This window comes from Collinsella sp. AF15-51 (assembly GCF_003462845.1).
GTDB lineage: Bacteria > Actinomycetota > Coriobacteriia > Coriobacteriales > Coriobacteriaceae > Collinsella.
In genome coordinates this window covers 1-115,343 of the sequence record NZ_QRYG01000002.1, presented here as the reverse complement: position 1 = coordinate 115,343, position 115,343 = coordinate 1, and the positions used below count along the sequence as shown (strand labels likewise).

The 115,343-nt window shown below is 60.4% G+C and carries 84 protein-coding genes, 1 tRNA gene, 1 other RNA gene and 1 pseudogene (1 of these 87 running past the window's edge); 62 read left to right on the top strand and 25 right to left on the bottom strand.

Features of this window, described 5'->3' with window-relative positions:
* The 3 genes from DWW51_RS01630 to larD all read left to right on the top strand — a co-directional run.
* On the top strand, positions 1–1,708 hold the 3' portion of the coding sequence (locus DWW51_RS01630) for a phosphoenolpyruvate carboxylase (RefSeq protein WP_369832555.1). 1,106 nt of this gene lie to the left of the window's left edge; only the last 1,708 of its 2,814 coding nucleotides appear in the window; its start codon lies off the left edge, out of view; the stop codon is at positions 1,706–1,708.
* Positions 1,709–2,173: 465 nt separating this feature from the next.
* Positions 2,174–3,451, top strand: coding sequence for a nickel-dependent lactate racemase (gene larA, locus DWW51_RS01625; RefSeq protein WP_231501540.1), 1,278 nt, complete (start codon positions 2,174–2,176; stop codon positions 3,449–3,451).
* Between the two features lie 49 nt (positions 3,452–3,500).
* Complete coding sequence (larD, locus tag DWW51_RS01620) at positions 3,501–4,232, top strand: D/L-lactic acid transporter LarD (RefSeq protein WP_117773181.1); 732 nt, start codon at positions 3,501–3,503, stop codon at positions 4,230–4,232.
* Positions 4,233–4,534: 302 nt separating this feature from the next.
* Here larD and DWW51_RS01615 read toward each other — a convergent pair whose 3' ends face one another.
* From DWW51_RS01615 to serB, 4 genes are all read right to left on the bottom strand, one after another.
* Positions 4,535–5,074: a TetR/AcrR family transcriptional regulator gene (locus DWW51_RS01615; RefSeq protein WP_117773179.1), complete on the bottom strand. Its 540-nt coding sequence runs from the start codon at positions 5,072–5,074 to the stop codon at positions 4,535–4,537.
* A gap of 2 nt (positions 5,075–5,076) precedes the next feature.
* Positions 5,077–5,994 carry a LarC family nickel insertion protein gene (locus DWW51_RS01610; RefSeq protein ID WP_117773177.1) on the bottom strand — a complete coding sequence of 306 codons (918 nt, stop codon included), beginning with the start codon at positions 5,992–5,994 and terminating at the stop codon, positions 5,077–5,079.
* Between the two features lie 10 nt (positions 5,995–6,004).
* Complete coding sequence (gene larB, locus DWW51_RS01605; protein WP_117773175.1) at positions 6,005–6,787, bottom strand: nickel pincer cofactor biosynthesis protein LarB; 783 nt, start codon at positions 6,785–6,787, stop codon at positions 6,005–6,007.
* Positions 6,788–6,901: 114 nt separating this feature from the next.
* Positions 6,902–7,537: a phosphoserine phosphatase SerB gene (gene serB, locus DWW51_RS01600; RefSeq protein ID WP_117773173.1), complete on the bottom strand. Its 636-nt coding sequence runs from the start codon at positions 7,535–7,537 to the stop codon at positions 6,902–6,904.
* Between the two features lie 256 nt (positions 7,538–7,793).
* Between serB and aspS the strand changes: the two genes are divergently transcribed.
* The 6 genes from aspS (at position 7,794) to DWW51_RS01570 (ending at position 13,570) form a co-directional block, all read left to right on the top strand.
* On the top strand, positions 7,794–9,581 hold the full coding sequence (aspS, locus tag DWW51_RS01595) for an aspartate--tRNA ligase (RefSeq protein ID WP_117773171.1): 1,788 nt from the start codon (positions 7,794–7,796) through the stop codon (positions 9,579–9,581).
* Positions 9,582–9,724: 143 nt separating this feature from the next.
* Positions 9,725–9,973 (top strand): HPr family phosphocarrier protein, encoded by a 249-nt coding sequence (locus DWW51_RS01590; RefSeq protein ID WP_035136856.1) that lies wholly within the window; start codon positions 9,725–9,727, stop codon positions 9,971–9,973.
* A gap of 236 nt (positions 9,974–10,209) precedes the next feature.
* Positions 10,210–10,452, top strand: a complete 243-nt coding sequence (locus DWW51_RS01585) for a FeoA family protein (protein ID WP_040358815.1) — start codon at positions 10,210–10,212, stop codon at positions 10,450–10,452.
* 40 nt (positions 10,453–10,492) lie between these two features.
* The gene (locus DWW51_RS01580) at positions 10,493–10,714 is read left to right on the top strand and encodes a FeoA family protein (RefSeq protein WP_006234774.1); all 222 of its coding nucleotides are present in this window, start codon (positions 10,493–10,495) and stop codon (positions 10,712–10,714) included.
* A gap of 123 nt (positions 10,715–10,837) precedes the next feature.
* Positions 10,838–13,165 carry a ferrous iron transporter B gene (locus DWW51_RS01575; protein ID WP_117773169.1) on the top strand — a complete coding sequence of 776 codons (2,328 nt, stop codon included), beginning with the start codon at positions 10,838–10,840 and terminating at the stop codon, positions 13,163–13,165.
* A 204-nt stretch (positions 13,166–13,369) separates the two neighbouring features.
* On the top strand, positions 13,370–13,570 hold the full coding sequence (locus DWW51_RS01570; RefSeq protein ID WP_035136858.1) for a hypothetical protein: 201 nt from the start codon (positions 13,370–13,372) through the stop codon (positions 13,568–13,570).
* 185 nt (positions 13,571–13,755) lie between these two features.
* On the opposite strand, the gene DWW51_RS01565 is transcribed toward DWW51_RS01570, so the two are convergent.
* Both DWW51_RS01565 and DWW51_RS01560 read right to left on the bottom strand, forming a co-directional pair.
* Positions 13,756–14,460: a response regulator gene (locus tag DWW51_RS01565; protein ID WP_117647985.1), complete on the bottom strand. Its 705-nt coding sequence runs from the start codon at positions 14,458–14,460 to the stop codon at positions 13,756–13,758.
* Positions 14,453–17,188 carry a sensor histidine kinase KdpD gene (locus DWW51_RS01560; protein WP_117647986.1) on the bottom strand — a complete coding sequence of 912 codons (2,736 nt, stop codon included), beginning with the start codon at positions 17,186–17,188 and terminating at the stop codon, positions 14,453–14,455. The genes DWW51_RS01565 and DWW51_RS01560 overlap by 8 nt, the downstream gene beginning before the upstream one ends.
* 333 nt (positions 17,189–17,521) lie before the next feature.
* On the opposite strand from DWW51_RS01560, the gene kdpA reads away from it, so the two are divergent.
* From kdpA to DWW51_RS01530, 6 genes are all read left to right on the top strand, one after another.
* Positions 17,522–19,345 carry a potassium-transporting ATPase subunit KdpA gene (kdpA, locus tag DWW51_RS01555; RefSeq protein WP_117773167.1) on the top strand — a complete coding sequence of 608 codons (1,824 nt, stop codon included), beginning with the start codon at positions 17,522–17,524 and terminating at the stop codon, positions 19,343–19,345.
* A 16-nt stretch (positions 19,346–19,361) separates the two neighbouring features.
* Positions 19,362–21,416, top strand: coding sequence for a potassium-transporting ATPase subunit KdpB (gene kdpB, locus DWW51_RS01550; RefSeq protein ID WP_117647989.1), 2,055 nt, complete (start codon positions 19,362–19,364; stop codon positions 21,414–21,416).
* A 12-nt stretch (positions 21,417–21,428) separates the two neighbouring features.
* Positions 21,429–22,019 carry a potassium-transporting ATPase subunit KdpC gene (gene kdpC, locus DWW51_RS01545; RefSeq protein ID WP_117647991.1) on the top strand — a complete coding sequence of 197 codons (591 nt, stop codon included), beginning with the start codon at positions 21,429–21,431 and terminating at the stop codon, positions 22,017–22,019.
* Between the two features lie 245 nt (positions 22,020–22,264).
* Complete coding sequence (locus tag DWW51_RS01540) at positions 22,265–24,214, top strand: NAD(P)/FAD-dependent oxidoreductase (RefSeq protein WP_117647993.1); 1,950 nt, start codon at positions 22,265–22,267, stop codon at positions 24,212–24,214.
* Between the two features lie 663 nt (positions 24,215–24,877).
* Positions 24,878–26,131 (top strand): ATP-binding protein, encoded by a 1,254-nt coding sequence (locus DWW51_RS01535; protein ID WP_158549089.1) that lies wholly within the window; start codon positions 24,878–24,880, stop codon positions 26,129–26,131.
* A 541-nt stretch (positions 26,132–26,672) separates the two neighbouring features.
* Positions 26,673–27,365: a GntR family transcriptional regulator gene (locus DWW51_RS01530; RefSeq protein ID WP_117773165.1), complete on the top strand. Its 693-nt coding sequence runs from the start codon at positions 26,673–26,675 to the stop codon at positions 27,363–27,365.
* 440 nt (positions 27,366–27,805) lie between these two features.
* Here the strand turns inward: DWW51_RS01530 and eda are convergent, their stop codons facing one another.
* Positions 27,806–28,492: a bifunctional 4-hydroxy-2-oxoglutarate aldolase/2-dehydro-3-deoxy-phosphogluconate aldolase gene (gene eda, locus DWW51_RS01525; protein ID WP_231501539.1), complete on the bottom strand. Its 687-nt coding sequence runs from the start codon at positions 28,490–28,492 to the stop codon at positions 27,806–27,808.
* A gap of 209 nt (positions 28,493–28,701) precedes the next feature.
* Positions 28,702–29,736, bottom strand: a complete 1,035-nt coding sequence (locus tag DWW51_RS01520) for a sugar kinase (RefSeq protein ID WP_117773163.1) — start codon at positions 29,734–29,736, stop codon at positions 28,702–28,704.
* 235 nt (positions 29,737–29,971) lie between these two features.
* Between DWW51_RS01520 and DWW51_RS01515 the strand changes: the two genes are divergently transcribed.
* The 5 genes from DWW51_RS01515 to ligA all read left to right on the top strand — a co-directional run bounded on the left by DWW51_RS01515 (position 29,972) and on the right by ligA (position 37,324).
* Positions 29,972–30,994: a LacI family DNA-binding transcriptional regulator gene (locus DWW51_RS01515; RefSeq protein ID WP_197032132.1), complete on the top strand. Its 1,023-nt coding sequence runs from the start codon at positions 29,972–29,974 to the stop codon at positions 30,992–30,994.
* A gap of 133 nt (positions 30,995–31,127) precedes the next feature.
* Positions 31,128–32,465 (top strand): glutamine synthetase family protein, encoded by a 1,338-nt coding sequence (locus DWW51_RS01510; RefSeq protein WP_117648002.1) that lies wholly within the window; start codon positions 31,128–31,130, stop codon positions 32,463–32,465.
* A gap of 50 nt (positions 32,466–32,515) precedes the next feature.
* Positions 32,516–33,178: a response regulator transcription factor gene (locus DWW51_RS01505; RefSeq protein ID WP_006234733.1), complete on the top strand. Its 663-nt coding sequence runs from the start codon at positions 32,516–32,518 to the stop codon at positions 33,176–33,178.
* A gap of 208 nt (positions 33,179–33,386) precedes the next feature.
* Complete coding sequence (locus tag DWW51_RS01500; protein ID WP_117773159.1) at positions 33,387–34,847, top strand: S1C family serine protease; 1,461 nt, start codon at positions 33,387–33,389, stop codon at positions 34,845–34,847.
* Between the two features lie 248 nt (positions 34,848–35,095).
* Positions 35,096–37,324: an NAD-dependent DNA ligase LigA gene (ligA, locus tag DWW51_RS01495; RefSeq protein WP_117773157.1), complete on the top strand. Its 2,229-nt coding sequence runs from the start codon at positions 35,096–35,098 to the stop codon at positions 37,322–37,324.
* A gap of 427 nt (positions 37,325–37,751) precedes the next feature.
* On the opposite strand, the gene DWW51_RS10165 is transcribed toward ligA, so the two are convergent.
* The 3 genes from DWW51_RS10165 to DWW51_RS01485 all read right to left on the bottom strand — a co-directional run bounded on the left by DWW51_RS10165 (position 37,752) and on the right by DWW51_RS01485 (position 41,273).
* The gene (locus DWW51_RS10165; protein ID WP_147326448.1) at positions 37,752–38,924 is read right to left on the bottom strand and encodes a hypothetical protein; all 1,173 of its coding nucleotides are present in this window, start codon (positions 38,922–38,924) and stop codon (positions 37,752–37,754) included.
* A gap of 108 nt (positions 38,925–39,032) precedes the next feature.
* Entirely contained in the window at positions 39,033–39,863 is an 831-nt protein-coding gene (locus DWW51_RS01490; protein WP_117655263.1) for a MerR family transcriptional regulator, read from the bottom strand.
* Between the two features lie 63 nt (positions 39,864–39,926).
* Positions 39,927–41,273, bottom strand: a complete 1,347-nt coding sequence (locus DWW51_RS01485; RefSeq protein ID WP_117773155.1) for an MATE family efflux transporter — start codon at positions 41,271–41,273, stop codon at positions 39,927–39,929.
* Between the two features lie 261 nt (positions 41,274–41,534).
* Here DWW51_RS01485 and DWW51_RS01480 point away from each other — a divergent pair, with 261 nt between their 5' ends.
* From DWW51_RS01480 to gatB, 18 genes are all read left to right on the top strand, one after another.
* The gene (locus DWW51_RS01480) at positions 41,535–43,364 is read left to right on the top strand and encodes an ABC transporter ATP-binding protein (protein ID WP_369832554.1); all 1,830 of its coding nucleotides are present in this window, start codon (positions 41,535–41,537) and stop codon (positions 43,362–43,364) included.
* The gene (locus tag DWW51_RS01475; RefSeq protein WP_117773153.1) at positions 43,357–45,255 is read left to right on the top strand and encodes an ABC transporter ATP-binding protein; all 1,899 of its coding nucleotides are present in this window, start codon (positions 43,357–43,359) and stop codon (positions 45,253–45,255) included. Before DWW51_RS01480 ends, DWW51_RS01475 begins: the two co-directional genes overlap by 8 nt.
* A 215-nt stretch (positions 45,256–45,470) precedes the next feature.
* Entirely contained in the window at positions 45,471–46,508 is a 1,038-nt protein-coding gene (locus DWW51_RS01470; protein WP_117773151.1) for a hypothetical protein, read from the top strand.
* A gap of 233 nt (positions 46,509–46,741) precedes the next feature.
* On the top strand, positions 46,742–47,797 hold the full coding sequence (moaA, locus tag DWW51_RS01465; RefSeq protein WP_231501538.1) for a GTP 3',8-cyclase MoaA: 1,056 nt from the start codon (positions 46,742–46,744) through the stop codon (positions 47,795–47,797).
* Between the two features lie 4 nt (positions 47,798–47,801).
* Positions 47,802–49,106 carry a molybdopterin-guanine dinucleotide biosynthesis protein B gene (gene mobB, locus DWW51_RS10450; RefSeq protein WP_117773149.1) on the top strand — a complete coding sequence of 435 codons (1,305 nt, stop codon included), beginning with the start codon at positions 47,802–47,804 and terminating at the stop codon, positions 49,104–49,106.
* Positions 49,107–49,277: 171 nt separating this feature from the next.
* On the top strand, positions 49,278–49,862 hold the full coding sequence (locus DWW51_RS01455) for a histidine phosphatase family protein (protein WP_117773148.1): 585 nt from the start codon (positions 49,278–49,280) through the stop codon (positions 49,860–49,862).
* Between the two features lie 249 nt (positions 49,863–50,111).
* Positions 50,112–50,957 carry a PRD domain-containing protein gene (locus DWW51_RS01450; RefSeq protein ID WP_117773146.1) on the top strand — a complete coding sequence of 282 codons (846 nt, stop codon included), beginning with the start codon at positions 50,112–50,114 and terminating at the stop codon, positions 50,955–50,957.
* A 118-nt stretch (positions 50,958–51,075) separates the two neighbouring features.
* The gene (locus tag DWW51_RS01445) at positions 51,076–52,515 is read left to right on the top strand and encodes a PTS transporter subunit EIIC (protein ID WP_117773144.1); all 1,440 of its coding nucleotides are present in this window, start codon (positions 51,076–51,078) and stop codon (positions 52,513–52,515) included.
* Between the two features lie 358 nt (positions 52,516–52,873).
* A complete protein-coding gene (locus DWW51_RS01440) occupies positions 52,874–54,322 on the top strand; it encodes a family 1 glycosylhydrolase (protein ID WP_117773142.1) in 1,449 nt (482 codons plus the stop codon).
* Between the two features lie 237 nt (positions 54,323–54,559).
* Positions 54,560–55,840, top strand: coding sequence for an MFS transporter (locus DWW51_RS01435; protein ID WP_197032130.1), 1,281 nt, complete (start codon positions 54,560–54,562; stop codon positions 55,838–55,840).
* Positions 55,841–56,064: 224 nt separating this feature from the next.
* Positions 56,065–56,886 (top strand): Cof-type HAD-IIB family hydrolase, encoded by an 822-nt coding sequence (locus tag DWW51_RS01430; protein WP_117773138.1) that lies wholly within the window; start codon positions 56,065–56,067, stop codon positions 56,884–56,886.
* A gap of 504 nt (positions 56,887–57,390) precedes the next feature.
* Entirely contained in the window at positions 57,391–60,828 is a 3,438-nt protein-coding gene (locus DWW51_RS01425; RefSeq protein ID WP_117773136.1) for a Spy0128 family protein, read from the top strand.
* On the top strand, positions 60,821–62,491 hold the full coding sequence (locus DWW51_RS01420; RefSeq protein WP_197032129.1) for a SpaA isopeptide-forming pilin-related protein: 1,671 nt from the start codon (positions 60,821–60,823) through the stop codon (positions 62,489–62,491). Before DWW51_RS01425 ends, DWW51_RS01420 begins: the two co-directional genes overlap by 8 nt.
* 114 nt (positions 62,492–62,605) lie before the next feature.
* On the top strand, positions 62,606–64,381 hold the full coding sequence (locus DWW51_RS01415; RefSeq protein ID WP_197032128.1) for a SpaA isopeptide-forming pilin-related protein: 1,776 nt from the start codon (positions 62,606–62,608) through the stop codon (positions 64,379–64,381).
* A 1,049-nt stretch (positions 64,382–65,430) separates the two neighbouring features.
* Positions 65,431–66,348 (top strand): class C sortase, encoded by a 918-nt coding sequence (locus DWW51_RS01410; RefSeq protein ID WP_197032127.1) that lies wholly within the window; start codon positions 65,431–65,433, stop codon positions 66,346–66,348.
* A gap of 345 nt (positions 66,349–66,693) precedes the next feature.
* Complete coding sequence (gene gatC / locus DWW51_RS01405) at positions 66,694–67,005, top strand: Asp-tRNA(Asn)/Glu-tRNA(Gln) amidotransferase subunit GatC (protein ID WP_055287082.1); 312 nt, start codon at positions 66,694–66,696, stop codon at positions 67,003–67,005.
* Positions 67,005–68,519, top strand: a complete 1,515-nt coding sequence (gatA, locus tag DWW51_RS01400) for an Asp-tRNA(Asn)/Glu-tRNA(Gln) amidotransferase subunit GatA (protein WP_117773128.1) — start codon at positions 67,005–67,007, stop codon at positions 68,517–68,519. The genes gatC and gatA overlap by 1 nt, the downstream gene beginning before the upstream one ends.
* Positions 68,519–70,195, top strand: a complete 1,677-nt coding sequence (gatB, locus tag DWW51_RS01395) for an Asp-tRNA(Asn)/Glu-tRNA(Gln) amidotransferase subunit GatB (RefSeq protein WP_117773126.1) — start codon at positions 68,519–68,521, stop codon at positions 70,193–70,195. Before gatA ends, gatB begins: the two co-directional genes overlap by 1 nt.
* A 353-nt stretch (positions 70,196–70,548) precedes the next feature.
* Here gatB and DWW51_RS01390 read toward each other — a convergent pair whose 3' ends face one another.
* Positions 70,549–71,553 carry a helix-turn-helix transcriptional regulator gene (locus tag DWW51_RS01390; protein ID WP_117773124.1) on the bottom strand — a complete coding sequence of 335 codons (1,005 nt, stop codon included), beginning with the start codon at positions 71,551–71,553 and terminating at the stop codon, positions 70,549–70,551.
* Positions 71,554–71,667: 114 nt separating this feature from the next.
* Between DWW51_RS01390 and DWW51_RS01385 the strand changes: the two genes are divergently transcribed.
* The 6 genes from DWW51_RS01385 to DWW51_RS01365 all read left to right on the top strand — a co-directional run bounded on the left by DWW51_RS01385 (position 71,668) and on the right by DWW51_RS01365 (position 78,788).
* Positions 71,668–73,491, top strand: coding sequence for an ABC transporter ATP-binding protein (locus DWW51_RS01385; RefSeq protein WP_197032126.1), 1,824 nt, complete (start codon positions 71,668–71,670; stop codon positions 73,489–73,491).
* Positions 73,492–75,249, top strand: coding sequence for an ABC transporter ATP-binding protein (locus DWW51_RS01380; protein WP_117773122.1), 1,758 nt, complete (start codon positions 73,492–73,494; stop codon positions 75,247–75,249).
* A 195-nt stretch (positions 75,250–75,444) separates the two neighbouring features.
* Positions 75,445–75,690, top strand: a complete 246-nt coding sequence (locus tag DWW51_RS01375) for a DUF6110 family protein (RefSeq protein WP_055250999.1) — start codon at positions 75,445–75,447, stop codon at positions 75,688–75,690.
* Between the two features lie 78 nt (positions 75,691–75,768).
* Positions 75,769–77,784 (top strand): heavy metal translocating P-type ATPase, encoded by a 2,016-nt coding sequence (locus DWW51_RS01370; RefSeq protein ID WP_231501537.1) that lies wholly within the window; start codon positions 75,769–75,771, stop codon positions 77,782–77,784.
* Positions 77,785–77,922: 138 nt separating this feature from the next.
* A complete protein-coding gene (locus tag DWW51_RS10260) occupies positions 77,923–78,276 on the top strand; it encodes a hypothetical protein (RefSeq protein WP_197032125.1) in 354 nt (117 codons plus the stop codon).
* Positions 78,273–78,788 (top strand): PIN domain-containing protein, encoded by a 516-nt coding sequence (locus DWW51_RS01365; RefSeq protein ID WP_197032124.1) that lies wholly within the window; start codon positions 78,273–78,275, stop codon positions 78,786–78,788. The genes DWW51_RS10260 and DWW51_RS01365 overlap by 4 nt, the downstream gene beginning before the upstream one ends.
* 58 nt (positions 78,789–78,846) lie before the next feature.
* On the opposite strand, the gene DWW51_RS01360 is transcribed toward DWW51_RS01365, so the two are convergent.
* A complete protein-coding gene (locus DWW51_RS01360) occupies positions 78,847–79,281 on the bottom strand; it encodes a hypothetical protein (RefSeq protein ID WP_117773116.1) in 435 nt (144 codons plus the stop codon).
* Positions 79,282–79,520: 239 nt separating this feature from the next.
* Here DWW51_RS01360 and ssrA point away from each other — a divergent pair.
* From ssrA to DWW51_RS01315, 9 genes and pseudogenes are all read left to right on the top strand, one after another.
* Positions 79,521–79,884: a transfer-messenger RNA gene (ssrA, locus tag DWW51_RS01355) on the top strand.
* Between the two features lie 618 nt (positions 79,885–80,502).
* A complete protein-coding gene (locus DWW51_RS01350) occupies positions 80,503–81,381 on the top strand; it encodes a patatin family protein (protein ID WP_055251009.1) in 879 nt (292 codons plus the stop codon).
* Between the two features lie 194 nt (positions 81,382–81,575).
* On the top strand, positions 81,576–82,019 hold the full coding sequence (gene rplM / locus DWW51_RS01345; RefSeq protein ID WP_022094635.1) for a 50S ribosomal protein L13: 444 nt from the start codon (positions 81,576–81,578) through the stop codon (positions 82,017–82,019).
* A gap of 2 nt (positions 82,020–82,021) precedes the next feature.
* Positions 82,022–82,417, top strand: a complete 396-nt coding sequence (gene rpsI, locus DWW51_RS01340) for a 30S ribosomal protein S9 (RefSeq protein ID WP_022094634.1) — start codon at positions 82,022–82,024, stop codon at positions 82,415–82,417.
* A 123-nt stretch (positions 82,418–82,540) separates the two neighbouring features.
* Positions 82,541–83,878 carry a phosphoglucosamine mutase gene (gene glmM, locus DWW51_RS01335; protein ID WP_117640103.1) on the top strand — a complete coding sequence of 446 codons (1,338 nt, stop codon included), beginning with the start codon at positions 82,541–82,543 and terminating at the stop codon, positions 83,876–83,878.
* Between the two features lie 100 nt (positions 83,879–83,978).
* Entirely contained in the window at positions 83,979–84,446 is a 468-nt protein-coding gene (locus DWW51_RS01330) for a PTS glucose transporter subunit IIA (protein ID WP_316242586.1), read from the top strand.
* A 272-nt stretch (positions 84,447–84,718) separates the two neighbouring features.
* Positions 84,719–85,447 (top strand): glucosamine-6-phosphate deaminase, encoded by a 729-nt coding sequence (nagB, locus tag DWW51_RS01325; RefSeq protein ID WP_055251013.1) that lies wholly within the window; start codon positions 84,719–84,721, stop codon positions 85,445–85,447.
* 212 nt (positions 85,448–85,659) lie between these two features.
* Positions 85,660–86,109, top strand: a pseudogene (gene tnpA, locus DWW51_RS01320) (IS200/IS605 family transposase); the annotation flags it as partial.
* A 535-nt stretch (positions 86,110–86,644) separates the two neighbouring features.
* Complete coding sequence (locus tag DWW51_RS01315; RefSeq protein ID WP_117773114.1) at positions 86,645–89,644, top strand: BTAD domain-containing putative transcriptional regulator; 3,000 nt, start codon at positions 86,645–86,647, stop codon at positions 89,642–89,644.
* Positions 89,645–89,713: 69 nt separating this feature from the next.
* On the opposite strand, the gene DWW51_RS01310 is transcribed toward DWW51_RS01315, so the two are convergent.
* From DWW51_RS01310 to DWW51_RS01285, 6 genes are all read right to left on the bottom strand, one after another.
* Positions 89,714–90,013 (bottom strand): YhbY family RNA-binding protein, encoded by a 300-nt coding sequence (locus tag DWW51_RS01310; RefSeq protein WP_006234690.1) that lies wholly within the window; start codon positions 90,011–90,013, stop codon positions 89,714–89,716.
* Positions 90,014–90,171: 158 nt separating this feature from the next.
* Complete coding sequence (locus DWW51_RS01305; protein WP_117640107.1) at positions 90,172–90,897, bottom strand: methyltransferase domain-containing protein; 726 nt, start codon at positions 90,895–90,897, stop codon at positions 90,172–90,174.
* A 484-nt stretch (positions 90,898–91,381) separates the two neighbouring features.
* Positions 91,382–92,746: a PFL family protein gene (locus DWW51_RS01300; RefSeq protein ID WP_035136908.1), complete on the bottom strand. Its 1,365-nt coding sequence runs from the start codon at positions 92,744–92,746 to the stop codon at positions 91,382–91,384.
* 108 nt (positions 92,747–92,854) lie between these two features.
* Positions 92,855–95,413: a homocysteine S-methyltransferase family protein gene (locus DWW51_RS01295; RefSeq protein WP_197032123.1), complete on the bottom strand. Its 2,559-nt coding sequence runs from the start codon at positions 95,411–95,413 to the stop codon at positions 92,855–92,857.
* 10 nt (positions 95,414–95,423) lie between these two features.
* Positions 95,424–96,212 (bottom strand): hypothetical protein, encoded by a 789-nt coding sequence (locus DWW51_RS01290; RefSeq protein ID WP_117773112.1) that lies wholly within the window; start codon positions 96,210–96,212, stop codon positions 95,424–95,426.
* Positions 96,212–97,084 carry a methylenetetrahydrofolate reductase gene (locus tag DWW51_RS01285; protein ID WP_117773110.1) on the bottom strand — a complete coding sequence of 291 codons (873 nt, stop codon included), beginning with the start codon at positions 97,082–97,084 and terminating at the stop codon, positions 96,212–96,214. The genes DWW51_RS01290 and DWW51_RS01285 overlap by 1 nt, the downstream gene beginning before the upstream one ends.
* A gap of 426 nt (positions 97,085–97,510) precedes the next feature.
* Here DWW51_RS01285 and DWW51_RS01280 point away from each other — a divergent pair, with 426 nt between their 5' ends.
* Positions 97,511–99,598: a glutamine synthetase III gene (locus DWW51_RS01280; RefSeq protein WP_117628890.1), complete on the top strand. Its 2,088-nt coding sequence runs from the start codon at positions 97,511–97,513 to the stop codon at positions 99,596–99,598.
* A gap of 208 nt (positions 99,599–99,806) precedes the next feature.
* Here DWW51_RS01280 and DWW51_RS01275 read toward each other — a convergent pair.
* From DWW51_RS01275 to DWW51_RS01260, 4 genes are all read right to left on the bottom strand, one after another.
* Positions 99,807–99,883 (bottom strand) — tRNA-Glu (locus tag DWW51_RS01275).
* Positions 99,884–100,174: 291 nt separating this feature from the next.
* On the bottom strand, positions 100,175–102,352 hold the full coding sequence (locus DWW51_RS10330; protein WP_231501536.1) for a MurT ligase domain-containing protein: 2,178 nt from the start codon (positions 102,350–102,352) through the stop codon (positions 100,175–100,177).
* Between the two features lie 45 nt (positions 102,353–102,397).
* The gene (locus DWW51_RS01265; RefSeq protein ID WP_117773108.1) at positions 102,398–103,441 is read right to left on the bottom strand and encodes a hypothetical protein; all 1,044 of its coding nucleotides are present in this window, start codon (positions 103,439–103,441) and stop codon (positions 102,398–102,400) included.
* Positions 103,441–104,517: a hypothetical protein gene (locus DWW51_RS01260; protein ID WP_117773106.1), complete on the bottom strand. Its 1,077-nt coding sequence runs from the start codon at positions 104,515–104,517 to the stop codon at positions 103,441–103,443. The genes DWW51_RS01265 and DWW51_RS01260 overlap by 1 nt, the downstream gene beginning before the upstream one ends.
* A gap of 500 nt (positions 104,518–105,017) precedes the next feature.
* Here DWW51_RS01260 and DWW51_RS01255 point away from each other — a divergent pair, with 500 nt between their 5' ends.
* From DWW51_RS01255 to DWW51_RS01230, 6 genes are all read left to right on the top strand, one after another.
* The gene (locus tag DWW51_RS01255) at positions 105,018–106,241 is read left to right on the top strand and encodes an iron-containing alcohol dehydrogenase (RefSeq protein WP_117583326.1); all 1,224 of its coding nucleotides are present in this window, start codon (positions 105,018–105,020) and stop codon (positions 106,239–106,241) included.
* Positions 106,242–106,324: 83 nt separating this feature from the next.
* The gene (locus DWW51_RS01250; protein ID WP_117773104.1) at positions 106,325–107,425 is read left to right on the top strand and encodes a glycerol dehydrogenase; all 1,101 of its coding nucleotides are present in this window, start codon (positions 106,325–106,327) and stop codon (positions 107,423–107,425) included.
* 147 nt (positions 107,426–107,572) lie between these two features.
* Positions 107,573–108,640, top strand: coding sequence for a glycerol dehydrogenase (locus tag DWW51_RS01245; protein WP_117773102.1), 1,068 nt, complete (start codon positions 107,573–107,575; stop codon positions 108,638–108,640).
* 151 nt (positions 108,641–108,791) lie between these two features.
* Complete coding sequence (locus tag DWW51_RS01240) at positions 108,792–110,045, top strand: 4Fe-4S binding protein (protein ID WP_117773100.1); 1,254 nt, start codon at positions 108,792–108,794, stop codon at positions 110,043–110,045.
* Between the two features lie 114 nt (positions 110,046–110,159).
* Positions 110,160–111,236, top strand: a complete 1,077-nt coding sequence (gene ychF, locus DWW51_RS01235) for a redox-regulated ATPase YchF (protein ID WP_117655222.1) — start codon at positions 110,160–110,162, stop codon at positions 111,234–111,236.
* A gap of 11 nt (positions 111,237–111,247) precedes the next feature.
* Entirely contained in the window at positions 111,248–111,631 is a 384-nt protein-coding gene (locus tag DWW51_RS01230) for a DUF1648 domain-containing protein (protein WP_117773098.1), read from the top strand.
* Positions 111,632–111,640: 9 nt separating this feature from the next.
* Here DWW51_RS01230 and DWW51_RS01225 read toward each other — a convergent pair whose 3' ends face one another.
* Positions 111,641–112,030 (bottom strand): hypothetical protein, encoded by a 390-nt coding sequence (locus DWW51_RS01225; RefSeq protein WP_117773096.1) that lies wholly within the window; start codon positions 112,028–112,030, stop codon positions 111,641–111,643.
* Between the two features lie 76 nt (positions 112,031–112,106).
* On the opposite strand from DWW51_RS01225, the gene DWW51_RS10470 reads away from it, so the two are divergent.
* A complete protein-coding gene (locus DWW51_RS10470) occupies positions 112,107–112,325 on the top strand; it encodes a helix-turn-helix domain-containing protein (protein ID WP_035136926.1) in 219 nt (72 codons plus the stop codon).
* A gap of 22 nt (positions 112,326–112,347) precedes the next feature.
* Here DWW51_RS10470 and DWW51_RS01215 read toward each other — a convergent pair whose 3' ends face one another.
* On the bottom strand, positions 112,348–113,361 hold the full coding sequence (locus tag DWW51_RS01215; protein WP_055309953.1) for an asparaginase: 1,014 nt from the start codon (positions 113,359–113,361) through the stop codon (positions 112,348–112,350).
* Between the two features lie 267 nt (positions 113,362–113,628).
* Here DWW51_RS01215 and guaA point away from each other — a divergent pair, with 267 nt between their 5' ends.
* Entirely contained in the window at positions 113,629–115,227 is a 1,599-nt protein-coding gene (guaA, locus tag DWW51_RS01210) for a glutamine-hydrolyzing GMP synthase (RefSeq protein WP_117773094.1), read from the top strand.
* Positions 115,228–115,343 lie beyond the last annotated feature (116 nt).

Genomic DNA, 115,343 nt, shown 5'->3' with positions numbered 1-115,343 from the left:
CATGAACCTGTGGAACCATCAGGTCGAGATGAGCGCTCAGTACACGGCTCGCGCCGAGCTGATTTCCGAGCACGAGCCGCATCGCGCCGTCATGCTCGTCATGGCCGACCGTCTGAACGCCACCGTGCGCCGTATCACCGATACCATGTACCACAGCGCCGATGAGTTCCTGGAGGACCTGCGTGTCGTCCAGCGCTCGCTGGCCGCTTGCGGTGCCGTCCGTGCTGCCTACGGCCCGGTCCAGACCATCATCTGGCAGGTCGAGTCCTTCGGCTTCCATATGGTCGAGATGGAGTTCCGTCAGCACTCCGTGGTGCACGCCCGCGCCCTCAAGGATATCCACGAGAACGGTATCCATGGCGACCTGCAGCCTATGACGCGTGAGGTCATCGACACCTTCCGCGCTATCGGTTCCATCCAAAAGCGCTACGGCAAGAAGATGGCGCACCGCTACATCATCTCGTTTACCAAGAGCGCCCAGCATGTGGCCGACGTCTTTGAGCTGGCCCACCTGTCCTTTGCACACGAGGAGGATGTCCCCGAGCTCGACGTGATCCCGCTGTTCGAGCAGCTCGAGGACCTCGAGGGCTGCGTCGACGTGCTCGACCAGATGCTTACGCTGCCCGTGGTGCAAAAGCGCCTTGCCCAGACCAACCGCCGCATGGAGGTCATGCTGGGCTATTCCGACTCCTCCAAGGATGCCGGTCCTACCACGGCCATGCTCGCGCTGCACTCCGCGCAGGAGCGCATTGCCAAGTGGGCCGAGAAGAACGATATCGACCTGGTGCTCATGCACGGTCGCGGCGGTGCCGTGGGCCGTGGTGGCGGCCCGGCCAACAAGGCCGTGCTGGCGCAGCCCAAGGGTTCGGTCAACTGCTTCTTTAAGCTCACCGAGCAGGGCGAGGTCATCTTTGCCCGTTACGGCAACCGCACGCTGGCTCAGCGCCATGTTGAGTCCGTTGCCGCCGCAACGCTTTTGCAGTCGGCCCCGAGCGTCGAGAAGACCAACACCGAGACCACGCAGAAGTTCTGGGATATGGCCGAGAAGCTCAACGCCGTAAGCCACGAGCGCTATCTGGACCTGCTGAACACCGAGGACTTTACACCGTGGTTCTCGACCGTGACGCCGCTGACCGAGGTCGGTCTGCTGCCAATCGGCTCGCGTCCCGCCAAGCGCGGTTTGGGTGCCAAGTCGCTCGACGACCTGCGTACCATTCCGTGGATCTTCAGCTGGAGCCAGGCGCGCATCAATCTGGCCGCCTGGTACGGCCTGGGTACCGCCTGCGAGCAGTTTGGCGATCTGGACCAGCTTAAGGCTGCCTACCAGGAGTGGCCGTTCTTCCGCACCTTTATCGACAACATCGAGATGTCGATCGCCAAGACCGACCAGCGCATCGCCAAGATGTATCTGCACCTGGGCGATCGCCAGGATCTGTCCGAGAAGGTCTTTACCGAGATGCAGCTCACCCGTAAGTGGGTCCTTGCCATCGTCGGTGATGAATGGCCGCTGCAGCGTCGTCGCGTGCTCGGCTGCGCCGTCCGCGTGCGTAACCCCTATGTTGACGCCCTATCCATCGCCCAGGTTCGCGCCCTTCGCGAGGTGCGTATGAACCAGGACGAGATGGCCGAGGAGAAGAAGGCCGAGTACATGAGCCTGATTCTTTCGACTGTGACCGGCGTCTCGGCAGGATTGCAGAACACGGGGTAATCGATAGCCCTGTAGTCGTCCGGGCCCGCCATCAGCTTACTTTTAGGCACGTCCTCGGACATGCAAGAAGCCCTCGCTGCGCACTTCGTGCGGCGAGGGCTTCTTGCGTCCTGCGGAGTGTGCCTAAAAGTAAGCTGATGGCGGGCCCTACGATGTCCGGTCTTCGGTGGATTACTGGCTGGGGGAATAATGGCGCGCTTTGCGCGTTTTGGATGGGGTTTGTCCCGGCGGCGCGTTTGGCGCTTCGCGCCTCGCGTCTTATCGATCGGGATTGAGATGCATGTGGCGCTTCTTGACTTACGACTGTAGCGGCCGCGGTCCCGTTTGGGATCGCGGTTGTTTTGTTGTGGGTCAAATATGAACGTTGTGTTAATGAGTCGGTGGACGGTGGTGTTTTTCGGTGAGCGGCGTATCCTTCCAACGGTTTATCTAGTGTGTCAGTTGAAAGGAAGAGGGCGCTCGTCATTGTTTGAATGTGAACTGCCGTTTGACCACAAGACGTTGCATCTGGAGCTCGAGGATAAGAACTTCGCGGGTGTGATGGAAGGTCATCAAAACGAGTTTAAGACTACAAAATCTCAGGAAGAGCTGGTAGAGGAGTCACTTGCCAACCCCTATGGCTCGCCTTCGCTCGAGGAGCTTTGTGCTGGCAAGAAGGATATCGTCATCATTAGCTCCGACCATACGCGTCCCGTTCCCTCGCGTGTGACGATGCCTATTCTGCTGCATCACATCCACGCTGCCGCTCCTGAGGCACGTGTGCGCATCCTGGTCGCGACCGGCATGCATCGCCCCTCGACGCACGAGGAACTCGTTAACAAGTACGGCGAGGAGATCGTCGCTAACGAGGAGATCGTCATGCATGTCGCGACCGACGACAGCATGATGAAAAAGATCGGTACCCTGCCTTCTGGTGGCGAGTGCATCATCAACAAGGTTGCCGCCGATTGCGATCTGCTGCTTGCCGAGGGCTTTATTGAGCCGCACTTCTTTGCCGGTTTCTCTGGTAGCCGCAAGTCCGTCCTGCCCGGCATTGCCAGCTACAAGACCATCATGTACAACCACAACGGTCAGTTTGTGAATGATTCCCACTCGCGTGCCGGCAACCTTTGCCACAACCACGTGAGCGAGGACATGTTTGCCGCCGCCGAGATGGCCCACCTCGCCTTTGTGCTTAACGTGGTGCTTAACGGCAAGCACGAGGTCATCGGCTCCTTTGCCGGCGACATCCACAAGGCGCACGAGGCCGGCTGCGAGTTCGTGAAGAGCCTTGCCGGCGTTGAGCCCGTCGAGTGCGATATTGCCATCACCACCAACGGTGGCTACCCCCTCGATCAGAACATCTATCAGGCCGTGAAGGGCATGTGCGCTGCCGAGGCCACGCTTCCCGAGGGCGGCGTGATCATCGACGTCGCCGGTTGTGCCGACGGTCACGGTGGCGAGGGCTTCTATCACAATATCGCCGACAACGATCCGGCGGAGTTTGAGCGCGCCTGCATCGACCGTCCTAAGGACGAGACCCTGCCCGACCAGTGGACGAGCCAGATCTTTGCCCGCATCCTGGCGCATCACCCTGTGATCATGGTCACCGACCTGTGCGATCACCAGATGCTCAAGGATATGCACATGACACCGGTCAACACTATCGAGGAGGCGCTCAAGCTCGCCTTTGAGATGAAGGGTGCCGATGCCAAGGTTGCCGTCATTCCCGATGGCCTGGGCGTTGTCGTTGCGCAGCACTAGCGCGTGGCTTAAACGAATCGTTTATAACCGACAAGAAAGATAAGGTTTTATGCTTACCAAACTCCTCTGCGAATTCGGCGCGACGGCCCTCATGATCATCTTTGGCGTGGGCGTGCACTGCGATACCGTGCTCAAGGGCACTAAGTATCAGGGCTCCGGCCATATGTTTGCCATCACCACCTGGTCTTTTGGCATCTCGGTCTGCCTGTTTGTCTTTGGCGGCGCCGTGTGCATGAACCCCGCCATGGTGCTTGCCCAGTGCATCGTCGGCTTGGTGCCGTGGGGCAGCTGCATCCCCTTCATGATTGCCGATATGCTCGGCGGCTTTGTGGGTGCCGTAATCGCCTGGTTTATGTATGCCGATGAGTTCAAGGCTTCCGAGGGCGTCGTCGACCCCATTGCCCAGCGCAACATTTTCTCGACCAACCCCACCACCGAGGGTACGAACTATGCCCGTAACTTCTTCTGCGAGGCTATCTGCACTTTTGTGTTCATCAGCGCCATCCTTGCTGCCGCTAGCCGCGCCGGCGAGAACGTTCTGATGCTCGCAATCTGCGTCGGTCTGATCGTTTGGGCCGTTGGCATGGGCATGGGCGGCATCACCGGCTTCGCCATGAACCAGGCGCGTGACCTTGGTCCTCGCATGGCCTATCAGGTGCTGCCGATTAAGAACAAGGCTGACAACAATTGGAAGTACGGCCTGCTTGTTCCTGGCATCGCGCCGTTTGTCGGTGCCGCTCTGGCCGCGCTGTTTGTGCATGGTTTCTTGGGCATGTTCTAGTCCGAGGCTACATATTTGTCCGCTGGCCGCATGGGGTAACTTCCCAGCGCGTCCTCGGACATGAAAGAACCCCCGCTGCGCACTTTGTGCGGCGGGGGTTCTTTCGTCCTGCGGAATGCGCTGGGAAGTTACCCCATGCGGACGGCTGCGGGGTCTTTGCTGCGCTCGAGCAAGCAACCCAACATTTAAATCTGAATTTGGATGGGAGGGGCTTGTTGCTGATAGGGGCGCTGGGCTGTTGTTGACACTTTGGGATGCGTGGCGCCTTGGGGTGGGGCGGTGCTTTGGGATGAGCTTCTTACTTAGTTGAAGAGGGGCTTAATGGCTGATAGGTAGTCTTTTGCCACATCGGCCTTATCTGCTTGGAAGTTGTGCCAGGCCCACCATTGGACCATTCCTACGAAGCTTGAGGCTATGTGGTGGAGGAGGAAGCTGCGGTCCATGGTGCCGGCGGTCCCTTGGGGGCCGTTGGGGACGGTTTCGGCTGCTCGTGACATGATGGTCTTGCGTAAGCAGTCGGCGAAGACGCGTGAGCCGGCGTCGGCTACGAGGGCTCGGACGCCCTGGCGGCGCTCCCAGAGGTTGTTGAGGATATGCTCGACTTGTACGAGCGGATCATCGAGCGGTGTGCCATCGTCGTCGAGGGCGTGGGTGCAGATGTCGCTCACGAGTTCGGACAGTAGGTCATCTTTGCTCTTGAAGAGGCCGTAGAACGTGGCCCGACCCACATGGGCGCGAGCGATGATGTCGCCGACGGTGATCTTGCCGTAGTCCTCTTCGCGCAGCAGCTCGGAGAACGCCGCGACGATGGCGGCGCGGCTTTTTGCCTTGCGGGCATCCATGGCTATGCGTCCGCGTGAACGAGCAGGCAGCGGAGCGTGCCGGAGCAGCCCTCGTAAGGGCGCTTGCCGGCGCCGTAGCCGACGGCCTCGATGTGGTAACGGACCGGCAGGTGCTCGGACGTGCGCAGTGCGGCGACGACGGCAGCGCCCGTGGGCGTCACGAGCTCACCAGCGACCGGTGCAGGCGTGAGGGCGATATTGCCCGCCTGACACAGGTTGACGACAGCGGGGACGGGAATGGGCATAAGGCCGTGGGCGCAACGGATGGTTCCGTGGCCCTCGGAGAGCGACTCGACCACGATATCCTCAATACCCAGATCGTCGAGGCAGATGGCAACGGAGCAGACGTCGACGACGGAGTCGACGGCGCCCACCTCATGAAACAGGACGGTGTCGGGCGTTTTGCCGTGAGCCTTTGCCTCGGCATCAGCGAGTACGGAAAAAATGGCGAGGGCGCGACGCTTGGCGCCATCGCTTAGCTGCGAGCCATCGATGATGGCGGTGACGTCCGCCAAAGAACGGTGGTGATGGCCGTGGGCGTGATGGTGACCCTCGTGGCCATGACCGTGGGCCTCATGGTCATGCTCGTGGCAGTGCTCGTGCTCGTGCTCGCCATGATCATGATGGTGGTGCTCATGCTCGTGTGTGTGCTCGGCAGCCGCTTTGTTGCCGTAGAGCCAGGCCATATCGTGATCGTGGTTCTCGAGTTCCTCTGCAAGCTGGACGTCAAAGTCGCAGGCGTCGATGCCATGCTTGCTTACGCGTGTGACGGCGATCGTAAAGCCGTCGACCGGCAGCGTGGCGAGCTGCTCGCGCAGGTGCTCCTCGCTGGCGCCTAGGTCGAGCAGGGCCGCGACGGTCATATCGCCGCTGATGCCCGAGGTGCCGTCGATGATAAGCGTGTGCTGATGATTGGACATGGAATGCTCCTTAACGGGCGCAGGGCGTGCCGGCGCCCAGATGATTGATAAGACTTGCCTGGTAGGCGGCACCAAAGCCGTTGTCGATGTTGACGACCGAAACGCCGCTGGCGCAGGAGTTGAGCATGGCGAGCAGCGCGGCTACGCCACCAAAGCTCGCGCCGTAACCCACGCTGGTGGGAACGGCTATGACCGGACAGCTTACCAGGCCGCCGACAACGCTCGCCAGTGCGCCCTCCATGCCGGCGATGGCGATGACCACCTGCGCCTGAGCAAGCTCCTCGGCATGCGCGAGTAGGCGGTGCAGGCCGGCGACACCTACGTCGTAGAGGCGGTCGACCTCGTTGCCATAGAACTCGGCCGTCAACGCGGCTTCTTCGGCGACGGGCAGGTCGCTCGTGCCGGCGCAGGCGACGACGATGCGTCCGTTGCCGGTGGGGGAGGGCTTGCCGCCCACGAGGGCGAGCTGGGCGTCCGGGACATATCCCAGGTCGATGCCGTTGCCGAGAAGCTCAGCGGTGCGCGCGGCTTTTTCGGCATCCAAGCGCGTGACCAGGATGCGCTCCTGGCCGGCATCGCGCAGTGCTTCGATAATGGCGGCAATCTGATCGGCGGTTTTACCGGCCCCGTAGACAACCTCGCCGGCTCCCTGGCGCACCCCGCGCGAAAGATCGAGCTGCGCAAAGCCCAAATCGGCGGTCGGAGCCGTCTGGATGCGCGTGAGGGCGTCGGCAGGGGTGACTGCTCCGCCGGCAACATCGCTCAGCAATTGCTCAAGATCTCGCTTATCCATATATGTTCCCTTCGACGGCGCAAAGTCTAGCACTCAAAGGGTATGTTTCCGAACACTAAGACAAAATTGTTCGGAAACTATAGGACAGACTGATTCACTTGTTAGATGGATTGACTAGTCGCGCAGGATGATGTCCATGGCGAGCATCAGGTTGCGTTCGTCGATGGCAAACGGGGCCGCCTCGCGCGTCTTGGGCTTGGCGCAAAACGCGATGCCCGTGCCCGCGGCCTGAATCATGGGGATGTCGTTGGCGCCGTCGCCGATCGCGACCGTGTGGGCCATATCGACGCCGCACTCAACTGCCCAATCTAGCAGCTGGATGAGCTTGGACTCCTTGGTCACGATGTCGGCCGCCAGCTTGCCGGTGAGCTTGCCGTCCACGACTTCCAGGCGGTTGGCCAGGCAAAAATCGATGCCCGCGGCGGCCACGATCTTGTCGGCGACCTCGTGAAAGCCGCCGCTTACCACGCCGACCTTCCAGCCCTTGCTGTGCGCTGAGCGCACAAGCTCCAACGCGCCGGGGGTAAACGTCACACGCTCAAAGGTGCGCTCGAACACGCTCTCGTCCAGGCCGGCGAGCAGCCCCACGCGCTCCTCGAGTGCCTGCTTAAAGTCAAGCTCGCCGCGCATGGCGCGCTCAGTGATCTGTGCCACCTGCTCGCCTACGCCGGCCTCCTCGCCCAACAGGTCGATGACCTCCTGGTTGATGAGCGTGGAGTCGATATCCATAACGATGAGGTGTGCGGTCATGACGGGCCTTTCCGAGTGCAGTTGTATTGGGGCACATTGTCGCACGTGACGAGCGCGGGCGGGTGCCGCGGCGCGTCAATTGTTTCGTCTCCGTCAAGTCTTTGGGCAGGAGCTACTTTTCCGCGGCACATCGACACAGGTGCGATAAGATAGAACGCCATGTCTGGCTGCGCGGTTTACGCAGGCCGGGCAAATCTGTACGACGCCGCCCGGAACGACACGGGGCGGCACAGATCCATAAAGGAGGATCACTGGTATGAGCCAGACCCGTCCCATCGACGAGCATTCCATGCACACCCGTACCTGCGGCGAGCTTCGCAGCGAGAACGTGGGCGAAGAGGTCACCCTCACCGGTTGGGTGAGCCGTCGCCGCGACCACGGCGGCCTTATCTTCTGCGACCTTCGCGACCGCGAGGGTATCACGCAGCTCACCTTCGACCCCGAGCACTCCGACGGCGACGCCTTTAAGATCGCCGAGACCATGCGTCCCGAGTGGCCCATCAAGATCCACGGCGTCGTGCGCGCCCGTGGCGAGGAGACCACCAACACCAAGCTCGCGACCGGCGAGATCGAGGTCCTGACCGACCACGCCGAGGTGCTCAACACGTCCGTCACCCCGCCGTTCCAGATCGAGGACGGCATCGAGACCAGCGAGGACACCCGCCTGCGTTATCGCTATCTGGACCTCCGTCGTCCCGAGATGATGGCCAACCTCAAGCTGCGCTCCGACTTTACCTTTGCCATTCGCGAGGCGCTGCACAACCGTGAGTTCATGGAGGTCGAGACGCCCTCCCTGTTCAAGTCCACGCCCGAGGGCGCCCGCGACTTCATCGTCCCCAGCCGCATCCAGCCGGGCAACTTCTACGCTCTGCCGCAGTCCCCGCAGCTCCTGAAGCAGCTGCTTATGGTCGGTGGCGTCGAGCGCTACTACCAGGTCGCCAAGTGCTTCCGCGACGAGGACTTGCGTGCCGACCGTCAGCCCGAGTTCACCCAGGTCGATATCGAGATGTCCTTCGTGGACCAGAACGACGTCATGAGCGCGCTCGAAGAGGTCCTGGCCGACGCCTTCGGCCGCATGGGTGTCGAGATGCCCACGCCGCTGCGCCGCATGGACTATTGGGAGGCCATGGACACCTATGGCTCCGACAAGCCCGATACTCGCTACGGCATGCACCTGGTTGACCTGACCGACATCTTTGCCAACTCCAAGTTCAAGGTCTTTGCGACTGCTGCAAACGAGGAGGGCTCTGTCGTCAAGGCCATCAACGCCAAGGGTGCCGGTGTCTGGGCTCGCGCCAAGATCGACAAGCTCGCCGGCGTGGCCTCCACGTTTGGCGCCAAGGGCCTTGCCTGGATCGCCTTCCGCGAGGACGGCTCCATCAACAGCCCCATCGTCAAGTTCTTCTCGGACGAGGAGATGGCTGCCCTGCGCGAGCGCATGGACGTCGAGCCCGGCGACCTTGTGATGTTCGCCGCCGGCCCGCGCCTGCTCTCCGACGAGATCCTGGGCGGCATGCGTTCCCACATGGCCAATGCGCTCGAGGTCAAGCGCGAGGGCCACGACTTCCTGTGGGTCATCAACTTCCCGCTGTTCCACTGGGACGAGGATCGCAAGGCCTATGCTGCCGAGCACCAGCCCTTTACCCTGCCGACCGAGACCGACATCGCCAAGATCGAGGCCGACCCGCTGGCAGCCGGTTCCTGCACCTACGACTTTGTCATGGACGGCTTTGAGGCCGGCGGCGGCGGTATGCGTATCCACAACGCCGAAATGCAGATGTCCATGCTCAAGCTCCTGGGCTTTACCGAGGAGCGCGCCGAGTCGCAGTTCGGCTTCCTCATGGAGGCTCTCAAGTTTGGTGCGCCCCCGATGGGCGGCTTCGCCCTGGGCCTGGACCGCGTGTGCATGCTGCTCACCGGCTCCGACTCCATCCGCGACGTCATGGCGTTCCCCAAGACGGCCAGCGGCTCCGACCTCATGTCGGGCGCCCCGAGTGCCGTTTCCGGCGCCCAGCTCAAGGACGTCAGCCTGCGCTTGATGTAGGCAAGCGGCTACCTATTGCCTGTAACGAGGGAAGGACGTGTGCCTTCCCTCGTTTTTTGTGGGACGGGGGTGCGCCGGTAACGTACAATAACTACCACGTGGCTGGGTTTGCCGGCCGAATGTGCGATGCCGCGGGAGGGGACATGGTCGAGTTTACAAAGACGATTAAAGATCCGTTGGGATTGCATGCCCGCCCGGTTGCGCTGCTCTATGACATTATTGCCAAGCATCGTAGCGACGTATCGGTCAGCATCGGCGATCGCCATACCGACGGCCGCGATGTGATGGGGCTCATGGCTCTCTACGGCGAATGTGGCGAAGACATCGTGTTCCGCGTTTCGGGCGTGGATGAGGCCTCCTGCGTCACATCGATCAGAAACCTCTCGCTCTAACCTCAACAATGTGACAAGGGGACAGGCCCCTTTGTTGCATAAATTGGTATGACAAGGCACCGCAAAGAGATGGTCTTTGCGGTGCCTCTTTTGTTTCGTATAGGAAACTTTTTCGAAAACTGAATGGGGACCCTTCCAAAAAAGTTAACCACGTGCTAGTTTACTAAAGCGAACATAGACGTGGCTAACTTTTGCCATGTCGATGTTGAGGACGAACCGATGTTAGGAGCTCACTCATGTCTTGCGGACCGCAGATGCCGGCTATGCCGCTTTCGATGGTAAAGGCGGGCGAAACCGTGCGCGTGTCTCGTGTAAAGGGCAATGAGGACATGAAGCACCACCTCAAGGACCTCGGCTTTGTCGAGGGCAGCGAGATCCACGTGGTGAGCTCGAGTGGCGCCAATATCATCGTCACGGTGCTGGGTGCACGCTTTGGTATCGATTCCAAGGTTGCCATGCACATCATGACCGTCGGTTAGTTCGCAGCATTTCGCAAAAAGCTGAAAGGGGGACAAGTACATGAAGACGTTGGGTGACGTCAAGGTGGGCGAGAGCTCTACCATCGTCAAGCTTCACGGTGAGGGTGCACTGCGCCGTCACCTTATGGACCTGGGGCTCATCAAGGGCACGTCGTTTAAGGTCGTAAAGGTCGCACCGCTCGGAGATCCGGTCGAGATCAACGTGCGCGGCTACGAGCTTTCCATCCGCAAGGAGGAGGCTGCCGTCGTCGAGGTCCAGTAAGGGCCAGCGGCGAGTATTTCTGCAGATAAAGTTAGGTTTTTCTAACTTAATGCAGCAACTTTGAAGCACATTATCCAGCTCGCGCGGAGAAAGCAGCGCGGGCACACAAGGAAGAAGGATTGAATGGCGGATTCTCAGATCCATGTCGCGCTGGCGGGTAACCCCAACTGCGGCAAGACCACGCTTTTCAACCTGATCACCGGCGCCAACGGCTACGTTGGCAACTGGCCCGGCGTCACGGTTGAGAAAAAGGAAGCCAAGCTCCTAAGCGACAAGAACGTTACCATCACGGACCTCCCTGGCATCTACTCGCTTTCCCCCTATAGCCCCGAGGAGCAGTGCTCGCGCGATTACCTCATGAGCGGCGAGCCCGATGTCGTCGTCCAGGTGGTCGACGCCACCAACTTGGAGCGCAACCTGTACCTGGCGCTTCAGGTTATCGAGACCGGCCTGCCCGTGGTCGTCGCCCTCAACATGGCCGACTTGGTCGAGAAGAACGGCGACAAGATCGACACGGACAAGCTCTCCAAGAAGCTCGGCTGCCCGGTCATGATGATCTCGGCCCTTAAGAACAAGGGCATCAACGAGCTGTTCGAGCAGGTCAAGAAGTCCGCTGCTTCCAAGGGCCAGGTGCCGGAGCACAAGTTCGATTCCTCCATCGAGGACGTTCTGGACCACATCGAGAACAACCTGCCGGCGAGCGTTCCCGCCAACAAGCGTCGCTACTACGCTGTCAAGCTGTTTGAGCGCGATGCGGACGCCTGCAAGCTCATCAACCTCACCAAGGAGAAGGCCGCTCGCGTCGAGCAGCTGGTCGCCCAGTGCGAGCAGGATTGCGACGACGACGCCGAGTCCATCATCACCGGCGAGCGCTATGGCGTGATTGCCCACATTATCGACGAGTGCATGACCAAGGCTCCGGCCAAGATGAGCACCTCCGAGAAGATCGACCGCGTGGTTACCAACCGTATCCTGGGCCTGCCGATCTTTGTGGTCATCATGTTCTGCGTGTACTACATCGCCGTTTCCACCCTGGGCGGCACGGTGACCGACTTCACCAACGACCAGCTCTTCGGCACCGACGGCTGGTACGTGCTCGGTCAGGGTCGCGACGCCTATGACGCAGCTGTTGAGGCTGCGGGCGACAACGCCGACTCGGTCGATCCAGCACAGTACGGCCCCTATGTCCCGGGTATCACCACCGCGGTGCATGACGCTCTCGTGGCGGGCGGTACCGAGGACGGTGGCCTCGTCGATTCGCTGGTCTGCGACGGCATCGTGGCTGGCATCGGCGCCATCATGGGCTTCGTCCCGCAGATGTTCCTGCTCTTTGTGATGCTGTCCTTCCTGGAGGACTGCGGCTACATGGCCCGCGTCGCCTTCATCATGGACCGCGTGTTCCGCCGCTTTGGCCTGTCCGGTAAGTCCTTTATCCCCATGCTCGTGTCCTCGGGCTGCGGCGTCCCCGGCGTCATGGCCACCAAGACCATCGAGAACGAGAAGGACCGCCGCATGACGGTCATGACCACCACGTTTATTCCCTGCGGTGCCAAGCTGCCGATCATCGCCCTGCTCATGGGTTCCATCATCGGCGATTCTTCCACCACCGCCGCATGGATCAGCCCGCTGTTCTACTTCTTGGGCGTCTTTGCCGTCATCGCCTCGGGCCTCATGCTCAAGAAGACCAAGCTCTTCGCCGGTCGCCCGACGCCGTTCGTTATGGAGCTTCCCGCCTATCACTTCCCGGCAATCCGCTCTTGGGCGCTGCATGTATGGGAGCGCTGCTGGGCCTTTATCAAGAAGGCCGGCACGGTCATCTTTGCGTCCACCGTCGTCGTTTGGTTCCTCTCCAACTTTGGTAGCTACAACGGCGCCTTTGGCTACCTGCCTTCCATGGAGGGCATCCCCGAGGAGTTCATGGATTACTCCGTGCTTGCCATGTTCGGCAACCTGGTCGCTTGGATCTTCGCCCCGCTCGGCTTTAGCACCTGGCAGGCCACCGCACTGACCGTCTCGGGTCTCGTTGCCAAGGAGAACGTTGTCGCCACCGCCGGCTCGCTGCTGTCCGTTGCCGACGCCGGCGAGACCGACCCGAGCCTGTGGACCGCGTTTGCGGCTATGTTCCCGACCATGGGCGCTTGCGTCGCCTTTGGTGCCTTCAACCTGCTGTGCGCTCCGTGCTTTGCCGCTATCGGCACCATCCGTAACCAGATGAACTCCGGTAAGTGGACCGCGATTGCCATCGGCTACGAGTGTGCCTTTGCTTGGGTCATCGGCCTGTTCATCAACCAGTTCTATAACCTGCTTGTTCTTGGGCAGTTTGGTATCTGGACGGTTGTGGCCATCGTGCTGCTGGCTGCGATGCTCTTCCAGATCTTCCGTCCCATGCCCAAGCATGCTTGGACCGACGAGGACGAGACCAACACCTCTTCCGCCGCAGTTTCCGCTTAAGTCCAAATAAGGATTAGCCCCTTTCCACGAGCCCGGGTGTCCCAGTGACACTCGGGCTTTTTGGTGCAATGGGGGACAGATTGCTTTGCTCCAGAAGTAAGATGTGGCGTTTCCGCAGATAAAACCGACCAAAACAAACCTGTCCCTTTTTGGCAGGTGGAAGATGGGGTAAAGTAAGTGGTGGTTAACTAGAGGAGGCTTACTATGGCACCTATCGATATTGTTGTGTTGGCTGTTATCGGCATTGCGTTTGTCGCCGTGTGTGTGCGTATCTACCGAAAGGGCACCTGCGCCGACTGCGCCCAGGGTGGCGTTTGCACGGGGCATTGCTCCAACAAAAAGACGTGCGCCGCACTTAAGGGCGTGGACAAAATCGCCGAAGACTTGGGCCGCGGGATCAAATAAGGCCCGGACATCAAAGCGCCCCGCGAGCATTCGTTCGCGGGGCGCTTTGCGCATTTGGACGCGAGCGCGGCGAGTTGAAGAGTAATTTTGGGCATCGTTAAATCAGTTGCGGTGAAATGCGGACTGTTTTGGCTGTCAAAGGCCTTATCTACTCCGTATTCCACCGCAACTTTTTGTGGGGTGGGCTAGAGACGCTGCATGCGGTACCCGACGCCCATGTGCGTCTGAATCATCTTGGGGTGAGAGGGGTCTGCCTCGATCTTCTTGCGCAGGGTGCGCATGAACACGCGCAGGCTCGCCAGATCGCTGTCCCAGCTCGTGCCCCATATCTCGCGGGTGATGAAGGTGTGGGTGAGCACCTTGTCGACGTTTTTCGCCAGAAGGACGAGCAATTTGTACTCGGTTGGGGTGAGCGAGAGCTCGCGTCCGTCTTTCGTCGCGTATCCCGCGGCGTAGTCGATATGCAGCGGACCGTTGTCGAACGTGCTCGCTTCTGTCGACTCGCTCGACGCCATCGAGGAGCGCCTCAAATTCGCACGGACGCGCGCGAGCAACTCATCCACAGAAAAGGGCTTGGTGAGGTAGTCGTCTGCCCCTGCGTCAAGTGCTGCAATCTTGTCGGAATCTTCGGTGCGCGCCGAAATGACGATAATGGGGACTGCCGACCAGCTTCGGATCTTCGTGATGACCTCGATACCGTCAATGTCGGGAAGGCCGAGGTCGAGCATGATGAGGCTGGGGCCGTGCGACACCGCATCCATGATGGCGGCCTGGCCGTCGCAAACCTTGCTCACGACATAGCCGTGGAGGTCAAGCGCGGTCGAAACGAGGTTTTGAACGGTCAGGTCATCTTCGACCAGGAGGATGCGTGGCTTAGCGGCATTATTCATGAATCTCGATCTCCTCAGCGGGCAGGGTAAAACGGAAGACGGCCCCATGGGGGTGGTTGTCGCGAACTTCGATGACGCCGCCATGCGCCTCCACGATGGAGCGGCAGAGCGACAGCCCAAGGCCGATGCTTCGACGCGAATCCACGGGCCGCGTATTGCTTGAGGTGAAGAAGCGCTCAAAGATATGAGGCTTGTCGCAGTCTGCCACACCCGGCCCATCGTCTGCGACGTCCACCACGACGAACGCACCCTCGCGACGTGCGCTGATGGTGACAGTCGAGTCCTCGGGCGTGTATTTGAAGGCGTTCATGATGAGATTCGTAAGCACCTGCATGATGAGATGGACGTCAATGCGTACCAGCAGGATGTCGTCAGTGTGCTCGATGGTGACGGTACGTCCATGCGATGCTTGGGCGGCATGGCTGAGGGCGGCCTCGATGACCTCGTCGATGAGCTCGGATGTGAAGTTGAGGTGAATGGTGCCGTCCTCGACGCGTGTGATGGCGAGGAGGTTCTCCACGGTATCAATAAGCCAGAGGGAGTCATCGTAGATGGCATCGGCAAGATCGCAGCGCTGTTCGAGGCTGAGCCTCTCGTCGCTCTTCCGAAGGATTGCCGCAGATCCGGATATAGCCGTGAGGGGTGTCCTCAAATCGTGGCCGATGGAGCGCAAAAGGTTGGCGCGCAGCTGCTCGTTTTTCGCCAAGACCGCAGCCTCTTCGCGCTCTTGCGCCGCTCGGTCACTTTCGAGCGCCAAGGCGCATTCACCTACGATAGATAGGACGATCGAATGCTCGAAGGCTTCGGTCTCGCGCCCCTCCAGGGCGATGCCGATGACACCGAATACCTTGTCGCCGGTGCGAACCGCGAGGTAGAGACAGCGCGCCTCAGGCAGGGTCCGCGTGCTTGCGCCCGCGCGCTTGTTGTTGGTGAAGGTCCAGGTTGCAACGGCGCGCTCGTAGTCGGTGAGCAGCGACGCGGATCGGTTTTCGGTGCCAGCGGACTCATAGAGCGCCTTGCCGAGCGTGCCGTGTTCGGCGGGGTAGAAGACCACGTCGAGTTTTAGCAGTTTGACGAGTTGGTTCATGGCGACGCGGGCGCACTCCTCCGCGCTATGGGCTTGCTGTAAGAGCTGGTTCGTTTCGAGGAGTACGCGCGTTTTGAATGCGTTCTCGGCGGAGGTACGGGCATTGTCGGCGATGCGCGCAGTTAACTCGCCGGCGACCATAGCGGTAGCGAACATGATGCCGAACGTGACCAGATAGCTTCGGTCGTAGCTGGCGAGCGAAAACAGAGGCGTGACGAAGCAGAAGTTGTAAAGCACTACAGAGAGCACGCTCGATACGATCGTGCAGATACGCCCCGTCGTGGTGACGGCGGTCAGCAGGGCCGTGAGGATATAGAGGGATATGATGCTGGAATCGGCAAATCCCAGATGGCGGAAAGCCGTGCCGATCGCCGTGGCGACAAGAGAGAGGGCCAGCGTGCGAAGCACGTTTCGGCTGCTGGGCGGCTGCAGAGCGAGCGCATGGCGGCGTCCTTTGGGTCGGGAGGGCGGAGTCGACTGGTCTGGAATGATGTAAATGTCGAGGTTCGGGGCGAATGCTATGAGCTGTTCTACGAGAGATTTGCGGCCAAAGAGGGCCTGACGGACGCTGCTGTGCTCGCCCGTGCGCCCCATGACGATCTTCGAAATACCCGACAGGCGCGCGAACTCGGAGATCTGAAACGCGACGTCGTCGCCATAGACGGTTTCCATATGTGCTCCGAGCTGCTCGGCTAGGGCGATATTGGCTGCAAGCTTGGCGCGCTCATCATCGCTCATGGCTTGCGTGCGCGGGCTTTCTACGAACAGGGCGACGAGCTCGCTGCGAAACGCTTTCGCCATGCGTGCGGCGGCACGGACGATGCGGGGATTGGTCGGCGCCGGGGAGACACAGACTAAGATACGCTCCTTGGTGTAGTAGTCACGGTTTCCCAGCACGCGTGCGGCGTCTGTGAGGTGGCCGGTGCGATCGGCGCAGCGGCGCAGCGCGATTTCTCGGAGTGCGGTGAGGTTTTCGACGGTAAAAAAATGCTGTTGCGCTCGGTCGGCTTGTGCGGGACGGTAGACGAGGCCGGCGCGAAGGCGCTCAAGTAGGTCTTCGGGCTCTATGTCGACGAGCTCGACCTGGTCGGCATCATCGAAGATACGGTCGGGGATTCGTTCGCTCACGACAACGCCGGTGATGGATGCAACCATGTCGTTTAGGCTCTCGATATGCTGAACGTTTACGGTCGTATAGACGTCGATGCCCGCATGTAGAAGTTCCTCGACGTCTTGATAGCGTTTGTCGTGGCGAGACCCCGGCGCATTCGTATGGGCGAGCTCGTCGACAAGGATGAGCTGAGGGGCGCGCTCGATAGCCACATCTAGATCGAACTCGCTGAGCGCAATGCCGTTGTGCTCGATGAGTTTACAGGGCACGTTCTCAAGCCCTTGTGCAAGATGGGCAGTTGCCGGACGTTCGTGCGGCTCGATGTATCCCGCGACGACGTCGACACCTCGCCGCTTGGCGGCGTGGGCGGCTTGAAGCATCGCATAGGTTTTGCCTGCGCCAGCAGCGTAGCCAAAGAAAATTTTGAGGTGTCCCCGGCTGGTTCGAGCGTCATCGGCGGCCTCGTCTTTCTCAATTGCCTTGAGGATGAGGTCTGGATTGACGCGAGTGTCCGATGCGTCGCGCTGCATAGCGTAGCCTTTCTGAAGCGTTGTCCATGCGTGCATACGCGGTGAGGACGCCACTGTATGCTCGCGAGGTCGAGTATAGGCGCACTGCAGCCGCAATAGTGCTTTCTACCTGCATCTTTACGGCATCTTAAGGTCGTGAGCCCCAGCCCTCACGCCTCTTTAACACCTAGAAGCGTTTACTGTCCCCAGACGCTTGCGAGGGCAGGCGTCCGAGACATCGGACCGCGCGTGAAAGGGGCGGTAATGGACATCCTCATTCCCATTATCGGAGTCGTCTGCATTGGACTCCTTATCTATTACATCTACATTCTGATGAGGAGTGATTCGTAAACTATGGACGCTGCGATTCAGTACATCTTGTACTTTGCCGTGCTCGTCGTCCTGGCCGTTCCGCTCGGTCGGTTCATGGCCCATATCATGGATGGTGAGCATACGTTCCTGTCGCCTGTGATTGCTCCTGTGGAGCGTGGCGTCTATCGTCTGCTTCGCATCGACGCGGCAGAGCAGATGGGGTGTAGGCGCTATCTGGCAAGCGTGCTGGCCTTTTCGGGGATCGGCCTCGTGGCTCTTGTGGCACTCCAGGCGCTTCAGTCCTTCTTGCCAGGCAATCCCCAGCACCTGCCGGGTGTGCCATGGGACCTGTCGTTCAATACGGCTGCTTCCTTCATAACCAACACCAACTGGCAGTCCTACTCCGGTGAGACCACCCTGTCCTACTTCGTGCAGTTCATGGGCCTCACCGTGCAGAACTTCGTTTCCGCTGGTACCGGTATCGCGGTCATGTTCGCGCTGATCCGCGGCTTCCGTCAGATCAAGGAGCAGGGTCTGGGTTCCTTCTGGGTCGACCTCACCCGCACCGTCCTGTATGTGCTCATCCCGCTGAACCTCGTGTTCGGCATCTGCCTGGCTGCCGGTGGCGTCATCTCCAACTTCCAGCCGGCTCAGAAGGCTGAGCTCGTAGAGCCCGTCGCTGTCCAGCCTAATGCAGACGGCGGCTGGAGCGTCATCGACGGCGCCCAGATCGAGGGCGACACGGTCAAGGTCGACGGCAAGGTTGTCGAGGGCGCGCGCGTGGTCACCGAGCAGTTCCTGCCCCAGGGGCCCGCGGCTCCTCAGGTCGCCATCAAGCAGTCCGGCACCAACGGCGGCGGCTTCTTCGGTGTGAACTCCGCCCATCCGTATGAGAATCCCAGTGCCTTCACCAACATCATCGAGATGACCAGCCTGCTGCTGATCCCGGCCGCCTGCTGCTTCACCTTCGGTATCGGCGTCAAGAACACCAAGCAGGGCAAGGCCATCTTCGCGGCGATGCTTATCCTGCTCGTGGTCTTTACCGGCATCATCGCCGTTAACGAGCATATGGGTACGCCGCAGCTGGCCGATGGCGGCGCGGTCAACATCGAGATGACCGATGGCCAGGCGGGCGGCAATATGGAGGGCAAGGAGAGCCGCTTTGGCATCGCCTCCTCTTCCACCTGGTCCGCTTTCACGACGGCTGCTTCCAATGGCTCGGTCAACTCCATGCACGACTCCTACACCCCGCTCGGCGGGTTTGTCCAGATGCTCCAGATGGCTCTGGGCGAGGTCGTCTTCGGCGGCGTGGGCTGCGGCCTGTACGGCATGATCGGCTTCGCCATCCTCACAGTGTTCATCGCCGGCCTTATGGTCGGACGCACGCCTGAGTTCCTGGGCAAGAAGATCGAGCCGGGCGAGATGCGCTGGGCAGTTGTCCTGTGCCTGGCAACTCCGTTTGCCATTCTGGTGTGCTCGGCCATCGCCTGCATGGTGCCCGGTCTTGCCGACCAGCTCAACAATGGTGGCGCGCACGGCTTCTCCGAGGTGCTGTATGCCTTCACCTCATGCGGTGGCAACAACGGCTCGGCGTTTGCAGGCATGAACTGCAACAATCCCTGGATCAACGTCATGCTCGGCCTCGAGATGCTGTTTGCCCGCTTCATGCCCATCATCGGTACGCTGGCTATCGCCGGCTCGCTGGCCAAGAAGGGTAGGGTCGCCGAGAGCGCCGGTACCCTGTCTACCACCAACGGCATGTTCGTATTCCTGCTCGTGTTCATCGTTCTGCTGATCGGTGCCCTGAGCTTCTTCCCGGCCCTGGCGCTTGGCCCCGTTGCCGAGTTCTTCCAGATGATTGCGTAAAGGAGGACGCAGATTTATGGCTATGCAAAAAGACATGATGGGCCGCGCGGTCCGCGACTCGTTTGCCAAACTGGATCCTCGCGTCCAGATTCAAAACCCGGTCATGTTCCTGGTGTGGCTTTCCGCCGTCATGACCTCCGTCCTGGCCGTCGCTTCCATCTTCGGTGTGCAGGACGCGGGTGTGCCCACCTACTATGTGGTCACCATCGCGGTCATCCTGTGGCTCACCGACCTGTTCTCGAACTTCGCCGAGGCGCTTGCCGAGGGCCGCGGTAAGGCTCAGGCCGATTCCCTGCGTGCGGCCAAGAAGGATGTCGAGGCCCATCGTATCGAGTCCGTTGAGGACAAGGAGCACTTCACCGTCGTTCCCGGCACCGAGCTCACGCGCGGCGACCTGGTGATCGTACGCGCCGGCGAGCAGATTCCCGGCGATGGCGACGTCATCGAGGGCGCTGCCTCCGTTGACGAGTCCGCCATCACCGGCGAGTCCGCCCCCGTGGTCCGCGAGGCCGGCGGCGACCGCTCTGCCGTTACCGGCGGTACCACGGTGCTGTCCGACTGGATCATCGTCAAGATCTCCAGTGAGCCCGGCCAGAGCTTCCTGGACAAGATGATCGCGATGGTCGAGGGTGCCGCGCGCAAGAAGACCCCTAACGAGATCGCTCTGGAGATCTTCCTGGTGGCCCTTTCCATCGTCTTTATCCTGGTCACGCTGGCCCTGTATTGTTACTCCTGCTTCTCGGCCGGTCTTAACGACATGGTCAACCCCACGGCCGTGACCACGCTCGTGGCACTGCTCGTGTGCTTGGCTCCCACTACCATCGGCGCCCTTCTGTCCGCCATCGGCATCGCCGGCATGAGCCGTCTGAACGAGGCCAACGTGCTGGCCATGTCCGGCCGCGCCATCGAGGCCGCCGGCGACGTCGACATCCTCATGCTCGACAAGACCGGCACCATCACCCTGGGTAACCGCCAAGCCGCCGAGTTCATCCCGGTCGACGGCGTCGATCCCGCGGAGCTGGCCGATGCCGCTCAGCTTTCCTCGCTGGCCGACGAGACCCCCGAGGGTCGTTCCATCGTCGTGCTCGCCAAGGAGCAGTTTGGGCTGCGCGGCCGCACACTCGAGGATAAGGGCATGGAGTTCATCCCCTTCACCGCGGCGACTCGCATGTCCGGTGTGAACTACGAGGGCAATGAGATCCGCAAGGGCGCTGCCGATTCCGTGCGCACCTATGTGGAGGCAGCCGGCGGCGTGTTCTCCCAGGAGTGCGACGAGGCCGTCGAACGCATCGCCAAGGCCGGCGGCACCCCGCTGGTCGTGACCAAGAACTGCCGCGTGCTGGGCGTTGTGTACCTCAAGGACATCATCAAGTCCGGCGTTAAGGAGAAGTTCGCCGACCTGCGCAAGATGGGCATCAAGACCATCATGGTGACGGGCGACAATCCGCTCACCGCCGCGGCAATCGCCGCCGAGGCCGGCGTTGACGACTTCCTGGCCGAGGCCACCCCCGAGGGCAAACTGGAGAAGATCCGCGAGTTCCAGCGTGAGGGTCACCTGGTCGCCATGACCGGCGACGGCACCAACGACGCGCCGGCGCTCGCCCAGGCGGACGTCGCCGTGGCCATGAACACCGGAACCCAGGCTGCCAAGGAGGCCGGCAACATGGTCGACCTCGACTCCAGCCCCACCAAGCTCATCGAGGTCGTGCGTATTGGCAAGCAGCTGCTCATGACCCGCGGTTCGCTCACGACCTTCTCGGTGGCTAACGACATGGCGAAGTACTTCGCTATCATCCCGGCCCTGTTCTCGCCGATCTACCCGGGCCTTGGCGCGCTCAACATCCTCGGTCTGGCAAGCCCACTGTCCGCGGTTCTTTCGGCCATCATCTATAACGCGCTCGTTATCGTCGCGCTGATCCCGGCCGCGCTGAAGGGCGTTAAGTACCGCGAGGTCCCGTCTGGACAGCTGCTGACCCACAACCTACTCGTGTGGGGTCTGGGCGGCATTGTTGCCCCGTTCGTATTCATCAAGCTCATCGACATGCTGCTCGCGTTCTGCGGCATTATGTAAGTGGAGGTTTGTATGTTCAAAGGTGTTGCATCGCGCGCACTTGGCGTGTTCGCGCTGTTTACCGTTGTCTGCGGCCTGGGCTATACGCTCGTCGTGACCGGCATCGCCCAGGTTGCGTTCCCGTATCAGGCGAACGGTTCGCTCATTACGGTCGACGGCAAGGTTGTGGGCTCCGAGCTCATCGGCCAGAACTTCGAGGACGAGGACCACATGTGGGGCCGCATCCAGAACGTGTCAATTGTCGAAGGCGAAGACGGCGAGCTCGTGGCGTATGGTGCCCCGTCCAACCTGTCCCCGGCGAGTGAGGAGTACCGGCAGCTTGTGGACGCGCGCGTCGAGAAGATTCGCGCCTCCAACCCCGACGCCGGCATGGATGCCGTGCCCGTCGACCTGGTGACGTGTTCTGGCTCAGGGCTCGACCCCGAGATCTCCCCCGATGCCGCCGAGTACCAGGTACCGCGCCTGGCGAAGGCCACGGGCAAGAGCGAAGGCGAGGTGCGCGACATCATCGCCCAGTGCACCAAGGGCCGTTTCCTCGGCGTGTTCGGCGAGCCCACGGTCAACGTGCTCAAGGTGAACCTTATGCTGGACGGCGCGCTGTAGGTGAGGGAGTGGCGGATGAGGGCATGACTGACTATCTGAGCCCTCAATTCCACCCCGCCCATCAGTTGCGGTGAAATACGGACCGTTTTGGCTGTCAAAGGCCTTATCTACTCCGTATTCCACCGCAACTTTTTGTGGGTTGAGTAAAAGCCGGGGGAGCGTGTACGGTCGGGTACAGCGCGGTTGCTGATACGATAGGTACGTTAGCAACTGCCGCCGAGCGGCTCAAATGAAAGGAACCCTGTATGGAGTCCTCCGCCTACCCGATGCTCTTTAGCCCGATCAAGGTCGGTACGACCGAGGTCAAGAACCGCGTCTTTATGCCGCCGGTGTCTACCAACCTGGCCGATCACGGCTATGTGACCGACGATTTGGTCGACCATTACCGCGCCCGTGCCAAGGGCGGCGTGGGTCTGATCATCACCGAGGTCGTGACGGTCGAGCCTACCTATACCTATCTGCCGGGTGACATGTGCTGCTACGACGACACGTTTATCCCTGGCTGGGAAAAGCTCGCCGCCGCCGTCCACGAGTACGGCTGCAAGATCATGCCGCAGCTCTTCCACCCCGCCTACATGGCCTTTAACATTCCGGGCACCCCGCGCCTGATCGCTCCGTCCTTTGTGGGCCCGTCCTATGCTCGCGAGGCGCCGCGCCCCATTACGGTAGATGAGATCCACGAGCTCACGCATCAGTTTGGCGACGCTGCCGTGCGTATGCAGAAGGCCGGCGTCGATGGCGTCGAGGTTCATGCGGCGCACGCCCACGGTATGCTCGGCGGCTTTTTGACTCCGCTCTACAACAAGCGCACCGACGAGTACGGCGGCTCACTCGACGCCCGCATGCGCTTCCTGCTCGAGGTCATCGCCGAGATTCGCGAGCGCTGCGGCAAGGACTTTATCATCGACGTCCGCATCTCGGGCGATGAGTACACCGATGGCGGCCTGACCCTCAACGACATGATCTACGTCTCGCGTCGCCTGGAGAAGGCCGGCGTCGACATGATTCACGTGTCGGGCGGCACCACTATCAAGCGTGGCTCTGCGATTCCCGCCGCCGGCACCCAGCAGGCCTCGCACGCCGCCTGCTCGCGCGAGATTAAGAAGCACGTCAACATTCCCGTCGCCACCGTCGGCCGCATCAACGAGGCCTGGATCGCCGAGGAGCTGATCGAGGACGGCGCTGCCGACATCTGCATGATGGGCCGTGCCAATCTGTGCGATGCCGAGTTCTGCAACAAGGCCGCTGCCGGCAACGCCGACGACATCCGCCCCTGCATCGGTTGCCTGCGCTGCCTGAACGGCATCATGTTTGGCAAGCGCATCTCCTGCACCGTCAACCCGGACGTGGAGCGCGACGAGGCCGGTTACGAGCCTGCCGCCGAGGCCAAGAACGTGCTCGTTGTGGGTGCCGGTCCCGCGGGCATGGAGGCGGCCTATATTGCCGCCAAGCGCGGCCACAACGTGGTGCTCGTGGATAAGCAGAACGAGCCGGGCGGCGAGATGCGCATCGCGGCCGTTCCGCCGGCAAAGCAGGAGCTCACCCGCGTGATCAAGTATCAGTATCGTCGCCTGGCCGAGGCCGGCGTCGCGTGCGTCTTTGGTACCGAGCTTTCGGCCGAGGACATTCAGCGCGACTACGCGGGCTACGAGGTTGTCCTGGCTTATGGCGCCGAGCCCATTGCTCCAGCCTTTATGCAGGGCTTTAAGCAAGTTATGACGGCCGATGACCTGCTGGGCGGCAAGGCTTTCCCGGGCAAGAAGATTGTCATCGTCGGCGGCGGAACCGTCGGTTGCGAGACGGCCGACTACCTGGCCCCGCTGGTCAACGACCTGTCGCCGGCCAACCGCGATGTCACCGTCATCGAGATGACCAAGACGCTTGCCGCCAACGAGGGCGGTGCCGGTCGCGCGGTGCTCATCACGCGTATGCTTTCCAAGGGCGTTCACGTGCTGACCGAGGCCAAGGTGACCGAGATTACCGAGGACACCATCAGTTACGAAAAGGACGGCGAAGTCCATACCATCGCCGACGCCGATACGCTGGTGCTTGCCATGGGTTACCGTCCCAACACCAAGCTGGCCGATGACCTTGCCGCTGCCGGCGTTGTCACCCACGTGCTGGGCGATGCCCAGAAGTGCGGCAACATCCGCGACGCTATCGGCGATGGCTACAAGATCGCCTGCGAACTCTAGTCAACCCCTTGGCGCATGGGGGCCAGGTTACTTTGCGCTAAGTTGATGCATGTAAACCTGACCCCATTGCACCATTTGATAAAACGCAAGCGCTCGCTGCCTGCGTTTTATCAAAGAAAGATTATTGTCGAGCCTTAAATGCCTTTTGTTTGTGTGCCTTCCGCAATCATATTGCGGTTGTAGACCAGGTGCAGATACATCGCATCGTGAGCGGCGGTGGGGTTGCGCGTCTCAATGGCGTCGGCCACACCGTGGTGCGTGCGGATGGTCTCCTCGACGAACTTTTTTGCCTGTTACGTCGATAAAGAGGGGAACGGATGCCTTGAGCACACCCATCAGACGGGTAACGGCGAGGTTGCCGCCATCCCAGGGCGGCTTCATGGGGTAGCGCCCGTACGCATCGAATTTTTCCTCTCATAGATGTGCGGCACAAAGAGCCCCGAGTTCATACGAGCTCGGGGCTCTTTTCGTTTGGATTTCAGACGTATTGACAGACGAAAACAGTCTGCGTCCGGTATTGAGCCATACGAAAGCGAAATTATGCGTCTTAATTCCGTACGCAAATCAAGACGAAAACAGTTTGCGTCTTATATAAATCAGTACGCAAACGGTTTTCGTCTTATAATACGGTTATGAATGGTACGAAACGAGGGGGTTGTGCATATGGTTGTTAGAGAGAGCCCTACAGTCGAATACAAGGAAAGCGTTACGCCGACGTTTCTTAAAACGGTGAGCGCCTATGCAAACTACGGGACGGGCAAGATTGAGTTTGGCGTTGATGACGAGGGCGTGGCTGTCGGCCTTGCAGATCCGGTCGCAGAGTGTCTCCGCATTGAGAACATGATTAATGACAGCTTGGATCCCGCTCCCCGTTACACGCTCGAGTCCGATGAGAAACACGGGACCGTAATCCTTACGGTTTATGAGGGACAGGACAAACCCTATCGAAGCAAGGGAAAGGCCTACAGACGAAACGATTCGGCAACGGTGGAGGTCGACCGGTTTGAGTATGGCAGGCTGACGCTCGAAGGCAGCAACGTGACGTTCGACGCGCTCACGTCGGCTCGCCAGGACTTGGGCTTTCATACGCTCGAGCATAAGTGTGTTGAACACCTCGGCATTTCCGAGCTAACGCCGGATATCATGCGTACGCTCCGCTTGCTCGGCAAGGATGGCTATACCAATGCCGCGGCGATTTTAGCGGATAAGAATGATTTTCCAGGCATCGACTGCGTCCGTTTTGGCGATACCGAGGATGTGATCTTGGATCGCGAGGCGGCGACAAATGTATCCGCAATTGAGCAGGCGGACAGGGCGGTGGCTATGTTTGCACGCTACTACCGTTATGAGCGTATCGAAGGGATGGAGCGCGTCCAAACCGATCGAATTCCTCTTGAGGCATTCCGCGAAGCTGTTGCAAACGCTTTGGTGCATCGGACGTGGGACGTTCGAGCGAACGTTCAAATTGCCCTGTACGATGATCGTGTCGTTGTGACCTCCCCTGGATCGCTGCCCGCCGGGTTGACGACGGAACAATACCTGTATGGGCAGATATCCGTGCTCAGAAACCCCATCGTTGCAGAGGCCTTCTTAAAGCTGGATTACATCGAGAAATTTGGTACGGGAATCGCGCGCATTAGACGTGCCTATCGCGATTCGATCAATCAACCAATTTTTGATGTTCGCGGCGGCATGGTGGCCGTCACATTGCCCGTTACCGATGCCTTTGAAGGGTCCGAGGAAGAGGTCCAGGTTCTCAAGGCCTTGTCGGGCGGGCGAATTATGTCGCGAAGCGAGATTGAAAAACAGACGGGGCTGAGCCGCATGCGGACGTTGGCGGCACTCGAATCTCTGCTTGAACGGAATGCAATCGTAAGGCAGGGAACCGGGCGGGCCACGAAATACGAGCGCTCATAGTCCAAAAGAGCCATGGTACAAGACGGGCCCCAAGCCAGCGTTGGCTTGGGGTCCGTTATATCCCGGATGGTAACGGGCCGATTATTGTCAAGTTAAAGCAAAGTACAGCGACGTACAGCAAAGTATAGTGAGATATAGCAAGCCGTATAGCGCGCCTTGATTTTCAACCCTTGATTATCAACCGTCCGTATTTCACAGCAACTTATAACAGGCTCGGGGTGCCAATTTGGGGTGCAGTAGTGCTGCGCCACGAAAAGGGCCTATCTACTACGTTTAAGCCGCAGGGGTCAACCATAGTCGGTTTTTTCGAAAATCGACAAGCTATCTACCTGCGGTTTTGTTTTCACGGTTTTCGGTATGGCCGAGGCTATCCGTGTTAACGTAGTAGATGGGCCACTTTTGTGGCAAGGGGGGCCGATCTGCGGGCCAGGGTAGCTAAAAGAGCCCCGTCCCAAAAAGACTGATTGGGAGCTGGGGCGTGTCGATGCGATAGTATTACGTGGTGATATTCGACAAACCGTGGGCTTCATCCGAGGGCTTTATGGAACAGCACCAGCATTATCAGAGCCTGCAAGATCAGGCATACAACGCACTGCGCTCTAAGATCATCTATGCCGAGCTCAGGCCCGGCACGCGCCTTTCGGCGATTGGTCTGGAAAAGGAGACGGGAATCGGGCGCACGCCCATTCGCGAGTCCTTTGTGCGCCTGCGTGAGCAGGAGCTAGTGGAAACGCGTCCCAAAAGCGGCACCTATGTCTCAAAAATCAGCATGGAGCGCGCCGAGAACGCCTGTTTCTTGCGTGAGAAACTCGAGAGAAGCGTACTCATTAAATGTTGCTCTGCCGCCACGCCTGAGCAAAAACATCGGCTCGAGCAGATTCTTGCCGAGTCCGAGTCGCTCGACCATCGAGAAACGCGCCGCTTTTTCGACCTGGACAACCTGTTCCACGAGACGTGCTTTGAGATTGCCGGCCGCCACATGTTGTGGGATTGGATGAAGAGCGTCAACACGCATTTTGAGCGATACAACTGGTTACGTATGGTGTCGCAGGATTTGGATTGGGAGCCGATCCGTCGTCAGCATCGCCGGATTCTCGAGGCCATTAAGAAGGGTGATACCGACACGGCGAGCTATCTGGCAGAGACGCACTTGCATCTGATGCCGGAGGAGCAGGGCCCGGTTATCGCCTTACATCCCGACTATTTCGAGCTGCCCAAAGACTCGGCCATCTAACTCGCTCCCTTACTTAGTTGCGGTGAAATATGGACTGTTTTGCGGTTCTGGCGGCGTAAACAGTCCGTATTTCACCGCAAGTGCGGGGGTGCTATTGGGGCGTAAAAAGGCTGCGGCGCCGCTTGGAGGAAAAGACCGGAAGCAGGGGCCCATTCCTCCAGACGGCGCCGCAGCTGTTTTGGCGGGTTGGTTTTTGTCAAAGTGGCTTAGCTGAGCACGGCTGCCAGTCGAGTGGGAAAAGCGGCTCGGGTGCGTGTCGCTTCCGTCACGTTCTATCAGCATACAAGACGGTTTCGGTTCTTGTTCGTGACGGAAACGGCGCGCTTCCGAGCCGTTTTAAAGGGGCGCAACCGTGGCCGCGCCCCCACGATAGAGAGCGGATCAAACGGGGAAGTCAAGCAGAAAACCTACCATATCTACCCCGTACCCAAATGGCAGGGTTAGCCGCGGACCTTCTTGACGACGTCCATGGCCTCGCGGGCGATCTGCTCGACCTTGGAGAAGTCGCCGTCGGCGAACAGAGCCGGCTTGACCATCCAGGTGCCACCACAGGCGATGATGGCGCTGGAGCTCAGGTACTCCTCGACGTTGGCGGTGCTCACGCCGCCGGTGGGCATAAAGCGATGACCGACAAACGGAGCGGCGAGGGCCTTGATGGTGTTCAGGCCACCATACTGAGCCGCGGGGAAGAACTTGGTGATCTTGAGGCCCAGGTTCTCGGCCGCGGTGACCTCGGAGGGGGTCACGGTACCGGGAAGGACGGGCAGGTCGATGTCGATGCAGTGCTTCACGACGTCCTCGTTGTAGCCCGGGGAGACGATGAACTTGGCACCGGCGGCGCGGGCCTGCTCAACCTGCTCGACAGTCAGGACGGTGCCGGCGCCAACGCACATCTCAGGCTCGGCCTCGGCCATGGCGGCGATGCACTCGGCGGCGCAGGCGGTGCGGAAGGTGACCTCGGCGGACTTCATGCCTGCTGCCATAAGGGCGTGGGCGAGCGGAGCGGCGTCCTCGACCTTGTCGAGCACGACGACCGGCACGATGCCCAGGGACTCAAGCGTGGTGTAGAACTGATCGAACGTGATGTTCCTTTCGATGTACGGCGCGCGCGGGCGCGTGATTGCCAAATATGCTGGTCATGAGCCGGTTTTGGATTGGTTATCGGAGGCACTGCTTGGGGTCACAAGCAATTCCAAAACCGGCTGCGCGACCAGTCGTGTAGGAAATGCCAGGCAAAACCGGAATGGGACTGGTGGTTTTGCCCGACCGGAGGAATCGGGGAGCGGGCCGCAGAGGTATGGGTATGGAAAGCTGCGGCCCGCGGAATGGGGACGGCTTAGCGCGCGACGCGAGTGCCACCGTCGGCGGCGGATGCCACGGCTGCGATCTCGTCTGCGGTCACCAGGTTGGAATCGCCCTTGATGGTGAGCTTGAGGATCGAGGCCGCAATCGCGTAGTTGACGGCGTCCTGCGGGTCGAAGTCGTTGATGAGGACATGGACGAGGCCGGCGTTAAAAGCGTCGCCGGCGGCAACGCCCTCGAGCACGTGCACATCGTGAGCAGGGGAGAACCAGTGCTCGCCGCTCTCGGCGTCAAAGAGCATGCCCATCCAGATGGAGCGCTCGACGCAGGAGATGTTGCGGACGACCGAGGCGACCTTCTTGCAACCGTACTCGGCGCAGATCTGACGGGCCATCTCGACGTAGGTGTCGCGCTCCTCGATGCCGTGGGCAAGGGAGCCGGAGACGCAGGTCATACCGAGGCCGGCAGGAGCGTCCTCGTCGTTGGCAATGCAGATGTCAACGAGCGGCAGGAGTTCCTTCATGGTGGCCTGCGACTTCTCGGGCGACCACATCTTGCCGCGATAGTTCACGTCGCAAACGGTGGTGATGCCCTTGGCGCGGCAGGCGGTGAGGGCATCCTTGCAGGCGGCGGCCATCTCGTCGGAGACGGCGGGCGTCACGCCGGAGAAGTAGAAGACATCGACACCCTTGAGGATCTCGTCCCAGTCAAAGACGTCGCGCTTGGCCATGTTGATGGCAGAGTACTTGCGGTCGTAGACGCAGCCGTTGCCGCGCTGCGAGGCGCCGACCTCAAACACATAGGAACCAAGACGGTCGCCCTGGCGCACGACGCGCGAGGTATCGACGTCGTAGACCTTCAGCGAACGCAGGGCGCACTCGCCCAGACGGTTGGCCGGGACAACGGAGACGTAAGCTGCCTTGTCACCCTGGTAGGCCAGGGAAAGCGCGGTGTTGGCTTCGGCGCCGCCGTAGCGGACATCAAACTCGGTCGCCTGCTCAATGCGCAGATGGTCTTTGGGCGAGAGCCTCATCATGATCTCGCCGAAGGTAAGAACCGTTTTACCCATGGTCGCGCAGCTCCTTCTTACTCGTGCGTACACCTTTGATATGGCGTTGGCACGGAGGTGCCAAGACGGTAGGGTACATCTTTGCACCTCCGTGCCAACGCTTGCCGAAATCGGTTTACGAAATCGGTTTCGTTTCGAGTTGTAGTATACTCACCTAAAGCGTTTTGCAAGCGAGATTTTTAAAAAAATGCCTAAAATGGCTCAGACTGCCGACAATTGGGAAACGGGGTGCGCTATGGCGCAGATGAGAATCAAGGACATTGCCGCCGAGGCGGGCGTGAGCCCGGCCACGGTCTCGCGCTATCTCAACAACCGCCCCGGGCAGATGACCGAGGAAACTCGCGCGCGCATCGCGGCGGTTATCGAGCGCACCGGCTATCGCCCACGTGCCGCCGCGCGCAATCTGCGCAGCTCGCGTACCAACCTCATCGGCGTGATCCTGGCCGACATCGCTAACCCGTTCTCCAGCGCCATGCTCGAAGGGCTTTCCGCCAGTGCCGCCGCGCGCGGCTGCTCGCTTATGACTGCCATTAGCGGCAACGACCCCGCCAAGGAGGCAGAGTCGCTCACCAGACTTATCGATGCCGGCGTGGACGGCCTGGTCGTCAATACCTGCGGAGGCAACGACAAGGCGATTGCCGCGGCTGCGGGGCGCCTGCCTGTCGTGCTGCTCGACCGCGATGTCGCCGACGGTGGCATCGATCTGGTGACCTCTAACAACCGCGAGCTGGTTGCCGGCCTGGTAGGCGCCTTGGCCGCTGCTGGCAGCGAGCGCCTGTGCCTGCTCACCGAGGCAAGCGATGACAGCCCCGTGCGTCGCGAGCGCGCCGAGGCCTTTGCCGACGAGCTTTCGCGACGCGGCCTTGCGGGTGAGGTCGTCACCCTGGCCGATGGTGGCGTCGAGGGTGTCAGTCGCCTGGACGAGACCATCCGCGGCTATGCGGGCAAAAAACTCGGCCTCATTGCCGTCAACGGCTTGGTTTTCCTGCGCCTGACCGAGGCGCTGGCCCAGCTGGGGCCCTCGTTGCCGGCGGGTCTCAAGATTGCAACGTTTGACGACTATCCCTGGAACCACGTCCTCTTTGGCGGTGTGACCACGGCAGCGCAGGACACTCTTACCATTGCCGAGCGCGTAGTCGAGCGCCTGTCCGAGCGTATCGACATCGTTACCACTACGGTGGGCGATGCCGCAAAGCTCGCCCCCAAGCGCATCGAGATCCCCGGCCACATCGAACACCGCGCTTCGACCTCGCGCTAGTCTCTTGGCCTCACGGCCTGTTCGCACACGTTTTTTGGGCGCTTGATACGCTTTAACCCTGCGGAAACATTTTTCTGCGATAGTATCTGCGATATAGATCAGTCGAAACCCGCCCGAAAGAAAGGGGAGCGACATGAACCAGCAGAACATCGATTACGTACTCCGCTCTGTAGAGCAGCGTGACATCCGCTTTGTGCGTCTGTGGTTTGTCGACATTCTCGGCCGCCTCAAGAACTTTGCCATTAGCCCCGAGGACCTCGAGGTCGCTTTTGAGGAGGGTATCGGCTTTGACGGCTCCGCCATCGAGGGCTTTGCCACGCCCGAGGAAGCCGACATGCTGGCGTTCCCCGATGCTTCGACCTTCCAGATCCTGCCGTGGCGCCCGAGCCACAACGGCGTCGCCCGCGTGTTCTGCGATGTGTGCACTCCCGATCGCAAGCCGTTTGCCGGCGACCCGCGCGATGCCCTGCGCCGCATGTTCCGCAAGGCCGAGAAGGCTGGCTATCTGCTCAACGTGGGTGCCGAGCTGGAGTATTACTACTTCCCCGACGAGCACACCCCCGAGCCGCTCGACAACGTGGGCTACTTCGATCTTTCGGTGAGCGATGCCGCCCGCGACCTGCGTCGCAACACGGTCCTCACGCTCGAGAAGATGTCCGTGCCCGTGGAGTACACCTTCCACGCCGCCGGCCGCTCGCAGCACGGCATGAGCTTGCGTCACGCCGAGGCCCTGAGCATGTCCGACGCTATCACCACGGCCAAACTCATCATTAAGCAGCAGGCCTACGAGAGCGGTTGCCACGCCTCCTTTATGCCCAAGCCGTTGGCGGGCGAGGACGGCAGCGCCATGTTTTTGCATCAGTCGCTGTTCGACCACGATGGCAACAACGTCTTTTGGGGCGAGGACGACGAGAAGTACCACCTCTCCGAAATCGCCAAGCACTACATGGCCGGCATCTTGGCGCACGCGCGCGAGATCAGTGCCATCACCAACCCCACGGTCAACTCGTACAAGCGCATCACTACGGGTGGCGACTCCGTGCCGCAGTACGCCACGTGGGGCCTGCGCAACCGCGCGAGTATGGTCCGTATCCCGGTCTACAAGCCCGGCAAGCCGCTGTCCACGCGCATCGAGCTGCGCAGTCCCGACCCCATGGCCAACCCGTACCTGGTCAACGCCGTCACGCTGGCGGCTGGTCTGGACGGCATCGAGCGCAAGCTGGAACTCCCGCCCGAGGCCACGGCCGAGACGCTCAAGCTTACCGACCGTCAGATGGTCGAGGCCGGCTACGCGCCGCTGCCGCGCTCGCTCAAAGAGGCGCTCGACGTGTTTGAGGACTCGCAGTTTATGAAGGATGCTCTCGGCGAGCACATCCACAGCTTCTTCCTCAAAAAGAAGCGCGACGAGTGGCATAAGTTTGAGTCTACGATCACCGAGTGGGAGATCAAGCACTACCTGGCGAACTCCTAATCGCGCTGGCTTGTTCCAGTACGATTGAGCTCATTTCTTTGGAGGCCGATATGTCCGAAAAGAGTGCCCTGTTCATGGCGCGCACGACGCGCTTCCACGAGTTTGCCCGCAGCTTGACGACTACCCTGGGTGTCGAGGTGAGCCTGGCAACCCCTGATTCGCCAACTGCGGCGCACGACTTTGACCTGCTGATTCTCGATTCCGATGGCATCCGCAGCGACCGCATCGATCAGATTGCCAAGTGGCTTGACGACCGCGGCGGCGTTCCCATGCTGGTGATCGTCGACGACGAGGCGCTCGGCACCCTGCGCCTGCCGAATCACGCGCATGCCGACTTTGTATGCCCCACGGCGACGCCCAACGAGCTCAAGGCTCGCGCGCAGCGCCTGATGGGCGAGGAGGAGACCGTCACCGCCGACGATGTGCTCAACATCGATAACCTCGAGATCAACCTGGCTACCTACCAGGTGACGCTCGATAACGAGCCCATCGACCTGACGCTGATGGAGTACTCGCTGCTGAGCTTTTTGGCGACGCACCCCAACCGCGCCTACAGCCGCGAGGTGCTGCTGCACCGCGTGTGGGGCTTTGAGTACTGCGGCGGCACGCGCACCGTCGACGTGCACATCCGACGCATCCGCTCCAAGGTGGGCCCGCAGATCGCGGCACACATCACCACCGTCCGCGGCGTGGGCTATCTGTTTAAGGACTAGATTTCCGCCACAAAGGGGACAGACACCTTTGTGGTGGTTTTGACGCAGGTGCGGGCTCCTTTCGAGTTTGCAGCAGAACTTAAGCCTTCCTAAAAGATTGCGTTCTCGTACACGTACGCCCGCATATTGGGGTACAACTCAACGTGAACAATGATGGCCCGCCACGTGTTTGGCGGGCCTTTGGTTATTTGACGAAAGGATCGCAGCTATGAGCGAGAACGATTCCCAGCGTCCCCAGGATGTTGGCAATGCCGGCGAGACTCAGCAGCAGCCGCGCGTGCAGGTGGAGTCGACGCCTGCCGGCAGCAACATTCCCTACGTGCAGGCCTATGACACACAGACCGGCCAGCCGCTGGGCGGTCAGCAGGTTGTAAACAAGCACACGGTGGTCAAGACCAAGACCAAAAAGCTGCCGATCTTTATTACGGCACTCGCCGGTTGCGCCTGTGGCGCCCTGCTGGTCATTGCGCTCATTATGAGCGGTACGCTCGATATCGGTGGCGGCAAGAATGCCGTGACGGCGGGCGCTTCGGGTTCGTCGACGCAAAAGATTACGATCGACTCCGAGGACACCACGTTGGCCGAGGCCGTTTCTGCCAAGGCCCTGCCCTCCGTCGTTTCCATCACCGCCACGTCGAGCGGCAGCCAGAATGGCTCGCTTTCGCAGTCTGCCGATGAGTCGGACAACTCGGGCAGCGTCGGTTCGGGCGTTGTGCTCGATACCGAGGGCCATATCCTCACCAACAACCACGTGGTCGATGGCTATGACCAGTACGTGGTGACCATGGACGACGGCACCACCTACGAGGCCGAGTTCGTGGGCAACGATGCCTCGAGCGACCTCGCCGTTATCAAGCTCAAGGACGCCGATGCCTCCAAGCTCACCCCGATTGAGATCGGCGACTCCTCCAAGCTCAACGTGGGCGAGTGGGTCATGGCGATCGGTTCGCCGTTTGGCAACGAGCAGTCTGTCTCCACGGGCATTGTGTCGGCGCTGTATCGCTCAACGGCCATGAGCTCTACCAACGGTAACACCATCTATGCCAACATGATCCAGACCGATGCCGCCATCAACCCGGGCAACTCCGGTGGCGCGCTCGTCAACGACAACGGCGAGCTCGTGGGTATCAACTCGCTCATCGAGAGCTACTCGGGCTCCAGTTCGGGCGTGGGCTTTGCTATTCCCGTTAACTACGCCAAGAACATTGCCGACCAGATCATCGGCGGTAAGACACCGGTGCACCCGTACCTGGGAGCCACGCTTTCGAGCGTCAACGCGCTCAACGCCCGCACCAACAAGCTGAGCACCGATAGCGGTGCGTATGTGGCGAGCGTCGTCGAGGACGGTCCTGCCGCCAAGGCCGGCATTCAGGAGGGCGACGTCATCACCAAGCTGGGCGACGACGAGATCACGAGCGCCGATGGCCTGATCATCGCGCTGCGCAGCCACGAGGTGGGCGAGAAGGTCGAGATCACGCTCATGCGCGGCAAGGAAGAGAAGAAGGTCACCGTCGAGCTGGGCTCCGACGAGGAGCTGCAGAACCAGCAGCAGAACGACAGCGCAACCGACACTGGCAACGGCGGTATTACCGATGAGCAGTTGCGCCAGTACCTGGAGGAGCTGCTCGGCCAGCAGGGCCAGGGCCAGGGCTACGGCCAGGGTTTCTAACGAGCTGTATCGCACATATCGAAGCCAGAGGGGCTGTTCCGCCAGCGCGGGACAGCCCCTCTTTTCTCGATGATCCCTTGGAGACGGAGGAAAACGGATCATTTAGAAACGGCAAGGGCATGGTTTAATCGCGCGATCCACCCCGGTCTGGCGGCTGCCGATTCGGTGCGGTTCGAAAGGGTTATTCGGCGCCATGGTGACCGGTGGTACTCTTGTATCCGTTTGAAATCGAGCGAAGGAGTGCCGCTATGGAGCAATCGAGCCTGTTTGGTGACGGCGTGGACATCGATACCGAAACGCCCGCGAGCGCGGATGCCGCTGCACCGGCCGACGCCCATGCCCAGGCCGCCGCGCGCGCGGCTGAGTTGCGCCACGAGCTCGATTACCACGCATATCGCTACTACATGCTCGACGCGCCCGAGATCACGGACGCCGTCTTTGACAAACTGCTCGTTGAGCTCCAGCAGATCGAGGCGACCTACCCCGATTTGGTAACACCCGACAGCTATACTCAGCGCGTGGGCGGCTATGTGAGCGAGCAGTTTACGCCGGTCACCCACATGGCGCGCATGTATTCCATGGACGATGCCATGGATCTAGACGAACTCGACGCCTGGCTCCAGCGCGCCGAGGATGCGCTCGGTGCCGGCAGCGTCACCTATACCTGCGAGCTCAAGATCGACGGCCTGGGCGTGGCCCTTACCTACCAAAACGGCACCTTCGTACGCGCCGCCACGCGCGGCGACGGCACCACGGGCGAGGATGTATCGCTCAACGTGCGCACCATCAAGGATGTGCCCATGCACCTGTCCGAGCCGGCGCTCGCCCACATGGGCGCCGACCGCGAGCGCACCATCGAAGTGCGCGGCGAGGTCTATATGCCCAAGGGCAGCTTTGTGCGCCTGAACGACGAGGCCGATGCCGAGGGCCGCGACCCCTTCGCCAACCCGCGCAACGCCGCCGCCGGCAGCCTGCGTCAAAAGGATCCCAAGGTCACGGCGCGCCGCGATCTGGCCACCTTTATCTACGCCATCGCCGATACCGACCCGCTGCACGTTCACAGCCAGCGCGAGTTCCTGGACTGGCTGCGTAGCGCTGGCTTTAGCGTCAACCCCAACGTGGCTCGTTGCGCCACGCCGTCCGAGGTCCACGAGTTCTGTGCCCAGGCCCTCGAACATCGCGGTGACCTGGACTACGACATCGACGGCGTGGTCGTAAAGGTCGACAGCTTCCAGCAGCAGCTCGACCTGGGCTTTACTGCCCGCGCACCGCGCTGGGCCATTGCCTTTAAGTTCCCACCCGAGGAAAAGCAGACCGTCCTGCGCGAAATTCGCATCCAGGTGGGTCGCACCGGTGTGCTCACGCCGGTCGCCGAGTTCGACCCGGTGACGGTAGCCGGCTCCACCATCGCGCGCGCCACGCTGCACAACATCGACGAGATCCGCCGCAAAAACGTGCGCGAGGGCGACACTATCATCGTGCATAAGGCAGGCGACGTGATTCCCGAGGTCGTGGGCCCCGTGCTCGACAAGCGCCCGGCCGACAGCGTTGACTGGCAGATGCCCGAGGTCTGCCCCGTGTGCGGCAGCCCCGTGGTGCACGAGGACGGCGAGGTGGCCTACCGCTGCGTGTCCATCGACTGCCCCGCACAGCTCAAGGAGCGCCTGCTCCACTGGGTGAGCCGCGGTTGCATGGACGTGGACGGCCTGGGCGACGAAATCGTCGACAAGATGATCGCCGCCGGCCTTATCCACGATGTCGCGGACTTCTACCAGCTCACAGTCGACGACATCGCCGGCTTGGACACGGGGCGCACCTATGCCAGCTCCAACAGCAAAAAGGGCGTCAAGAAGGGCGACCCCATTCCGGTAGGCCTCAAGACGGCCGAGAAAATCATCGCCGAGCTCAATAAGTCCAAGAGCCAGCCACTCGGTCGCGTGCTGTTTGCCCTAGGCATCCGCCACGTGGGCAAAAGCGTGGGCGAGGTCATCGCCGAGCGATTCCTGTCGATTGACAAGCTCATCTTGGCGAGCGAAGAGGATATCGCCGAGTGCGAGGGCATCGGTCCCAAGATTGCGGCGAGCGTCAAGCAGTTCCTGGCCGTGCCCGAGAACCTTGCCGTGCTGGAACGTCTGCGCCAAGCGGGCCTTTCGCTCGAGGTCGACTTGGGCGCCGCTCATGCGCAAGCCGCGGCCGAAGCTGGCGTGGCGGGCGAGCTCGCCGACGCACAGCCGCTTGCGGGTCTGACCTTCGTGCTCACCGGCACGCTCGTCAACCGCACGCGCGACGAGGCGGGCGCGGCGCTCAAGGTGCTCGGCGCCAAGGTTTCGGGTAGCGTGTCAAAGAAGACGAGCTATCTGGTCGCCGGTCCCAAAGCGGGCTCCAAGCTCACCAAAGCCGAGCAGCTGGGCGTACCCGTACTGGACGAGGCGGCACTTGAACAGATTTTGGCGACGGGTAGGGTCCCGGAGGCATAATGATTTGTTGAGGAACTGCGCAGAGGCTCAGTTCCTCAACATCTCCTTATAGTGTTTGCCTGTTCAATTTCGATATCGTTTCCCTCGTATGATCCAGATGCGTCTACCGAGTCAAAGCGTGAGTAGGAAACTCTTGTCCCAACTTTGATTTGGGAAAGCTTGTCTTTGATTCGGCCAGATGAGGGGAATGTAATCCGGGTTTGCTTTCCAGCGTCGGTGTAGCGGGGACTGTTGTCTGTTTGGATTACGAGTTCCGTTCCCTCAATAGAATGAACGCTGCCGGCTCCAAAGACAAGGTAATCATCTCCTCCGCTATAGCGGGCTCTATCTGTGCATGAAGAAACGGATGCAAACATAGCGAAAATCACCAATATCGTAACTAGGGCAAAGGCCGTGGTGCCATAGCATTTTGATGGTGCCATCCGGTCTACCAAAAGACTGTTCCGTTCAATTTGACCATATTGGGCGTTGCATAGTTAATCGCTCGGGGATAAGTGTTCCATCCGTCGAATACTTCGAGCCACTGCAGTTCGATGCCAGAGCTTCCATTACGCCCAGTAAAATAGCCAGTTACCGTGACTGTATGACCTGATAGCTCGACGGATCCTTCACTGTTTCGGCTGTTGATCCACATATGATACAAGCCGATATTCCCTTGATCGATAGTTGCTCTGTACTGAGCGAATTGAGGCTGATAACCGAAAAATTGAGTATTAAGTGCTCTACCCTTTTGAGCGGCAAGACTTTTAAACGGAACAATTCCATCTGGGATGATCGTTCTTCCGTACTCGACGCCCTGATCATTGGTCTTATACGTTGTTGTGCCAGTGACGTTCCATATTTCTTTATAATAATCGGGATTAAATTGATTAGCGTTTGAACTGGTGAGACCGTAATGCATTGATACAGCGTACAAGGCAGAAACGACGCATGCATACTTATTAGTGCGGGCTTCAACTAATGATTCCGAGACTCCTCGGAACGGTATTCCGTTTAAATCGTCTATTTGGAAATGCAACATCAAGTCATCTTCATTGATAATGACTGCATCCCATGAAGTTGGGTTATTGCTTTGAGGTGCTATACCCTTTTCGGTGACAATCGGGACAGACCGTATATTGTTATAGTTGGTTACACAGTCTCTAGTTCCTGGCACCAAAGTTCCATATTCAATATCGTTGTACGAAATTAGTACGGTTGGGTTTGTGGCCTGTTGGCCGGAATAAGTTGAAATGGCGTTTGATAGAGAAGCTGAAATCGGAAGAATGGTATCGCCGAGGGTTATCTCCTTCAGAAGCCCAGGATATGATGCGTCAAGTATTAAATAACCGTAAGGGCTTCCTTCCCTTGTGACACTGATTTCATAGCCACAGATAAGGCCGATTTGTTGGCATACGGGAACGATTTGCTCGATCTCTAAGTTCGCGGATCCGTCGACGATGGGCAACAGGGAAAGCGCGTAGTCTTGTGCTAGGTCTGATGTAAAAGCGACGGATGAGTTTGAGTCGGCAGCGAATACTCTTGTTGGGCGTGACGCGGATAAGCCAATGATCGAGGCTAGGCCGAGAAGAAACGAGCGACGTGATTGAACTCTGGGCATAATGTCTCCTGCCTATGGGGGGCAATATGCTGTCATTTTATTTGCTACAAAATACAATCTAATTCGGATTAAGGTAAATGGATGGAATTGCTCGATAAATGGTAGTGATTAGCGGACCGGTATCGCGATCCTCGTCACATACGCTCCCGGATCGTCGCTGATGATGTCGTCGATGAGGGCGATTTCGCGCGAGGGACCGGCGGGGGACAGGTCGCGCTCGTGCATGTAATCGAGTAAGCGCTCATAGCGCGGGGCCGCCTGACCGTGCGTGCCGCGGAAGCTGACCGTCAGACACCGCGCGGCGGGACGTACTTCGACATCGCCCAGGTAATCGTCCGTGTCATCCAGCAGCAGAAAGACCTCGTCGTAGCCATCAAAGTCGCCGGCGGCAAGGCGTTCGGGCGCGATCCCGACGCCCAAGTTGCCCAGAAAGACAAAGGTCTCGTGCTGACCCTTCTGCAGCTGACGAATCTGCCATTCCAGCGCATATGCGTCGGTAGGGTTGACGCGTTCGCTCAGCACGGCGCAGTGAAGCTCGGGCGCATCGATTGTGCAAATGGTATCGAGCTCGGTGTTTAGGGCATCGTGCAGCAGGGCAAGTCGGTTATCGATCTTGCGCGACACGCGCTCCAGCTCGCTGCGCTTGCGCTCGATGAGCTCCTGCTGCTGAGCCAGCTGCCGCTGCATGAGGTTCACATCGCGCGTTGTCACAAACTCGCGGATTTGTGCGAGCGGCAAGTTGAGAACACGCAGGTGGCTGATGGTGTTGAGGGTGGAGAGCTGCCGCGATCCGTAGTAGCGGTACCCACTCGTCGGATCGACATATGCCGGTTCCAATAGCCCCATCTGTTCGTAATGGCGCAGTGTGCCCACGCTCAAATTGAGCAGGCGCGCCACCTCGCCAATGCGGAGCAGGCCCTCGGTGTGTTCACTTGGCATGTCGGTCACAGGACCGCTCCTTTCAATAGGGTCGGGGAGGGAGGCCAGACTCGCGTCGCCTCGCTACGCCACCAGTTTGTCAAAAGCCCCGCGCCGGTTGAGCACGGTAAATGCAATCACGCAGATGACCGCCGACAGAATCGAGCCGCACGGCGAGGCGATACCCATGGGGAACAGCGTGTCGGAATAGGCGTTCGACAGCAGCCACGCGCCCGGCACGCGAATGAGTGCCACAGCCAGCACGTTGTGCGCAAAGCCGATGTAGCTCTTGCCGTATGCAGCGAAAAAGCCGCTAAAGCAAATGTGGATGCCGGCAAAGATTGCATCGAAAATATAACTGTGCATATAGCCGGTACCGGCCGCGACCACCGCGGGGTCCTTGGCAAAAAAGCCAATAAACGCCGGCGCCACCAGCCACATCAGCACCGTGATCAGGCAGCCGTACACCACCGAGATCGTCATGGCGTCCTTGAGTACCTGACGCGCGCGGTCGCCCTTGCCCGCGCCGGCGTTTTGCGCCGTGAGTGCGCTGACGGTGGCACCCATGGAACTCGGCACAATGAACAAAAAGCTGATCATCTTCTCGACCAGGCCCACGGCGGCGGCGTCGACCAGACCGCGGTGGTTGGCGATGACGGTGATAAACATAAACGCCACCTGGATGCAGCCGTCCTGCACAGCCACGGGCACGCCGATTTTAAGAATGCTGCCGAGCACCTCGGGCTGGGGGCGCAGGTCGCTGCGCTTAACGTGGATGTTTGTGCGACGACTCTTGAGCCACACGAGCGCGAGAGCCACGCTCGCCGTCTGCGCGATGACTGTGCCGAGTGCCGCGCCTACGGGGCCGAGCCCCATGTGGCCGATAAACAGAAAATCGAGCGCGATATTAATGATGCACGCCACGCCGATTACGTACATGGGCGAGCGCGAATCGCCCAGCCCGCGAAAGATGGCCGAAAGAATGTTGTACGCGGCGATAAAGGGAATGCCCATAAAGCAGATACGCAGGTAGGCGGCGGTGCCTTCGACCGCTTCGGCCGGCGTGCCAATGAGTGCCACGATCTGCGGACACAGTGCGAGCAGGACAGCGGCCAGCACCACCGAGACACCCATAAAGAGCGTGATGGTATTGCCGATGGCGGTCTCGGCGCGGTCAAACCGGCGCGAGCCCACGGCGTGGCCGACGATGACCGTCGTTCCCATGGCCAGACCCACGAGCGTCACGGTAATGATATAGAGCGTCTGCGCGCCATTGCCCACGGCGGTGATACCGGCAGCACCGCTAAACTGCCCCATCATGTACAGATCGGCCATGCCGTAGAGCATCTGCAAAAAGTACGAAAGCATATAGGGCAGGGCGAAGACCGCGATGGTCTTGAGGACATTGCCGCGTGTGAGGTCGTGTTCCATGGGCGGGGCACTTTCTGGCTGAGATCGTTTACGTACCAGTGTAGTGAAAACCCTATAACGATTGTAGAGTCAAGGTTTATGTTGGCAGCAGGGCGAAAAAGTCACGCTCGCGTTCATTTCCAATTGAATACGGGCGTGCGCCCTGCGAGCATGGCGCCTGCACTAGCCTTGCAGAAATCGATTTCGGAGCACTTGACACCGCCGCACGGCGCGCCATAATACGTGGGTTTGCGAACAACGTTTGATGGGGGATGAACCTGCGTGCGCAATCTCAAGATTCTGTTTTCCTATCTGGGGGCATACCGCCGCGATGCCATGCTCGGCGTGCTCTTTGTGACGGCCGAGACGGCGCTCGAGCTGTTTATCCCGGTCATCATGGCAAATATCATCGATGTAGGCGTGCCCGCGGGCGACATCGACTACATGCTGTTGCAGGGCACGTATATGTTGGTATGTGCCGCATTTTCGCTGGTACTTGGCTTGGGCTATGCGCGCACATCTGCTCGCGTCGCCTCGGGGCTGGGCGCTAACCTGCGCGAGGCCGAGTATCGCAAGATTCAGACGCTCGCTTTTGGCAATCTGGACAACTACGACGCCAGCTCGCTGGTCACTCGCATGACCACCGACATCACTGTTATTCAGAACGCTATCGGCAACGGCTTTCGCCCCATGGTGCGCGGCCCCGTGACGCTCATCGTCGGCTTGGTCTATGCGCTGGTGCTGTCGCGTCCGCTCGCTACGGTATTCGCGATCATCCTGCCGGTGCTGGCGATCGTACTGGGCGTTATCACCTATCGCGTCAGTCCGCTCTACCGCCAGCTACAGACCTCGATGGACCATCTCAACGGTGTGGTGCAGGAGGACCTCACCGCCGTGCGCGCCGTCAAGGCGTACGTGCGTGCCGAGCACGAGGAGGCCAAGTTCGACGCCGTCAATACCGAGCTTGCGCATACGGCGACGAAGACCTTTGGCAACGCTGTGCTCAACTTGCCGGTGTTTCAGCTGTCGATGTACGTGGCGGCGCTTTCCATTCTGTGGATCGGCGGTCGCATGATTCTTGCCGGCGAGCTCGGCGTGGGCTCGCTCACGGGCTTTATGAGCTACGTGCTGCTGATCATGAACTCGCTCATGATGATCTCCAACGTGTTTTTGCTGCTCACCCGCGCACTTGCCAGCGTGGAGCGCATCTCGCGGGTGCTCGACGAGCGTTCGCTTATCCAAGCGCCCGACGCTGCCGCTGCCGTGCGCGAAGTGGCCGACGGCAGTATCGAGTTTCGCGACGTTTCCTTTAAATACCGCGCGGATGCAGCCGAGGACGTGCTCGAGCATATCGACCTTCGCATCGAGAGCGGCTCGACGGTGGGCATCCTCGGCGGCACGGGCTCGGGCAAGAGCTCGCTTGTGCAGCTGATTGCGCGCCTGTACGACGCCACCGAAGGCGCCGTGCTCGTGGGCGGGCGCGATGTGCGCGACTACGACCTCGCGACCCTACGCGACACCGTGGGTATCGTGCTGCAAAAGAACGTGCTGTTTACGGGTACTGTGCGCGAGAACCTGCAGTGGGGCAATCCGCAGGCGTCGGACGATGAGCTCCTCGCGGCTTGCCGCGCGGCGTGCGTGGACGAGTTCCTTGATCGAATCGGCGGGCTGGACGGCGAGTTGGGCCAGGGCGGTGCCGGTGTCTCGGGCGGGCAGAAGCAGCGCCTGTGCATCGCGCGAACGCTGCTCAAGCATCCGCGCGTGCTCATTTTTGATGACTCCACCAGCGCGGTCGATATGGCGACCGACGCTAAGATTCGCGAGCATATTGCTCAGATTCCCAATACGACGGTGATTGTCATCGCACAGCGCATTGCGAGCGTCATGGATGCCGATCGCATTGTGGTGTTGGACGACGGTCGTGTCCATGGCGTGGGCACGCACGAGGAACTGCTGGCGGGCGACAACATCTACCAGGAGATTTACGCCTCGCAGATGGAGTTTGCGGGGGATGCGGACGCCGGTGACGGCAGCGACGATGGCTGCGCGAACGATCCGTTTTCTTCCGTCCCCAGCGGATCGACCTTGGAAGGGGGTGAGCGCCATGCCTAAGACATCCGCTCAGGCCCGTCCCACCAATCTGACGCAGACGCTTCGCCGCTTGCTCTCCTACATGGGTCACGCCAAGTTCTCGTTGCTGGCGGTGGGCGTGCTCGCCTCCGTCGCCGCCATCGCAAGCCTTACCGGTACCTACATGGTGCGCCTCATCGTCAACGGTTTGGCAACGGGCGGCGAGGAACTGCTCGCCAGGCAGGTTATCTTTACCGCTGTCATCTACGTCGCGGGCGTGCTCTCGGCTCTGGGCTACTCGCAGATCATGGTGCGCGCGGCCCAGCGCGTGGTCTCCGACATCCGCCGCGACCTGTTTGCACACATCCAGACACTGCCGCTGAGTTACTTCGACAGCACGCGCTCGGGCGACATCATGAGCTTCTTTACCAACGACGTCGACACCGTCTCCGAGGCGCTCAACAACAGCTTTGCCAACGTGATTCAGGCCGCCATTCAGGTTGTGGGCACCACGGCTATGCTCATCATCCTCAACTGGCAGCTCACAATTATCACGCTCGTGTGCGACGCGGCCATTGTGCTGTACGTGCGCTACTCGGGTATGCGTTCCAAGCGCTTCTTTGCCGCCCAGCAGGCATCGCTGGGCGATTTGGACGGATACGTCGAGGAGATGGTCTCGGGCCAAAAGGTCATCAAGGTCTTTAATCACGAACAGGCCAACGTGGCTGGTTTTGACGTGCGCAACCAAGAACTGCGCCGCACCGGTGGCGCCGCGCAAGCCTACGCCAACTCGATGGTGCCCATGACCGTGGTGATCGGCTATGCCAACTACGCCGTCGTCGCCGTGGCGGGCGGCATGCTCTGCATCAAGGGACTCGCCGACGTAGGTGCGCTTGCGAGCTATCTGGTCTTCGTACGCCAGGCCGCCATGCCCATCAACCAGTTTACGCAGCTGGGCAACTTCTTGCTCAATGCGCTGGCCGGTGCCGAGCGCCTGTTTGCGGCTATGGACCTTAAGCCTGAGGTGGACGAGGGCTGCGTGGAGCTGGTGCAGACGGGCGACGCCTCGTGGGCGTGGAAGATTCCCGAGGGCCAGGGCGTGGGCGCGTACGGGCACTTGCATGATGTGGCTGCCGTTGATGAGTCGGGCCGTGCGGTGGCTGCCGACGGTACCGAGCTCACGTGCGGCTTGGTCCCGCTTGCCGGCGACGTGCGCTTCCATGCCGTGGACTTTTCCTACGTGCCGGGCACCCGTGTGCTCACGGACCTCAACCTGTTTGCCAAGCCGGGGCAAAAAATCGCGTTTGTGGGCTCGACGGGCGCCGGAAAGACGACCATCACCAACCTCATCAACCGCTTTTACGAGGTCGATGACGGCGAGATCACGTACGACGGCATCGATGTCAAGCACATTGCCAAGGCCAGTCTGCGTGGGTCGCTCGGCATTGTGCTGCAGGACACGCACCTGTTTAGCGGCACCATTGCGCAGAACATCCGCTTTGGCAAGCTCGACGCGACCGACGAGGAGGTGCGCGCCGCTGCCGAGGCCGCCTGCGCCGACTCGTTTATCCGCCGCCTGCCGCAGGGCTATGACACGCTCGTGACCGCGGACGGTGCCAACCTGTCGCAGGGTCAGCGTCAGCTGCTCGCCATCGCGCGCGTGGCCGTCGCCGACCCGCCGGTGCTCATCCTGGACGAGGCCACGAGCTCTATCGACACGCGCACCGAAAAGCTCATCGAGCGCGGCATGGACCGCATCATGCGTGGCCGCACCACGTTTATGATCGCGCACCGCCTGTCCACCGTCCGCGACGCCGACGCCATCATGGTCCTCGAACACGGCCGCATCATCGAGCGCGGCACGCACGAAGAGCTGCTCGCCCAGCACGGTGAGTACTGGCAGCTGGCGCATGGCTTAAAAGAGTTGGATTAACCCGTTCGAGCACGATGCTTTGGCCCCTCTATGCTCCTCACCTCGCCTCAAACCATCACAACATTCGAAGTTTTTTGCCAAAAACGGGAAAAGCATCGAATGTTGTGATGGTTTTTCTACCACTCGATCGGGTGGAATCGCTTTCTTGCGCACGAAGGTGTGCGGACCCGTGGGCAGGGGAATAAGGTTGGTTATCCGACTCCATTGGAGGGTTCATGGACCTGCCGATCGTCCTGTCCCATAAGACTGCCTGGCTGTACCACAACGTGGCGCGCCCGTCCGAGCCGCTCTCGCGAGCAAGCAGCCTATACGATGAGGACTCGCCTGCTAACGAGGCGGAGCCGACTGCGGGCCTGCCCAAATTGGGACTCGATGCCAAGGGGCTGAGGGCTTCAACGGCAGTTGGGATCGTTACCGACTATCTGGTTTCGCTTGGTATTCCACGAGAAGAGCTCGATCATATCGATACGCTCGTCAACTTCGATTTTGAGCGCTCGACGCCGGCTGGATTTAGGTGCCACGTGTTTGGGGCGCCGGTACCTCCAGACCATCTTCTTGAGGTGGCAGAGGGCCTTCTGGTGGTTGATGAGGTCATGTGCTTTGTCCAAGCGGGTTCGTGGATGAGCGAGCCCGAGCAGCTGGAATATGGGTATGAAATCTGCGCCCGATACCATTTGAATCATCTGTCGACAGACGATTATATCGAGATGGGGCAGAGGTATACCGTTGCCGACTTGATTGCTTATTGCGATGAGAATCGATCTCGTCAGGGGGCTGTACGCGCGGCCGCCGTGCTCAAGCGCGTGCACGATGGCGCGCGGTCGCCCATGGAGACGGCCACCGCAATCATGGTCGTAGCAAAACGTTCCCAGGGAGGGCTGGGATACGCCAAGATCGAGCTCAACCGTCGGGTCGATGTTCCCAACGAGTTCAAGTATCTCGCAAAGGCCGGGTATTTCGAGATCGACGTATATGCGCCCGCGAGCGGTACGGGGATTGAATACAACGGCTCGGACCATCTTGATAAACAGCGCAGCGCGTCGGATGCGGAGCGTATGACCGTGCTGAGCACGCTGGGCTTTAGGATGATCGTCCTCACCGGGACTCAGTTTGCCCACCAGCTGCAATTGCACCGGGCGATGAATGCCATCGCGCTCGCTATGGGTCTTAAGTGCGACCGAAGCGAAGCGTTCCAAAAGCGGCAGAACGACCTGCGAGAATTCGTGATTCGACACTGGGACGGCGGCCTCTAGGGGCGTTCCGGTCCTTCTGCGGGGTGCCGTGGGCAGGCAAACCATCACAACATTCGACGTTTTTTGCCAAAAACGGGAAAAGCATCGAATGTTGTGATGGTCTGTGCTGAGGATGGGCTTGGAAAGTCCGTTTTGCTCGAAGCGGCCTGTCCTGTCGTACGGGTGTCGGCATGATTCTCCCGTAGGGTATTATGTTTTCCGAAGAATAAAACGCCGCGTGAGGGGAGGGCTGCGTGGACGGGCACGTGCAACATGACGGCTTTGGCCGCGATATCAACTACCTGCGCATTGCCGTTACCGACAAGTGCAATTTCCGCTGCATTTACTGCATGCCGGCCGATGGCGTGGCGCCCCGCGCGCACGACGAGCTGCTCAGCGCCGAGGAAATCGCCCGCTTTGTGCGCCTGGTGGCGGGGGAGGGCATTCGTCGCGTGCGCCTGACGGGTGGCGAGCCGCTGGTCAGCCGCCGTATCATCCCGCTCATTCGTGACATCCGCGCGATTCCGCAGATCGAGGACATCTCGCTTACCACCAACGGCGCCTTGCTGCCCAAGCTGGCGCCGCAGCTCAAAGATGCGGGGCTTAACCGCGTCAACATCTCGCTCGACACGCTCGACCCTACGCTCTTTGGAAAGATCACGCGCCTGGGTCGACTCGAGCAGACCATGGCTGGCATCGACGCGGCGCTGGCCTGGGGCTTTGAGCCCGTTAAGGTCAACTGCGTTGTGGTGCGCCGGCTCAACCAAGATGTGGCGGCCCTCGCGCGGCTCACGCTTGACCGCCCCATCCACCTGCGCTTTATCGAATACATGCCCATTGGCGACGAACACACGAGCTCGCATTGCGCTGTGGACCCGCATGCGCCCGCGCTCAATCCCGAGTTGTGGGATGCGAGCGACACCGTGCCGAGCGACGAGCTGCGGACGCGCATCAATGCCGGGGCCGCCGCGGCGGGACTGGGCGAGCTCGAGCCGCTCGACATCAACGACGCTCCTGCCGGCGCGGGCCCTGCGCGCTATTGGCATTTTCCGGGCGCGGCGGGAACGGTCGGCTTTATTAGTGCCATGTCCAATCATTTTTGTGCGAATTGCAACCGTCTGCGCCTGACGGCAGACGGCAACGTGCGTCCGTGCCTATTCAGCGATGCCGAGTATTCGGTGCGCGACGCCCTGCGCCGTGGTGATGATATGCAGGTGCTTTCGATTTGGCGCGATGCCGTGGCCCACAAACCGCAGGAACACGCGATAATTGAGGGCACGCAACGATTTATGTCCCAAATCGGAGGATGATCATATGGCCAAGAGCAGGTACGCCGATGCCACCAAGGCCGCTCGCAGGGCCGCGATGTCTGCCCATAAAGTCACGGCTGCGGTGAATGCTGGCAGCTCCGACGCGTCCGCGCAGCCGTCTGCCAGCGCTGCCACCGAGCCCGCCCGCGACGCCCGTCGCGACGAGCTGACGCATGTGGACGCCAAAGGCGAGGTGCGCATGGTTGACGTATCCGACAAGGCCGAGACCCATCGCATTGCCATCGCCGAGGGCACCATCCTCATGCACCCCGAGACGCAGGCTATGGTGCTGCAGGACCGCGCCAAAAAGGGCGATGTGCTTGCCTGTGCGCGCGTGGCGGGCATCATGGCCATCAAGCGCACGAGCGATATCATTCCCATGTGCCATCCGCTGCTCATTACCAAGAGCAAGTGCGACATTGCGCCCATCGCTGCGGCGGGGACGCCTGTCGAGGACGTGCCCGAAGGCTGGGCGCCGGCGCGCGCGGACGGGCAGGTTGGCTTTCACGTGCTGGTCACGGCGGGCGTGACGGGCAAGACGGGTATTGAGATGGAGGCTCTGACTGGAGCGAGTGCCGCGTGCCTAACGATCTATGACATGTGCAAGGCGGTCGATCGCGGCATGGAGATCGTCGACGTGCGCCTGCTGCACAAGGAGGGCGGCCGCTCGGGCGTGTGGGATCGTGCAGGGCGTCAGGCCGCTGCTGTTGAAGCCGTGGGAGCTGCGGGCAACGCGCCCGCGAGCGCATCCGTCGCCGTCGCGCCCGCAGCTCCGGCCCCGGGCGTCCCCGCGATCGCGTTTATCGGCTACCAAAACTCGGGCAAGACCACGCTTGTCGAGAAGGTTATCGCCGAGCTCACCCGCCGCGGTCTGCGCGTGGGTTCGCTCAAACATCATGGGCATCATGGCTTTGATATTGATGTGCCCGCTAAGGATACGTGGCGCCATCACCAGGCCGGGTCCAAGCACGTGGGACTCATCTGCGCCACGCGCTGGGCGGAGTACGCCGACACGCGCGAGGAGGACGAGATGCCCGCGCGCGAGCTGCTGTCGCGCTACAACGATGTCGACGTGGTGATCATCGAGGGCTACAAGACCGAGGGCTTCGACAACATCGTGGTCGCGCGCTCCGGTGTCGACCGTCTGCGCGGCAAGAGCTCGCTCGACCTGGTCGATGGCCACACGCTGGCCCTTGCCTGCAACGAGGCACTGGCGCGTCAGGCCTTCGACGCCGGCTTTGCGACCCGAGCCATCAACATCAACGACGCCCGAGCCATCTGCGATCTGATCCAAGACCATCTGGCCTAAAACCTGCCAAATAGGGACAGGTTAATTTTGGCAGGTTTTATCTGGGCAAACGTCACTTCCACCACAAAGGGGACAGGCACCTTTGTGGTGGTTTTTGCCAAAGAGGCTTTGACTTAAACCTACCTCAAGGTGCAATAATCGCTGACAAACGATTGCGATTACGGAGGTCTCATGCCAAAACTGTACTTTATGCGTCACGGTCAAACGCTCTTTAACCTGCTTCGCCGCAAGCAGGGTTGGTGCGACTCGCCGCTTACCGAGCTGGGGATCGAGCAGGCTAAAACTGTCGGCGCGACCCTGCGAGAGCGTGGCCTTGCGTTCGACCATGCGTACAGTTCCACGTCCGAGCGTGCGTGCGACACGCTTGAGCTTGCGTTTCCTGATCAGCCTTACGAGCGCGTCAAGGGCCTTAAGGAGTGGAACTTTGGCAAGTTTGAGGGCGCGAGCGAGGATTTGAATCCGCGCCTGCCGTACGGCGATTTTTACAAGCAGTATGACGGCGAGGGCGAAGACGAGTTTCGCGAGCGCATCATGGCGACCATCACCGAGCTCATGCAGCGCCCTGGACATGAGAGCGTGTTGTGCATGAGCCATGGCGCCGCAGCGGCTCAGGTCATGCGCGGCGTGGGCGTGGAACCGCTCAAGATGAAGAACCGTATCGGCAACTGCTGTGTACTCGAGCTCGACTTTGATCCCTCTACTAGCACATTCACTCTCGCAGATTTGTACAACCCCTACGGCACCCCGCGCGAGTAGCATCGGGGCATCTGCCAAAACCACCGCAAAGGGGCCAGGCACCTTTGCGGTGGTTTTGCCGTTTACGGGCGATTTCCTACCGTTCGGCGGACTTTCGCGCCAATGGGGCTTACACCGCATGCAAGTTTCATCCTACAATCGCCCACGTGCTCACAAGTTTGTTACTCCTCGGGAGGCATCACTTGCGCATAATAAAAGACGAGGAATAGCACCCCCGTCGTCTAGCGCCGATGTCCGAGGAGTTTTTTCATGCTCATTTTAAAGAAGATCAACAATAACGTTGCTCTTGCCGCCAGCGATGACGGCCGAGAGGTTGTTGTCTTTGGCAAGGGCATCGGTTTTCACGAGATGCCCTACGAGCTTGCCGATGAGTCCCTTATCCAGCGCAAATTCTATAACGTTCCCGAGAGCCTGCAGGATATGGTGGGCACCCTTCCCGACGACGTCCTGCTCGCCGCGAGCGACATTGCCTGCTTCGCGTCGCAGCAGCTTGGCTGCAAGCTATCCGGTGGCCTGCCCTTTATCCTGGCTGATCACCTGCAGTTTGCCGTCCAGCGCGACGACGACCAGCTCAGCGCTCCCAATCCGCTCGAGCACGAGGTAGCCTTCATCTACCCGCGCGAGCTCGAGATCGGCCAGGCCGCGCTCGCCATCGTGCAAAAGCACACCGGCGCCAAGCTGGGTCAGAACGAGGCCACGAGCATCGCGCTCCACATCGTTAACGCCGAGGTCGATGGCATGGGCCGCGCCAAGGACATGGACTTCATCATGAAGAGCACCCGCGTGCTCGACGAGGTGACCCATTCCGTGGAAAAGCAGCTTGGCTGCTCGCTCGACACGGCGTCGTACTGCTACATTCGCTTTCTTGCGCACCTGCGCTTTTTGGTTCGCCGCCTCTGCAAGGGCAAGTGCACGCAGACCGAGAATTCCTCGCTGTTTATGCAGGCCGCCCGCGATTTTCCCGAGGCCTACCAGTGTGCATATGCCATCAACCGCGTGTTCGAGAAAGAGTTCAAGCAGAGCTGCTCGGACGAGGAACTCTTGTATCTGATGATGCATATCAACCGTCTGCGATCGGCTTCGCAGACCGAGTGAGTAAAGCCACCAGTCCGGCGGCAATCGCAACAATACTTTTTGGTTTCTAACTGCGGGCAAGGTACCGGCTCGCGGTAGGGGATATTTTTGCCGAAATTTGGAAAAGAGAGGACAGATCATGGCAGGTAAATACGACGATCTTGCTGCCCAGATCGTAGAGCTAGTTGGCGGCAAGTCCAACGTCAAATGCGTCGCACACTGCATTACCCGTGTTCGTTTTAAGCTCAAGGACGAGTCTCTGGCCAACGACGAGGCAATCTCTCAGCTGCCCAACGTCATCAAGGTCATGCGCGCCAACGGCCAGTACCAGGTTGTTGTGGGCAACATCGTCGAGGACGTCTACGATGCCGTCCTCAAGGCCGGCGGTTTTAGCGACGGCGGCGCCGTCGACGCCGATGACGACGAGGCCGCTCCCAAGAGCGCTACCGATGTGATCATCGACCTCATCTCGGGCATCTTCGCCCCCATGCTCGGCACCTTCGCCGCCGCCGGTATCATGAAGGGCCTGCTGGCGCTCGCTACCTTCCTGGTCCCGAGCTTTGCCAACGACGGCGCCTATACGCTGCTCTACACCGTCGCCGACGGCATGTTCTACTTCCTGCCCGTGGTGCTTGGCTACACCGCGGCCAAGAAGTTCAAGATGAGCGAGTTCAACGGCATGGCCATCGCCTTTGCTCTGGTGTACCCCACCATGGTTGCCCTGACCTCGGGCGAGGTTGTCGGCTCCGTCGAGCTCGGCTTTGCCGGTACCTTCTCTTGGTACACCACGTTCCTGGGCCTGCCGCTCATCATGCCTGCCTCGGGTTACACCAGCTCCGTTATCCCCATCCTTCTCATGGTCTGGTTTGGCTCGACCCTCGAGCACTGGGTTAAGAAGTGGATGCGCGCTTCTATGAAGATGTTCTTCACCCCGCTGATCGTCGTCACTGTCACCGTCACCCTTGGCTACCTGGTCATTGGCCCCATCGCCACGCTCATCACCAACCTGCTCGGTGAGTTCTTCGCACTGCTGTTTGGCCTGCCCATGATCGGCTCCCTCTTGGGCTGCACCCTCGTCGGTGCCTTCTGGATGTGCTTGGTCATCTTTGGCTTCCACTGGTCGCTCGTGCCCATCGCGCTGGTCAACCTGTCCACTCTGGGCCACGACTACATCCTGGGCTCCGTTATCGCCCACTCCTTCTCGCTGGGCGCCGTGCTCTTTGCCATGTATCTCAAGAACAAGGACGAGAAGTTCCGCGGCATCGCGCTGCCGGCCATGATCTCCGCCTTCTTCTTTGGCGTCACCGAGCCCGCTATCTACGGTGTCGCCCTGCCCGATAAGAAGGCCTTCATCAACGCCAGCATCGGTTCTGCCGTGGGCGGCCTCATCATCGGTATCTCCGGCGCCGTGGTGTACATGTCCGGTGGTCTGGGCGTCTTCAACTGGCTGTCCTTCATCGATCCCTCCGGTGTTAACGGCATCAACCACATGATCTGGGCTATCGTTGCCTCGCTCGTGGGTGCCGCCGTGGGCTTTGCGATCGAGTTTGCCACCTACAAGCCCGAGGCTGCCAAGTAGCCCAAACGACAAAGACTCGGTACCAAGCCGGCGGGGGAGCGCCCCGCCGGCTTTTTCCAAATGGACGAGGGGTCCCGCACAGGCGTCGATAGAGGCCTCGCCACGAAACTGGCCTATCTACTACCTTTTAACGGTAGGGGCCAACCATACGGCGGTTTACCAAAAATCGCCAAGCCGTCTACCTGCGGTTTTATTTTTGGCAATTGCGGTGTGGTCAGGGGTTTGCGGTAAAAAGTAGTAGATAGGCCGGTTTCGTGGCGGCGGTTCCTGCGCGGGCCTCGCTCCGGACGCAAATTTCCCTGCGGACGCCGCTTCGACGTCCGCGCAACCACCCCCAACACGTACGAAAGGAGCCAACATGGCTTTTCCCGATGGATTTCTGTGGGGCGGCGCCACTGCCGCCAATCAGTGCGAAGGTGGATACAACGAGGATGGCAAGGGCCTCGGCGTTCCCGACATCATGACGGGCGGCACGGTCTCCGAGCCGCGCCACATCACCGACGGCATTCTGCCCCAGTACCACTATCCCAGCCACGAGGCCGTGGATATGTACCATCATTATCTTGACGACATCAAGCTCTTTGGCGAGATGGGCTTTAAGTGCTACCGCATGTCCATCAACTGGAGCCGCATCTTCCCCAACGGCGATGAGGCCGAGCCCAACCAGGCCGGCATCGAGTTCTACCGCCGCGTGTTCCAGGCCTGTCAGGAGCAGGGCATCGAGCCCATGGTTACCCTCAGCCACTACGAGCTGCCCTATGGCCTGTCCAAAAACTACGGAGGCTGGAAGAACCCCAAGCTCATCGATTTCTACCTCAATTACGCCCACACCGTCATGACCGAGTACAAGGGGCTGGTGCGCTACTGGCTCACCTTTAACGAGATCAATTGCCTGCTCATGGGCGGCTTTGGCGGCGTGATGGGCGGCGGCATGGTGCCCAAGGCAACTGACACGCCCATGGCCTTTGGCAACTGCGACTGGGACGATCCACAGGCGCGCTTCGATGCCCTGCACCACCAGTTCCTGGCGAGCGCCAAGTGTGTCACCATGGGCCATCAGATCGATCCCCAGAACAAGATCGGCTGCATGATCGCCGGCAACGCCTGCTACCCGCACACGTGCAATCCGGCAGACGTTCTGGCTGCACAAAAGCAGCAGCGCGAGATGAACTTCTACTGCGGCGACGTGCAGGTGCGCGGTGCGTATCCCTCGTGGGCGCCCAGCGTGTGGCTCCGCGAAGGCGTGCACGTGGAGGTTTCGCCCGAGGACGCCGCCACGCTGGCCGCCGGCAAGGTCGACTTCTACAGCTTTAGCTACTACATGAGCGCCACCGCCACGGCCGATCCGGTGCTGCTGGAGCAAGGCAACATTTTTGGTGGCGCCGGCAACGAGTATCTCAAGAAGAGCGATTGGGGTTGGGCGATCGACCCCGAGGGCCTGCGCTACTACCTGGAGGAGGTCTACGACCGCTACCAGGTGCCGCTGATGATTGTCGAGAACGGCCTGGGCGCGGTGGACGAGGTCGAGGCGGACGGTTCGATTCACGACAGCTACCGCATCGATTACCTGCGCGAGCATATCAAGCAGATGGAGATTGCCATCGAGGACGGCGTGGACCTGATGGGCTACACCATGTGGGGCTGCATCGATTTGGTGAGCGCCTCGACCGGCGAGATGAAGAAGCGCTACGGCTTCATTTACGTCGACAAGGACAACGACGGCAACGGCACGCTCGCCCGCAGCCGCAAGGACAGCTTCTTCTGGTACAAGAAGGTCATCGCCACCAACGGTGCCGACCTGGCCTAGCCAAGTCTCAACCAGCGCAAACGTCGCAACCACCACAAAGGGGACAGTGCACCTTTGTGGTGGTTTTTTCTTTGGTAGATGCGTGGGACATGCCTTACAATCTACCAAGTAGTTCATGACGGGCGAAAAACGGAGAAAAGGGGCTTGATGTGTCCTTATTGTTTCATGCGGATAGATTGATTTGACAGACGGTGGCGAATGCCCGCCGTCCGCATTCGTACGAAACAAGGAGTCTCCATGCTCGCCTCTCTTTTCTCAAAGCCTCAATCATCGCTGTCCGTGCAGGCCAAGCGGCTGGTGGCGATGCGCTTTCTCATCTACACCGGGTTTCAGACCAGTTATTTTATCGGCGTCATCGGAACGCTCACCTATGCAGACGATGCCTCAGTCGTGGCGACATCGCTGGCCGTTCTGTTTATGAACGTTTTCGTGATCCTGGGATCCTTTGCGGGTGGCGCTGCGCTCGACGCATGGGGTCCGCGCCGCCATTTCTTGCTGAGCATCATCGGCGCTCTCGCAACTGGCACGGCAATCATCGCCTTTGGCAGCGCGACCGGCGTCGTCCTGCTCGGCGCGGTGTTTCTAGGCTTTACGATGGGATTCGCCCAGCCCATTGCTACATCCTATCCGGCCTACCTCACCGATGACCCTGTCGAGCTCAAAGACATCAACTCCGCCATCGCCATGTTTTCAAACGTGAGTATCATCGTTGGCCCCACGCTGGGCGGCTTTGTCGCGGCGGCTGCGTCGTCGCGCGCGGTGTTCGTGCTCATGATGCTCTTTACCGTGCTGGCGTTCGTCGCCGGTTGGGGCTTTAGGCCGCAGACCAGCCATGTCGCCGGGGATGCGGATGCCGATTCGGCAGAGGAAGGGGAGCGTGCGGGACAAAGCTCCAACCCCAGCGCATCCTCCCGCGCTACCTTCGCAGCCAGCATCAAGACAGTCTTTACCAACAGCGTTCTCGCCCTGCTGTTTTGCATCATCTTCCTCTCGAACTTTGGCTACGGTGCCTTCGATCCGCTCGAGTCGTTTTTCTATCGCGATGTCCTACACGTCGGCGTTGAGTGGATGGGCTGGCTCTCGTCTGCCTGCGGTGTCGGCGCGGTGCTGGGTGCCGTGGTCGCGCTCCGCTTGCCGCCGCACCTGGTCAACCTTAAAACGCTGCTCGTGGCGCTCATGTCCGTGGGTCTAGGAAGTCTGCTCTATGTGGGGACGCCGTACGTGGGCGTGGCCCTCGTCGGCCAGATCGCCCTGGGCATAGCTTGGGGTGTCGTCAACCCGCTCCACAACACCATCGTGCAAACGACGGCACCGCTCGAGCAGCTCGGTCGCGTGAACTCGGTCATGGGCTTTGGCAACATGTTTGCCGGCGTGGCCCCGCTGGCGATTGCCCCGTGGCTGGCGGCGACGTTTGGTGTGCAGCAGACGCTCGTTGGTGCGGGCATGGTCGTGACGGCGGTTCCCGCGGCACTGCTGCTGTTTGGACGCCGACATTTTGATCGTGCCGCAAGGCAGTAAAAACCATCACAACATTCGATGAAAATTGCGATTTTGCCGAAAAACGTCGAATGTTGTGATGCTTTGCACCTCGGGCCAGGCCACCCTTCTGGTCCGGCCACCACAAAGGGGCCAGGCACCTTTGTGGTGGTTTTTGCTTTGACGGACCGCGGCTGCGCCTTGGTATACCATGTACGCCGTTCACGACCACACCCCACACCGCCGCACAACCCAGAAAGGCCCCCATGGACACCACCTTCAGCCACATCAAAGCCGTGTTCTGCGATATCGACGGCACGCTGCTCACGAGCCAGCACACGGTGTCCCCGCGCACCGTGGCGGCAATCCGCGCCCTGCGCGAGCGCGGCGTGCTCTTTGGCCTGTGCACCGGGCGCGACGCCCACGCGACCGAGGCCATGTACGAGCTCTGGGGCATCGAAGGCCTGGTAGACGTGCTGGTGGGCTGTGGCGGCGCCGAGGTCATCGACCGTGCGCACGGCATCAACGAGCTGAGCTATCCGCTGCCGGGCGAGACCATCGCGCGCATCTGCAAGCACATGGCGGACCTTCCGGCAACGCCCGTCTGCCCCCGAGACGGCGTGTTCTACGTGCCCGAGAGCAACGCGTGCGTCGAGCACCTGTCGCGCGTCGACGGCGTGCCCTACCAGGTGGTCGATTTTGCCGAGTTTTTGCGCGAGCCGCAGCCCAAGGTGATGTTTACCACAGCGCCCGAGGTAATGCCGCGGGTGATTGAGCGGGCGTCGACGCTCGTCGACGACACCGTTAAGGCGGCGGCTCTGCAAACCACGCAGCGGCTCTACGAGTTCATGGATCCGCGCGTGTCCAAGACGCGCGGCCTCGTGCGCGTGGCGGAGCTCAACGACATGGAGCTCCAGGACGTCTGCGTGTTTGGCGATGCGGACAACGACACCTGCATGGTGGCTGACGCCGGCGTGGGCGTGGCCATGGCAAACGGCAGCGACGCCACCCGCTCCGCCGCCGATTTTGTAACCGCCAGCAACGACGAAGACGGCATCGCGATCTTTATCGAGGAACATCTGCTGTAGCGCCGGGGGAGAGCCACCGCAAAGGGGACAGGCGCCTTTGCGGTGGCCTCAGGCGATTTGGGCGAATTGATGCCTAAAATCTGCGCGAAAATTCAAATTTAGTTGTCTGAACATTACGCTTCTAACCACCGATGGGTTAAAGATATTCTCATCAGTTTGGTAGGGTATTCCTCCCAGTTGATGACCTACCGCTCACTGTCGTTATTCGACCGTTCACAGGATGTTTGCTCTTGAGCAAAAGGTTGTGCAAATAAATAAAATGCTATTAAAAAACTGATAACTAACTTAATTACCAGTAGAAACAGATGTTTTATAGCGAATAAACGAAGGCAAATCTAAACAATTGTCAAGAGAATTAAGAACTTGCACAAAAATGTCGGTTTTGCTGCTCAGATGTTTAAACAATCGTTATAATTGCATCACTTAGCGAGCGCAATTACAGATTGCGCAGATACGTTTGATAGGGAAAGAGCAAGATCGCGGTCTCTTGGGGAGGAGACATCGATGAAAGCGAATTCGGACAAATCTAAGCAGAGTAATAAAGCGACGCGCCGTGTACTGGCAGGCGTTTTGTGCGGAGCCTCCGTGTTGAGCCTGGTACTGTCGCTCGTCATGCCTCCGATCTCGCAGGCCATCGCCAACGATGCCGAGGCGGTTTCTACCGAGGAAACTGTGATGGGGGGGGGTTCCTCAAGTGAGTCTACTGGTATAGACAACAGTACTAACGGGGATGCCGGCACAGACGCCGATAACCAGAACAGCGACGATGCTGCGAGCGACGACGATGCTCGGCCGGAGGAGCAGTCCAAGTACGAGTCGCAGGCGGAAGATAATGATGCGATGGATGTTAACGCTGTCGCGTCAGCCGAGGAGGCTGCAGAGAGCGAAGAGACAACCACAGCTATTACTAACATTACTAACGCCGATGATTTGTCAGCTAAGCTTCAAGGCGTTGGGGAAAACCAAACTGCCTGCTTCGAGCTTACAGCTGATATTGACTATGCTGGTGAAATCAAACTTGAGAAGAGCGGCAGCAATATAACGCTGAACTTAAACGGTTATAAGATCAAGTGCTTGAACACCGAAATGCCGTTATTTGATGTTGCTAACGGCGCAACACTTACAATTAAGGACGAAATTAAGGACTCCGCGCCGGTGACTGAGACGGTCAACGATGTCCAACAGCTGACTAATCAGGGGCAGAACCCGAATCCCAATAATTATGGCAAGAAAGTCGAGCTAAATTACGTTGGTGGCATTCCGTCTAATCTTACCTACTACGTGACCAAATCGACTCCGAGTGGTACAGGGACAATCGAGACGCTTGTCAGACATAACGTCGATATTAAGGGCGCCATCGTGGCGTGCGACGGCAACGCAAATCTAAAGCTCATCAATCTGTATAACAACAACGGCAAGGGTGGCACGTTTAACCTTGTGAGCGGCGTGATCACGCAAAAACAAGGCAGCAGCGTTAGCAGCTTGGTCTATGCCGAGAACGGCTCTACCGTCAACATGCGCGGCGGCTATGTGTGTGGAGCTTCTGGCTCGGGTGCGGGCGGCGGAATTGAAATACACGGTAATTCGACCCTCGAGGTTTCCGGTGGCGTAATTGCCGGCAACAGTGCTCCTAGTGGCGGTGGTGTGTATGCTAAAGACTCCACGGTCAACATAACTAATGGCGTAATCTCCGGCAACAGCACGCTTGCTACTGGTGTTGGTTTCGGCGGCGGCATCATGGCCGAAGGCGGCAGCGTTACTGTTTCTGGTGGCTACATTACTAACAATAAATATGCCAATTACTGTGGTAACGATGGTAATGGCGATCATGGCGGTGCTGGACTTGCCGCTAAAAACGGTACTCATGTCACCATTTCTGGTGGCCAGATTACGGGCAACTATTCTGAGGAAGCTGGCGGTGGCGTCTATGTGACCGACATCGGACACCAAGGGGGGAGAACGGCATGGCTCAACATTACGGGGGGAACTATTGCCTCTAACGTGAGTTTTCGCTCTGAGGGTGCCGGCATTCGCGTGGGCCAGATGGTTGACGCGATGATAAAAGGAGCGTCAAATTCAAATCCAGTCTATATCACTAATAACCACTGCATGTCTCGCTTTGACTGGGGTGGAGGCGGCATCTTCGTCCAGGGCGATTCTAAGGTCGCGTCTAATGCTGGTAGGCTATTTGTCTATAACTCCTATATAAGCAGCAATGAGGCCGGTGGCTACGGTGGCGGCGTTGCGGTTTGCCCGACGGGTAAGACTTTGGTGACAGGCACCGACGGCACGGCGATTTTCGGTAATACTTCTGCCGGAAATGAGCAAAACGCGAACGATTACGAATCCGTGAGTAATACAGGCAATAACGGCACCCCCCATCTTTCCGGCGGTGGTCACGGTAAGGACCAGGACTCCGACGCCTACAATGCCGAAGTGTTTCGCGAAAACGGCCACGCGGACTTCTTCCTTGCGGCGGAGGGTCATACGACTCCGATCGCGGCGGTGATTGGCAAAATGCTTGGCGGCGGCGATGCTAAGTATCGGGGAAGCTTAGAGCTTCAGAAAGCCATTACTGTCCCCGCTAACGGTGGCGTGCAGGTATATAACAGCATCGGCCTGAGTTCGAATGTTAAGGCTCAAGACCCCGAGGCGATCAATGCGCGAAAGGCTGCGCTAGAGGCGGGCGCGACGTTTATCACGGGCAATTATTCCTGGAACCATGGCGGCGGCATCATGTCGAACGGCGACCTGTACATGGGCGCGCCTGAGGACACGTATGTCTATCCGAGCCTCAAGCTCAAGGCGACCAAGAAGCTGGAAGGCCGCAAGCTCAATGATGGGGAGTTCTCCTTTACGGTGTATCGCAAGGATTCAGACGACCCTTTGGCTGGCACGACAGCTGGCACGACATTCAATCGCGACGTTTGCACCGAGGTTGGAACAGCAGCAAATGATGCAGAAGGCAGCATTACGTTTGACCTTGGTGAACAATTCGCATCGAGTGGCGCGGGTAACGAAATCACATACTACTTGGTCGAAGATCCCGGTGGTGATTCTGACATCACGTACGACTCCAGCGTGTATAAGATTGTGGTGACGGCCGAAGATACCAAGACCTTGCTCATGTCTGTTCCGAGTAAAGAAAACTCAAGCCAACTGAAGGATCTTTACATCCATAACTACACGATTAAAAACGTCGGTGTAACCAAGTACGAATTCCGCGAGTCGTCTGGGAAGTGGGAGAACGTAAAAGCGAGGAGCAAGGTGCAGAAGAGTGGAGACTATTATCCAATTATCTGTGAGGGTGACTCCACGACTTTCACTAACAAGTTCACTCCGTACGACTCGAAGGGCTCCTGGACGCCTATGGCGACTAAGGTCGTTGAGGGTGGCGAGATGAAGGGGTTCACGCTCCAGCTTGCGACCGACACAGATTTTACGGATATCGTTAGCAGCAAGTCCACCACTGCCGACGGCGACAAGTCCCAGACCCTGAGCTTCGACAAGATTGATTACAAACTCGATCAACTCGACCAGCTCGCGTCTGGCCCCACTGGCCGTGGTGCTTCCAAGACCTTCACGTACTACGTGCGCGAGAAAGACGACGGTTCGCTGTTCTCGCACTATACGTACGACAAGTCGGTCTATCAGATTACGGTTAACGCGACTGACGACTCTAACCACCATATCGACGTCACTGCGACCTACAAGCAGATTCAGGATCGTGATGGCAGTGAAGTGACCACTGACACGCCCCACGACCTCACCGGCAAGTCCACTCCCACCTTCACCAACACCTACTCCACCTCTTTGCCCCTTTCTGGTATGTCGGGCGTCACTCTGACGTACCTTGCCGGCGCGGCGGCGCTTTGCGCTGCTGCGGCCTGGATGCACATTCGTCGCAAGGCGAATGCGAAGGGAGGCGAGCGTCGTGAATAAGAAAGTTTGCTCCTTCCCGATCTTGTTTGCGCTGCTCGCCCTCTTGATCGGCACCTGCGCGGTTGTGTTCCCCGCATCCGCGCAGGCCGCGCCGAGCGCGACCGGATCCATCACGGTGACAGGCACCGTGGCGCGCAGCTACGACGCCTACCAGATCTTTGACGCCAACGTCGTCGATGACGACAACGACGCCAAGATCGCCACCGACCTTGTCTGGGCAAGCGATGCCGTGCGCGACGCCGCGCTGCCTGTGTTGCACAGCGCCGGCATGCCCAATTCCCAGACCACCGCACAGGAAGGTGCCGAGTGGCTCAACACCGATTCCCGCCTTACGAGCGCGCTGAGCGCACAGCTCGCTCGTTCCCTCCAGAGCTCTGGCGCCGTGTCCGTGGCCCTTAACGCGGGCACGACGGCCGAGCTGCCCTGTGGCTACTGGCTCATCGTCGCCAAAGACGACGCCATCTCCCAAAACGAGGCCGGCACCGCGCCGATCATGGCCCTGGTCGGCGGCAGCGCCGTCACCGTCAAGCCCAAGGCCGCGACGCCCAAGGTCCAAAAGCACGTGCTGGAGGACAGCACCGCCGCATGGCAGAAGGCCGCCGACGCCACGGTCGCCGACGACCTGTACTGGCGCCTCTCGGCCACGGTCCCGGCCGGGCTCACCGCCTACGACACCTATACGGTGCGGTTCGTCGACACCATGAGCGCGGGGCTCGACCCCTCCAAGGTGGCCGCGAGCATGCGTGTGTACGTGGCGGCGGGCGCGGACGGCGGCTTCGACGCCGTCTCGGCCGGCAAGGACGGACGCGCCGGCACCGAGCCCGCGAAGGGCTGGACCGACATCACGGCCCAGTGCGCCACCAAGGTAGCGGCTGACGGCAAGACCTTCACCGTGCGCACCGGCGACCTGATCGCCGCGCTCGGCGGGGCCGACGCCTTCACCGCGGGCGCTCGCGTGGTCGCCGTGTACAATGCGCCGCTCAGTAGCGCGTGCAACCACGGCATCGCGAAGGGCAACCCCAACGAGGTCTACCTGCGCTACCCGCGCTCTCCCTTTGCCGACCAGTCCGGCGACGCCGGCTTCACCCGCACGCCGAGCGACGACGCGTGCGCCTACACCTGGGATCTCGCACTCACCAAGCGCGGCAGCGACGGCGACAAGCCGCTTGCCGGGGCGGTCCTGAGCATCGCCGACGACCGCGGCCGCACACTGGCGGCCGACGGCACGTGGGATGCGGAGGGCAAGGCCACCGTCACCACGGGCGAGGACGGCCACGTGACCGTCTCGGGCGTGGACTCTGGCAAGCTGGAGATCCGCGAGCTCAAGGCGCCCAAGGGCTACACCGCCTTTAAGGGCACGCGCTCCGTGACGGTCAAGGCCGAGGGCCTGGACGTCGACCAGGTGGCCGCTGCCAAGCCCAAACTCACCATCACGGCCGAGTCGCCCCTGCGTGCCGACAGCGCGGACGGCTCGACGGGCAGCCTGGAGGCATCGCTCATCAACACGCCCACCGGCACACCCCCTAGCATTACCACCGGAGGCTTTATGCCCTCGACTGGCGATATGGCAATGTACGCCGCGGCCGCCGCAGCGGTCGCCGGAGCCGCGCTCATCGTGGTCGCGCTCCTGGTCAAGCGGGGAGGTGGCAGCCATAAAGAGTAGCTGGCAGCCCCACAGAGAGCGGGGCGAGACGTAGCGAAGCAGATGCTAAGACACAGACAGATGATGATCGATCGAATGAGAACCAACCGGAAAACGGAGGAAAAGAAGATGAGCATGAGCAAGAACATCGCGCGCCTGGCAGTAACCGCCGGCCTCACAGCGGCGCTGAGCTTTGGTGGCGTGATGGCCCCGGTGACCATGGCGTTTGCTGGGGGCGTGCCGACGGTGGCCCAGAGCGGCGACGTGACGATTAAGGATTCGACCTATACGGATACGACTTTTAAGGGCATCCAGATTTTCAAGGCGAAGGTTACGCAGGATCAGGAGGATAGCGCCTGGAATGGGCCTAAGACGGTTTCTGACATCGAGTGGGCGTCGGATTCAGTTAGGGATGCTGTGACGGGGGCGTTTACCGACGACGATTCCACAAAGCCCTCTGGCAACGATGCTCAAGAGTGGGCAGAATGGATTAAAAAGAAAACCAAAGCTGAGTACACGTCTGGTACAGACGCGAGCACTAAGCTTGACGCCGGAACGACCCTCGACAAGATTGCCAAGGCACTGGAAAAAGCCACAATCGCTGAAGGGACGAATGGCTGGAGAACAGGCACCGACGGCAAGTTCAGCAGCCTGGATACCGGCTACTGGCTCTTTGTGACTGCGAGTGTCGGCGAAACCGCAAATGCCACCGCGGGCAACACGGATACTTTCACCTCGCCGATTTTCGCCGTTGTTGGCGGTTCCGCCGAGAACTTAACTCCCAAGAAGCAGGTCCCCACTGTGACCAAGGCCGTCAAGGATGACGCTACGGATGGCGCATTCGGTTCATTCTCGAAGCCCAACATGGCTGCCGACTCTCGGATGGACCAATATGTCGACTACCAGCTCACCGGTACCGTCGCGGGCAACATCAACAGTTACGGCACCTACAAGTACACCTTCACGGACAAACTCCCCAATTCCATGACGCCCAAGTTCAAGGATGACGACACGACGCCCGATGTTAAGGTCAAAATCGGCGATGCCGTGGTCGCGTCCGGCTATAACGCCAAGTACGAGGATAATACGCTTACTGTCGACTTCCCCGATCTCAAGAAATGCGGGGATGAGGGCAAGACTGCCATTGCGCTGAACGGCGACTCGAAGGTGACTGTCGAGTACAAGGCCAAGCTCGACTCTACCAAGATCTTTGAAAACGGTACGATCAAAATTGAGTTCAATGATTTGGTTGGTAAAGCCCAGAAAAATACCGTTAAGCTGACTTATTCCAACAACCCGCACACTACTGATGGTACTGGTACCACGGTCGAGCACCACGCCTACGACTACACCTACGGCATCGACGTCACCAAGGTTGGTAGCGACAAGGATGGAGACGGTAACCCCAAGAAGCTCGAAGGTGTTGAGTTCACCTTGCAGGAGATTGTTAACGGCACTGCTCAGAACCAATACATCGACGCCCAGGGTGTAAAGCACAGCGACGCCAAGGATGCGACGCTCAAAACGACGAACGAAGGCAAGATCAACGTTGTCGGTCTCGACGAGGGCATTTATATTCTCAAGGAAGTTAAGCCTGCTCCTGGCTACAACAACTCCGCAGCAAGTGGTGTCACGTTCACCATCGCGAGCGATAGCCTGCCCACTAACGGTGATTCTTTTACTCCTAGTTGCACACTTGCTGAAGGAACTGACAAGAATCTTGTTCAGGTGTCTAACGCTACTGATGGTAAGGTTCACCTCACCGTTACCGACCAGAAGGGCTCCGGCCTTCCCCTCACCGGCCTTAACGGCGTGACCTTCACTTGGATCGCTGGTGGCGCGGTGCTGTGCATTGGCGTGGCGCATCTCATTCGCAGCCGTAAGCAGGCTGAGGAGTCCGAGCAGGAGTAACGCTCGCTCACCCATCCCTTTGGCAGGTGGGATGTGATGGCCATGAGACTTGCGGACACTTTTCTCGTCTATTTACGTTCTTGCTTTGCCATTCTCTTTTCGGGGCAGACTCCGCACTGGAGTCTGCCCCGTTTTTTTGGGATAACGCAGCCAGCCTCCATCGTCCGATGCGGGCACGTTCGTCATCGCGTTTCTTGACTCGTATGAGGTTCGGTTTAAGGTCCGTAGGCGCACGCGCGGTGCGGACGGTAGAAGGCATTTGCGCCGCAACAAGCGCAAATAAGAATGCCCGGGGGTCGGATCCCGGGCATTTAACAAAACCAGAAAACTAGGCCGCCCGCGCTCTCGTACACTTACGCGGGGTGCGTCGTTTCCTGTGGCTATTGTATTCTGAATCGCCCCGCCGATTCGGGACATTTTGAAAACGCAAACACGTCGGGCAAACCCGGACAATGCGGCCAGGCTCCGCCGGGCGAGGAGCCGTGTGTGTAACTATCGAACAAATGTTTGTCAAAATAGCGTTTACCAGCTGTGAGCGCATGCGCTCGCAGTAAAATGGCCTTGCGACGCATCCCGTGCGCGGGCGGCCGACGACTCGATCGGAGGTCCCCAATTGCTGAAATTCCTTAACGTGCTCGCCGCCCTCGCTGCGGTGGGCTCGTTCGTCATCGCGTTTCTTGACTCGTATGAAGTTCGGTTTAAGGTCCGTAGGCGCACGCGCGGTGCGGACGGTGGACGGCATTTGCGCCGCAACAAGCGCAAATAAGAATGCCCGGGGTTAGAGGCCCGGGCATTTAACAAAACCAGAAAACTAGGCCGCCCGCGCTCCCAAACATTTACGCGGGGTGCGTCGTTTTCTATTGACATTGTATCCCGAATCGCCCCGCCGATTCGGGATATTTTGAAAACGCAAATGCAGACCCATGCTCGCGCCGCGCAGTGCTGTTTAGCTGCGTTGTCCGGCGCATGAGCTCGCGAATCGGCTATTACTTGTTTAGACAACCTGAGCTGTAGAGGAGTGACCGGCGATGGTGCAGGGCGCCAAACATATGAAGAGCAATAACGCTGCGGCCAACGGCGGCTCAAACCCTCAGCCCAAACCTCAACCAAAGCCCAAGCGCCGTCGCAAGCGACTGCCGCGCTGGGCCGACCGGCTCATCACCATCGTCATCATCCTAATTGGCGTGGGCCTTATGACCTGGCCGTGGATTTTGGACCGGCTCGAGGCCTCGGGCGTGTTCAACCAGATCAGCACGGTGTCCAGCACCGTGGACGCGCTGTCTGCCGAGGAGCGCGAGCGCATCCTGCTCCAGGCGCGCTCCTTTAACGAGCAGCTGGCGGGCGAGGCCACCGAGCTTCCCGCCGACCAGATTGAGCCCTACGCCCAGCAGCTCATCTTTGATCGCGACCCCATGATGAGCTGGGTCGAGATTCCCTCCATCGACGTGAGCATGCCCATCTACCACGGCACGAGCGAGGAAGTCCTTATGGCGGGCGTCGGCCACCTGGAGGGCACGAGCCTGCCGGTGGGCGGTACCTCGACGCATTGCGTGCTCACCGCGCACTCGGGCATGCGCAACCTGAGCATGTTCGACGACATCCACTCGCTGGAGCCCGGCGACCTGGTGCTGCTGCACACCATGAACAAGACGCTCGCCTACAAGATGGTGGACTCCGAGGTGGTGCTGCCCGAGGAGATGGAGTCGCTGACCATCGAGCCCGGTGCCGACAAGGTGACGCTCGTTACCTGCACGCCCTACGGCGTGAACGACCATCGCCTGCTGGTGCATTGCGTGCGCACCAAGTACAACAAGAAGGACGTCGACAAGCAAAAATCACTGGCCGGCCGCCACTGGGGCAAGCGCGAGTTTGCCGTGCTCATCGTGGTCGTAGCCATTGTGCTGTTGCTGTTGGACATCGTGATTCACGCGGTCCGCAAGCGCCGAAAGGCCAAGGCCTCGGCATAAGACATCGTTCGGAACCACCACAAAGGGGACAGGCACCTTTGTGGTGGTCGGGGCTTCCAAACCATCACAACATCCGATAAAAATCTCGATTTTGGCGAAAAGTGTCGAATGTTGTGATGGTTTTCGTTGTGGGCGGGACGGTTTTCGTTGCGGTCGGGATGGTTTTCGTTGCGGGCGAGACGGTTTTCGCTATGGACGGTGCGGTTTCGCTGCAGAACCGCCAGCCCGCCGCCTGCCAACCGCCGCTCTCGTTACGTTTTCGCTGCATTTAGGTAAAGCGCCTGCTCCAAGTGGCGTTGCCTTGTATACTAGAGCGGTTTATCTGTTATGCGGAAGGGAGCGCCTATGGCACTCAGCGAGAAAGACGTGCGCGGCATCGCCGAGTACGCAAAGATCGCACTGACCGATGACGAGCTCACCCAGATGACGTCTTACCTGAACGACGCCGTCCAGATGCTCGAGCCCGTCTTGCAATATGACTTGCCCGACGTGGAGCCCACGTTCCATCCCATCGGAAGTCTGTCCAACGTGATGGGCGATGACCTGCGCGAGCCCGAGCGCGACCTGCCGCTCGATGTTGCGCTCGAAAACGCTGGCAGCGCGCGCGACCGCTACTTCCGCGTGCCGTCCATTTTGGGAGAGGGGGAGAGCGAGTAATGGCGCTAAGCTTCGATTCCCTTACCGCCGCCCAGATCGCCGCGGGCGTTGCCGCCGGCGACTTTACCGCTACCGAGGTGGCCCAGGCCTCCCTTGCCGCCATCGAGGCGCGCGAGGGCGGGGTCCAGGCATTCCTGCAGGTGGCGCCCGAGCTTGCGCTCGAGGCCGCTGCGCGCGTGGATGCCGACCGTGCCGCAGGCAAGCCGTTGCCCCCGCTCGCGGGCGTGCCGCTGGCCATTAAGGACAACATGAACCTCGTGGGCACGCGCACCACCTGCGCCTCCCGCATGCTCGGGGACTACCAGAGCGTCTACACCGCCACCTGCGTCCAGCGCATGCTCGATGCCGGCTGCCTGCCCATGGGCAAGGCCAACATGGACGAGTTTGCCTTTGGCAGCTCCACCGAGAGCTCGGCGTTCCACCGCACCAACAACCCCTGGGATACCGAGCGCGTGCCCGGCGGCTCCTCGGGCGGCTCCGCTGCAGCCGTCGCCGCGGGCGAGGTCGCGCTCTCGCTGGGCTCGGACACCGGCGGCTCCATTCGCCAGCCGGCGTCGCTGTGCGGCGTGGTGGGCTTTAAGCCCACGTATGGCGCCGTGAGCCGTTACGGCGTGGTGGCCTTTGGCTCGTCGCTCGACCAGGTGGGCCCCTTTGGCCGCACGGTCGAGGATGTCGCGCTGGCCATGAACGCGCTCACCGGCGCGGGCTACGATCCGTACGACTGCACCAGCCAGGATTGCGCCGTCGACTTTACCGAGCATCTCAACGACAGCATCGAGGGCAAGCGCGTGGGCATCATTCCTGCGTTTATGGAGGCCGAAGGTCTGACGCCCGAGGTCAAGGCCGCTGTTCAGCGCGCCGCTCAGGAGCTGCAGAACCAGGGTGCCGAGCTCGTGGAGGTCGACCTGCCGCACCTGGACGCCGCCATCGCCGCCTACTACGTCATCGGCCCGGCCGAGGCGTTCTCCAACCTGGCCCGCTTCGACGGCATTCGCTACGGCTACCAGGAGGAGGGCTGCGCCAACCTGTCCGACCAGAGCTCGCTTTCGCGCGCCCACGGCTTTGGCGCCGAGGCCAAGCGCCGTCAGATGCTCGGCGCCTACCTGCTGAGCTCGGGCGTGTACGACAAGTACTACTACGCCGCGCAAAAGGCCCGCACGCTCATCACGCAGGACTACGACGCCGCGTATGCCAAGGTGGACACCATCCTCATGCCCGCCTCGCCGCGCACGGCCTTTAAGTTTGGCGAGATCAGCGACCCCACGCAGATGTACCTCTCCGATCTGTACACCATCTCGCTCAACATTTGTGGCAACGGCGGTATCTCGGTGCCGCTGGGCCTGGGCGAGGATACCCAGCTGCCCGTTTCTGCTCAGCTGGTGGGTCCGGCCTTTAAGGACCGTCAGCTGCTCACGTTTGCCCGCGCCCTGGAGCGCGGCTTTGCCGATGCCGCCACGGGAGCGCCCGCGCTTTCCGTCGCGCCCGATTTTGCCGGGAAGGGAGGCGAGCTGTAATGAAGGAGCTTTCCGAGGTCCTGCAGGATTGGGAGGCCGTGATCGGCCTGGAGATCCATACCGAGCTCACCGCACTCGATACCAAGATGTTCTGCAACTGCAAGCTCAGCCACGATGACGAGCCCAACGCCAACGTGTGCCCGGTGTGCCTGGGCCTGCCCGGCGCCCTGCCGGTGCCCAACAAGCGCGCCATCGAGAGCATCGTCAAGGCCGGTCTTGCCACCAACTGCGAGATCCAGCGCCACTCGATGTTCTACCGCAAGCACTACTTTTATCCTGACATGGCCAAGAACTTCCAGACCACGCAGGGTCCGGTCGCCTTTGCCATGTACGGTCACCTGGACCTGGACGTGACCGGTCGCGGTGCCGCCGAGCGCCCCGACTGCGCGTTTGGCGAGGCCGAGGCTCGGAGCCTGGCGAGCGCCTCGGCCAACGCCGAGGGCCTGTCCACGTCCATGACGTCGACCATGCGCGAGGGCAACCAGCGTGCCGGCCATCTGGCCAGCTACGACGCGTCCAACCTGCAGATGCCCGAGCGTCGCGAGGACGGTTCCTACACGGTGCCCATCCGCATCCTGCGCATCCACATGGAGGAGGACGCCGCCAAGATGGTCCACGTGGGCGGTGCCGAGGGCCGCATTACCGCCGCCGCCGAGTCGCTCGTCGACTACAACCGCTGCGGCACGCCTTTGATTGAGCTCGTGACTGAGCCCGATCTGCGCACGCCCGAGGAGGCTCGCCTGTTTATGGAGAAGCTCCGTCGCATCTTTGTGACGTTGGGCATTTCGGACTGCTCCATGGAGAAGGGTTCCATGCGCTGCGACGGCAACGTGTCGCTGCGCCGCCGCGGCGAGACCAAGCTGGGTACCAAGACCGAGCTCAAGAACCTCAACTCGTTTAAGAGCCTGCACGATGGCCTTGCCTACGAGATCTGCCGCCAGGCCGAGGTGCTCGAGGAGGGCGGCATCATCTATCAGGAGACCCGCCACTGGGAGCCCAGCCGCAAGCGCACCGTGGTCATGCGTGTGAAGGAAACGGCAGACGACTATCGTCTGTTCCCCGATCCCGACCTGGCGCCGTTCGATTTGGACGACGAGTTTATCGACCGCTGCCGAGGCGAGATCCCCGAGCTGCCCGATGCCAAGCGCGCCCGTTTTGAGACCGACTTTGGTATTAAGGCGGCCGATGCCGAGCAGATCGCGGGCGACCCCGAGTTTGCCGAGTTCTTTGAGGCGGCTGCTGCCGGTATGGCTGGCAAGGAGGCCCAGACGGTTGCAAACTTGCTGGTGAACGAGATGATCGCCTACCTTAAGGGCGCGGGCGTGTCGCTCGCCGAGTCCGGCATTGCGCCGGCTCAGGTGGCCGCTCTTGCCAAGTTGCTCGCGACCGATGCCATCAGCTCCAACCAGGCGCACGAGGTCTTTGAGGCCATGGCCCAGACCGGCGACGACCCCAACAAGATTGTCGACGAGCGCGGTATGCGTCAGGTGAGCGATGCCGGCGCGCTGCAGCCGATCGTGGACGAGGTGCTGGCAAACTGCGCCGATCAGGCGCAGCAGTATCGTGACGGCAACCAGAAGGTCATCGGCTTTTTGGTGGGCCAGTGCATGAAGGCGAGCCGCGGCAAGGGCAACCCGAAGCTCTTCAACGAGTTGCTGAGAACGTCGCTCTCGTAGCTGCGAGGCCGGGGAAGCCCCGAGTCGCCGGGGTGTTTGCTCCAAATTTCAAACAGTCCTATGCAAGACGAAGGCCACATTTAGTGGCCTTCTTTGCATGCGGAACTCATTTGGAGCAAACACCCCGGCGACTCGGGGCTTCCCCGGCCAGACGACTCGGCCGTTCGGGTCAGGCGGGCTGGATGGAATAGAGTGAATGGGCGTGCCGTCGGCACGCCCATTGTTTTGAAGGGAACTCATTGAGAGGCAAGGCCCTGCGCCCGGCCCCTCGGTTCCGTGACGACTCGGCCGTTCGGGTCAGGCGGGGCTGAATGAAATTTGGTGAATGAGGGCGCTGATGGCGTCCTCATTCTTTATATATGTTGGGAGCGCCAGGTGGTGGGGGTGGTGCCGGTGTGTTGCTTGAAGGCTTGGGCGAAGGCGGCCTGCTGAGGGTAGCCTAGACGCTCTGCCACCTGCGCTATCGTGAGCGCGCTATCGGCCAAAAGGTCCTGTGCTCGCTCCATACGGCGTCTGCGAATGTAGGCGCCCAGGGACTCGCCAGTTTGGGCCTTAAAGGTGGCGCATAGCTTGGAGCGGCTTGTGTAGAGCCTCTCGGCCACCTCGTTGATACCCACATGTTTGCCCTTGTTGAGCGAGTGTTCTACAAGGCTCGTCGCTTCCTCGGCAATGGTCACGCTGGCACGTGTGTCTGCCGCCTGCCGCGCCTGCTTGTGGGCCGCGCGCGAACAGGCGAGCTCCGCGACCATGGTCTCCACGATGCCTTGCATATAGACGTGTCCGCCTACGGTGCGGGCGCGGTCCTCGTTAATCCGGTGCAGTGTGTGGCAGATGGCGGACGTCGCTTCCTCGTGCCATGGCTCGGCAAACGCCTCAAAGACCCCTGCGAACTCGGTGGGATAGCGGTGCTCCAGTTCGTCAAAATATCCAGGCAAAAAGAGCACCGAGCGCGAGTGATAGAGCCGCCCTGCAAACAGTGGGCTTAACTCCTCGCCACAGTTATCTTGGATAAAGCTGCACACGGCATTGTTTGGCCACGGTCCATGCAGGGGTTTAAGGTTCGCAGGCGTTATGCCGGCTTCGGGCATGCACATGAGCGTGGGCGCGCTGACCTCGCTCACGCACGCGTACGGTTCGGGTGTGTATTCGGCCAGGTACATATCGTGCATCGGGGTAATGAAATGCTCCATAACGATGCAGGCGGGGGAGAGAGGCATGATCCATGCGCGTCCGTGCGCCCGATCGTTTGCCACCTCGCCGGTAAAGACGGCGCCCTTGCCGGTAAGCTCCAGGCCAAACTGCTCAAACTGCGGTGCGTAGAGCTCGGTTATGTCGGTCGCTGCCCGCCGTATTTGCAAAAGCGTCCCTTTCCTTTGCAGAAACGTCCACGCATGGCTCGATTGTGAGCCATGGCTAACACATCAATGATAAGTTCATTACGGTTAACTCTCAAGCCGTTAGAAAGGAATCTTATGGCAAAGGGGTCAAAAAGGGAAGGCGGCGGTATCGGCGAGCTGCTTGCATATGCCGGCGACCGCAAATTCCTAACGTATTTGGGCATGGCTCTCTCGGCGCTCTCGCAGCTGCTGAGCTTTGGCCCGTTCGTGTGCATTTGGCTTGTCGCGCGCGATCTGATCGCCGTGGCACCTAACTGGAGCGAAGCCTGCGGCATCGCGACGTATGGCTGGTGGGCCGTGGGGTTTGCGCTGGCAAGCATCGTGGTCTATTTCGTGGGGCTCATGTGCACGCACCTGTCTGCGTTTCGCTGCGCGTCCAATATTCGCAAGACTACGAGCGAGCACCTGCTTAAGCTGCCGCTTGGCTACTTTGACACACACGCCACCGGTGAGCTGCGCCGTATCGTAGACGGATGCGCCGCCTCCACCGAGACCCTGCTCGCGCACATGCTACCCGATATCGCCGGCGCCACCGCCATGGTCGCAGGTCTGCTCGTGCTGCTTTTCGCCCTCGATTGGCGCTTGGGCGCGGCATGCCTTATCTCGGTCGCCGTTTCGCTTGGCGCCATGGCCACCATGATGAGCGGCAAGGGCGCCGAGTTCATGAAGGCCTACATGGGCGCGCTGGTCAAGATGAACAAGACCGGTACCGAATACGTACGCGGCATTCCCGTGGTCAAGGTGTTTCAGCAGACGGTCTATTCCTTTAAGGCGTTCCACGACGCGATCGCCGAATACGCCGACATGGCACAAAGCTATGCGGGCACGTTTTGCCGAGGTCCGCAGGTACTCAACCTTACCGCGCTCAATGGTCTTGTGACATTCCTGTTGCCCGTGGCGTTGCTGTTGGCGCCGGGCGAGAAGGACTTCGCGCATTTTATGGCCAACTTCACGTTTTACGCGATATTTTCGGCCGTGGTGCCGACGGCCATGACCAAGCTCATGTTTGTGGGCGAGGCCTCTCAGATGAGTGCCGATTCGCTGGCTCGCATCCGAAGCATCATGGATTCCAAGCGGCTCTCCGTGCCCGCGCAACCCAAGCACCCTGCCGGCGGCGACGTGCGATTTGAGGACGTGAGCTTTACGTACGAGGGTGCCGAAGCACCTGCCGTTAGCCATGTGAGCTTTAACGTTTCCGCGGGTAGCACCCTCGCCCTGGTGGGTCCCTCGGGCGGCGGTAAGTCAACCTGCGCCAGCCTGATCCCGCGTTTTTGGGATGTTTCTTCGGGTCGAGTGCTCGTAGGCGGTGTGGACGTTCGCGACATGGACCCGCACGAGCTTATGGACCAGGTTGCCTTCGTGTTCCAGACCAACCAGCTGTTCCGGCAAACACTTGCCGATAACGTGCGTGCCTCCAAGCCCACGGCCACTGACGACGAAGTGCGTGCGGCCCTCTCCGCAGCTCAGTGCGACGACATTGTGGCCAAGCTTCCACAGGGCATCAATACCATGCTCGGTGCCGGCGGAGCATATCTTTCGGGCGGCGAGGTGCAGCGCGTGGCACTCGCCCGCGCGATCCTTAAAGACGCGCCTATCGTGGTGCTCGATGAGGCCACAGCGTTTGCGGATCCCGAGAACGAGGCGCTCATCCAGCGTGCCTTTAGCAAACTGGCGGCGGGTCGCACAGTCATTATGATCGCGCACCGGCTTTCGACCGTGGTGGGGGCCGACAAGATCGTGGTGCTCAACCAAGGTAGCGTGCAGGAGGCCGGCACCCATGCCGAGCTACTGTCCCAAAACGGTCTATACGCCAAGATGTGGGCCGAATACGAACAGGCCGCGAGCTGGAAGATCACTGCTGCCGCGGATGCCGCCGTCACGAAGGGAGGCGAGGCCTAAATGTTCGCCTCATTCCAAAAGAAGTATTTCCTATCCGATAAAGGCGTCGCCGGCGTAAAACGCGGCATTTTCTGGACCGCGCTCACCAATCTCATTACCATGGCCGGCATGGGCTTATTGTTCCTGGTCATGGCCGGTTTTGTCGAACATCTCGCCACCGGTGCCGACCTGCCGGATGCCCTGCCGATTGTGGGCGGCCTCCTGGTCTTTTTCGTGTTGCTCTTTGCCTCTAACTGGCAGCAGTATTACTACACCTACTGCATCTTTTACGAGGAGTGCGGCAAGCAGCGTATGGAGATTGCCGAGCGCTTACGCAAGCTGCCGCTGTCGTTTTTTGGCCGTCGTGATCTGGCCGATTTAACCGAGACCATTATGGGCGACGTCCAGGCCATGGAGCACGCCTACAGCCACGTGCTGGGAGAGCTTTGGGGTGCCATCATCGCAAGCGCCATTGTGTTCGTGGCGTCGCTGTTCTTTTGCTGGCAGCTGGCGATCGCGGCGTTTTGGAGCGTGCCCGTGGCCTTTGCCGTGCTGTATCTGACACGCGGCCCCATGACCCCGGTGTTCGACCATGTGCGTGCCGAGAAGGTCAAGGTTACCGAGGCGATCCAGGAGACGCTCGACTGCGTGCGCGAGATCCGCGCCACCAACCAGGAGGCTCATTATCTTGAGGGGCTCAACGCCGTGATCGATGCCGAGGAGCGCGAGACCACCAAGGGCGAGCTCGCCAATGGGCTTTTGGTTAACTCCGCCTTTGCTATCCTGCGTCTGGGCATTGCCACCACGTTGGTCACGGGCGCCGCGATGGTCGCCTCCGGCCAGGTCAACTTTTTGATGATGTTTGCCTTCCTGCTTATGGTGAGCCGCATCTATGCGCCCTTTGATCAGGCGCTGATGCTGATGTCCGAGCTGTTTGCCGCCGAGTCGTCTGCCAAGCGCATGCGTTCCATCATGGAAGAGCCTGTGGCGCGGGGTAGCGAGCAGTTTGAGCCCGTGGGCCACGATGTGGTGTTCGATCATGTGGCATTTGGCTATGGTGCGGGCGAGGACGGCCGCGCCGGCGAGAAAGTTCTTACCGATGTGAGCTTTACCGCCAAGGAAGGCGAAGTTACAGCGCTGGTCGGTCCTTCGGGTTCCGGTAAGTCCACGGTGAGCCGCCTTGCCGCGCGCTTTTGGGATGCCACCGCGGGCAAGGTTACCGTGGGCGGTGTGGATGTTGCGAGCGTCGATCCCGAGGTGCTGCTGCGCGACTACGCCATTGTGTTCCAAGACGTGCTGCTCTTTGACGACACGGTGATGGGAAACATCCGTCTTGGTCGTCGCGATGCCACCGATGAGGAAGTGCTTGCTGCCGCGCGTGCCGCCAACTGCGACGAGTTTGTGAGCCGCATGCCGCAGGGCTATGACACCATGATCGGCGAGAACGGCTCCAAGCTGTCCGGCGGCGAGCGCCAGCGCATCTCCATCGCCCGTGCGCTGCTCAAAGATGCGCCGATCGTGCTGTTGGACGAGGCGACGGCGAGCTTGGATGTGGAGAACGAGACCGTGGTTCAGCAGGCGCTCTCCCGTCTGCTCGCAGGTAAGACGGTTATCGTTATTGCCCACCGTATGCGTACGGTGGAAAATGCCGACAAAATCGTTGTACTCAAGGATGGTGTGGTTGCCGAGCAGGGCACTCCGGCGCAGCTCAAGGCGGCAGGTGGAGAATTCGCCCGCATGGTGGCGCTGCAAAAGGAAGCAGCTACCTGGCAGTTGTAAGAAGGGGCAAAGGGACAGTCCCTTTGTCACATTGACAATCGGTTACTCCGCATCGTTAATTTTCAAAAGGTTAGCCATGGCTGACCTAGATAGTTAGATAAAATTGAGATATTTCAAAAGCGTGCTCGAGCAAACTTGTTTACTCGGGTGCTGAGGCACCATGCCGCGTCCAATGCGGCAAAAGGGAGAAGCAACATGAAGAAGTCGACGTTTAACACCCTGCTTGTCGGTGGCGGTTTTCTGCTCGGTACGGCCGGCATCAAGCTGCTTACCAGCGCTCCGGTAAAGAATGCTTGCGTGCAGGGTATCGCGTGCGGCATGCGCATCAAGAACGGCTACCAGGACATGGTCGAGCAGGCCAAGGCTAATGTCGACGACATGGTTGCCGAGGCTGCTTACATCACCCAGAGCGAGGCCGCTGCTGACGAGGCAGCCGAGTAACGCTCCCAGGCACAAACTATGAGATTCTCGATTATTAGCGAGATCCCCGGCAGGACCCGTCTTCAATTGGCGGGTCCTGTGCCAGAGAGCGATCTCGATGCACTTCTTAAGCTTGGCGGCGACATCGACGGCGTGCACAAGGTGCGCGTATATGGCCGTATTGGCCAGATGGCGCTCGAATACGACGAGCCACGTCGCGCGAGCGTGCTCGACGCCTTGGGCGCACTCGATGCTCAAGCTATCGCCGATGCCAAGTCGGGCTATGTGATGCAGCTTGAGCCGCGCAAGCACAAACTCGTTATGGACCTGGCGACACTCGTCGGCGCCCACTACGCGCGCCGCTGGTTCTTGCCGACGCCTCTGCGTGCGGTGTTTGTCGTGGCCGGTTACATGGCATTTTTGCGCGCTGCCCTTCATGAGCTGGCGCAGCCGCGCCTGACCGTTCCCGTGCTCGACGCTTCGGCCATCGGCATTTCGTTCGTCAAGCGTGATGTCGACACCGCGGGCCAGACAATGTTCCTGCTCAACGTGGGCGAGCTGCTCGAGGACTACACCCGCGCCATGAGCGAAAACGAGCTCATCAACTCGCTGCTCGATGTACCCGACAAGGCGCAAAAGGTCGTCGGCGATACCGAGGTAAGCGTTGCTGCGACCGAGCTCGAGCCCGGCGATCTGGTCGCCGTGCGCACTGGCATGTCCATTTGCATCGACGGTGTCGTCGAGCAGGGGAGCGCTATGGTCAACCAGGCGACCCTGACCGGCGAGCCGCTGGCCGTTGAGCGCAGCGTGGGCGACGACGTGTTCGCCGGTACCGTCGTGGAAGACGGCAGCATCTTGGTGCGCGTGCGCGCCAACACGGCGCAGACCAAACTGCGCTCGATCGTCTCGCTCGTGCAGACGGCCGACTCGCTCAAATCCGAGGGCCAGTCGCATATGGAGGACCTCGCCAATAAGATCGTCCCGTGGAACTTCCTGCTCGCGGGCCTGGTTGCGCTCACCACGCGCAGCCTTATCAAGACCTCGGCGGCGCTGATGGTCGACTACTCGTGCGCACTCAAGCTCACGGGTTCCGTCGCCGTCATGACCGCCATGAGCGATGCCGCCAAGATGGGCGTCATGGTCAAGGGCGCGAAGTACTTTGAGTCGTTTGCCAAGGCTGACACCATCGTGTTTGATAAGACCGGCACGCTTACCGAGGCGCAGCCGCGCCTGGCTTGCGTGCTGACGACAGATGGCTGGAGCAAGGACGAGGTCCTGCGTCTTTCCGCTTGCTTGGAGGAGCATTTCCCGCATCCGGTGGCGCGTGCCGTGGTCAACGCCGCCCTCGAGCGCGGGCTCGAGCACCGCGAGCGCCATGCCGCGGTCGAGTACATCGTGGCGCACGGCATCGCTTCGTCCATCGAGGGGCGTCGCGCCATTATCGGTTCGGCGCACTTTGTATTTGAGGACGAGGGTGCGCAGCTCGAGTCCGACATCAAGGAGCAAATCGAGCTCCAGATGCAAGGCCTGTCGCCGCTGTATCTGGCGGTCGACGGCAAGGTCGTCGGCGTGCTCGGCATCGAGGATCCGCTCAAGCCCGGCGTCCGTGAGGCCATCGCCGACCTACATGCGCTGGGCGTCAAGCATGTCGTTATGCTCACGGGCGATTCGGAGCGCACGGCCGAGCGCATTGCGCGCGAGGCGGGTGTCGACGAGTTTAAGGCCGAGCTGCTGCCCGAGGACAAGTACGCCTATGTGGAGCGCATTAAGGGTGAGGGGCGCCACGTTGCCATGGTGGGCGACGGCGTCAACGATTCGCCGGCACTCGGTTTGGCCGACGTGGGGCTGGCAATGGGTGGCGGAAGCGACATCGCCAAGGAGGTCGCCGATATCATCCTGACCGACACGGATCTGGCCGCGATCGTGCGTTTGCGCCGCATGAGCCAGGGCCTCATTGATCGTCTGACGAGCTCCTACTCTAAGGTGATGCTCACCAACTCGGCGCTGTTGGCATTGGGTATTACCGGCGCGATTACCCCGCAGACGTCGTCACTGCTGCACAACGGCTCGACGATTGCCTACAGCCTGAGCAACGCGAAGGCTTACCTGCGTTAGCGCTTTTGCTTGAGTTAATGGCCTGCATTCGGACGGTGTTGCAGCCGCCAGAATGCAGGCCTTTTGCGTTTGACCGTGTGCTAGCAGCAATATATAGTTGTGCTAGCTAAGATAGCAGGAGTCGAAGGTGAGGTTGAGATGGGTGCTGTTAGCGGCATGGCGCAGGTGAACGTTCGCGTAGATCGCTCGGTTAAAGAGCGCGCCGAGGAAGCGCTGCAGCTTTCGGGCAGGTCACTGCCCGAGCTCATCAAAAAGGTGGTGGCCAAGGTCGCGCAGGGCGGTGGTTCGTGCGAGGAAGTGCTTGCGGCCGTCGACGACCGGCGGCAATCCGTCGCGCCCGATACTCCGTTCGCCGCATCATGGGCAGCGGCAGACCGGCTTTATGCAGATTTGGGCATCGCTACGTCGCCCGTATCCGACGATCGCGATTGGGACACAATCTATTCCGAAGCCATGGACGAGCGCTATCGCCAAAAGGAGATGATCCTGTGAGCGGGGCTCCCCTCAAAATAATGGTGGACGCCAACGTATGGGTTGATTCGTTTTGCGTCGACCATGCCGAGTCGCTTGCCGCGCGTGCGTTTATTGGGCAGGCGGCGGAGGCAGGGGCATTGATGTTCTTTCCGGTGCATATCGCCAAGGACGTGCTGTACGTTGTCCAACACGAGCTGAAGCGTAGCGTTCTTGCCAGTGGGGGAGCGCTCGACGAGGCATCTGCCCGTGCAATTGGCGATGCGGCGCTGGCGTTTGTTCGGAACATGACCGAAAACGCCACGGCCGTGGGTGCAGATGCGTCGGACCTTTGGCTGGCCGACAAATACTTAGCGCTCCATCGCGATTACGAGGACAACTTGGTACTCGCCGCATGCAAACGCGCGCAGGTCGATTACTTGGTGACCAACGATCGCAAGCTGCTCGAACATGCCGATCTTGCAGCAAAGACCCCGCGCCAAATGATGCCGATTCTTGCTTTGGCCGAACGCGGCGGCGCGGCTATCGGTTGACGCAAACTGTTTGCGGGCCTCTTGGACGACGATGCGCCAAGGGACCCGCGTCTGCTATTTACAAAAGCTCGGCCTTAATGGCGGGACTTTCTGCGAGCTGCTCGACTGCCTTTTCGTCGGAGCTGTCGAGTGCTGCCAGACTGCGGTAGACCCACTCGTTGACCTGGGTGTTCTTGACGCCTGCGGTCTGCATAAGGGCGCCTACCTCGCGGATTGCTGCGAGCAGATCGGCTTTGGGACCCGCGAGCTCGAGCTCGATACCGTGGTAGGCGGCCACGCCGCGGTTCTCACTCACGTGGTCGATAAAGCCCTCGACGGTCTCAAGCTGCTGGGCGAGAGCTGCATCATCGTCAACGTCCAGCGCGACGAGTGCGTTCGATACCGTGAGGGCGGGATGTCCGCAGGGGACAAAGCCCTCGATGACATCCATAGCTTCGGTAATGGTTGAGCCCAGGCCTGCGAGGGCATCGACGAGTTGCTGCTTGGTATCCATAACGGTCCTTTCGACGGGTCAATTTTGCTTGGCGAAAATATACGTGACGCGATCGGTAACAAAAGTGCGAAGTGCGGCGCACATTGGGGTCTTCACAGCTCGTGCATAGAACAGCTGTCCGCTTTCAGAACGTGGTAAGATAACACTCCACAAGCGGGGCTCGCCCCGTATGTTCCTTGAAAAGTCGACGGTTATCGGGTGTTTGCAGGCCCGATACCATCCAGACTTTCCCGACATTCGGGGGCGACTGGTTTCGACACGATAGCTCTGAGAGAGGAAGCAAGCCGAGGTCTCCTCGCCTCGTTAAACAGGGGTACCGTCAAATTGAATTGACAACAACTCTTCTTTTGAGCCTATGGCTCTCGCTGCTTAATTTATAGCGGCGCGTCAACCCGGTGATTTCCCCGACACCGGCGCGACGTCATCTTAGGGGAATGCTCCTGCGCACGTAATCGGTATGGCGCGGGCTAAGACCGAACCGGTTAGGACGTCGCGAGCGTGTCGCTGCGCGCAAGGCGTCCGAGACTAAACCAGCGACTGAGCTTGGAGATGCCAATCAAGGGGCTTTCGTGGACCGGAGTTCGATTCTCCGCGCCTCCACCATAAGTAACAGGCAGGTAGATATTCGTATCTACCTGTCTTTTTATTTCTAGTCCGTACCGCGGAGAATCGAACTCTGTGCAGGGCGCGGGCGTTAAGCAAACGCGAAGCGTTTGTAGCCCGCGGGCGAGGGCGGCGGCAGCCGGCCGAAGCCGGTGCGTATTTGCGAAGCAAATACGCGGATTCTTCGCGCAAAGCCTAAGCCCAATATAGATGCGATGTTTATCGAATTTCAGCTGGCCTCGCCCAGCATCAACGGATCCCCCGTACCGCGGAGAATCGAACTCTATGCAGGGCGCGGGCGTAAAGAAAACGCCTCAGTGACGCAGAGTGGGACGCGTTTTCCCAATGACTGCCCAGGCGGAAACCGCATCCCGGAATCTAAGCTCGGAATGGGATACATTTTCCGGATGACGCCTCAAGTGGAAGCTGCGACCCGGAATCGAGCCGTAGAGTGGGACATGCTTTCCCCATGGCAACCCAGGCGGAAAGCGCATCCCGGAATCGCCCCTCAGAACGGGACGTGCTTTCCGCCAGCCGCCCCCTCAACTCCAAAACCCATGCGCCCTCCATCCCAAAACTGGGTAGAAGAAAGTCAAAACGCAATCGCAGGAGGTCAATATGACTGCAGAAGATAAGGCAAAGAACGCCGGCAAGGTCGCGCTCGTCTTGGAGGGTGGCAGTTTTCGTGGGCAGTTTACCGCCGGCGTGCTCGACGTTCTCATGGAGGCCGGTGTCGAAATTCCGGCGGTATATGGCGTATCGGCCGGTGCGCTCAACGGCGTCAACTACAAGTCACACCAGATCGGTCGCGTCAATCGCATCAACCTGACCTTCTGCAATGACAACCGCTACATGGGTGCCGCATCCTTCGCATCCACGGGCTCCATCGTGGGTTACGACTTTATCTTCAACGATATCCAGGACCGCCTGGATCCCTTTGACAACGAGGCGTTCGACGCGAGCCCCATCGAGATGTACGCCGTCGCGACGGACATGCTGTTTGGAACCGCTGCCTACCTGCCGGTCAAAAGCGCCGTGCTCGACCTCGATGCTGTGCGCGCCTCCACCTCGCTGCCGCTGGTGACGCCGCCGGTCGAGATCGACGGGCACAAATACGTCGACGGCGGCGTGGCCGATTCGGTTCCTATCGAGCATGTGCTCGAGGAGGCGGGCTTCGACCGTGCGGTCGTCATCGTCACCCAGGACCGCTCGTACGAGAAAAAGCCCTACGAGTTTATGCCTGCCGCGCGCGCCCGCTATGCCGACTACCCCTACCTGCTCGAGGCTATCGAGACGCGCCACGACCGCTATAACCTCCAGCGCATGCACCTGTGGAAGTATGAGCGCGAGGGCCGCGCGCTGGTCATCGCTCCGCAAAAGCCGGTCGAGGTCGGCCATGTCGAGCACGATCCGGCAAAGCTTTTGGACCTGTATATCCAGGGCCGTCAGGAGGCAAAGCGCCTGCTCGCGGAAATCCAAGAGTTCGTTGAGCGCTAGCGACGGCGAACCCTCAAAAAATGACAACAGCTAAAGAGTTGGAAAAATCACGGCTCGTGGATGACATGTGCAGAAACTCTGGTCGGAGCCAAAATACCTGTTGACTCGTACGGCGAGCGGGGTAATATGGACGGGTTACTTGCAGAGCCCCGTGAATCTCTGTAACAACACGTACTGTACATGGAGGAGTCTAAGTGATTTCGAAATCGACTCACTACGCCAAGCAGGGCGAGGTCCAGCGCAACTGGGTTCTCGTCGACGCCGATGGTGCTGTCCTGGGCCGTCTTGCCACCCAGATCGCAATGATCCTGCGCGGTAAGAACAAGCCCCAGTTCACGCCCAACAGCGACTGCGGCGACTTCGTTGTCGTCATCAACGCCGATAAGGTCCAGCTTACCGGTAACAAGGCCGACACGAAGACCTATTATCGCCACAGCGGCTACAACGGCGGCCTCAAGGCTGAGAGCTTCCGCCAGGCTATGGAGAAGCACCCGGAGAAGGTCATCGAGCGCGCCGTTCGCGGTATGCTGCCCAAGACCACCCTCGGCCGTGCCCAGATGACCAAGCTTAAGGTCTACGCTGGTGCCGAGCATCCGCATGCTGCCCAGAACCCCACGAAGATTGAGCTGGAGGCTTAAAGATGGCTGAGAACACCGTTGTCTACCAGGGTACCGGCCGTCGTAAGAACGCCGTCGCCCGCGTCCGTCTCGTCCCCGGCACCGGCAAGGTGACCATCAACAAGCGTGACGCCGAGCAGTATTTCGGCCGTCATCAGCTCGTTGAGAACGCCCTTGCTCCCTTCAAGGTGACCGACACCGCCGGTCAGTTCGACGTTATCGCTCTGTGCGATGGCGGCGGCATCTCCGGTCAGTCCGGCGCTCTGCGTCTGGGCATCGCTCGCGCTCTTCTGAACGCTGGCGACTACCGTGCTGACCTCAAGAAGGCCGGTTTCCTTACGCGCGATGCTCGCGTGGTCGAGCGCAAGAAGTACGGCCTCAAGAAGGCCCGCCGCGCTCCCCAGTTCTCCAAGCGCTAAGGTTTTATCTCCTTTCGAGATACAATGTACAAGCGGGGCCTGCCGATTCCTCGGCGGGTCCCGCTTTTCTTTTTCGACTAGGGTGGGCGGTTGTATATCGCCTGCTAGGGAAGGAGCGATCCTATGCCCCAGAACATCTTCGGTACCGACGGCGTCCGTGGCGTCGCCAATGCCGACCTCTCGTGCGACCTCGCGTTTCGCCTGGGCCGCGCGGCGACCAAGTTCCTTGGCCCGGACATCTGCATCGGCCGCGACACGCGTCTTTCGGGTACCATGCTCGAGAGTGCTCTGACCGCTGGCATTATGGCAGAGGGCGGCCGTCCGCATTGCTGCGGCGTTATCCCTACGCCGGCCGTGGCGCTGCTCACCGTCCAAAACGAGCTCGACGGCGGCATCGTCATCTCTGCTTCGCATAATCCGCCGGAGTTCAACGGCATCAAGTTCTTTAGCCGCAAGGGTATGAAGCTTCCCGATGCTGTCGAGGAAGAGATCAGCGCCTGGGTCATGTCCGAGGAGGCCATGGCTGCCGACACGCTGCCGACCGGTGCCGGCGTGGGCCACATTATCAAGATGAAAGACGCCCGCAAGGCCTATGTCGATCATGCCATCAGCACGCTCGACGGCCTTAAGCTCGATGGCCTGGTTGTTGCCGTCGACTGCGGCCACGGTGCTTCCTGCCAGACCACGCCCGCTGCGCTGCAGCGCCTGGGCGCCACGGTCCATGCCATCAACACTGATTACTGCGGCACCGACATTAACGTTGAGTGCGGCTCCACTCACCTTGAGCCCCTGCGCGAGCTCGTGCTGCGCACCCACGCCGATATCGGCCTGGCCCACGACGGCGACGCCGACCGCGTGCTGTTCGTCGACGGCGAGGGCAATGAGATCGACGGTGACTACATCCTGGCTATCTGCGGTTCTGACCTCGCCGCCCGCGGCAAGCTCGCCAACTCCGAGATCGTCTCGACCGTCATGTGCAACCTTGGCTTCTCCATCGCTATGAAGGAGCAGGGCTTCGAGATGGTTCAGACCGCCGTGGGGGACCGCTACGTTTTGGAGCGCATGCTCGCGGATGGCGCCGTCATCGGCGGCGAACAGTCCGGCCACATCATCTTCCTGGAGCACAACACCACCGGTGACGGCCTGGTGACGGCTCTGCAGCTGCTGGCCGTGCTCAAGCGCACCGGTCGTACCCTCACTGATCTTGCCGGCATCATGAAGAAGTACCCGCAGGTACTCGTCAACGTGCATTCCGACAACAAGGCCGGCCTGGACGATTGCCAGCCCATCTGGGATGCCGTCGCTGCCGCCGAGAAGGAGCTTGACGGCCGCGGCCGCATTCTGGTGCGCCCGAGCGGTACCGAGCCGCTGGTCCGCGTGATGGCCGAGGCCGAGACGCACGAGCTGACCCAGCGCGTTGTCGACGACATCGTCGAGGTTGTCAAGCGCGAACTTCCCTAATGGTCAAAAACGGGTGCCAAGTGGTAAACTGTTAAGGTTATTTGATTGATTGGTATGTCCGAGGGGGAGCATGTTCACTAAAGTCCTAAGGTCTTTTGGTATGCGTGGTCGAGTCCTTACGCTGGATGCTCCCATCTCGGGCGACGTCATTCCGCTCTCCGAGGTAAACGACCAGACGTTTGCCACCGGCCTTTTGGGCCAGGGCGTGGCGATTCAGCCTACCGGCACGCGTGTGATTGCGCCGGCAGACGCCAAGGTCGAGGCCATTTTTCCCACGGGTCACGCCGTTGCGCTCAACACGGTCGATGGCCTAGACGTGCTCATCCACGTTGGTTTGGACACTGTTCAGCTTGAGGGCAAGCATTTTAGCGTGCATGCACAGGTGGGCGATGTCGTCCATAAGGGTGACGTGCTCATCGAGTTCGATCGCGAGGCAATTGCTGCCGAGGGCTACGATGTGACGGTTCCCATCTTGGTGTGCAACTCCGTTGAGTTCTCGAGTATCAAGGGCTCCGTTGGTGCGCATGTCGAAGAGATGGACCAGCTCATCGTTGCTCGCGAGCGCTAGCAAGTGCACGTGGCCATTAGCCTACAATTCAAACACGTTTATGGAGGGCGCCCTTGAAAGAGGGCGCCCTCCGTGGCAAGATGGGATTTGTCCGAAGCTAAACGGCTTTGGGTCACCGTGGACGGGCAGGGGCCTCGACGCGGCTAGACACGAGACACATACATTACGCGACCTCGCCCTGGTGGCCGCACACGTTGGTTGCGGCCGACGCGGGCCGCGGGCAAGTGCTTGTAAGGGGAGCCTTGCCTCTCTTGTACGAGAAAGGACGCGTAATGAAGATCATTAAAGCTAAAGACTACGAGGATATGAGCCGCAAGGCCGCCAATATCATCTCGGCGCAGGTTATCCTCAAGCCCGATTGCGTGCTGGGTCTTGCCACCGGCTCCACCCCGATCGGTGCCTACAAGCAGCTCGCTGCTTGGTACGAGAAGGGCGACGTCGACTTTGCCGAGGTCAGCACCTACAACCTGGACGAGTATCGCGGCCTTTCGCACGACGATCCCCAGAGCTATCACTACTTCATGCGTGAGAACTTCTTCGATCACATCAACATCGACCTGAACAACACGCATGTGCCCGACGGTTCCAACCCCGACGCCGCCGCTGCCTGCTCTGAGTACGACAAGATCGTCGCCGCCGCCGGTTACCCGGATCTGCAGCTGCTCGGCATTGGCAACAACGGCCACATCGGTTTCAACGAGCCCGATGACCACTTCTCCAAGGGCACGCACTGCGTCGACCTCACCGAGAGCACCATTCAGGCCAACAGCCGCCTGTTCGACAGCATCGACGATGTTCCCCGTCAGGCCTACACCATGGGTACCCAGACCATCATGTATGCCCGCATGATCCTAGTCGTCGCCAACGGCGAGGCCAAGGCTCAGGCCGTGCATGACATGTGCTATGGTCCGGTTACGCCCGCGTGCCCGGCTTCGATCCTGCAGCTGCACACCAACTGCGTTGTCGTTGCCGACGAGGCCGCCCTTTCGCTCTGCGAGTAGCGCGAATCCTGCATCTCGACATAGCCTTGCCTAAGGCCTCCGCTTTGCGGGGGCCTTTTTGTTTTCAAGACTTTAGTCTGCTGGCCGCGCAGCGGCCAGCTTTAAACCACCCGCTACGCGGGTGGAGACAAACGGCTTTACAAAGCCACCCCTCCGACCGATATTGACGATTGTTCAGGCCGTCAAGAATTCGAGTCGAAGGGGTGGTCGCCATGGCCCAGAAGGCCTACAGCCTTTCCCACACGAAGTGGATGTGCAAGTACCACATCGCGTTCACGCCGAAGTATAGGCGCAAAGTGATCTACAACCAAATCAGGAGCGACATAGGGGAGATCCTCAGGAAGCTGTGCGAGTACAAGGGGATCGAGATAATCGAGGGGCACCTGATGCCCGACCACGTGCACGTGCTGCTGGCGATCCCGCCGAAGTACAGCGTCGCGAGCGTCATGGGCTACCTGAAGGGGAAGAGCTCGCTGATGATATTCGACAGGCACGCCAACCTCAAGTACAAGTTCGGCAACAGGAAGTTCTGGGCGGAGGGCTACTACGTGTCCACCGTCGGCCTGAACGAGGCGACGATCGCCAAGTACATCAGGGAGCAGGAGTCCCACGACATCGCGCTGGACAAGCTGAGCGTGAAGGAGTACGAGGACCCCTTCAAGAGGAGGTTATCCTGCCGGTTCGACCGGCGCGCCACGGGTCAAGATGCACTAGGCCTGGATGAAGTCCGGGCCCGCGCCTTTAGACGCGAGCCCGGGGCCCGTGGGTTATACCCTAAGAGCAAACCACCCTTTTTAAGGGTGGTTCTGATTATCCCTCTCCGCCCGCTTGACCAAAATCTTGCCGCAAGCTTGACGAATGCCGGATGCCCAACAGCTTGATTCATTCCATACCAGATTCTATGCAAAAATGCCACTAAAAGGTCGTAGACGGTAGCGGGTGCTAGGCGAGTTGAATGACATAGCTGAACCTTGTTCATTTGCGTTACACTGCCGCTTAGATGGGACAAGCTGACAAGCTCATTTACCTGCTTAAAGACCGATTAGTCGGGGGATTAATAACAATCGGCCCTCGCTGTACAAAAACTTGCCGCTTGCGTACCAAAAGACAACCTAAAACACAAGGTCGCTCTATTCATAGCGCGGCTTGTATGGTCTTGCGGCTACAGTGTCCATACGGTCGAGTTGAGGAGCGGGCATGGTAAACGATTTGAGCGGTATAGACGACCTCGAGCTGATGCCGCTGGGCGGAGGCTATATGGTGCGACGCGAACGCTTGATGAATGAGCTTATCACCAAGGGCCGAAAGGCCGGCATCGTGGTTCTTTATGCGCCCGACGGGTTTGGGAAGACCTCGGTGCTGCTGCAGTACACCCATGAGGTTAAATGCGACCCGACGCGAGGCCCCGTGCGGATTATCGAGGCCGATCGCGCCATTGGGCGCGAGGTGTTTATGCAGCTCGAGGTGGTTACCGAAGAACTCAAAGACAAACCGCACTCCCTTATCGCGATTGATAATGTGCCAAACCTCGATCAGCACGATACCGAAGACCTCATCGACAGGATTCGCGGCCTGCGCGCTATGGGGGTGGGGGTCTTTATCTCCTGCCGTCCTTCAAATCGTCAACTGATTCATGGGCTGGGCGATTCGGTTAAGATCAATGCGCAGATGCTCAAGGTGCATGCCTATGAGTATTCGGCGTGGGCATCGGCGTTTTCGATCAGCACATCGCTCGACTTTTATCAGCTCACGCAGGGCGTGCCCGAGCTCGTTTCGGCATTGCAGACGGGTCTGTATGGCCAAGGCGACGTAGCCGGTCTGCTCGAAAACGAGATTGTCAACGTATATGGCGCGGCACTTGTCGACCTGGCTTCGCTCGACAATAATGCACTGTTTTGCGTGGCATGTCTCATGATTTTGATGGGCGAGGGCAATATCGCAGAACTCGAGGCTTGCGGGGTGAGGCTATCGATGGTCGACCAGTCCTACTTCGTACGCGACTACCCGATCTTTGGCTTGGACCCCGCCGAGCGGAGTTTTACGTGTCTGGGCACGGAGGATAACGGACGCTTGCGTTTGCGTAAGTTGGTGGCCGAGGTTCGCCCCGAACTTGTTCCGAGGGCGGCCCGGATTTTGCTTAAGGCGGGCCGATGCGATGCGGCGATGGGCCTGGCGGACGCCTTTTTGGACCGTGGAGCGGTCCTTGAACTTGCTGGGCAGTATGGGGTCGATCTTGCTCTGACGGGGCACGGGGCCGATATCTGCCGAGCAGCGCTGGGTACGATCGATGCCGACGATCCGGCTCCAGAGCCAACGCCTGCCGAGGCGCTCGGCGTGTATTTGGCAGCGGTCAGCGTGTCCAATACAAAGCTCGCTCGCTATATGGCATCGGTCATCGAGCGCGGGGGCGAACGGGCGGCCTGCGAAATAGACCCTGTTTCATGGAGAGTGGCCCAGACACTGACGGCTGTTTGCTATGGGGACAACGGGCTTGGGCTTCCTACGAACCTGGCCGTGCCAGAAATCGAGACATCCCATACCGCACTCGATATGTTGTCCGCGCATATCGAGGTCAAGCGCTGCCTGACCGAGCGGGGAGATGACGGCGGCGTTCTACAGCAGCTCAAAACGAGCAAGGCCTACGACTGTGAGCTCGACATCGCGGGGATTGTTATACGGGCCGATAGCATGCTGGTGGAGCTCTTTGACGGGTCGTTTACGGGAACCGACGAGCGCGACGACGAGATGACGGTGGTGCGGGAGGCGCTCGACGTGCGTGGGCTTAAGGCGATGGCTATCTGGGTGCGCATGGTGTTGGCGGCACGGCGGCTCCTTTCCGGCCTGCCGGTAACCGACGACGCGGCGTTCAACGAGCTCGATCGTTTTGCCGTGCGCATGCGCGACAACCAGATTCAGCTGTTTGGCCTGTTGCTAGAAGGCTGGCAGTCGCTGGCAGAGGGACGGCCGGTTAATGCAAAGTTCCGTGCGGTCCAAGTGCTCAAACTTGCCGAGGAGTCGATTGCGTACATGCGCGATAACGCATTGCTGCTGGAGCGCGCGGCGTATCTGCGTAACACCTCGATGGTTTCGGTACGCGAGGAAGCGGAGTTGCTCGATATAAGCCAGACGCAGGTTGGTGGTGCAGAAGCCTGGATGGTGGCGCTGCATTTGGCTTGCGCGGGGCGAGATAGCGATCTCGCGGCCTGGATGTCCATGAATCGCGCGGGGATTCTGGAACCATCGTATCGGCTCTTTGCGCGCCTTGCCATGCATTGTCTGGGCGAGCCGGCGACCAGGATTCGCAAGAAGCTTCCCGTGCGCGAGCTGTCGCGGTACTCGCTGCGCGACGATTTGGAAGGGGAAGGCGAGCGCCTGTTCCAGGCTGGCGAGGTTGAAGCCGTTGATACCATCGACCATATCGAGATTCGCATGTTTGGTGCGTTCCGCGCCGAGCGCGACGGGTTTCCCATCACGGACAAAATGTGGCGCCGCAAGAAGGCGGCGACGCTTGCCGAGCGGCTTGCACTGGGCATGGATGCGCTCGTCGACCGCGAGACGCTGGCAATGGAGTTGTGGCCCCATGCCGAGTTCAATAGCGCCCGCAACAACCTGTACTCGACGATATCGCGCTTGCGGTCGGCTTTGGGACCGACGCCGGATGGCAAGTCGTGTGTGCTCATCCAAAATGAATGCATCGGACTCAACGGTGACTACGTCAAGACCGATGTACGGCTGTTTGACCAGATAAGCCGCGAGGTTTTGGGAAATCGCACGGGTGCGCGCGGGCCCCATCTGGTCGAGTTGTGCCTTAAGATTGAGCAACTTTATGCCGGACCGCTGCATGTGCCCAATGGCTGTAACCCCACCTACTTTTTGCGTATGCGACGCATTATGGAATCGAAGTATATCGACTGCATGATTCGGGGCGCGAATGCCGCCCTAGAAGAAAACGACCTGCAGTCGGCGGTATGGCTGGTGGAGTCGGGGCTGCGGCAAGAGACGGCGCGTGAGGATATGGTGCGCTGCGCCATGCGCGTCTACAGTGCGGCGGGGCGGCGGCGCGATATCGTCGAGCTGTACAGCGGGCATATGCATCATCTGAGGGAGCAGGTCAATGGCGTGCCCGAGCCCGAGACGCGGCGTCTATACGAGCGCTTGGTGGAGGGGCGGCTCAATCGCGTGCTGGTCGAGCGATAAAAAACGGGCGTCCGAAGTACTTGGGCACCCGTAAGCTTGCTATGTGTTCGCTCGCCGGATCATTGGCTCTTAGACGAGCTTGATCTTCTCAATGTCCTTGCGCGAGGACTCGCGATACAGCGAGAACTTGCGGCCGATGACCTGGACGACCTCGGCGTGGCAACGCTCAGCGAGCTCTTCGGCGGCCTCGCGGGCGGAAAGACTGGAGCCATCGAGCACGGAGCACTTAACGAGCTCGTGCTTCTCCAGGTAGGCGACCGTCTGCTCGACGGTGCCCTCGTTGACATCGGACTTACCGATGATGATAGCGGGGTTGAGGTGATGGGCCATGCTGCGAAGCTGCTTGACCTGTGCTCCTGTCAGTGCCATGGGTTCTCGCTTTCTATGTATGGGGCGCCCCGCGACGGGGCCTTAATCTACGTGAGCTGTCCCACGATAGCGCAGGAACGGCGCGGTGTGGAGCGCGTTTGCCCAGTTCAAAAAGAATGCGGATGCCGAGGTGATGGGCAGTGCGGGCTGTGAACGGGCTACGAGCGGGATTCAGAGACCGGTTCCCATACAATAAACGCCCAGCGAACCTTACGGATATGGTCGAGCATATAGCGCCCCTGCGGCACGCCCTTGGAGCCCGGCTCGCCGGCATGGGGGTTTTCGATCATGTGCTGAGCGATATAGTCGCGCAGGCGGTCGATCTTATCCTCGTTGCCATGCTCGAGCATACGGGAAAAATCCGCCACGCCTGCCTCAAGGCTATCGAAGGTATCGCGACGAGGCGATTCAAAGTATGTAACCTGCGGCAGGGCACCCATCTGAATGAGGATGTTGAAGGCGTACACAAAGCCATTGCTGCAGGTAACCGAGGCGCCGATAGCGTTCATCAAGTGCAGGTCATAGCGCGGGCTGGAGTTGGCGACCATTGTGACAGCACAACGCCGACGAGCCGTACGGTCGAGCTTGGCAAGCGCACCTTTTAGATTGGTCGTCGTAACCGACCGACTGGCAAAGGCAACATCCACCGCTTTCGCGACCGGTCCAACCAAATCCCAATCATCATCCCAAGCAAGCTCAAGCGGTGTAATGCGATTCTCGAGCCCATAGTACTCAATGCCAGCATCAAGCGTGCCCAACATGGCAGGGGAAAAGTCAGCAGCAATCACAGGATGTCCGTCTTGCGCAAGCGGAATAGCAATCGACCCAGCCCCACACCCCATATCCAGCACCGACTCACCAGGCTTTAACGCCAACAGCTTCATAAAGTCCCGGGCATACGGGGCAGTCTCAAGCGGCCGAAAATGCCGAGCCCTTTTATCCCACTCAAAAGAATCATCAGCCCGCCGCCGACCAGCCTGCAAGCGCATCCATTCCTCATTCCAATCCGCAGAAAGCAGCTCAGATTGAATTACACCATCAGCCACGGGCCAACCTCCTAGCAACAAAAAAGCGACTCCTCCCAAAAGAAGAGCCGCAACCAGCATATATCAGAAAAAGAACCGTTCCAACGCCAAACCGCCATACCAGCAAAGTAGGGCAGAAGCGAAGCGACTGCCAAAGGGATAGAACCCAACTGAGGTCCCGTTGTGCGGGAGCCCCGGGGAGGGCAAATATATAAGGTCGATCGCGAGTTCCGCACGAGCCGGAGAGCACTTAATGTGCTCTCCGTGCGAGTCAGGACTGTCCGAGCAGGCGACCTTATATGTCTGCCGCCCGGCGGCGGGGCTCCTCGCCAGTCCCCCTCAGCTAGTTCTTCAGCGAGTTCAGCGGCGCCGGGAAGCGTCCACCGCGATGGGCAAGCACGGTGCCGGCGTTGGGGTTCACCGGCATGATGGGTGCACGGCCAAACAGGCCGCCGTACTCGACGCAGTCGCCCACGCCCTTGCCGATGGCGGGGATCACGCGCACGGCCGTGGTCTTGTTGTTGATGACGCCGATGGCCATCTCGTCGGCGATGATGCCGGCGATGGTCTCGACCGGGGTGTCGCCGGGGATGGCGATCATGTCCAGGCCAACGGAGCACACGCAGGTCATGGCCTCAAGCTTCTCGAGCGAAAGCGCGCCGGCCTCGACGGCGGCGATCATGCCGGCGTCCTCGGACACGGGGATGAAAGCGCCCGAGAGACCGCCCACGCTGGAGCTGGCCATGACGCCGCCCTTCTTGACGGCATCGTTGAGCATGGCGAGCGCGCAGGTCGTGCCCGGGCCACCGCAGGTGCCCACGCCGATGATCTCGAGGATGCGGGCAACGGAATCGCCGATGGCAGGCGTGGGAGCCAGCGACAGGTCGACAATGCCCTTCTCGACACCCAGACGATGGGCGGCCTCGCGGCTCATGAGCTCGCCGGCACGGGTGATCTTAAAGGCGGTCTGCTTAATCTTCTCGGCGACTTCCATCATCGATGCGGAATCGGGCAGCGTCTCCAGGGCTGCGGCCATAACGCCGGGGCCCGAGACGCCTACGTTGATGACGGCGTCGGCCTCGCCACCGCCGTGGACGGCGCCCGCCATAAACGGGGAGTCCTCGACCATGTTGGCAAAGCAGACAAACTTGGAAGCGCCGACGGAATCCTGGTCGGCCGTGAGTTTAGCGGCATCGATGATGGTCTGGGCGGCCATGAGCACGGCATCCATGTTGATACCGGCGCGCAGGCTGGCGACGTTGACGCTGGAGCAGACGCGGCTCGTGGTGGCGAGCGCCTGGGGGATGGACTGGATGACGCGGCGGTCGGCGTCGCCGATGCCCTTCTGGACGAGCGCGGAGAAGCCGCCCAGGTAATCGATGCCGAGCGTCTCGGCCGCGCGGTCGAGGGCGTGCGCGATGGGGGTGAGGTCCTCATCCTTGCAGCACGCGGCGATCTGGGCCACCGGGGTGACGGAAACGCGCTTGTTGACGATGGGGATACCGTACTCGCGCTCGAGGTTCTCGGCGGTCTCGACCAGATGCTCAGCCGTGTGCGTCACGTGGTCGTAGATCTTCGTGCACATGCGGTCGAGGTTCTCGTCACCGCAACCCATGAGCGAAACACCCATGGTGATGGTCCTGATGTCGAGGTTCTGCTCCTCAACCATGCCGCGGGTTTCCGCGATTTCTGCGGGCGTGATCGCCATCCTTGCGCTCCTATCTGCCAAAACGAGCATAGTCTTTTCTATTCTAACGTGCCGCACGTGCCAAGTGGCGCATGCGGCACGTTTTGGTGCTCGGTTGTTTCCGTTGTGTTACTGCCCAAAGACCTCTTCGGCGATACGAGCGCTTTCGGCGGCGTCCTTGGCGTAGTAGTCCGCGCCGATCTGCTTGGCGTATTCGGGGGTGAGCACGGCGCCGCCTACGATGATCTTGACGCCCGGAACCTCGGCATGGAGCAACTTGATGGTCTCTTCCATGGCGACGACCGTGGTGGTCATAAGCGCCGAGAGGCCGACGAGCTTGATGTCACGCTCCCGCACGGTCTTGAGCACCTCTTGCGGGTCGACGTCGCGGCCTAGGTCAAAGACGGTATAGCCGTAGTTATCGAGCAGCATCTTGACGATGTTCTTACCGATGTCGTGGATGTCGCCCTTGACGGTGGCCACGCAGATCTTGCCCTTGTCGGCGATCTCGCCGGCGGGCATCAGGCGCTTGATGGTGTCGAAGCCCACGCGTGCGGCTTCGGCCGAGGCCATAAGCTGCGGCAAGAAGAACTTGCCCTGGTCAAAGAGGACGCCAACCTCGTCGAGGGCGGGGATAAAGTGATTGTTGATGAGGTCCATGGCGTCGTGGTCTGCCAGCAGACGCTCGGTCTCGGCAGCGATCTCGCCTTTGCGGCCCGAGACGACCATGCGACGAATCGGGTCGTCGTTGCCGTCGGTGCCGTCGGTGCCGGCAGCGGGCACGGTGTCGGTCGATGCGGCCTGAGCTGCTGCCGGGTTGGCGGCGATCTTATACGGATCGGTCCAGCCGGCATAGCGCTCGATGTATCCGGTCGAGCCCTCGTCCTCAACGCTCAGGACGCGATAGCTGTAGACGGTATCCATAAAGCGCTTGGAGCCCGGGTTCATGATGGGGGCGTCCAGACCCGCGCCAAAAGCGGCGGCCAAAAAGACCGAACCCAGCAGCGGGCGAGCGGGCAGGCCAAAGCTGATGTTCGACACGCCGAGCGCGCATTTGACGCCCAGGCGCTCCTTGCACAGGGACATGGCGCGCAGGATCTGCTCGGCCTGGCGTTGATTGGTCGAGGCGGTCATGACCAGGCAGTCGATGAGGATGCGGTCCGGGCCAATGCCGTAGCGGGCGGCCTCGGCCACGATGCGCTCGGCGATGGCGAAGCGGGCCTCGGCGGTATCGGGGATGCCGCCTTCGTCGAGCGTAAGGCCGACGACGTTGGTGCCGTAGTGGGCAACCAACGGAAAGATCTCATCCATGATCTGCTGCTTGCCATTGACCGAGTTGATGATGGGCTTGCCGGCGTAGCGGCGCACGGCGGCTTCGACGGCTGCGGGGTCGGTGGAGTCGATCTGCAACGGCAGCAGCGTGGAACCCTGGAGCTGCTCGGTGGCCTGTTGGATAATCTTGACCTCGTCGATCTCGGGCAGGCCCACGTTGACGTCCAGGATGTCGGCGCCCTGCTCCTGCTGGCTGATGCCCTGGCTCACCACGTAGTCCAGATCGCCGTCGCGCAGGGCCTGCTGCAGGCGCTTTTTGCCGGTGGGATTGATGCGCTCGCCGATGACGGCAATCTTGTGGCCGTCGCAGGGAAGGTCCACCACAGTCTGGGCACTTGTGACCGACATGCTGGGCTTGCGGTGGCGCGGACTGGGCGTGTGGTTATCGATAAGCGTGCGCAAGGCGGCCATGTGCGCCGGCGTGGTGCCGCAGCAGCCGCCCACGACGCTCACGCCGTCCTCAATCATGCCGGCGACGGCTTTGGCGTATTCGGGGGCCTGGATGTCAAAGACGGTATTACCGTCGTCGTCCACGTGGGGCAGTCCCGCATTGGCCTGCACCATAACGGGTTTGTCCGTAACGGTGAGCATACGTGCGGCGAGCCCTCGGAGCTCGGCCGGTCCCTGGCTGCAGTTGATGCCCAAAACGTCGGCGCCGATGGCGTCGAGCGTGATGGCGGCCACCTCGGGACTCGTGCCCAGGAACGTGCGACCGTCTTCCTCAAAGGTCATGGTGGCAAAGACGGGCAGGTCGGAGTTCTCTCGGCAGGCGAGGACGGCCGCCTTGATCTCGGCAAGGTCGGTCATGGTCTCGATAATAAAGAGATCCACGCCCGCATCGACGCCGGCGCGCACTTCCTCGGCAAAGAGGTCGTAGGCCTCGTCAAAGCTGAGGGTGCCCAGGGGGCGCAGCAGGGCGCCGATGGGGCCGATGTCGCCGGCGACGTAGTGGGCGCCGGCCGCGCTGGCGCAAGAGACCGCGGCGGCAAAGACATCTGCCACGGTGGCGGCGCCATCGAGCTTGTGCGCGTTGGCGCCAAAGGTGTTGGCGGTGATCACATCGCAGCCGGCCTCGACGTACTGACGCTGGATGTCGGTGATGACCTGAGGCTCCTCAAAGTTGAGCAGCTCGGGCAGGGCGCCTGCCTTCATGCCGGCGGCCTGCAGCATGGTGCCCATGCCGCCGTCGAACAGCAGGTGCCCCGTGCCCTCGATGGCAGCGCGCAGGCGATCGTCCTTAATGCGAAGGTCGTCGATTGTGCGCGTCTTGTACGTGGCGCCATTGCGGCGTGCGGCATCAACGGGCGCCGCCAGCGCGGCACCGTCCAGATCATGAGTGATAAGCGGAGTAAACATCAATGAGCTCCTAATGGCTGGAATAGCAGGTGGTGTGGGCGGCGCGGAAGCGACAGTGCTCGCGCATGCGGCAGATATTGCAGGTGGGGCGGCTCTGGGCGTCGTGGACCTCGCCGTCGAACAGACCGATCACCGCGGTCACGCTCTTGGTGGGCATGAGCAGGCTGGTGGGCGTGACGGTAAGCCCGATGAGCCGCGTGGCGTTGAGCGCGTCCACGATTGAGCGCTGTGCCGTAAGCGGGCAGTCGCCGTAGCCGGGACTGAAGCGCCAGTTACCGGCGAGTCCGTGTGCGGCGGCCGCAGCCTTAACCTGCTGGTCCATCTGCTCGACGGCGGCTTCTACATAGGCAGAGCATGCGGCGTCGAGCACGGCTCCCTCCAGGGGCTGCTGGGCTCCCGTGGTACGCAGGCGACGCTCGGCGTCCATGCCGAGAGTGCATGCCATGAGCGCGGCAAATCGGGCGTCTTTGAGATGTCGATAGATATCGCGACCCCGCAGATCAACGTTGGCGCCGACCAAGCGGATGCAGGGCTCGCCCTGCTCGTCCACGCCCGTGGCATCGACGGCAAACACGCGTCGCACGCCACGGGGTTCAATGTCCAGCTCCAGACGCTCAACGACAAGCTCAATACGCTGCGACAGCTCGGGCTCAATTTGCTGACCGCTGTAGCCCAGATAGCGCAGCATCTCGGCACGATCGACGCGGGGATGGTGGGCATCATCGATACGATAAAGCGCCGGCGACGCAAGGTCGGCCGGCACTTCGACAGCGGTTGTATCGATGTGCGGTTTTTCCATTACCCCAGGCGCTCCATAATGGTTGCGGCGATTGCAGGACGATTCATAGTGTACAGGTGCAGACCGTCGGCGCCGTGCTCCTTAAGGTCGCAAAGCTGACGGGCGGCATAATCTACACCGGCTGCCTGCAGGCTCTCGGGGTCGTTCTCGTACTTGGCGAGAATCTTGATGACGGGGGAGGGCAGCGACGCGCCGCACATAAAGACCATGCGGCTGATTTGCGACTTGCCCATAAACGGCATGATGCCCGCGGTAATGGGCACGGTGATACCTGCCTTGTTGGCAAGCTCGCGGAAACGGTAGAAGCACTCGTTGTCAAAGAAGAGCTGCGTCACAAAGAAGCTCGCGCCGGCGTCCTGTTTTTGCTTGAGGTATTCGACCGAAGCGTTGAGGTCCTCACAGGCAATGTGGCCCTCGGGGTAGGCCGCGGCGCCCACACAAAAGCCGGCGTCAACAAGCTCGGGGATGAGCTCGCGGGCGTAGGCGTAGTCCGAGGCGGGCTTGTCATCCTCGGTCGCGCCAGCGGGCAGATCACCGCGCAGGGCCAGGATGTTTTCTACGCCGGCGGAGCGGTATTCGTCGATCTTGGCGGCGATATCGGCGTGCGAGCGGCCCACGCAGGTGAGGTGCGCCACCGAGGGCGTATTGAATTCGCTCGTAATCATTTGCGCGATGGGGGCGGTGGTGGCGCCGTTGCCCGAGCCGCCGGCAGAGCAGGTGACCGAGACAAAGCTCGGCGAAAGCTTGCACAGATTGCCTGCCACCTCGCGAGCCGTGTTGAGGGTAAGCTCGCCCTTGGGCGGGAACATCTCAAACGAAACGGGTGCGGTGCCCTGGGATGCTGCCTGCTTAAAAACCTCGTCGACGCGCATATCGTGCTCCTTTAGATACGTAATAGTGTGATGTGTTGTAAGGATTCTACAGCACCACTGTGTCACGGTGGAGTTTCACTCGCTATTCGGGGATACCAATCAAAGATGCCTTGCTATCGACATTCCCTATAGCAGAGCGGTCAATCTGGGATGGGGCTATAAAGACTGGTATCTGATGCGAAATACCAGTTAATAGAGCCCCATCCCAAATTGACTACCCTTAAACCATGGGGAGAGGTCTGCAATTTATACAGTTGATTGGCTGTTGAGGGCGGCAACGCCGCCGCGATGCGGTAACCTCATTGATTGGTTTCGTGACAGCAACATAACGGTAATGTTGCGGAAACACGACGAGCCTAATCTATGACTCGTTCGTTAGTAATCAACACCGCTTCTCACGCGGTGCCGATACGAAGGGAGTTCCGTATGGCCGAACTTACTGACCGCTTCGGGACCATGGTGTTCTCTGAGGAAGTCATGAAGGACTACCTCCCCAAGGACATTTGGAAGCGCCTTGCTGCAACCCTCGAGGACGGTGAGCCGCTCGACCTGGATGTGGCCAACGCCGTTGCCCACGCCATGAAGGTCTGGGCCATCTCCAAGGGCGCGACGCACTACGCGCACTGGTTCCAGCCGCTTTCGGGCATTACTTCCGAGAAGCACGACAGCTTCCTCGAGCCCAACCACGACGGCACCGCCATTACCAAGTTTACGGGCAAGAACCTCATCCAGGGCGAGCCGGACGCCTCCAGCTTCCCCAACGGCGGCCTGCGTGCCACCTTCGAGGCCCGTGGCTACACCGCTTGGGATCCCACCAGCCCCGCATTCATTAAGGACGATGTCCTGTGCATCCCCACGGCTTTTTGCTCCTACACGGGCGAGGCCCTGGACAAGAAGACCCCGCTGCTGCGCTCCATGACCGCACTCTCGCGTGAGTCCAAGCGCGTTTTGGCGCTGTTTGGTAAGACCCCCAAGAAGGTCGTTCCTTCCGTGGGCGATGAGCAGGAGTACTTCCTGATCAAGAAGGACGCTTACCGCAAGCGCAGGGACCTGGTCATCACCGGGCGCACCCTCTTTGGTGCTGCTCCCTGCAAGGGCCAGGAGCTCGAGGAGCACTACTTTGGCGCTATCCGCCCCACCGTCTCGTCCTATATGAAGGACCTGGACGATGAACTGTGGGCGCTTGGCATTCCTGCCAAGACCAAGCACAACGAGGTCGCTCCCTGCCAGCATGAGCTCGCCCCTGTCTACGGCGAGGTCAACGAGGCCATCGACCAGAATCTGGTCATGATGGAGAAGATGAAGCTCATCGCCTCCCGTCACGACTTGGTCTGCCTGCTGCACGAGAAGCCCTTTGAGGGCATCAACGGTTCGGGCAAGCACAACAACTGGTCGCTTGGCACCGAGTCCGAGAACCTGCTCGACCCGGGCGACACCCCGCTCGACAACCTGCAGTTCATCGTCTTCCTCACCGCGGTGATCGAGGCCGTCGATAACTATCAGGAGCTCCTGCGTGCCTCCGTTGCCTCGGCCGGCAACGATCATCGTCTGGGCGCCAACGAGGCTCCTCCGGCGATTATGTCCATCTTCCTGGGCGACCAGCTTACCGAGGTTGTCGAGAAGATCATCGATGGCAAGGCTTCCGTCCATGCCACGCGCGGCGTGCTTGACTTGGGCGCCGATACCCTGCCCAAACTGATGCAGGACAACACCGACCGCAACCGCACCTCCCCGTTCGCCTTCACCGGCAACAAGTTCGAGTTCCGTGCCTGCGGCTCCGAGCAAAACGTTTCCGACTCCAACCTGGTGCTCGATGCTGCCGTGGCCAAGTCGCTCAAGTCTTTCGCCGACGCACTCGAGGGTACGCCCGAGGATAAGTTCCAGGACGCCGCGCTCGAGTACTGCAAGAAGGTGCTGACCGATCACCAGCGCATCCTGTTCTCCGGCGACGGTTACTCCGACGAGTGGCCCATCGAGGCCGAGAAGCGCGGCCTTGCCAACAACAAGACCACGGCCGACGCTCTTCCCGCCTTTGTTTCCGATAAGGCCATTGCGCTCTTTGAGGAGACGGGCGTCCTGACCAAGGCCGAGGCCCAGTGCCGCTATGACTGCAAGCTCGAGAAGTACAACAAGCTCATGAACATCGAGGCTACCACGATGGTTCGCGAGGCGCGTCGTACCTATCGCCCGGTCATTACCGCCTATGCCACCAAGGTCGCTAAGGGCCTTGAGACTATTCGTGCCGCCGGTGCTGAGGCCGCCATGCAGTGCGAGCAGAACACGCTCAACAAGCTCTGCAACGGTATCACCGCCATCAACGACTCCATCAAGGCGCTCGACGCCGTACATCAGAAGGCCGAGGCTCTCGATGGCCAGGAGCAGGCCAACGTATACGCGCACGAGGTCGTTCCCGCTATGGATACGCTGCGTGCCGCCGTGGACGCAATGGAGGAGATCGTGGCCGCCGACTACTGGCCGGTTCCGACCTACGACGACATTCTGTTCTATGTGTAACAGACACGTTTGATTTTGCGTGCGAAGGGGTCTCGCCTGTGCGAGGTCCCTTCTTTTTTGTCGCCACTGGCGAAGACGGCAGAGGTTCTTGGCTGATTTGGCGCACATTTGGCGCACATTTGGCGCGCATGCGCCGAAACGAAAACAGCCAAGACAAAAAAACGAACCCGCACGACTTAACATCGCACAGGTTCGCACATTTTCGGGTTGGTGCCCCCAGCGGGATTCGAACCCGCGATATCCACCTTGAAAGGGTGGCGTCCTTGGCCGCTAGACGATGGGGACAGCGGGAAAGAGTATAGCAGACTTTTCTATCCGTTCACAAATCGTTGGCAGATTGAAAAACCACCACACAGGAGTGGGTTTCTATTCCGATTTTCAAATATCTCAATCTGTAACATCTGGGCGGGCAAATCGGCTCTATCTGTTACAGATCGAGACAGACGGCGGCAGTCGGGGCGAACATCTCAATCTGTAACAGTAAGATGACTTTTAACGGTCTAAATGTTACAGATCGAGACAAACTACCGTGGCGGGTCGAAACCACCACAAAGGTGCCTGTCCACTTTGTGATGGTTAGGGGAGGAGCTTCATCGCGGCGTCGTGGGCGACGTGCTCGTAGGTGTCGTCGAGGGGCTTGAGCGGCAGCAGGGCGGCGGCCTGTGCGTCGCCACGGCGCTCAAGGGCGTGGGCGATGAGCCAGTCGGCGAGCTCGGGGTTCTTGGGTAGCGCTGGTCCGTGCAGGTACGTGCCGATGACTCCCTTGTAGATCAGACCCTCAAATCCATCGTCGCCGTTGTTGCCGGTGCCCGTGACGACGGACGTTCCGAGCGGCGTGGCATCGGCGTCCAAAAGCGTGCGGCCACCGTGGTTCTCGAATCCCACAAAGGGCTCGGGTGCCAGGTCGGTCTTGACGGCGACGTTGCCGATCAGGCGGTCGGAGCCGCGTACGGTCTCGGCGGCAATGACGCCCAGGCCCTCTATGCGATTTTCGCCCATATAGTACGAACGGCCGAGCAGCTGATAGCTGCCGCAGATGGCGAGCAGCGAACCGCCGTCCTCAACATAGGCTGCGACCTTGTCTTTTTGGGCGAGCAGCTCGTGTGCCACGGCTAGCTGGTCGCGATCGGATCCGCCGCCCATCATGACGATATCGGCATCATGCAGATCGAGCACCTCGCCCATGCGGACCTCATCCACGCGAACGGGGATGCCGCGCCAGGCGCAGCGGCGCTCGAGGGCGATGACGTTGCCGCCGTCGCCATAGAGGTTGAGGGCATCGGGATACAGGTAGACGATGCGCAGCGGGCGCGAGAGCTCGACTGGCGCGATACCGACAGGAAGAGCGCTGCCGTCGGCACGGACTGCGGCGCGGGCAGCAACCGTGGCTGCATCGGCACCCTTCAGCCCGTCGAGTTCTTTGACCAGCGGCGGGAAGGCCGTGTAGTTGGCGACGGCGTAGAAGGTGTCATCGGCGGCCTCGTCTGCCATGGCGCCAATTGCCTGCGCGACGTCCGAGATAATCGCGGCATCGATGCCGGCGTACTTGAGGCGCACCTGCATGTCGTGCGCGCGCGTGCCGCCGGCAAAGGCGACAAGACCCGGCGTGTCGGCGATGCGCTCAAAGTCGACGTCGTAGATCCACGATACATCGTGGCCGTCGGCGTCGTTGTCGTTGAGGAAGAAAGCGCAGAGTCTGCCGCCTGCCGTCTTGATGGACTGGATCTGGCGATCGAAGCCTACGGGATTCTTGGCCAGGTTGGCCTCGACGGTTCGGCCGGCGATATTCCAACGGCCCATGCGACCACCTGCCGGCACGTAGGCGTCGAGCGTGGGCTGCAGGCGTGCGGTGTCCACGCCCAGCTCGTGGGCGGCGAAGAAGGCGGCGGCGACGTTATAGACCATGTACAGGCCGTTGTAGCGCGTGGCGATGTGCACGGCGGGCGCGTTGGCCTCGGGTCCAAAGGCCAGGTCAAAGCCGTAACCGTCGCAGCCGAGTTCCACGCCCGTCACGCGACGGACAAGCGCAGGGCGGGCCCAGCCGCACGAGGGGCAATGGTAGGCGCCGAGTTGACCATACTGTACGTAGTCGTACTCCAACGGGGCGTTGCACTGCGAGCAAAAGCGCGAGTCGCTAATGCGGTCGGACTCGGTGCCCGTGGCGCCATCGATGCCAAAGGCAATACTCGCGTTGGGAACGCGCGCGGCAATCGAGGCGCACAGCGGGTCGTCGGCGTTGTAGATGAGCGTCGTTGCCGGCGAAAGCTCCAACGCGTGGGCGATGACCTCCTGGGTGTGATCGATCTCGCCATAGCGATCTAGCTGGTCACGGAACAGGTTGAGCAGCACGAAGTACGTCGGCTTGAGCTTGGGCAGGACGCGCACAGTGTAGAGCTCATCGCATTCAAAAACGCCTACGCGCTTGCTGCTGGCGGTTCGCTTAAGGTTGCCGCGGGCCTCGAGCAGAGCGCCCACCACACCAGGCTCCATATTGTTGCCGGCACGGTTGCACACCACGGTAGCACCGCTGGCAGCAACGGCGTCGGCGATGAGGTTGGAGGTGGTGGTCTTGCCGTTGGTGCCGGTGATCACCACGCTGCGGTCGACCAGGCTCGCGAGGTCGCTTAGCAGCTCGGGGTCGATCTTCATGGCGATGCGGCCGGGGAGTACGCCGCCCTGGCGCTTAAGGACGGAGCGCAGCCCCCAGCGGGCGATATCGCTCGAGGCACAGGCGAGAGATGAGCGGAAGTTCATGAAGCCGTTCCTAACGTGAATGACATGGTCGTGGCGTTTGCGCCGTTAAAAGCCGTAACGGCGCGCAAATTCCTGGGCAAGCTGCGATACATCTTCGCAGGCGTTGGCCCAGGGGGCAAAGTCGGGGGTGTCCGAGATGATGCCGTCGGCTTCCCAAACTGCCTGATGCGAAAGGTCCCAGGGGTCGTGCGGTTCGGGCCGGCAGGGAAGGTACGGTGTCTGATACATGGGGTTCAGCAAAAAGAACGCGCCGCCCTCGCAACGGTTAGCGAACTCACGCAGCGCGCGCGTCGCCGGGCGCATCTTGTTTGTTTTGAACAGCAGAATCGTGCGGGCGAGCAGGTACCAAGGAGAGTTTTCGAGTGCGTCTGCCCCCATCTGTTCCTCGAGCTGGTGGGCTAGGGCAAAAAAGCCGTCCTGGTCTTCCAGGCGAGCGAGAGCGAGCAACACGGTGCCGGCAGCTCGGGTGGGATAGCCTTCTGCCTTAAGGACGCGGCGGGCGTAGTTGGCAGCAGCGCGGTAGCGGGCGCTTGCCATGCACAGCTGCGAGATGGCCTCGAGTGTGTGGAGCCACCCGATAAGGGCCGGCTCGCTCACGGTAAGGTCCGCTGCGGTGACACCGTCGGCCAAAACATTATTGGCCCAGTAGTGTGGGGCCTCCATGTCGAACCCGGGCACGCTTTGCCGCAGGTAATCGGTCGTGGTCGCTTCGAGCTTCATCAGGTCGCCCAGGCAGGCGTCGACGGGTGTGTCCGCCAAAATGATGGCGAGCAGCTGGGCATCGACCGCCAGCGCATCGACGCGAACGATCTTGAGCAGCTCATCGCGCATATCGTCGAACAGGCGGTTGCGCGTCTGCTCAAACTCCTCGTCGCTGCCCATGTCCTCGATGCGATGGAGCTCGTCGAGCAAATGACGATGCACGCCGGCATAGGAAAGCAGCGCCTGCGCATGCTCGGTCTGCGCGTACTTTTGAGGGCTGACGCTCACGTCGTTATGGACAAGTTCGCGTGCTGCATCGGTGAGTTCGGGGTGCGACGCAACGTAGGCGCGCTCCAGGTAGGCGGGGATGTAGACGCTCGGATCCATTAGAGGTCTCCTCCCTTAAACGGCAGGCCCTGCTCGGCCGCCCGCAGGATGCGCTCGTCGATCTGGGAACGCACGATATCGTTGGTGGCGACCCAGGCGGCGAAGCCGGCGTTGTCGGGGGCGCCCAAGCCCTCCTGCAGTACCGGCGTCGCCTCGGACAGCGCAAGGACAAGCTCGTCGGTAGAGCCCACACCCACGTTGACGCGGGCATAGACGCCATCGGGAAACTCGGTTTGGAAGTAGAGTGCCTCGGCCGCGTGCGGGCACGAGCGTGCAAGGATGCGCAAGTAGTGCTCGGCACCCTCGTAGTCCAGCTCGCGCCAGGCTGCGCTCATCAGTGCGATGAGCGTCCACGGGTCCAAGTCGCGCTCCGCGTCCTTGGGACGACGACGCAGCGGCGTGTTGGCGAGATAGGGGACGGAGTGGGCAGAGCGAAAGCGCTTGAGCTCCTCGGCAGGGTATTCGAGCTTCGCCATGGCGAGCATCGCGGTGTGGCGGACGCCGGCCGGATCGTTGGGGGCAAAGTCGAGGCTGCGGTTTGCAGCTTCGAGCGACATGCGATAGCGTCCGCTAATGAGGGCGCGCGATGCAAGGGCGGCAAGCCAGCGCAGGTAGGGGCGGCGCATAAGGTCGCCCGCGGCCTCGCGCTCATAGGGGTCCTGCGCCGAGGCGATCTTGAACGCCAGGTCATGCTCGACTTCATCGCGCTTGGATACCAGGTACTGTACGTATTCCTCGTTGGAGTCGGCGGTGAGGGCCGTCAGCATGCGCTGGGCATCCCAGTTGGTCGGATCGAGCGCGGCGGCCTCGCGAAGCATGTTCTCGGCAGCGGCCTCTTCCTGCTCGGCTTGGGCATCGTCGGGGATAAAGGGAATGCGGTAGTCGACAGCCTCGACCACCTTGGCAATCAGATGTCCGGCGCGGTCGCGATCATGCACGATGAGCGGCGCGGGGTTGCGGGTGAATTGTTCCATCAGACGCTCTACGGCGGTGCCATCGGTGAGCGGGATATTGTCGCGGCGCAAGGCCTCAAGAACGAGGCGATGGCAATCCTCTTGAATGGGATCGAATGCCATGGGGCCTCCTTTGCTGCGGTTAGGGTTCAAATGTCTCTATATAAGGTTCTAGTTTACCCGCATGTGGCACACCGGGGGTGTCGCACTTGGACTTGCACCTTTGCACCACGAAGACGGATGTCGCACAAATGTCGGCACCTTGGACGACCGAGTGGTATCACGGTGCCGCAAACGGTCGATTTTCGGCGGCGAACGGTGCATATTTTGGAGGGGCACCGTCCTGCCCGGGATATGTGGTCAACCTTGATAAAACGTTTGCCCAGCTTGGGGGTATGGATGCTGCACAAGGGTCTTCAGGGATAGAAAAAACGTTTCATCATTGGTAACTTTGGATGAATAACTGACCAACCAGAACGGTAAAATAATGTTTGTCTGAGCGTTGAGACGTTTAGACATCGCGCATTGTCATCGCCGGCAACGCGCAAAACGGTCCTAACGGAGCCAATTGGGTGCTCCGTTATATACACAAGTCTAAGAGGGGCTTGTTTAGGAGGCACAGTATGGGACGTTTTACCAATCCTCGCGATCTGTACTTTGGTGAGGGCGCTCGCCACGAGGTGAAGAACCTCAAGGGCAAGAAGGCCATCATCGTTTCTGGCGGCAGCTCTATGCGCCGTGGCGGGTTCTTGCAGGACGTTGAGGCCGACCTTAAGGAAGGCGGTTTCGAGGTCAAGCTGTTCGAGGGCGTCGAGTCCGATCCGTCCATCGAGACGGTCATGAAGGGCGCCGAGGCCATGCGCGAGTTCGAGCCCGACTGGATTATCGCCATCGGCGGCGGCTCGCCCATCGATGCCGCTAAGGCCATGTGGGTCTTCTACGAGTATCCCGAGGAGTCCTTCGATAACATCATCCAGCCGTTCAGCTTCCCTGAGCTGCGTCAGAAGGCTCACTTCTGCGCCATCTCCTCTACCTCCGGTACCGCTACCGAGGTTACCGCCTTCTCCGTCATCACCGACTACGCCAAGGGCATCAAGTACCCGCTGGCCGACTTCAACATCACCCCTGATGTCGCCATCGTCGACCCCGAGCTCACCTACACCATGCCCGCCAAGCTGTGCGCTCACACCGGCATGGACGCTCTGACCCACTGCATGGAGGCCTACGTTTCCACCTGCGCCTCTATGTTCACCGATGCCAACGCCCTGCACGGCATCCGCGAGATTGTTGAGTGGCTGCCCAAGTCCTATGCTGGCGACCACGAGGCCCGTCAGCACATGCACGAGGCTCAGTGCATCGCCGGTATCGCCTTCTCCTCGGGTCTGCTCGGCATCGTTCACTCCATGGCTCACAAGACCGGTGCTGCCTTCGAGAACGGCCACATCATCCACGGTGCTGCTAACGCTATGTACCTGGGCAAGGTCATCCAGTGGAACTCCAAGGATCCCCGTGCTGCCGAGCGTTACGCTTACGTGGCCAAGGAGATCCTGCACCTTCCCGGCGAGACCAACGAGGAGCTTATCGCTGCGCTCGTCCAGAAGATCCGCGACCTCAACGACCAGCTCAACATTCCGCAGTCCATCAAGGATTACGCGAATGGTGGCGTGAAGGTCGACGCCGAGAACCCGCAGATGGTTTCCGAGGAGGAGTTCCTCGCCAAGCTGCCCGAGATCGCTGCGAACGCCGAGACCGACGCCTGCACGCCCGAGAACCCGCGTGAGACCAAGGCTGCCGACTTCGAGAAGATCCTCAAGGCCTGCTACTACGACACCGACATCGATTTCTAATCGACTCTTGTTATCGTAACGAGGGGCTCCGCACGTATCCGTACGGAGCCCCTTTCTTTTTTCTTTTAGAGAATGGGATAGTTATGGCTGCAATTTTCAATAGCCCCAGCAAGTACATCCAGGGTCCGGACGAGCTCGCCAAGCTCGGCTCCTATGTCGAGCCGCTCGGCGCTAAGGCCCTCGTCATCGTGACGCCTTCGGGCAAGAAGCGCGTCGGTGCCAAGATCGAGGGTGGTTTTGCCGAGGCTAAGGCCGAGCTGCTGTTTGAGGACTTTAACGGCGAGTGCTCCAAGGGCGAGGTCGATCGCCTGGTTGCGCTCGCTCGCGACAACGGTTGCGACATCATCGTCGGCGTCGGTGGCGGCAAGATCCTCGACACCGCGAAGGCCGTCGCCTATTACCTGGAGTCCCCGGTTATCATTTGCCCCACCATTGCTTCGACCGATGCCCCGTGTTCGGCACTTTCGGTGCTCTACACCGACGATGGCCAGTTCGATAAATATCTCTTCCTTAAGGCAAGCCCCAACATTGTCCTGATGGATACGACGGTTATCGCGGCGAGCCCGGTGCGCCTGACGGTTTCCGGTATGGGCGATGCGCTCGCAACCTACTTTGAGGCCCAGGCGACGCATGATGCCGACGGTGGCACCTGTGCTGGCGGCAAGGGCGGCATGGCCGGTCTGGCGCTCGCCAAGCTCTGCTACGAGACGCTTATGGCCGATGGCGTCAAGGCCAAGGTCGCGCTGGAGAAGGGTGCGCTCACGCCTGCCGTCGAGCATATCATCGAGGCCAATACGCTGCTTTCGGGCATTGGCTTTGAGAGCTCGGGCCTTGCTGCTGCTCATGCCATCCACAATGGTCTGACGATGCTGCCCGAGTGCCACGGCATGTATCACGGCGAGAAGGTCGCCTTTGGCACCATCGTTCAGCTGGTACTCGAGGATGCTCCGACTGAGAAACTCGAGGAAGTCTTGGGCTTCTGCATTGAGCTGGGCCTGCCGGTCACGATGAAGGAACTTGGCGTTGCCGAGCTTACGCGCGAGCAGGCTATGATTGTTGCCGAGGCCGCCTGCGCGCCCGATGACACCATGTGCAACATGCCGTTTGAGGTGACGCCCGAGATGGTCGCAAACGCCATCCTGGGTGCCGACGCGCTGGGCCACTACTATCTCATGGATGAGTAAATCAAGCTAAGGAAGGGGCAAAGCCAACAGATGGCTTTGCCCCTTTTTGCTATGGTGCAAACTAACCTGACCCCATCGCACCAAGTTGGTGCAAAGGGGTCAGGTTAGTTTGCACCAATCGTTGTTTGATGAAGGGCGGATTCTCGTATGGCGCTTCCTATGGTTTATGGCGGTCCCGGCCGGTATGTTCAGGGGCCGGGCGAAATTTCGCGTCAGGGCAGGTATTTGTCATGGTTGGGCTGCGCTGCCTATGTCTTGTTTGACCAGGGCACCGAGGATCGGCTGTGCAGGCAGATCGTCGATGGATTTCTGGATGAAGATCTAAGCGAGCCGTTCTTTAAGATTTACAACGGTCCGTGTACGGAAGATGCCGTTGTCGAAATGGCCAAGGAAGCCCAGGCCGAGTATTGCGACATGGTGGTGGGCATTGGCGGCGGCAAGATGCTCGATATCGCAAAGGCCGTTGCGTTTTATGCTGAGCTGCCGTTGTGTGTATGCCCCACGGCGGCCTCAATGGATGGTCCGTGCAGCGCGATTTCGGTGTTGTATCACGAGGATGGGTCGTTCGACCGCTACCTGATGCTCGAGAAGAATCCAGACCTGGTCGTGGTCGATACCAACGTGGTCGCGGCGGCCCCACTGCGTATGACGGTCGCTGGTATGGGCGATGCGCTGGCAACGTACTTCGAGGCGCGTTCGTGCGCCGCGGCGCACGGCGCCAACGAGCACGGTGGCGCGCCGGGGCACTTGGCACTGGTCGCGGCACGTGCCTGCTACGACACGCTTATGGAATGTGGCATCGCCGCTAAGCGTGACCTCAAGAAGGGTCGAATAACGCCGGCGGTTGAGCGCCTGATCGAGTGCAATATTCTGCTTTCGGGTGTCGGCTTTGAGAGCGGTGGTTTGGCGTTGGCTCATGCCATCGCCAACGGTCTGACGATTCTGCCCGAGTGCAAGGCCATGCACGGCGAGGCCGTGGCGTTTGGTCTGGTGGTCCAGCTTCGTCTGGAGCGTGCGCCCGAGCTTGAACAGGTGCTCGAGTTTTGTCAGCGCGTCGGTCTGCCGACGACGCTCGAGGAGCTGGGCCTTGGCGAGATTTCCGATGCCGACCTGATGAGCGTTGCGGATGCGGCCTTTAGAAACGAACGCAATATGGCCAACGAGCAGGCCAAGGTGACCAAGCAAAAGCTCGTCGAGCTCATGCGCGAGGCATAGCTTGGCGCTTGATCGACCTTGTGCAATCGGGGCGGCGATAGGCCATAGGCTATTTGCCGCAAAGGTGCTCCGCGTGTAATTTGCCCGAGGCACGGGCCGATAGCGTATCATTATCTCTTGCTTGTTTGCACTGCTCAGGGAGGGGCCGCGCATGGCGCAGGAACACGATCTATTTGATGACATTATCGAGATCAGCAAGGGTTTCGACTTTCTTAAAAACCCGCTTGGCGGCGTGACCGATGCGCTCGATCCGTCGGCGCCGCAGTGGAATCCTGCCGACTACAAGGAGCGTCCGCGCGGCAACACGATTCCGTGTCTGACCTGCAAAAACGAAAAGAGCGGCTGCACCGCGTGCATGGACGTGTGCCCGGTCAACGCCATCGAGGTCGAGGAAGACGCCATCGAGATCCTCGATACCTGCCGCAAGTGCGGCCTGTGCGCTGCCGCCTGTCCGACTGAGGCGATTATTTCGCCGCGTCTGGCGCCCAAAAACCTGTATGACGACATTGTCTCGGCAGCTACGAGCCACGAGACCGCCTACGTCACCTGCACGCGCGCCCTTAAGCGCATGCCGCGCGAGAACGAGGTCGTCGTTGCCTGCGTGGGCGATATTACGGCCGAGACCTGGTTCTCGGTACTGGCGGACTATCCCAACGTGAGTGTGTACCTGCCGTTGGGCGTGTGCGATAAATGCCGCAACACCGGCGGTGAGGACATTCTGGGCGAGGCCATCGCTACCGCCGAGGAGTGGGCCGGTACGGGCATGGGCCTGGAGGTCGACCCAAAGAGCCTCAAATGTCATAAGCGCCGCGAGTACGAGCGCAAGGAGTACATGGAAAAGATCGCCCGCACCACGGGCCTTACCGTGACAAAGCTCAATCCGGCAACGGCGGCACTGGCCTCGGTGACGCAGAAGCTCAAAGCCCATCGCCATCAGATTACCCAGTTGGAGCGTACGCTCAACACCATGTGCGGCACCACGACGACCAAGCGTCGCCGTTCGCTCACGCACGGGCGGCAGCTGGTGCTCTCGACGCTGCAAAACCACCCCGAGCTTGCCCAGAACATGCGGGTGAGCACGCCGGAGTGCGATTTTGACAAGTGCACGTCGTGTGGCGAGTGCGTCAACGTATGCCCCACGTTTGCCTGCGATCTGGTGGGAAGCGGCCGCTTTGCACTGGAATCCACGTATTGCCTGGGTTGCGGAGCCTGCGTCAAGGTGTGCCCCGAGCATGCGCTCAAGTTAGTTAAGCATGACGCGTCCAATCTGGTCGTCGTCGATCCCGAAGCCGAGGAAAAGGCCGCCCAGAAGGCGAAGGCTCACGAAGAAGCTGAGAAGGTCAAGGCCGAGGCAAAGGCCAAGCTTGACAAGATGCTCGACCAGGTGGAAAAGCTCGCGGACTAGTCAGCGACCTCTATCTCTGCTTCATTCGTGCCGCCGTGGCGTCCGGGTTCACCCAGATGCTGCGGCGGCGCTATACTTATGCAGTTTAAAATGCTTGTACCAAAAGGAGCTGTCGTGTCCCTTTCCATCGGTATCGTGGGCCTGCCCAACGTAGGCAAGTCGACGCTGTTCACCGCGCTTACCAAAAAGACCGGCCTTGCCGCCAACTACCCGTTCGCCACGATCGACCCCAACGTGGGTATCGTCGATGTGCCCGATAGCCGCCTGCAAAAGCTCGCCGACATCGTTAACCCCGGCCGCATTGTGCCGGCTACGGTCGAGTTTGTCGACATCGCTGGCCTGGTGAAGGGTGCCAACGAGGGCGAGGGCCTGGGCAACCAGTTTTTGGCAAACATCCGCGAGACCGATGCCATCTGCGAGGTCGTGCGCTACTTTAAGGACCCCAACGTCATGCGTGAGGTGGGCCGCACGGGCGAGTTCGTCGATCCCGCCGGTGACGCCGATACCATCATGACCGAGCTCATCCTGGCCGACATGGGCACGCTCGAGAAGCAGCTGCCCAAGCTCGAGAAGGAGGCCAAGCGCGACAAGGAACTCATGCCCAAGTTTGAGGTTGCCAAGCGTCTGCTTGCCTGGCTCAACGAGGGCAAGCGCGCCGCATCCATGGAGATGACCGACGAGGAGCGTGCCGCCGCCAAGGGCCTGTTCCTGCTCACCATGAAGCCCATCCTGTATGTGGCAAACGTGGACGAGGATATGCTCAACGACGATCTGGCGCCCATCGATGGCGTCAAGCCGTTGCCCATCTGCGCCAAGATCGAGGCTGAGCTTTCTGAGCTCGATCCCGAGGATGCGGCCGACTACCTGGAGAGCTTGGGCCTGGAGCAGCCCGGCCTGGACGTGCTCGCGCAGGCAGCCTACAAGCTGCTCGGCCTGCAGTCGTTCTTTACGGCCGGCGAGATGGAGGTCAAGGCCTGGACGGTTCGTCAGGGCGCGACCGCCCCGCAGGCCGCCGGCGTCATCCACACCGACTTTGAGCGCGGCTTTATTAAGGCCGAGGTCATTGGCTACGACGACTACATCGAGCTCGGCGGCGAGCAGGGCGCCAAGGCCGCCGGCAAGCTGCGTATTGAGGGCAAAGAGTATGTCATGGCCGATGGCGACGTCGTGCACTTCCGCTTTAACGTGTAAGGACGACGCATATGTTTAAATATGGCAAAAAAGCTGGCTACATGGGTATTGCGTTGCTCGTACTTGCGGTGATTCCGCTGGTGGTCGCAGCGTGTGTTATCCCCAACATTGGTCCCGAGGTGGCAACAAAGTTTAATGCCGCCGGCGAGGTGACGCGCTGGGGCAAGAGCTACGAGTTGCTGGCACTGCCGGTGCTCAACCTGCTGCTGAGCGTGGCGACATACTTTACGGCAGGACGCCAGGCAAAGAACAATGAGGACTCCGCCGCCATGGCGCGCATCGTGTGCGAGCGCTACCTGCGAAACGGCTGCATCACGGGTGTGTTCCTCAACGTGGTTAACGTTTACTTTATGTACTCGGCGATTACCGGAACGGGCTTTGGCCTAGGCTTTTAGCTTGCGCCTTTAGGCAACGAGCCTGCACGCATATTCAATGGCTGCTGCGAGGCCGCCGCTCGATCGTGGTTTAAAGACCATATCGGCGGCGGCCTCGTTTTCGTATCCAGCGCCGCGAAGGGCGAGTGCGATACCGGCTTCCAGGAGAAGGGGCAGACCGCGTTGGCTGGTTGCGATTACGGCAGCCTGATTGAGCGAGCGGCTGTGCGCTTGGCATTGGATGGCAAGTTCGCCTTGCGCCGGGCAAGGGACCAGAACGGCGGCGACGCGACTTGATAGCAATGCAAATGCTGTGCGCTCATCGGGCGAAAGACATTCTGCTTCAACGACGACGAGCTTGGGCGGTGCGCTGTTTGTGCGAAGCGTGGCTCGGTACGTGCGGACCGAAGAACCCGACATAGAAAACTCCTGTGTATTCGGCAAAACGTAAACTATAGTTTACGTTTATGTTCGGCTCCATTTCAAACTCGTCTGCATGGACGAACGTGCTAAACAGATTCTTGGCAGGCGGGTCGAAGAGACACGCAGGGACCTTGGTATCTCCAAGGTTGATTTTTGTGTGGCGACAGGAATCAGCCGACCCTACCTCGACCGAATCGAAGATGGGACGGCAAATTTCACGCTCAAGGTTCTATTTAAGATCGCGCCCGCCCTTGGCATGACGGTGTCAGAGCTTCTCGAGGGTATCGAATAGGGGATACTCGTCGACAACTGAATTACGCCATCGGGATGCGGTCGTGGTTGACTTGGCTGTAGAACAGGCGCTGGATCTCTGCCGCATCACGTGACTGGCCGAGCGCCCACATGGTCTTGGCCACGAGCGTCTCGGTGGTCATGTCGTCGCCGCGCAAAATGCCCGGATGATCGGCGTAGGCACGGCCGACCTCATAAACACCCAGGTCAAGGCCCTCTTCGGGGACCTGCGTGGTCATAACGACGGTGCGGCCCGAATCGACCCAGCGGAAAATCGCCTCTTGGAACGACTCGCCCGACTCGCCAAACTCGGGGATACCGCCAATGCCAAAGGTCTCCAGGATTACAGCATCGTAGCTGTCGGCAAGGGCGTCCAGGATACCCGGGTTCACGCCAGGCGTTAGCTTAAGGACAAATACGCGCGGGTCGATGCTGTCGTAGAAACGCACCGGGTTTTCGCCCTGATGCGTGCCGTGAAGCCCGTTGCGCACGATGCGGTCGTTGCGGATATAGGCGATAGGCGGATAGTTGACGCTAATGAACGCGTTAAAGCTCATGGTGCGCTGTTTGCGGGCGCGCGTGCCGGCAATGGCTACGCCGCCAAACACGATTGAGACGTCGTGCGAGTGCTCGTCGAGCGCATAAAGCAGGCTCTGGTACAGGTTGAGCTTGGCGTCGGTAAAGGGATTGCCCATGGGCTTTTGCGAGCCGGTGAGTACGATGGGCTTGGGGCTGTCCTGAATCAGGTAGGAAAGCGCCGCCGCGGTGTAGCTCATGGTGTCGGTGCCGTGCAGAATCACGAAGCCGTCGTGGTCGGCATAACCCTCGACGATGACGTCGCGGATACGCATCCAGTCACTGGGGCGCATATTGGTGCTGTCGATGTTCATGGGCTGCACCACGTCGAGCTCGCAGAGGCCCGAGATCTCGGGGACGCTCTGGGCGAGTTCCTCACCGGTCAGGGCGGGGGAGAGGCCGTTGCCGTCCTCGGTCGATGCGATGGTGCCGCCCGTGGCGATGAGAAGGATGCGCTTCATGCTGGTATTCCTATCGTATTTGCCGCCGCAGAGGCGGAGTCGTTCGGCAGTATTGTGGCACAGGGCGTCCAATGTTCAAACGTAATACATCATCTGTAACGTTTAGTAACACTTCAATTGCCGTCAAATAAGGGCCCAGGTCGTGCGTTTGCCGTGCGCTGATGGCTGCGAGGGACGAGAAACCCCATATAACGTGTACACTATGAAAGTTATTTTCGTTCATTCACGCGGGTGGGCACCGGCTCCCCGCCAACAGGAGGGGAAACCATGGATCAAAAGGCTTCCGCAAAGGTCCTCGTACTCGACTTTGGTGCGCAGTACGGTCAGCTCATTGCCCGTCGCGTCCGCGACCTCAACGTGTATTCCGAGATTGTCCCCTGCGACATCTCGGCCGACGAGATTCGCGAGATGAACGCCTCTGCGCTCATCCTTTCCGGCGGCCCGGCTTCTGTGTATGCCGAGGACGCTCCGTCCATCGACCCCGCCATCTTTGACCTGGGCCTTCCCGTCCTGGGCTTTTGCTACGGCCATCAGATCACGGCCGTGACGCTCGGCGGCAAGGTCGGTCACTCCGAGGTGGGCGAGTACGGCCGCGCCACTATTACGCGCGCTGCCGGCGCCAAGCTCTTTAACTCCACGCCCATGGAGCAGACCGTGTGGATGAGCCACCGCGACGCCGTGTCCGAGGTGCCCGAGGGCTTTACCGTTACCGCCAGCACCGACGTGTGCCCGGTTGCCGCCATGGAGTGCGTCGAGCGCAAAATCTTCACCACGCAGTTCCACCCCGAGGTCAAGCATTCCGAGTACGGTCAGCAGCTGCTGAGCAACTTCCTGTTTGAGATCTGCGGCCTGGAGCCCAACTGGAGCATGGACAACCTGGTCGAGACCATGACGGCCGAGTTTCGCGAGAAGGTCGGCGACGACCGCGTGATTCTGGCCCTGTCCGGTGGCGTCGACTCCTCCGTCGTGGCTGCGCTGGGCGCTCGCGCCGTGGGCAAGCAGATGACCTGCGTGTTCATCAACCACGGTCTGCTGCGCAAGGGTGAGCCTGAGCAGGTGGAGGAGGTCTTCACCAAGCAGTTTGACGTCGACTTTATTCACGTCCACGCCGAGGACCGTTATGCCGAGCTTCTGGCCGGCGTGACCGAGCCCGAGGAGAAGCGCCGCATCATCGGTACGCAGTTCTGGAAAGAGTTCTTCGCCGTGGCGCAGCAGCTCGAGACCGATGGCAAGCCGGTCAAGTACCTGGCTCAGGGCACCATCTACCCCGACATCATCGAGTCTGGCGCTCGCAAGACGGGCGGCAAGACGGCCACCATCAAGAGTCATCACAACCTGATCCCGTTCCCCGAGGGTGTGCACTTCGACCTTATTGAGCCGCTCGATCACTTCTTTAAGGACGAGGTCCGCGCGCTTGGTTTGGCACTTGGCCTGCCGGGTCATATCGTGTTCCGCCAGCCTTTCCCGGGCCCGGGTCTGGCCATCCGCATCATCGGCGCGGTCGACAAGGAGAAGCTCGAGATCCTCAAGAATGCCGACGCCATCGTGCGCGAGGAGCTCGATGCCTACAACCAGCGCCTGTTTGAGCAGACCGGCGAGCGCAACTCCGAGCACAGCTGCTGGCAGTATTTTGCGGTCCTGCCCGACATCAAGTCCGTCGGCGTTATGGGCGACGAGCGCACCTATCAGCGCCCGATCATCTTGCGCGCCGTGGAGTCCAGCGACGCCATGACCGCCGACTGGGCCAAGCTGCCCTACGACGTCCTGGCCCGCATCTCCGGCCGCATCGTTGCCGAGGTTCCCGGCGCCAACCGCGTGTGCTATGACATTACGTCCAAGCCGCCCGCGACGATCGAGTGGGAATAGAACAGGCGTTCGATAAAATAATATAGTATTAGATAGCGGGCACGGTTTCAATCGAATCCGTGTCCGCTGCTGTATGTGTGTCCTTGCACGCCCAATATGTGCCGTAAAAGCCGTCT

What these genes read in the sequence shown, in the direction of transcription:
- larD (WP_117773181.1), top strand. Translation starts at nt 3,501, where the DNA reads ATGCTTACCAAACTCCTCTGCGAATTCGGCGCGACGGCCCTCATGATC.
- DWW51_RS01615 (WP_117773179.1), bottom strand. Translation starts at nt 5,074, where the DNA reads ATGGATGCCCGCAAGGCAAAAAGCCGCGCCGCCATCGTCGCGGCGTTC.
- DWW51_RS01610 (WP_117773177.1), bottom strand. Translation starts at nt 5,994, where the DNA reads ATGTCCAATCATCAGCACACGCTTATCATCGACGGCACCTCGGGCATC.
- larB (WP_117773175.1), bottom strand. Translation starts at nt 6,787, where the DNA reads ATGGATAAGCGAGATCTTGAGCAATTGCTGAGCGATGTTGCCGGCGGA.
- serB (WP_117773173.1), bottom strand. Translation starts at nt 7,537, where the DNA reads ATGACCGCACACCTCATCGTTATGGATATCGACTCCACGCTCATCAAC.
- aspS (WP_117773171.1), top strand. Translation starts at nt 7,794, where the DNA reads ATGAGCCAGACCCGTCCCATCGACGAGCATTCCATGCACACCCGTACC.
- DWW51_RS01590 (WP_035136856.1), top strand. Translation starts at nt 9,725, where the DNA reads ATGGTCGAGTTTACAAAGACGATTAAAGATCCGTTGGGATTGCATGCC.
- DWW51_RS01585 (WP_040358815.1), top strand. Translation starts at nt 10,210, where the DNA reads ATGTCTTGCGGACCGCAGATGCCGGCTATGCCGCTTTCGATGGTAAAG.
- DWW51_RS01580 (WP_006234774.1), top strand. Translation starts at nt 10,493, where the DNA reads ATGAAGACGTTGGGTGACGTCAAGGTGGGCGAGAGCTCTACCATCGTC.
- DWW51_RS01575 (WP_117773169.1), top strand. Translation starts at nt 10,838, where the DNA reads ATGGCGGATTCTCAGATCCATGTCGCGCTGGCGGGTAACCCCAACTGC.
- DWW51_RS01570 (WP_035136858.1), top strand. Translation starts at nt 13,370, where the DNA reads ATGGCACCTATCGATATTGTTGTGTTGGCTGTTATCGGCATTGCGTTT.
- DWW51_RS01565 (WP_117647985.1), bottom strand. Translation starts at nt 14,460, where the DNA reads ATGAATAATGCCGCTAAGCCACGCATCCTCCTGGTCGAAGATGACCTG.
- DWW51_RS01560 (WP_117647986.1), bottom strand. Translation starts at nt 17,188, where the DNA reads ATGCAGCGCGACGCATCGGACACTCGCGTCAATCCAGACCTCATCCTC.
- kdpA (WP_117773167.1), top strand. Translation starts at nt 17,522, where the DNA reads ATGGACGCTGCGATTCAGTACATCTTGTACTTTGCCGTGCTCGTCGTC.
- kdpB (WP_117647989.1), top strand. Translation starts at nt 19,362, where the DNA reads ATGGCTATGCAAAAAGACATGATGGGCCGCGCGGTCCGCGACTCGTTT.
- kdpC (WP_117647991.1), top strand. Translation starts at nt 21,429, where the DNA reads ATGTTCAAAGGTGTTGCATCGCGCGCACTTGGCGTGTTCGCGCTGTTT.
- DWW51_RS01540 (WP_117647993.1), top strand. Translation starts at nt 22,265, where the DNA reads ATGGAGTCCTCCGCCTACCCGATGCTCTTTAGCCCGATCAAGGTCGGT.
- DWW51_RS01535 (WP_158549089.1), top strand. Translation starts at nt 24,878, where the DNA reads ATGGTTGTTAGAGAGAGCCCTACAGTCGAATACAAGGAAAGCGTTACG.
- DWW51_RS01530 (WP_117773165.1), top strand. Translation starts at nt 26,673, where the DNA reads ATGGAACAGCACCAGCATTATCAGAGCCTGCAAGATCAGGCATACAAC.
- DWW51_RS01520 (WP_117773163.1), bottom strand. Translation starts at nt 29,736, where the DNA reads ATGGGTAAAACGGTTCTTACCTTCGGCGAGATCATGATGAGGCTCTCG.
- DWW51_RS01515 (WP_197032132.1), top strand. Translation starts at nt 29,972, where the DNA reads ATGGCGCAGATGAGAATCAAGGACATTGCCGCCGAGGCGGGCGTGAGC.
- DWW51_RS01510 (WP_117648002.1), top strand. Translation starts at nt 31,128, where the DNA reads ATGAACCAGCAGAACATCGATTACGTACTCCGCTCTGTAGAGCAGCGT.
- DWW51_RS01505 (WP_006234733.1), top strand. Translation starts at nt 32,516, where the DNA reads ATGTCCGAAAAGAGTGCCCTGTTCATGGCGCGCACGACGCGCTTCCAC.
- DWW51_RS01500 (WP_117773159.1), top strand. Translation starts at nt 33,387, where the DNA reads ATGAGCGAGAACGATTCCCAGCGTCCCCAGGATGTTGGCAATGCCGGC.
- ligA (WP_117773157.1), top strand. Translation starts at nt 35,096, where the DNA reads ATGGAGCAATCGAGCCTGTTTGGTGACGGCGTGGACATCGATACCGAA.
- DWW51_RS10165 (WP_147326448.1), bottom strand. Translation starts at nt 38,924, where the DNA reads ATGCCCAGAGTTCAATCACGTCGCTCGTTTCTTCTCGGCCTAGCCTCG.
- DWW51_RS01490 (WP_117655263.1), bottom strand. Translation starts at nt 39,863, where the DNA reads ATGCCAAGTGAACACACCGAGGGCCTGCTCCGCATTGGCGAGGTGGCG.
- DWW51_RS01485 (WP_117773155.1), bottom strand. Translation starts at nt 41,273, where the DNA reads ATGGAACACGACCTCACACGCGGCAATGTCCTCAAGACCATCGCGGTC.
- DWW51_RS01475 (WP_117773153.1), top strand. Translation starts at nt 43,357, where the DNA reads ATGCCTAAGACATCCGCTCAGGCCCGTCCCACCAATCTGACGCAGACG.
- DWW51_RS01470 (WP_117773151.1), top strand. Translation starts at nt 45,471, where the DNA reads ATGGACCTGCCGATCGTCCTGTCCCATAAGACTGCCTGGCTGTACCAC.
- mobB (WP_117773149.1), top strand. Translation starts at nt 47,802, where the DNA reads ATGGCCAAGAGCAGGTACGCCGATGCCACCAAGGCCGCTCGCAGGGCC.
- DWW51_RS01455 (WP_117773148.1), top strand. Translation starts at nt 49,278, where the DNA reads ATGCCAAAACTGTACTTTATGCGTCACGGTCAAACGCTCTTTAACCTG.
- DWW51_RS01450 (WP_117773146.1), top strand. Translation starts at nt 50,112, where the DNA reads ATGCTCATTTTAAAGAAGATCAACAATAACGTTGCTCTTGCCGCCAGC.
- DWW51_RS01445 (WP_117773144.1), top strand. Translation starts at nt 51,076, where the DNA reads ATGGCAGGTAAATACGACGATCTTGCTGCCCAGATCGTAGAGCTAGTT.
- DWW51_RS01440 (WP_117773142.1), top strand. Translation starts at nt 52,874, where the DNA reads ATGGCTTTTCCCGATGGATTTCTGTGGGGCGGCGCCACTGCCGCCAAT.
- DWW51_RS01435 (WP_197032130.1), top strand. Translation starts at nt 54,560, where the DNA reads ATGCTCGCCTCTCTTTTCTCAAAGCCTCAATCATCGCTGTCCGTGCAG.
- DWW51_RS01430 (WP_117773138.1), top strand. Translation starts at nt 56,065, where the DNA reads ATGGACACCACCTTCAGCCACATCAAAGCCGTGTTCTGCGATATCGAC.
- DWW51_RS01425 (WP_117773136.1), top strand. Translation starts at nt 57,391, where the DNA reads ATGAAAGCGAATTCGGACAAATCTAAGCAGAGTAATAAAGCGACGCGC.
- DWW51_RS01415 (WP_197032128.1), top strand. Translation starts at nt 62,606, where the DNA reads ATGAGCAAGAACATCGCGCGCCTGGCAGTAACCGCCGGCCTCACAGCG.
- DWW51_RS01410 (WP_197032127.1), top strand. Translation starts at nt 65,431, where the DNA reads ATGAAGAGCAATAACGCTGCGGCCAACGGCGGCTCAAACCCTCAGCCC.
- gatC (WP_055287082.1), top strand. Translation starts at nt 66,694, where the DNA reads ATGGCACTCAGCGAGAAAGACGTGCGCGGCATCGCCGAGTACGCAAAG.
- gatA (WP_117773128.1), top strand. Translation starts at nt 67,005, where the DNA reads ATGGCGCTAAGCTTCGATTCCCTTACCGCCGCCCAGATCGCCGCGGGC.
- gatB (WP_117773126.1), top strand. Translation starts at nt 68,519, where the DNA reads ATGAAGGAGCTTTCCGAGGTCCTGCAGGATTGGGAGGCCGTGATCGGC.
- DWW51_RS01385 (WP_197032126.1), top strand. Translation starts at nt 71,668, where the DNA reads ATGGCAAAGGGGTCAAAAAGGGAAGGCGGCGGTATCGGCGAGCTGCTT.
- DWW51_RS01380 (WP_117773122.1), top strand. Translation starts at nt 73,492, where the DNA reads ATGTTCGCCTCATTCCAAAAGAAGTATTTCCTATCCGATAAAGGCGTC.
- DWW51_RS01375 (WP_055250999.1), top strand. Translation starts at nt 75,445, where the DNA reads ATGAAGAAGTCGACGTTTAACACCCTGCTTGTCGGTGGCGGTTTTCTG.
- DWW51_RS10260 (WP_197032125.1), top strand. Translation starts at nt 77,923, where the DNA reads ATGGGTGCTGTTAGCGGCATGGCGCAGGTGAACGTTCGCGTAGATCGC.
- DWW51_RS01360 (WP_117773116.1), bottom strand. Translation starts at nt 79,281, where the DNA reads ATGGATACCAAGCAGCAACTCGTCGATGCCCTCGCAGGCCTGGGCTCA.
- DWW51_RS01350 (WP_055251009.1), top strand. Translation starts at nt 80,503, where the DNA reads ATGACTGCAGAAGATAAGGCAAAGAACGCCGGCAAGGTCGCGCTCGTC.
- rpsI (WP_022094634.1), top strand. Translation starts at nt 82,022, where the DNA reads ATGGCTGAGAACACCGTTGTCTACCAGGGTACCGGCCGTCGTAAGAAC.
- glmM (WP_117640103.1), top strand. Translation starts at nt 82,541, where the DNA reads ATGCCCCAGAACATCTTCGGTACCGACGGCGTCCGTGGCGTCGCCAAT.
- DWW51_RS01330 (WP_316242586.1), top strand. Translation starts at nt 83,979, where the DNA reads ATGCGTGGTCGAGTCCTTACGCTGGATGCTCCCATCTCGGGCGACGTC.
- nagB (WP_055251013.1), top strand. Translation starts at nt 84,719, where the DNA reads ATGAAGATCATTAAAGCTAAAGACTACGAGGATATGAGCCGCAAGGCC.
- DWW51_RS01315 (WP_117773114.1), top strand. Translation starts at nt 86,645, where the DNA reads ATGGTAAACGATTTGAGCGGTATAGACGACCTCGAGCTGATGCCGCTG.
- DWW51_RS01310 (WP_006234690.1), bottom strand. Translation starts at nt 90,013, where the DNA reads ATGGCACTGACAGGAGCACAGGTCAAGCAGCTTCGCAGCATGGCCCAT.
- DWW51_RS01305 (WP_117640107.1), bottom strand. Translation starts at nt 90,897, where the DNA reads ATGAAGCTGTTGGCGTTAAAGCCTGGTGAGTCGGTGCTGGATATGGGG.
- DWW51_RS01300 (WP_035136908.1), bottom strand. Translation starts at nt 92,746, where the DNA reads ATGGCGATCACGCCCGCAGAAATCGCGGAAACCCGCGGCATGGTTGAG.
- DWW51_RS01295 (WP_197032123.1), bottom strand. Translation starts at nt 95,413, where the DNA reads ATGTTTACTCCGCTTATCACTCATGATCTGGACGGTGCCGCGCTGGCG.
- DWW51_RS01290 (WP_117773112.1), bottom strand. Translation starts at nt 96,212, where the DNA reads ATGGAAAAACCGCACATCGATACAACCGCTGTCGAAGTGCCGGCCGAC.
- DWW51_RS01285 (WP_117773110.1), bottom strand. Translation starts at nt 97,084, where the DNA reads ATGCGCGTCGACGAGGTTTTTAAGCAGGCAGCATCCCAGGGCACCGCA.
- DWW51_RS01280 (WP_117628890.1), top strand. Translation starts at nt 97,511, where the DNA reads ATGGCCGAACTTACTGACCGCTTCGGGACCATGGTGTTCTCTGAGGAA.
- DWW51_RS10330 (WP_231501536.1), bottom strand. Translation starts at nt 102,352, where the DNA reads ATGAACTTCCGCTCATCTCTCGCCTGTGCCTCGAGCGATATCGCCCGC.
- DWW51_RS01265 (WP_117773108.1), bottom strand. Translation starts at nt 103,441, where the DNA reads ATGGATCCGAGCGTCTACATCCCCGCCTACCTGGAGCGCGCCTACGTT.
- DWW51_RS01260 (WP_117773106.1), bottom strand. Translation starts at nt 104,517, where the DNA reads ATGGCATTCGATCCCATTCAAGAGGATTGCCATCGCCTCGTTCTTGAG.
- DWW51_RS01255 (WP_117583326.1), top strand. Translation starts at nt 105,018, where the DNA reads ATGGGACGTTTTACCAATCCTCGCGATCTGTACTTTGGTGAGGGCGCT.
- DWW51_RS01250 (WP_117773104.1), top strand. Translation starts at nt 106,325, where the DNA reads ATGGCTGCAATTTTCAATAGCCCCAGCAAGTACATCCAGGGTCCGGAC.
- DWW51_RS01245 (WP_117773102.1), top strand. Translation starts at nt 107,573, where the DNA reads ATGGCGCTTCCTATGGTTTATGGCGGTCCCGGCCGGTATGTTCAGGGG.
- DWW51_RS01240 (WP_117773100.1), top strand. Translation starts at nt 108,792, where the DNA reads ATGGCGCAGGAACACGATCTATTTGATGACATTATCGAGATCAGCAAG.
- DWW51_RS01230 (WP_117773098.1), top strand. Translation starts at nt 111,248, where the DNA reads ATGTTTAAATATGGCAAAAAAGCTGGCTACATGGGTATTGCGTTGCTC.
- DWW51_RS01225 (WP_117773096.1), bottom strand. Translation starts at nt 112,030, where the DNA reads ATGTCGGGTTCTTCGGTCCGCACGTACCGAGCCACGCTTCGCACAAAC.
- DWW51_RS10470 (WP_035136926.1), top strand. Translation starts at nt 112,107, where the DNA reads ATGGACGAACGTGCTAAACAGATTCTTGGCAGGCGGGTCGAAGAGACA.
- DWW51_RS01215 (WP_055309953.1), bottom strand. Translation starts at nt 113,361, where the DNA reads ATGAAGCGCATCCTTCTCATCGCCACGGGCGGCACCATCGCATCGACC.
- guaA (WP_117773094.1), top strand. Translation starts at nt 113,629, where the DNA reads ATGGATCAAAAGGCTTCCGCAAAGGTCCTCGTACTCGACTTTGGTGCG.